The organism is Klebsiella sp. JN_Kp122 (assembly GCF_040062085.1).
GTDB classification, from domain to species: domain Bacteria; phylum Pseudomonadota; class Gammaproteobacteria; order Enterobacterales; family Enterobacteriaceae; genus Klebsiella; species Klebsiella aerogenes.
In genome coordinates this window covers 114526-229868 of record NZ_JBEAHW010000020.1, presented here as the reverse complement: position 1 = coordinate 229868, position 115343 = coordinate 114526, and the positions used below count along the sequence as shown (strand labels likewise).

Genomic DNA, 115343 nt, shown 5'->3' with positions numbered 1-115343 from the left:
TGACGAATTCGGCCTGCGTATTCACCAGACGCCAACCGGCAACGACATTCGTTCACTGTCGGGCGCGCTGTCGTCCTGATTCCCGGCTGGCGCGCATTGCGCGCCAGCGTACTCTCACTCCACTATCATTTCTCAGGGCTAGCCGTCGACACAGTTTAAGCAGATGATCTTTTCACCAACATGGATTATCGCCAAAGGACGCTCTGCATAATGAAATTAACCACAACGTTTGTCGCGCTTGGCTGCGCTTTAGCACTCCTTTCCGGTTGCACCTCATCGAAGACCTCGCCAGAACGCCATGCTTATAGCTTCGTGTCTCACCGTTCAGATTTCGTCGGCGGTAATTTCACCGTTAACCGTCAGCAAAATTATCAGATGAACCTGCCTAACTTCCGCGATATCTATGCCCGCGGGCAAGAAGATCGGAAAAAAGGGGTGAGTGAAAGCGATGCGCAGCGGGTTGCCGACGCCATTAAGCAACAGGCGCTGGAAGGGGTGAAGTCACAACACTCCTTCAACGGTAATGCGAGCGATCGGTGGAGCGAAACGATGGAAGCGAAGGATGCTCGTCTGTTTGGTAATGAGCTGGCTGGCGCCTATCTGGACGGCTTCCACGGGATAAAATAAGCTGTGTCGCCCCGCCATTCCGCGGGGCGATAAGCCTTACGCCGGGCGGCGCAGCAGTTTGAAAGCGGCAAACAGGAAGATAATCCACACCGGCAGCAGTATCGCCGATAGACGCATCCCGTCAATGGTGCACATCAGCACCAGAATCAAACCGAGAAAGGCGATACAGAAGTAGTTGCTGGCTGGCGCCAGTAACGCTTTGAACTTCGATTCGCGGCCTTTACGACGCTGCGCGGCGCGAAACTTCAGGTGCGCCATACAGATCATGATCCAGTTCAGCAGCAGCGTCGCCACCACCAGCGCCATCAGCAGCCCCAGCGCTTCATGCGGCAGCAGATAGTTGAGCACCACCACCAGCGAGGTAATGACGCCTGACAGCAGCAACGAATTCACCGGCACGCCGCGTTTGCTGACGCGGGCGAGAAACTTCGGCGCATTGCCCTGTACCGACAGGCCGAACAGCATCCGGCTGTTGGAATAGACGCCGCTGTTATAGACCGACAGCGATGCCACCAGAATGACGAAGTTCAGCGCGGAGGCCACCACGTTGCTGTCAAGATTATGGAAAATCATCACAAACGGGCTGCTGTCGGATTTAATCTCCACCCACGGGTAGAGCGCCAGCAGCACCACCAGCGAACCGATATAAAACAGCAGGATACGGTAAACCACCTGGTTAACCGCTTTCGGAATGCTCTTTTCCGGATTTTGCGCTTCCGCAGCGGTGATGCCGATAAGCTCCAGCCCGCCGAAAGAAAACATAATCACCGCAAGCGACAGCACCAGGCCATGCCAGCCAGTGGCGAGGAAACCGCCATGCTTCCACAGGTTATCAAAACCGGCTTTGCTGCCGCCGTGGCCGCCAAACAGCATCCACAGGCCAAAGGCGATCATGCCGATAATCGCCAGCACTTTTATCAGCGCGAACCAGAACTCCGCCTCGCCGTACAGGCGTACGTTGACCAGGTTGACGGCGTTAATAATGATGAAGAAAGCCGCCGCCCAGACCCAGGTGGGAACATCGGGGAGCCAGTACTGCATATAAATCCCGGCGGCAGTCAGTTCCGCCATTCCTACCAGCACGAACATCACCCAGTAGTTCCAGCCGGACAGGAAACCGGCGAACGGGCCCCAGTATTTATAGGCAAAGTGGGCAAAAGAACCGGATACCGGCTCTTCCACCACCATCTCGCCAAGCTGGCGCATAATCAGAAAAGCGACAATACCGGCCACGGCGTAACCCAGCAACACCGCCGGGCCAGCCATTTGAATCGCGGGACCAATGCCAAGAAACAGGCCGGTCCCAATCGCGCCGCCAAGGGCGATAAGTTGAATATGTCGGTTCTGTAAACCGCGATGAAGCGTCGGGCCGCTCTCTTCTACGGCATCCGACGACGTTGACGCGTCTTTCACGTCGTTCCCCTGTGTGTTTTTGTGAAGGGGCACCTTTTATCACTTAGGGGGGATTGTCGCAAGTTGCGCGGGGCAAGCATCAGCCGCCCGCCCCGCTTTTTTAGCGTTAGAAGTCGTAGCTCATTGAGACGCGAACGGTACGCGGATCGCCTTCGAACAGATAGGTTCCGGTATCGTCAATGCCGGACCAGTACTTCTCGTTGGTCACGTTGGTCACCCCGATGCGCCAGGTCATTTCGTTCTGGTCGGCGTTCAGGCGCATACGATAGCGCAGGCCTAAATCCAGGGTGGTGTAGCTATCCAGCTTCTTGGTGTTGGCCGCATCGGCATACTGCGAGCCGCTATGATTGACACGCGCTGTCGCGGTCAGGCCTTCCACCGGCTTAATATCATACTCGGCGCCGAGCACCGCGTAGAAATTAGCCACCCCGATGGCATCTTTACCATCGGTTGCGCCTTTAGCGGTTTTAGTCTGTTTGGCATCCAGCCACACCGTACTGGCGTTAAGACGCAGCCCCAGCATCGGCTCGCCGAAGACGTTCATCTCTACGCCGCGGTTACGCTGCTCGCCGTCGAGGCCGTAATTGCCAGCGGTATCGGAAATGGCGTTCGGTTTTTTGATTTCAAACAGCGCCAGCGATCCGCCGATCGTTCCGTAGTCGATCTTGACGCCCACTTCGTCCTGCTTCGAGTGCGCGATCCCGGTACTCTGCCCGGCATTGGCCGCCGTAGTCGGCGCCACAGAGCCCGGCTGCAGCGCTTCGGTATGGTTAGCATACAGCGACAGCTGCTCCCACGGCTTGTACACCAGGCCAAACGTCGGCATCCAGCGGCTTTGGGTATAACGCGAAGAGGTATCTTCCAGTCCGGTGGCGTTGCTGTAGTTGCGCACGACCACTTTCTGATGACGAGCAGCCGCGGTAAACAGCACCTTATCGTTAAAGAAGCCGAGAGTGTCGCTCAGCAGCCAGCCCTGCGTACGGCTGCGCGAGGTGACCAGCGGATCGTGGTAGTTGCCGCCAAAATAGGCGTTATCCGGCATTGCCACATCGTGGTTGTCATAGATATTGGTGGTCGGATTCTTCGCCGACATCCGCCAGGCGGTCGCATCGGTATGCACCTGCGCCGCATAGCCGAGATTCACCTTATGCGAAATCGCGCCGGTATTGAAATCGCCGCGTACCCCGCCCATGCCGCTGATCGCGTCGATGATGCGGTTAGTATCAAGGCGGCCAACCGTTGCATCGCCGTTTTTATTGAGCAGCTTCGGCGCGCTGTAGGTGCCGATTTCATGCGAATGCTGACCGCCGAGGGCGCTGTATACCGTCCAGCTATCGCTCAGGTCATATTCCGCCTTCGCCATGCCGAACTCGCTTTCAATATCGCTATAGCCCCACTTCTGGCTGTAGTTTTTGCTGTTGTCCGGCAGCGCCGGGATGAAATCTACGCCGCTGATATTGACGCCCATCGTACCGCCGTGGAACGTTTTCTTCTGATAGCCGAAATCGAGCGAGGAGCGGAAACGATCGCCACGGTAATCAAGCCCCAGCGAAGCCAGCGTAGTACGGCGTTTATCGTTATCGATAGCGCCTTCGCCCTCGCGATGCACCAGGTTGACCCGGGCGCCGAACTGGTTGTTGTCGCCGAAACGGCGTCCCAGGTCGAGGGTGCCGCCCACCTGAGAATCAGAGGTATAGTCGACGCCAACACGTGCGGTCGGCAGATCTTCCGCCCGTTTCGGCTCGAGGTTAATCATCCCGCCGACGCCGCTGCTGGCCGCGCCGTTAAGCAGGCTGTTAGCCCCTTTGAAAATTTCAACGCGCTCCAGCATCTGAGTGTCCATCACCTGACGAGGCACCACGCCCGCCAGACCGCCCATGGTCATGTCATCGCCATCGAGCTTAAACCCGCGGATTCGATAGGACTCGGCGAAGTTGCCGTAGCCCTGTACGGCCTGCACGCCAGCGTCGTTACTGACGACATCGGCGATGGTTTTCGCCTGCTGATCCTGAATCAGCTTCGAGGTATAGCCGATGACGTTAAACGGGACGTCCATCGCCTTTTGTTCGCCAAGCATCCCCAGACGGCCGCCGTGGGCGATCTGCCCGTCGAGGAATGCCGGAACCACCAGGTCGCCGCCGGATTTAAAATCGCTGGTTTCGTTAGCCTCGACGATGAGGGTCTCTTCGCCAGGTTGCTTCGCGGCGGTAGCGTCCGCGGCCATCGCCGTTTGACTGGCGGCGCCGATGGCTAAGGCCAACAGCGTTTTACGCAGCGGGAAGGATGAATAGTGCGTGGTGTGCATAATTTGCCCCATGGATGAGGATAAATGGATCAAAGGGCCCGTCGCCGGGCCAGTTATTTTTATTGCTCGTTCAGGTCGATGCGTACGACGCTGTCCGGGCCTTTAGTGGAGTGGTCTTTATTGAAGGGCTGTTTGACGGTGACAAACAGCGTCTGACCATCGGCGGAAAGCAGCAGGCTGTTGGGATTGGCCGGCAGCGCCCAGCTTTTCTTCAGCGTATAGCGGCTGTCGTCAAGGCTGATAACCTTGCCGGATTCACGCTGTGAAATATAAATTTCGTGGCGTTTCCCATTGAACTGCACCGCCAGCGAATCGCCGACCTCGAGCTGTTTAAGCAGTTTGCCACTGTGGATATCCAGCACCAGGGTGGTTTTCGCTTTCGAGTTATCGGTCACGAACAGACGACCGGTGTCGCTATCTTCGGCCATATTAAGCAGCAGCGCCGGCTTGTCGCCCAGCGGCTTCCAGCGCTGTTCAATGCGTTGGTTACGCGGGTTGATCACCAGAATTTCACCGCTGCCGTTGGCGGCGTATACGCGCCCGGTTTGTGCAGAATAGTGCAGGCCGGTCATCCATTTACCGGTGTTTTTAATCCGCGTTTTCAGCTTCATGGTAGTGGCGTCAACCACCCAGATTTGCGCCGGGTCGGCGACCGCGCCAACGTAGAGGGTATTATTTAACAGCAGCAGCTGACGCGCCCCATAGGGGAGCCCTTTTTCATTGCGCTCGCTGAACAGCAGGCGGTTTTTTACCTTGCCGGTGGCGGTGTCGATAGCGCTGATGCCGCCGTCAAGCGAATTGCTGACGTATAGCGTTTTACCATCCGCAGAGAGCTGCAAAGCGAAGTTTTTCAGATCGGTATGCGTCAGGCCGATGGTATTAAGGGTTTGCGGATCCAGCTTGTAAACCGCCCCGCCCTGCACATCTTTAAAGCCTTCGGCGCTGGCGACGTACAGCGCATCACCCTGCGGGCTTAGCGCCATCTCGTACAACCCTTCCGCTAGCTGGCGCTGCAGCGGTTGCGCCACGTTAGCCGCAGGAGAGTTAACAACCGGTTGCGCAACGGCAGCGGAATGGTGAGTCGCGCAGCCGCCTAACGTCGCGCTGATGGCCAGCGCCAACGCCGGAAGAGTGTATTTCATTGGAACAACCCTATAAAAAATCAATGACCCGGTGGTCGCACAGTGGCCGATATTGTGTGTTTCCGGCCTGCTGTCTTTGCGTCACCCTACGCCTTTGCTGTTCCTTGTGAACGACTCACTGGCGCAGATCGATCCCTGCTTAGCCTGCGAACAAAAAAGAGAATGAGAACTATACGCATTATCAGGTATCAGGCAACCCCCGGCGGGCAAAAAAGATAATCTGCTGATTATTTAACGTGGAATAGCGGATTGATAGGGGAAGAAAGAAACTTCGGGATCGATACATACCCGGATAGCGGCGCACTACGCCTTATCCGGGCGACAGGAGGCTATGCCGCACGCTTCTTGCGAAGGGCGGCTTAGCGCGCTTAATGCAATTTCAGGCGCGGGCGAATAATCCGGTTAATCCCGCCGGACAGCATCATCAGGCCGGTTTTAAAATAACCGTGCAGCGTCACCTGGTGCATCCGATACAGCGAATCGTAAACCATCCGCGCAATACGGCCTTCGACCATCATCGGGCCGATCGGTAGATGCCCCATGATGCTGCCAAAGGTCGTGTAGCCGGAGAGCGAAACCAGCGAACCGCGATCGCGATAGGAGAACGATTTCAACTTATGCCCCTTCATCCGGGCGATAATGTTGTCGGCGGTGAAGAGCGCCATTTGGTGCGCCGCCTGGCCGCGCGGCGGGATAAATCCACCTTCCGGACGCGGGCACGCCGCGCAGTCGCCGAAAGCAAAAATATCAGCGTCACGCGTGGTTTGCAGCGTCGGGGTCACCACCAGTTGATTAATACGGTTGGTCTCCAGCCCGGCAATATCCTTCATGAAGTCCGGCGCTTTTATCCCCGCAGCCCAGACGATTAAACTCGCCTCGATAAACTGGCCATCTTTGGTATGCAGGCCGCCTTCTTCAACGCCGGTGATCATGGTATTGGTCATCACATTCACGCCAAGTTGGGTCAGCTTTTCGTGCACAGCGCTGGAAATCCGTTTTGGCAGCGCAGGTAAAATACCGTCGCCGGCTTCTATCAGGCTGACATTTAACGCTTCGTTGGTCAGATCTTTATAACCGTAGCTACGCAGTTCTTTCACCGCATTATGTAATTCGGCAGATAATTCAACCCCGGTAGCGCCCCCGCCAACAATGGCAATATTGACCTTACCTGACGTCTGAGGGTCGGCAGAATAGCGCAGAAATTGGTTCAGCATTTGCTGATGAAATACTTTTGCCTGCTCAGAACTGTCGAGAAAAATACAGTGCTCTTTAACACCCGGCGTATTGAAATCATTGGAAGTACTGCCCAGCGCCATTACCAGAGTGTCCCAACATAATTTACGCTCCGGCACCAACACCTCGCCTTGTTCATCCCGCAGCGCGGCGATAGTAATCGTTTTATTCTGCCGATCGATATCCATTACCGAACCGTGCTGGAAGGAAAAGTGGTGTTTGCTGGCATGGGCAAGAAAGCTTAACGCGTCCACGCCTTCATCCAGCGAACCAGTGGCGACTTCGTGCAGCAGCGGCTTCCACAGATGGCTCTGGCTGCGGTCTACGAGAGTGATATTCGCTTTCCCTCGGCGCCCTAATTTACGTCCCAGTTGGGTCGCTAGCTCCAGCCCACCGGCGCCGCCGCCGACAATAACGATCTCTTTTAATGGCGTAGTCAATGTGACCTCCAAAATAATTAATTAAATGTTAATTAAAAACACTCTAAATAATTTTTAGTTAACAATAATCCAAACAATAAAATGCCAGACATCCATTAGATGATGACGCGGTGCATATTGGTAATCGCAAATTTAATTGGCGGCAATTTTTAATCGGGATATTATTGTACAAGTTTCCGGGCAATTTCCTTGCACGTATATTCGAGGTAAACAAAAAGGCCACCAAATTATTATTTGGCGGCCTGGTGGTGGGTTAGATAATAATAACCAGCAAGTCTTATGTTTCACTAATTAATGGTGATTAGCGGCATCCCGGTATTCCTGTGGTTTAATAACGCATCATCACCGATTTAAGTTCAGTATAATCATCAATAAACGCGCTACCAAACTCACGGCCAATACCCGATCCTTTCATGCCGCCGAACGGCACCGCCGGGTCGAGGAAGGTATGCATATTGACCCAGACGATCCCGGCGTCAATGGCCTGCGAATAGCGCAGCGCCTGGCGGATATTATCCGACCAGACGCTGGCCGCCAGTCCATACGGCGAAGCATTAATTCGGGCCAGCGCCTCTTCTTCACTGCGATAGCCAATAAAGCTGCATACCGGGCCGAAGGTCTCCTCGCGCATCAGGGTGCTCTCTTCGCTGCGCACCTTAACCGCCGTCGGCTGCAGGAAATAGCCCTCGCCGGGCAGCGCTTCGCCGCCGCAGACGATGGTATCCCCCTCTTCGCGTGCGGTCTGAATGAGCCGCAAGACCTTGTCATACTGCTGGCGGTTGGCCAGCGGCCCCATCAGCGTTTGTTCATCCAGCGGCGACCCCGGCGCGAAAGCGCTGAGCCTGTCTTTCAGCAGCGCCAGCACCGCATCCAGTTTGCCCTGCGGCAGATAAAAGCGCTCAGCGGCGGCGCAAATCTGCCCCTGGTTGAGGTAACCGGCTTCGATAATGCCGTTCACCATGGCCTCCGGCGTCAGGTCATCGAGAAACAGCGCGGCGTTTTTACCGCCCAGCTCCAGCGTAACCCGTTTACCTGACGCACTGGCCGACTGCTGGACTTTTTCCCCGGTCGCCACCGAGCCGGTGAAGCTCACCTTGGCGCAGGCCGGATGCGTGATAAGGCGTTGGGCAATTTCGCCGCCGGCGCCGTTGACCACGTTAATGACGCCATCCGGGATACCTACCGCTTTCGCCAGTTCCGCCACCCGCAGCAGCGTCAGCGGCGTATACTCGCTCGGCTTGAGGACGATAGTGCAGCCGCAGACCAGCGCCGCCGCCATCTTCCAGATGGCAATCATAATCGAGAAGTTCCACGGTACGATGCCGACCACCACGCCCAACGGCTGGCGGCGGGTAAAGGCGGTATATTTCTCTCCGGCCATCGACGGCAGCGAGACATCCAGAGTTTCACCGGTGATTTTTCCCGCCCAGCCGGCGAAGTAGCGCAAAAACGCCACCGACTGCTCCAGCTCAAGCATCCGCGCTAGCATGATGGTTTTACCGGAGCAGAGACTTTCCAACTGCGCCAGCTCTTCGCGATGCTCTGCCAGCGTGTCCGCTAGCTTTAGCAGCAGCGCGCCGCGCGCCAGCGTCGGCATCTCGCGCCACTGATTAAACGCCTGGCGGGCGCTCTCCATGGCGCGGTCCGCCTGATCGACATCCGCCGCCGTAACCTCGGCGATTGACTCTCCGGTCGCCGGGTTTATCACCGCGAACGGCGCGCCGTGGCCCGCCTCCCGATGACCGGCAATAAACTGCCCGTGCGGCTGGCGTAAAAAGGCGGTCACTTCCGCCAGTAAGGTGATTTCGCTCATCGTCAGCACTCGTTTTTCAGCAAAGTTAGCCCATCACAGCACGGTTGTTCCGCGACGCCCATCGTTCTAAAGAACGTCATTCTTCCGGACGATATTCAACGCCCGCGCGGCGTGCTGTGATGAGGACATTGAGCCAGGCAAGACGACAGGGTAACGCGATGAATATTAAAATCGATGCGCTGAACTACTACGGCGCGACGAAGAAATACCAGCTCCATTTTCCGGCGCTGCGGGAAGATATCGAAGCCGATGTAGTGATTATCGGCGGCGGCTTCTCCGGCATTAACACCGCGCTGGAACTGGCGGAACAGGGGATCACCAACGTGGTGGTGCTGGAAGCGCGCCATCTTGGCTATGGCGGCACCGGGCGCAACGGCGGCCAGGTGATGGCTGGGATCGGCCATGATATCGAAGCGGTAAAAAAACACGTCGGCAAAGAGGGGCTGGAAACGCTGTTTAAAATCGCCAATCTCGGCGCGGGTATCATTCGCGAACGCATCCGCAAATACAACATCGACGCCGATTTCGTCCCCGGCTACGGCTACCTGGCCTATAACCAGCGGCAGCTTAAAACACTACGCCAGTGGGAGAAGGAGTTTAAAGCCGCCACCCCGGATGAAGAGATCGAACTGTATACCGGGAAAGAGGTACAGCAGGTGGTCGGCTCCGAGGTCTACTGCGGCGCGCTGAAACATATGGGCGGCGGGCAGATCCATTCACTCAATATGCTGCTTGGTTCGGCACAGGCCGCGCATTCTCTGGGGGTGAAAATTTTCGAATCCTCACCGGTGGTGGAGGTGAATTACGGCAAACAGGTGCAGGTGCGCACCGCGATGGGCAGCGTTAAAGCCGCCAAACTGCTGTGGGCCTGCGACAGCTTCCTCAACAATATGGAGCCGGAGATCTACAACAAAACGCTGGTCACCTACTCTTATCAGGTATCGACCGAGCCGCTCTCCGATGAACTGATCGAGCGCATCAGCCCGCTGCGCGGCGCCTTCAGCGATATTCGCCCGGTGATTAACTACTACCGCGTCACCCGCGAAAACCGCCTGCTGTTTGGTAGCGCCACCCGTTTCCTGGAGTATACGCCGAACGATTTCGCCGCCTGGAATCGTACGCTGCTGGCGGAGGTCTTCCCGTACCTTAAAGATGTGAAGATCGATTTCGCCTGGGGCGGGCCGATGGCCTGCAGCGCCAACCTGTTCCCGCAGATTGGCACCTTACGCGACCATAACAACGTCTTTTACGTCCAGGGGTACTCCGGCTTCGGCGTCACCCCCTCGCACATCGTGTGCAAAATCCTCGCCGAAGGGATCAATGGCGGTTCCGACCGCTATCGTCTGCTAAGCAGCATTCCCCACGCGACCATCCACGGCCGTGACAGCCTGCGCTTGCTATTAGTCACCGCCGGAAAACTGATGCATCAAACCGCCGGTTTCTGGAAAGGCCGGAGTTAATCAGGAGAACGCTATGCACGCTTTTAAACTCAAACACCCGGTACCTGAACTGCAGCCGATCGGCAGCGTCAGCCTGCTCGGCGCGACGCCGACCGTCGGCGACCCGCAGGTAGCGGTCGCGATGATCTACGGCGAGCCGCAGGATGCCTTTACCTGCGGACTGTTTTCGTCCACTGAGGGGAGCTTTACCATGACCTATCCGTTTACCGAACACGCCACCGTGCTGGAAGGCGAAGTGGAGCTGACCGTCGCCGGCGGCGAGCCGCAGCGCTTCGCGCCGGGGGACAGCTGGTTTGTCAAACAGGGTACCGAAGTGGAGTGGAAAATCCTCACCCCGCGTTTCGTCAAACACTACCTGGCGAACGTCGAGACGCGCTAACACGCTGATAATGCCCGGCGGCGCATTACGCCTTCTCCGGGCTACCAAATCGCACAGCGCTGTAGCCCCGGTAAGCGGCAGCGCCACCGGGGATTTTGAGGCCAAATTAAAGGCAGGCCGCACGGACCGTAGGCCGGGTAAGGCGCTAGCCGCCACCCGGCAGAAATACGCGCAACGTGGCAAGACAGATGACCCCGCTTTCCGGGGCTATTTTATTTATCAACCGCCACATTCATGGACTACGTCACAGATTCACCCGTTGCTCTCCACCTTCCGGACGATATTCGTTGAGCAGGATGCCCGCCTAAATTATGACTATCCGGGAGTGGCGCTGGCTATTCCCTGCTCTCCCCTACATTGTGCAGAGGTTGACTATGTTTAGTAACAGACTCGCCAGCCATCTTGAACGCGGCGTCGTCGGCTTTCCGACGACCCTCGCCAGCTCGGTTGGGCTGATTATGGCAAGCCCGGTGATCCTGACGGTCACCAGCGGATTCGGCATGGGCGGCGACACCTTCGCGCTGGCGGTACTGCTGGCTTTTATTATGATGCAGGCGCAGGTCACTACCTTCGCTGAAGCCGCGACGTTAATCCCCACCACCGGTTCGGTGTACGACTATATCTCCTGCGGTATGGGCCGCTTCTTCGCCATTACCGGCGCGCTGTGCGCCTATCTTATCGTCCATATCTTCGCCGGCACCGCGGAGACCATTCTCGCCGGCATTATGGCGCTGGTGAACTTCGAATCGGTCAACGCGCAGATGGCCGCCCATCAAAACACCTGGATGGTCGGCGTCGGTATGGTGGTCATTTTCGGCCTGCTGAACGCCATTGGCGTGGAAATTTTCGGCAAGGTCGAAGTGGTGCTCACCTTTGGCATGTGGACGACGCTGACCATTTTCGGCCTGTGCGGCATTTTTATGGCGCCGGTGACTCACCTTTCCGGCTGGTTCGGCACGCCGCTGAACGTTAGCGATATCTCCGGCCTGTTCGGCTATATCGGCATGGCGATGTTTATGTTCGTCGGCTGCGAACTGGTGACGCCGATGGCGCCGGAAATCAAAAAAGCCCACCGCACCATTCCGCGGGCGATGGCGCTGGGTTTACTGGGCGTCGCCAGCTGCATGTTTATCTACGGCGCGGCGATTAACCGCCAGGTGGAAAACGTGGTGGTCGATGCGGCGAATAACATCCATCTGCTGGACACGCCGATGGCGATCCCGGCCTTCGCCGAGCGGGTGATGGGCTACGCCGGCCAGTACTGGCTCGGGGTCGGCCTGCTGCTGGCGGGCTGCGCGACGATTAATACTTTGATGGCCGCGGTGCCGCGTATTATTTACGGTATGGCGCTGGACGGCGCGCTGCCGCGTTTTCTTACCTGGCTGCATCCGCGCTTCAAAACACCGGTGATCGCGATTGCCATCGGCGTGGCCATCCCCTGCCTGCACGCCTGGTACCTGAACGGCGATCTGGACCGCATCGTGCCGCTGATCCTCGCCGCGGTCTGCGCCTGGGGCGTAGCCTATCTGCTGGTCACCCTGTCGGTGGTGATGCTGCGCATTCGCCGCCCGGACCTGCCGCGCGCCTACCGCTCGCCGTGGTTCCCGCTACCGCAGATTATCTCCAGCGTCGGAATTATCATCGCGATCGTGAATATTACCCCACCGGGAATGGACAGCCGCGAGGTGCTGGTGCCGTTCGGGATTATGCTCGGCCTGACCGCTGCCTATGCCCTGTTCTGGACGCTGTGCGTACAGCGCGTTAATCCGTTCAAGCCGCTGGAGGTGGAAGAGGTGGTCGAGCGCGCTATCGGCAATTACGAGAAACAGACCCGCGGGGAGATGACGCCTGATGTCCTCCGTCCCCTGGTTTGAAACGCCATTAATGAACGCGGTGCAGCGCGACTTAGCGGGCTGGCCGAGCGAAAAACTGAGCGAAAGCAGCGCGATGTTGCGGCTAAACGACGTCACCGCCGTCACCTTCAGCGTGCGCCAGAAGCGGCTATTTATGGCCAGCATTCACAGCTGCGAGTTTGTCGTCGAGGGGCCGGTTACCCGGCCCGCTCGCGGCAAGATCCGCGCCCACCAATCCGGCTGGCTAAAACGCCTGCCAATCCGTTTTATCGGCAGTAAAGAGAGCGCGGAACTCGCCGGCTATCTCAATGGTTTTCCTAATCTCCAACAGACCTTAAGCGAGCTGGACTACCGCCGCTTTTCGTTGACCTTTGACGATAGCGGCTGGCGCTGCTGCATTGAACCCTGGGCCGCCAGCGAAGTGGCCTGTAAAATGCCGCCGCTGCGCCGTTATCTGAAACTCGAAGCGCAGCAGCGGATGCTGCTGCTCAGCGTACTGGCGATGATTAATCAGGCGGTAAGTCAGTGGATGCGCGGTCAAATCGCAGAAGAGAAAGCATTGACTTCCCCGCCATCACCGCGGGGAAGCTGAGGTGGTTTATAGCAGACCAAACTGCTGCGCCAGCCGATCGATGGCCTGGCGCTGGAACTGCGCAAATGCGGCGCGCGGCTGCTGCTGCTGAATAAATTCCAGCAGCGGATCCTGAACCTCGGTGCGCACGCCGCTCAGCGTTTCCATCACCGCCAGGCCGCAAAACGGCACGTAGGACTCGGCGTAGCCGCCTTCGTGCACCATCACCAGTTTCCCGCCGCACAGGCGATCCGCCGCCTGCTGGACCTGTTCGGTCATCGCGCGGAAGCTGTCGCTATGTAGCTGCATCCGCGCTAATGGATCCATCGCGTTGGCGTCATAGCCGCAGGCGACAATGATCAACTCCGGTTCAAAACGCGCCAGCGCGGGAATGACGATAGTTTCCAGCGCATAGCGCCAGCTGTCGTCGCCCGCCCCGGCCAGCAGCGGAATATTGATGTTGTAACCTTCGCCCGCGCCAACGCCGCGATCGTCCTCCCCGGAGTAGCCCGGCGGGAAGCAGCCATCCTGATGCAATGAGATAGTCAGCACATCATCGCGCTGCAGATAGATATGCTGTGTACCGTTACCGTGGTGAACGTCCCAGTCAATAATCGCTACCTTGCCGAGCCCCAGCAACGCTTTCGCCCGTTCAACGGCAATGGGAATATTGGCGAGGAAACAAAACCCCATCGACTGATCCGGCAGGCAGTGGTGTCCTGGCGGCCGCGACAGCGAATAGGCGTTATCCAGCTCCCCTTTCAACACTGCTTCCACGGCGGCACAGGCCAGTCCGGCGGAAAGGCAGGCGATTTCATAACTCCCCGGCCCCAGCGGCGCTTCTTTGCCGAGCATGCCGCCGCCGTTATCGCTGATTGCCTTAAAACGCTCAAGATAGCTATCGGGATGGATCCGCCGCAGGTCCTCAAGGCTCGCCGCCGCCGCGCTGCATAGTTCCAGCTGCGGCGTCAGCCCGGAGACGTCCATCAGGTTTTTCATCCGCCGTTTGGTCTCCGGCGACTCGGCATGGCCGCCGCCAGCCGGCGGCTGCACCCAACCACCGACCGGCAGCGTTACCGCGTGCAGGCCGGTACTGTGCCAGAAACAACGTTCATCAAAGAAGAAACCGGTTTTTCTTTTCACTCTATCCTCCCGTTGGCTAAACCTTTTCCGGCGGACGCCGCCGCCGCAATCAAAATCAGCGACAGCAGCGCGCAGGCGCCTGCCGCCGCCAGCAGCGGATTGGCGCTGGCGAAGTGTTGCAGTAAGGCCCCCGCGAGCGCCGGACCGGCGGCCATTCCGCCGCCGATCACCAGATTGATGCTGTTCATCAACCGGCCGTTATTATCGAGCGCGGCCACGCGAGCGAGGATAAAGGGCAGCACGAATGTCCAGGTGAACTTAAACAGCAGCGCCGCAATGGCGTAACGCACCAGCAGCGGATGGCCCGTCAGTAACAGCACGCTGGCGATCAGCAGCGCGTATCCCAGCCACACCGCCAGCCGGTCCGGGCGATGAGTACCGCGCAGCGCCGCGCCGCCTGCGCCGATAATGCCGAACACCGTCGCCGCCGCCAGCACCAGACCGACCTGTGTCGGACTCAACCCCGCCCCGCTGCCGATGGTGCCGATAAAGGTCCATACCGCGCTGAGGCTGATATAGAAGGTGAGAACTGCGAGCACCGCCAGCGCCTTTCGCCACGACGCCGCAGGCGGCTGGCGATGGGAAGCCGATCGCGCTTGAAAACACGACGGGAAGGCGGAAACCAGCGGCAAACAGCAGAGCATGATGGCGGCGAGAATCAGATAAACAACCTTCAGGCCAAAGGTCACGAACAGGCCGGGCAACACCAGCAGGCCAAGCATGCCTAACAGCAGCTGCCCCAGTACCCAGAAGGCGTACACCCGCGATGGATTCGGCGTTCCCGCCGCGCAGCTGATGCACAAAATCATTAGCGTGCCGCCCGCCAGGGAAGCAATAAAGCGTACCGCCAGCAGCGACGCATACTGAGTTACCACCGCCGAAGCAAGGTTAGCGAGCAGAAATACCGCGCAGGCGACGAGTGCCACCCGCCGCCAGTCGAGGCGGTTCATCCACCACCACGCCGGGAGCGTCGCCAGGCTCATCGCGCCGAGCTCCGCCGAAAATAGCCAGCCGATCTGTCCTGGTTTAAGGTGCCATTCGCTGGCCAGCTGCGCCGCCACCGCCGGCGCGGTCATTAAAATCCCCGGCGCAATGGCGGCGAAAATAACAATCGCCGCCAGCAAACGCAGCGACACCACCAGCCCGTCAGGCCGGGAAAGGGTATTTTCAGAAAGAGGTGTACTCGACATCGTAGGGCGTGCTCCAGTCAAAAAAGCCTCCCCCCGGACGGTTATCCAGGGAGTGATACCCACAGGCATCAGGAAAACGCCGTGCTGCCACGGCGCGCGCGGGATGCGATAGTCAGATTACAGATGCAGCGTACGCTGAGCGGCAGGCATCCAGGTTCGGGAAACGAGTTCAGTCCGGTTGACGACTTCGGTCTTGGCGAAAATATTGCGCAGGTGGGTTTTCACCGTCGAGAGCGAGATATCCAGCTGGCGGGCAATCAGCTTGTTGCTGGCGCCTTCACGCACCATGCCGACGATTTCGCGCTCTTTGGCCGTCAGGATGGCAGGGAGTTCATCCTCTTCCTGCAGGAAATCGCGAATAGCCAGTTCCACCAAAGGCAGTACCGCCTGGGCCCGCAGTCGTTCCTCGCTGGAAAAAGGCACGTCGCGCATCAGCGAGATACCGGCAACGATCCGCCGTTCGCGGCGAATAAAGATTTCGGTCATGTCGCGTACGTTATTCGGCAACATAAATTCATGATAGTAATGGCGGTTGCGGTCACAGAGTCGCGGCGTCATCGCTGCCATGGTCGTACTCTGGTGGCTAAAGTGCGCCGGCAGGTGTGGATCCAACGGCTGGAAGCTCTCCAGATATTGTTGGTGTGTATTATCCGAAATATTATGCAATATATAGTTTTCAGGTTTTAAACGATTATTTACTCGATAAAAAACCGCTGAAGACAGTGGAATTAACTGTGAAATAGTCTGTAAACAACGGGCTATTATCGCATCATTACGACTGGCTTTTAATAAAGCAGACATGATATTTCCCCCCGTCAAGGTGGTGGTGCGTAACACGCGGATTACCAGAGTAAGATGAAGCATACATTTCACATTTAAGTAACACAATCATTAACATGTTAACAATGTGATATCCATTACAAATTTTTCATCAATACATTGTTATTTAAAGCATTTAAAAATCCCCCTGCTATCTGTTAACGTAGCGGCGTTAAAACATAAACAAAAGTTATTAACATTACGCGTTATTTTCCGGCAAGGATTAAAAACCCTTATATTGGCAGGTCCGATCTCATCCTTAAGAACGATAGTTTTTTGCATTTTTTCATTTATACCCTAAAAAGGATGTCGATAATTTAACGCCGCGGCTTAATCAACGGATTACGCCTGACTTGCTATTGCCCAAATATGCCGCCCAGGCCAGCAATTAATAGAGGATAAGCCGATGCTGAATATCGCCGCCTTACGCCAGCAGCAAATTCCGCTGGCCGTTGAACCGCGCTCATCGCTGCCGTTTCATATTCTGATGAAACCGATTGGTCCCGCCTGCAACCTCGCCTGCCGCTACTGCTACTACCCGCAGGATGAAACGCCGGTCAGGAAGATGGACGAGGCGCGGCTGGAGCAGTTTATCCGCCGCTATATTGCCGCCCAGCCCGCCAGCGCGCGGGAAATCAACTTTGTCTGGCAGGGCGGCGAGCCGCTACTGGCCGGGTTAAGTTTTTATAAAAAAGCGCTCGCCCTGCAGCAGCGCTACGCCCCTGATGGCGTAACCATCAGCAATAGCCTGCAGACCAACGGGACGCTGATCAACGACGCCTGGTGCCGGCTGTTCCGCGAACATGGCTTTATTATCGGCGTCAGCCTCGAAGGTAGCGAAGCGCTGCAAAACCACCATCGTCCTGATAAACGCGGGCAGGCTTCCTGGCCGGCTGCGCTGCGCGGTATCGCCCTGCTCCACCAGCATCAGGTGGAGTTTAATCTGCTGGTAGTGGTGCATAACGAAATCGCCGCCCACGCGGCGGCGATTTATGACCGGGTGGTCACGCTTGGCGCGCGCTATCTGCAGTTCCAGCCGCTAATGAGCGAAGGCGCCGCGCTGCGTGAGGGTTATCAGCTCAGCGCCGATAACTGGGGGCGTTTTATGGTCGGTATCTGGCGACAGTGGCAAAAGCGCTGCGATATGGGGCGGGTATTCGTCATCAATATCGAACAGGCATGGGCGCAATACTTTACCCATACCAGCGGCAGCTGCGTGCATAGCGCCCGCTGCGGCAGCAATCTGGTGATGGAGTCGGATGGACAACTTTACGCCTGCGATCATCTGATCAATGCCGAACATCGGCTGGGTCGCCTTGACGAGCAGACGCTTGCCGCCGCAGTTGACGCTTCAGTTCAGCTCCCTTTCGGCCAGCAAAAAAGCCAGCGCCGCGAATGTCAGACTTGCTCCGTAAAAATGGTCTGCCAGGGCGGCTGCCCCACGCATCTCAACGCCGCTGGCAACAACCGCCTCTGCGGCGGTTATTACCGTTTCTTTAGCGAAATCCTCGCGCCAGTACGCCCCTTTTCCCGCGACCTTAACGGCCTGAAAGCCTGGCGGGCCGCGTTTGTTGGGGCCGCGCATCCCGCGTAGCCCTTTGCCCTGATGGTTGTCCCACTATGAACAGGAGAGTCAGTCGTGAACAAAAAAGCCATGGCCGCGGCGGTCAGCATGATCCTCGCCGGCGGCGCGCACGGCGCGCAGAATGAGCATCCAAACGTCATCGTGATTATCGCCGATGATATGGGTTATTCCGATATCAGCCCCTTCGGCGGTGAGATCCCCACCCCTAACCTGCAGGCCATGGCGGAGCAAAGTATCCGCATGAGCCAGTATTACACCTCGCCGATGTCGGCCCCGGCGCGTTCGATGCTGTTGACCGGCAACAGTAACCAGCAGGCCGGGATGGGCGGCATGTGGTGGTACGACAGCACCATTGGCAAGGAGGGTTACGAGCTGCGGCTGACCGACCGCGTCACCACCATGGCCGAGCGCTTTAAAGATGCCGGCTATAACACGCTGATGGCCGGCAAATGGCATCTCGGTTTTGTTCCCGGCGCCACGCCGAAAGATCGTGGCTTTAACCACTCCTTCGCCTTTATGGGCGGCGGCACCAGCCATTTTAACGATGCGATACCGCTCGGAACCGTCGAGGCGTTCCACACTTACTATACCCGCGATGGCGAGCGCGTCTCCCTGCCGGATGATTTTTACTCCAGCGAAGCTTACGCCCGCCAGATGAATAGCTGGATTAAAGCGACGCCGAAGGAGCAGCCGGTCTTCGCCTGGCTGGCTTTCACCGCCCCTCATGACCCCCTGCAGGCGCCGGACGAGTGGATTAAGCGCTTTAAAGGCCAGTATGAGCAGGGTTACGCCGAGGTCTATCGCCAGCGCATCGCCCGCCTGAAAGCGTTGGGAATTATTCATGACGATACCCCGCTGCCGCATCTGGAGCTGGATAAAGAGTGGGAAGCGCTAACGCCAGAGCAGCAGAAATACACGGCGAAAGTGATGCAGGTATATGCGGCGATGATCGCCAATATGGACGCGCAAATCGGCACGCTGATGGAGACGCTGAAACAAACCGGGCGCGATAAAAATACCCTGCTGGTGTTTTTAACCGATAACGGCGCCAACCCGGCACAGGGTTTTTATTACGAATCTACTCCCGAATTCTGGAAGCAGTTCGATAACAGCTATGACAACGTGGGCCGCAAAGGATCCTTTGTCTCCTACGGCCCCCACTGGGCCAACGTCAGCAACGCCCCTTACGCCAATTATCACAAAACCACCAGCGCCCAGGGCGGCATCAATACCGACTTTATGATCTCCGGCCCCGGCATTACCCGGCGCGGTAAAATCGACGCCTCAACGATGGCGGTGTACGACGTGGCGCCGACGCTATACGAATTCGCCGGCATCGATCCCAACAAATCGCTGGCTAAGAAACCCGTATTGCCGATGATTGGCGTCAGCTTTAAGCGCTATCTGACCGGCGAAGTCCAGCAGCCGCCGCGCGGCAACTACGGGGTCGAATTGCATAATCAGGCGGCCTGGGTCGATGGCGAATGGAAGCTGCGACGGCTGGTACCTCGTGGCCTCAGCGCCGGCGACGCGCCGTGGCAGCTGTTTAACCTGCATGACGATCCGCTGGAAACGCACGATATCGCGGCCCAACATGCCGACCGGGTCAAAGCCATGAGCGACGCCTACGAGGCATTTGCTAAGCGCACCATGGTTACCAAAGCGCAGGGCAAGATGATCGATTATGTCGGTATCGATAACAAAACCGGGCGTTATCTGGCGGTCGATCCGGCGACCATGAAGCCGGTGCCCGCGCCGCAAGCCATTCCTGTGAGCGAGGGCAAATAAACGAACCCGGTTATCGTTCTTCCGGGCGATAGCCGGAAGTAGACTCGCTTTCTAAGGTAATCCTGAACCCCATTACAGGAGAGAGCGGATGGCGAGAGTCGTGGTGATTACCGGAGGCGGAAGCGGGATCGGCGCCGCCTGCGCTCGGTTGATGAGCGCGGCGGGAGATCGGGTGTTTATTACCGGCAGACGTGAAGCGCCGCTACACAAGATCGCCGTTGAAACCGGTGCGACGGCGCTGGTGGGCGATGCCGCCGACGGCGACGTCTGGCGGGAACGGCTGCTACCGCCGATTCTCGACCAGACTCACGGTATTGATGTACTCATCTGCAGCGCCGGCGGCATGGGCAATAGCGCCGCCGCCGATACCAGCGATCGCCAATGGCGCGAGGCGCTGGACGCGAATTTAAACAGCGCTTTCGTCAGCGTGCGCGCCTGCCTGTCTTCACTGATTGCCTGCCGCGGCAATGTGCTGTTTGTCGCCTCCATCGCCTCGCTCGCTGCCGGGCCGCAGGCCTGTGGCTATGTCACCGCCAAACACGCGTTAATTGGCCTGATGCGCTCCATCGCCCGCGATTACGGCCCGCAGGGCGTCCGCGCCAATGCGATTTGTCCCGGCTGGGTCACCACTCCGATGGCGGATGAAGAGATGATCCCACTGATGCAGGAACACGGGCTGTCGCTTACCGAAGCCTATCAACGGGTGTGCCGCGACGTTCCGCTACGCCGCCCCGCCAGCCCCGAGGAGATAGCCCGGGCCTGTCAGTTTCTCTGCTCTCCGCAGGCCGCCATCATCAGCGGCGCGACGCTGGTCGCCGATGGCGGTTCCAGCATCGTCGATGTTCCAACGCTGGCGTTTACTTAACGCCCTACTCTACTCAGGAGCTCACATGACTTCAGAAGCCGTATTTATCCAGGTCGGCGCGCTGGCCGATGGTTTCGCCCCGCACGGTAACCTGCTGGCCACCGCCAGTCTGCCCGCAGGCGAACGCTTTACCTTTTATGCCGACGGGAGCGAGCCGCAGCAGTTGGTTATCGAAAATGACCAGACACTGCTTTGGAACGGCAAACGCGCGCCCTGGCGGGCAACCGCCCTGCGCCCCGATATTCTGTTTATCGATTTTCTTGACCCGGAGCGCGATAACGTCAGTATCAGCGCGGTATGCAACCTGACGCAGCGCAACGCCACGCTGGTATACGGCCAGCTACCGGACGAAGCCGCCGCGCGGCTGGACGCCTTCAGCCGGGTAGAGCAAGGGTTGCCGCTGACCGCCGTCGAGGCGCGATTTGTCTTCGCCCGCCTGGATACCCAGCCGGGACCGCTGCCGGACTTTACCACCGCGCTGGTCGGCATGCGCAATCAGTACACCTATAGCCCGACCGAGCGTTATGAACACATCTATCTCAACGATAATTTTTACGCCTGGCAGTGTCTGGATGGCGTGGAAAAGGGGCTGGCGGATGTCGATCGCTGCCATTACGTGCAGGTGGCTGAGGATCTCTATTTGTTCGTCTGGCGGGAGAAAATCATTCCCACGTTGGGGGCTATCTTGATCGATCTTCAGCAGATGCGTACCGATGGTAAGATCATGGGTTATCAGGGCAGTGATTTTGGCGCCTTGAGTAATTTCCCGGTCGGCGCGAGCGCGAAGATCCTCAACGTCACCCGCCATCAGGAATAATATTGCGTGGCCGGGAGACGCGCCCGTTCAACCGGAAGCGCCCCATCCGGTTGAACGGGCCCTGCGGGCGCGGGTGCTTCGGCATCAGGCACTGACGGAATTGCATGTTCAGGAGCAGAAACGGCGGGTGAGCCTGATGAGTAAAGGGGGTCATGTGTCGCTACGCCGGGCAACATCCGCGGATAAGGAGCAGCTTTGCGCCGGATGGCGGCTGCGCCTTATCCGGCCTACCGTTCGTGGGGCCCGCCGTTAATTTATTCACCATGGTGGCTGAAACTGCCGGTGTTGGTGGCCTCAAAATCGCTGAGACGTTCCCGGCAGGCCGGGGCAGCCCACATGGATGTGGGCTGAGGGCCGTGATTTGCAGGGACGCTGCCTCGGCCCGACCCGAAGCCTGCCGGGATAAGTCGAAGGCACCACGAAGTGGCGATTTTGGCGGCCAGAGCCCGGGAGTACAGAGGGCGGCGGCGACTGGCCGCCCTCTGTGCGCTCCCTGCGCCACAGAAAACATATTGCAGAAAAATTAACCGGGAGCGCAATATACTCCGAAGCGCCACGGGATAAACGCTTTTCTCAGGCTAAAAAAGTTGAAAAGTGGTAACAGTATCTACGGTCCGGGTGGCCTGCCATTAATTATTCACCACGCTGGCTGAAACTGTCGAGGTTGGGGGCCGCAAAATCCCCGGTGGCGCTACCGCTTACCGGGGCTACGGCACTGTGCGATTTAGTAGCCCGGACAAGGCGCAACGCGCCGCCTCCGGGGAGAGGGGCTGACTCAGGCGCTGGCGCTGTCGAGCCGCGCCAACTGCTCGCTGCTAAGGCTCAGCGCCGCCGCGCGGGCGAAGCTTTCCACCTGCACCAGGCTGGTGGCGCTGGCAATCGGCGCGGTAACGCCTTCCCGGCTCATCAGCCACGCTAACGCCACTTCTGCGGGCTTCGCCTGCTGTTCTTCCGCCACCGCGACCAGCGTGTCAATAATCCGCATTCCGCGTGGATTGAGATATTTAGCGATGCCGCTACCGCGCTGGCTTTGCGCTAAATCGGACGGCTGGCGATACTTACCGCTCAGGAAGCCGGAAGCCAGGCTGTAGTAGGTCACCACGCCTATATCGCGGCTGACGCAGAGATCGCGTAGCGCCCCTTCAAAAGCGGAGCGGTGATAGAGGTTATATTCCGGCTGCAGCACCTGCCAGGCAGGAAGGCCGCCTTTACGCGCCACTTCCAGCGCCGATGACAGCTGTCCGGCGTCGAGGTTTGAAGCGCCAATCGCCCGCACCTTGCCGGCCTGCTGCAGCGCCTGGAATGCTTCTAACGTTTCATCGATTGGCGTTTCAGAATCCGGCCAGTGGGCGAAATAGAGGTCGACGTAATCCGTATTCAGGCGGCGCAACGAGTCGTCAATCGCCTGCTGGATCCAGGCTTTTTTTAATCCTTTATGGCCGGGTAGCCCCATATCAGAGCCAACTTTAGTGAAGATTTTGACTTTATCGCGTATGCCAGGGCGCGCCTGCAACCAGCGGCCAATAATGGTTTCGGATTCACCGCCCTGATTGCCCTCCGCCCAGCGGGAATACACATCCGCCGTATCGATAGCATCAAAACCGTGGTCAACAAAAGCATCAAGAATGGCAAAACTGGTTTTCTCATCGATGGTCCAGCCAAAGACGTTGCCGCCAAATACTAATGGGGCGATGGAAAATCCGCTTTTGCCCAATGGACGTGTCATCATGCCGATTACTCCTTAGCTTATATTCTGTTTCCCTCAGATAACCGCAGGGGGTCTGAAGAGGATGTCGAGTGGATAATCAGAAAAGGAATCTTGCGGCGGGCAGTCCATGCCCGCAGGGTACACTCTGACATTATGTCCCGGAATAAACGTCAAAGCTAAAATATTTCCCGGCCAGTTTTTTGTAGGTGCCGTCGGCAAGCATTTTCGCAATCGCGCCATTTATCTCTTCGCGCAGCGCATCGTCGCCTTGACGCAGGCCAATCGCCGCCCCGGCGCCGAACAGTTTATTATCCTGCAGTTGTCCGCCAACAAAGGCGAAATCCTTGCCCTGCGGCTGCTGCAGGAAGCTGTAATCGGCCATCATGCCGGAGAGTACCGCGCCATCGAGACGACCTGATTCAAGGTCGCGAACGACGCTATCGGCGCCCTGATAGGCGACAATGTTAATCCCCTGCGGCCGCCAGTACTGGTTCACATAAGTTTCCTGTGCCGACCCCTGCTCGACGCCGATAGTTTTCCCCTTCAGTTGCTCTGGCGTATTGCCTTTGAGGGTATTTTTGCGCGCCACCAAAAACACCGGCCCGTTGTACAGCTTATCGCTAAAAGCAATCTGCTCTTTACGCTTCTCGGTCATATACATCCCTGAGAGGATCGCGTCGAATTTACGCGCCTTCAGCGCCGGAATGATGCCATCGAAGTTGCTTTCCACCCACACGCACTTCGCCTGCAGTTGCTGACATATCGCGTTGCCCAAATCGATATCAAATCCCGCCAGCTTGCCCTGCGGATCTTTCCATTCAAACGGCGCGAAGGTCGGGTCAACGCCAAAACGGATCTCTTTCGCCCCGGCGGCCAGCGCCGACGTCGACGCCATTAATGCCAAACACAACAACAGTGATTTTTTCATTCGAAGTCTTCTCCAGGGATTAACGGCAGTGCGCTTGCACTAAACGCGCGAACAGCGTCGCGCCAGTGCTGATAATGTCATCGTTAAAGTCATAACCGGGGTTATGCACCATGCAGCCGCCCTTCTCGCCTTTTTCACCGTTGCCGAGCAGGAAGTAACAGCCCGGACGCTCGCGCAGCATAAAAGCGAAATCTTCGCTGGCGTTCATTGGCGATACCGACTCCAGCACCCCTTCGCGGCCAAAGACTTCCAGCGCCAGCGCCTGGGCGAAATCGGTCTCTTCACTACTGTTGGTTAATACCGGGTAAGAGTCGTAAATCTCGACTTCGCTGCTGGCGCCATAGCTTTTGGCAGTATACTCGGTCAGCTCTTGAATACGCTTAATCAGCAGATCGCGAATTTCCGGTTTCATCGCCCGCACGCTGAGCTCCATCACCACGCTCTCAGGAATCACGTTCGAGGCGATGCCGGCCTGGAAAGTCCCCACGCTGACGACCGCCGTTTCACCCGGCGGCACGTTGCGCGCGACGATGCTCTGCAATGCCATCACCAGCGCCGCGCCGGCCACGATAGGGTCGACGGTGCGTTCCGGATGCGCGCCGTGGCCGCCGTAGCCGGTAATCGTGATTTTGACCGTGTCCGCCGAGGCCATAAAGTTGCCAGCATAGAAACCCAGCTTGCCAACCGGTAGCCCCGGCATATTGTGCAGGCCGAAGATGCGTTCGCAGGGGAACTGCTCAAACAGGCCATCTTTAATCATCAGATCCGCGCCGCCGATGGCTTCTTCCGCGGGCTGGAAAATCAGATGCACCGTGCCGTTGAACTGGCAGGCCGGCGAGGCGATATATTTCGCCGCCGCGAGCAAAATCGTGGTGTGGCCATCATGGCCGCAGGCGTGCATTTTTCCGGGTACGGTACTGGCCCAGGGTAAATCGGTGGTTTCATAAATCGGTAATGCGTCCATATCGGCGCGCAGGCCAATAGTGCGCGGCGAGTCGCCTTTGCTCAGGCTGCCGACGACGCCGGTTTTACCGAGGCCGCGGGTCACCTGATAGCCCCATTCTGTCAGCTTACCGGCAACCAGCTCGCTGGTATTAAACTCTTCCAGACTTAATTCCGGATTGGCATGTAAATAATGACGGATAGAAATCATTTCATCTTCCGTGGCTTTAATTTCTGGAATTACACAATCAGACATGCCGTTCTCCGGGAATAGATTAAGAACTTAACAAGTTATCCTGGCGCAAAGTTTATGCAAGTAGCATTTCTAATTGCTGGAACGCCATCCATCATATTTTTAATACAGACAAATCGCAGAACAATAGCCATTAAAATTGGCAAAATTTAAATATAAACGTTTATTTTATGGGTTACACACCAACACTTACTCTACTATCCCCGCTTTAATTCAGTTTTAAATAAAAATAAACAGCCATGAAATATCATTTACTTTTACTTGCCTGCGCGCTGACGCTAACAGGCTGCAGCGCTGAGGGCGACACCGCCAGCCAGCAACGCGCCAGCATCCAAAAGATGCGTACCAACACGCTCAGTAAACTCTATAGCCTGTACCCGGAAGCGCGTAGCGATATCCAGCATTCAAAGGGCTACGCGGTCTTCGCCAGTAACAGCAGCAAGATATTAGTCTTTGGATTCGGTAGCGGTTACGGCGTGGTGAAAAATAGCGCCACCGGCAAAGATACCTATATGAAAATGGCCCAGGGCGGCGCCGGTGTGGGTATGGGCGTGAAACAGTTGCGTACCGTACTGGTATTCCACGATAAAGACGCATTGAATACTTTCATTACTAAAGGCTATATGGTCGGCGCGGATGCCAACGCGGCAGCGAAATATGACGACAACGGCATCGCCCCGATAGGCGCGTCAGCCAACGGCGTGGCGAAAGATACCTCTTCGCTGCCGTCAAAAGTCAATGTTTATGAAATCACCGAGAAAGGTTTGGCGGCTCAGGCAATGGTCAACGGTTATAAATACTGGCCGGATGACGAGCTGAATAAAAGGTGATCCACTGCGGTCCGTACAAGTTAGCATCCATAAGCCGGGTCAGACGTTAGCCTGACCCGGCGCGAATGCCATGCCGCAAGTATCATTATTTAATGACCGAGGGCGCCGCTTACCAGTATTGAGGTAATGATTCCTGTCGCTGCGGCGATCAGCACGTAATTGCCATCGATATAAGACCAGTGATGACCCTCCGGGGGGCGCGGCAGGCCACGTTCGTTCCAGTTACTGACGCGATATTCATCACCGCGATAATGCTCCGGCGCCGGATGGCCTTTACGGAAATCGTTACCCCTCCAGGCGAAATGGTCCTGTTCATGGCGTTCCTGGTGACGATCGTCATGACCTCTTCGGTCCGGGCCGCGGCTATCATTGTTGCCCTGATGGTGATCGCCAGGACCGCCCGGCTGGTGGTGTCCATTCTGGTCACCCTGCTTCGGGCCATTCTGCCATACCTGCTGTTGCCCCGGACGATGACCGTCATTTGGGCCATCGGCAAAAGCCTGAGCGCTCAGCACACAGGATAAAATAACCGCCAGAGAAATCATCTTTTTCATAGTACACCTCCTGATATATCTCTTTTTTACCCTGCAAATGTGGAGAAATAGTGATTAGCAACCTATCCAGGACTATTCCTGGCTAATTCAGGAGGAAAGCAAACAATAATTTCAGCGAGCGCCAGACGTAAAAAAGGCCGCTAACGCGACCTTTTTTGTTCTCAGCGAGTCAGTATTACTCAGAGACTTTATTCTTTAACTCTTCAGCGCCTTGCTTGGTTTTATCCCAGCCTTTCTCGCTGACTTCTTTGGTTTTATCCCAACCTTTGCTGGCGCCTTCTTTAGTGGCGTTCCAGCCTTTCTCAGTGCCTTCTTTGGTCTTATCCCAGCCCTTCTCGGCGCCTTCTTTGGTTTTATTCCAGGTTTTCTGCGTGCCTTCGCTTATCTGGCTGCCGACGCTATCGCTTTTCCCTTCAGCAGCATGTTTGGACTTGAGCTTCATCTCTTCGCCCTGATTCTGCGCCTGGTGCAGTTTTTCTTTTGCCGTGTTGGCATTTTCGTGGGCTGCGGCCACGGTATCATCGGTTGCATGTGTAGTGGTTGCCGCGAATACCGGAGAAGCGACCAGAATAGCGGATAGTGCAATCATTGCTTTTTTCATATTTTTCCTCTCTTAACGCGTGCTTTATGTTACGAGTCACATTCAGCATGGCATAAGCTTCTGCGCTTGGCATTAGGAAAAGTTCTTAAAACTGCCTGACCGCTATTCCGTCGTTTTAGTGATCGAGATAGAGATAGCTTTCCCAGCTTTTCATACGGATGAGGATCTTTCTTATCAGCGACAGGTGCTCAAAATGTTCCGAATAGACGGCGGCTTCGACATCCGCGCCCTGCGGCAGCTGATAATTTGCCAGACGATCGTCGGTCACTTTTAATACCACCAGCGCTCGGCCGCGCGTCGCCAGATCGTTGGCCGTCAGCAACGTCCCCTGACCCTGAAACTGGCTTTCGCCAATCGCCGGCAGCACTTCCGCGACCTGCGCTTTAAATACGGTTCCCGGAATAGAGGGGAACAGTAATTCAGCCTGTTCACCTTTTTGCAAACGCTGCAGCGCGTTCTGACGGAATGCGGCGACGTATTCACGTGAATTCGCATTATCCGTTGGCACAAACGTCATTACCGGCTTCAGCCCCAACGCGGTGGACATGGTCCCAGGACGCAGGCCGACGGTACTGACATAGCCGTCAGACGGCGCGCGCACCACCGTGTTATCGAGCTTAAATTGCGCCTCGCGCAGTTGCGCCAGCAGCGAAGCGACTTTGGTGTTCTCGCCGTGCACCACCGAATTGAGATCGTTACGCGCCTGTGCGACCTTTGCCCGGGCGGCGTCCACCGCCGCCTGCGTCGCTTTCCAGTTCTGGCGACGGGTATCGACCATCTGATCGGAAAAGGCCCCTTTATCATGACCTGCCTGGAAGCGGGCGTATTCACGCTGGGCCCGGTCGCGCTCGGCGACCGCTTTGCTTAAATCGGCCTGCGCGCTGGTTAACCCCGCATCCAGCGACAACGCCTCCTGGCTGGCCGCTTTCACCTGTGCGGTCAGGTCGTCCACCTTCGCCTGGAACGGGGTTGGGTCGATGGTGAACAAGATGTCGCCTTCATGCAGCATCTGATTTGGTTTCACCGGCACGCTGGTGACTCGACCGCGGGTTTGCGAAACAATGGGCACCGTGCGATAAACCTGCTTCCCGACTTCGCTATAGGGGAAGTTATAATTCATACCGAGGATTAACATGCCAATCAGTATCACGCCACCTAATACCGCAGTGGGAACCGTCCATTTATTTAATGGAATACGGAATACTTTAAATATCACGATACACAAGGCGGCATAACACAGCAGTAATAACGTTTCCATTATTTACCCTCCTGATTGACGGCGCTATTTTTCAGACGGTTTAATTCCGCCTGCATCGCATCCAGACGCTGATGTAAATCGTGCTGGTCGGTCTTTAACTGCTGCATTCCCCAGCCGCGGTCTTCTCGCCACAGCGTGGCCCAGATCCACAGTAGCGGCCACAGCACGTGCAGGGTGAACAAGCTCACCCAGCCAGCGTAATGAATCGCATCCTGGTGCGGATGATTTCTTTTTTTGGCTATTTCATAAGGAATATCGTGGATCACGATAATTCCATAAAATAAAATCAGCGCCACCGCAATCAGGATGGCTAAAGCAATATAATCCAGGGTCATAAAATAACTCCAGAATGTGTGACGTATTTCACATTCACTTTATACAGGCGTCAGCAAGCCGGGCATAATCGCCCTGACAACTGACCATATTAATCAGAATTTATCCGGTATTTTTCGGTCGATAGAAATGAGTTGACCTTTTTTCACCGTGATATAACCGCCTTCTTTTAACGCCGCTAAAACCTGATAAACATAGCTGCGCGAAAGATTGGTCCGTTTAATAATAAAAGCGGACAGGCTTTCACGTTTTCCACAATCGATCTCGTTACGGTACAGATAACGCGATAGCATCGATTTTATGGTCTGAAAACCGGACAGGTTGCCGCGCTCGTTGTGCGCATCGAGAGCAAAAATGCCCATGTAGGCCAGAATAGTCGTCAGCTCTTTCATATACTCCGGCGAAGAGTAAAAGAAGATACGCTCGAAATCCTCCACGCTGATTCTGGCAAAACGGCAGCGATCGAGGCATTGATATAGTAGCTCTACCGCCGGGCAGTAGTGCTCAAGCAGGCCCAGCGGCATATGCTCGATCACAATCCCCAACAGGTTATCAGGGTCGTTGACTGCGAGGGTGATTTGCCCGGACAGCAGAAAGTAAATGAACCCATCCTGCGGATGAAAACGCTCGCCGGCGGCGCACTCGACGTTTTCGCTACAGGCGATGACGTGTGGGAGATGCGCATTTAACTGCAGCTTCTGGTAGCAGGCATGAATACGACCAAAACTGCTGTTCAACTTCCCCGTATCCATTGCCGTACTTTCCCGTATCACCGACGTCATCAAATATATATAAGGCAAAGCGTGGGGAAAAGTCCACAGCTGGAGTTTTGGCGTAAAGATATGTGTGGCAAGACTATTTCGCTTCTCCACGATGCAATAAATCAGCATATATCGCCGTTAAAATCCCGCCGGGGCGGAATTGCTTCTTAATCCACTGCGTCACCTGGCCGGTTGCCGCGTGCTGGGTGGCCAGCAACATGCCGGAATCCTGGCGCGGGTTGTGGATCTGTCGGATCACCAACAGATTCTCCGCAATGGCTTCATGAGCCATATAGTCGGGTAAGAAGCCGATCCCTTCGCCGAGGATCTGACACTGACATTTGGTATTGAAGTCGGGAACCAGGATCGCCTCCTGGCCATGCAGCAGCCAACCGACCTTTTTATTGATCGTACTGGCGGTGTCCTCAACCATGATATTGGGATAGAGGCGTAACTGGCTTTCTGCAATAGGTTCGGGCATAAACGCCAGCGGATGATCCGGGGCAATAGCAAACACCCAGCGGATCGCGCCGATCTCGGTATAATCGATTCCGCCGCCGTCAAGTAGCGTGTCCGGCGCGCCGATGGCAATATTCGCCTGGTTATTGATGATCGAATCCCAGACGCCGTTGTACACCTCGGTGGTGACGGTTATCTGACAGGTGGGAAACTGTTTTTTCAGCACCTGCAGCAGGCGGGCGGTATGGCGAGGCGTGTATAGCAGTTGATTGATGCAGATGCGCACCCGCGCTTCGATGCCTTGCGAGATAGTATCTATGCTGCGCTTTATCGCGTGGAAATCATTAAGCAGATCGGTAGCCTTGCGAAACAGATAGTAGCCGGATTCCGTCAGTTCAATGCTGCGGGTGTTGCGGGTAAACAGCACCACGTCCAGCCCGGCTTCCATCCGTTTGATGGTATAGCTGATGGCTGAGGTGGTTAACCCCAGCTCATCGGCCGCCTTGCTGAAGCTGCCAAAACGCGCCGCGGTGGTGAATGCCAGCAGATTTTCTTCAGTAAAAATCGAGTTCATGCGCCCTTCCCGCCTCCGCTAAACCATACCTGAGCTGAATGTATTGGTTACCGGGGCGTGGGGCAATCATTTTTGAACAATGCTTAATACCCGTCGCGACTTCAGGCTCGTTCCTTACTGGTCGCCTCGCTGAGTTTGCGCCCGCTATATTCTGAAATAAAGCCGACGCAGTTGCCCGCCAGAAGTCCCAGCAATGTCACCGTCCAGTTCAAACCGGTAGCGAAAAAAAGCGTCATGCCGAGGAAGCCGCCGGGAATAAACGAGGTTAGCGTAAAGCGCCCCTGCCAGACGATGACTGCCGAAAACGGCACCGTGGTAATGACGCTTGCCCAGAACCCCGACATACCGCTGGCTGAAGCGAGAGCGCCGGCGGCCAGCGCCGCCAGCCACGCCCACACTGCCCCGGAATAGTTAACGCACAGGCTTTTGACAAAGCCGGATTGGCCACCCCCTGCCGCATAGAAACTACAGAACGCGACGAAGCCGATGGTTCCCAATAATTCCCAACCGTGCTGCAGCCCGACGTGCGAGGAAATGAGCTGCCAAACGCCTGCGCAAATACCGACGGTGATCCCCGTAGCGGTGAGTCCGTTCATCTCTTTCCCCTCTGAAAAATAGATTGATGACGTTGCTTTCTGACGGCAACTATATCGAAAGAAAACCCGATTGCGTTAAGGGGTATAAGCGTAAAGAAGTAAACATTGCTCTGCCGCACAGTCTGCATCGATTGTTGAAAGTTATTCAATAATCTACCGGATTATGGCGAATAAAATTTAAGCGGGTTCTTTTATCTATTTCTGGTTGCTATGCTCAAGCCATCGAGAAAGTCTCAGCCGCAACAACAGGAGCAAGATGATGGCCACGGAAAATATTATTGCTGACTATCTTTTGGCTGCAGAGCAGGGAAATATTGCGAAATTAACAGCCTGCCTGGCAAGCGGCGTCGATATTAATGCCAGTAATCGCCAGGGGCGAACCGCCATTACCCTCGCCAGCCTGAATAAACATTATGCTTGTGTCTCGGTTCTTATTGCCGCTGGCGCGGATATTAATAAGCAGGACCAGACCTGTTTTAACCCGTTTTTAATTAGCTGCCTGAATAACGACGTCGAACTACTGCGCTTAATTTTGCCGGCAAATCCCGACCTCGAACGATTAACGCGTTTCGGTGGTGTAGGCCTGACCCCGGCCTGTGAAAAAGGCCATCTTGAGATCGTCAAAATATTGCTGACGGAAACCAATATTAACGTTAACCACACCAATTTCGTTGGCTGGACACCGCTACTGGAAGCGATTGTCTTAAACGACGGCGGTGCGACGCAGCAGGAGATCGTCAAACTGCTGCTGGACCACGGCGCCAACCCGCATATGACCGATAAGTACGGTAAATCGCCGCTGGAGCTGGCATGGGATAAGGGATTCAGTGAAATCGCCCACCTGCTGGTCGCCGCCGGAGCCTGAGGAAGGAGAATCGCCATTAACACCTCCTCCTGGCGGTGTGTGCAAGCGCTAACTGCGGATGAGAGCTTTCTCTCGCAGCGCGGCGGCGGACAGGTCGAGCAGATTTTCACTCATGCGGTGAACCTGCTCATCCCCGGCAAACCAGGGCTTCTGACGCTGTTGTGTGAAACCTCTGATAATGCGCCCAATAGCTGTAGGTTAGCACTCACCCACTTTGACAACCTGCTCCGGCCAGGGGAAAGCGTCCGGTTTACCGATTCAGGGATTTACATTGGCGATAATACATGGATAGACATCCACCGTTGTGAGCGCTGGCAAACGCCGCAGGCAGTATTAAACGCGGCAACATTTAGCCAGATAGCCTGGCGACGATGGCGCAACATTATCGTTACGCAGTTACATGAGGATGACACGTTATTTCTCTATCGCGGCGACAATCCCTTTTATCACGCGATGCGTCATGAACTCCAGCAGCGACGGGAAACCTTATTTAAAGCGCTTGGCGAAAATAAAAATATCAGCGCCGCCGTGGCGAACATGATCGGATTAGGCATTGGCCTGACGCCATCGGCGGATGATTATTTGCTAGGTCTAAGCGTTATTTTATTCATAAAGGGGCACCCGGCTAATCAATACCGGGAAGCATTTATAACCGCGCTGCAAAGCGCCCGACAAAATACTACGCCGCTCAGCGCGATAACGCTGGAGGCAGCGATAAACCAACGTTATCGCGAAAGTATCGCCGTGTTGATTAATCTGATGGTTAATCAATCGACAACCTTTTCTATTGAGGCTATTGCCGATATTAAAAATATTGGCTCAAGTTCCGGCAGCGACATGCTATTGGGCATGGCGGATGCCTGCGCGCTGAGCCAAACGTATGGAGGGAATAATGTCAGTTAAAATAGTGGTGAAGAAGAATACCTATTTTGATTCCGTCTCATTAATGTCGATTTCCACCCGCGCTAATAAGCTCGATGGCGTAGAGCAGGCATTTGTGGCGATGGCGACGGAAATGAATAAAGGGGTGCTGAATAACCTTGGGCTGCTGACGCCGGAGCTGGAAGCAGCGAAAAACGGCGACCTGATGATCGTCATCAAGGGCAAAGACGGCGCCGATTGCGAACAGATACTCAGTGAAATAGAAGCGCTGTTCAGCAAAAAGGCCGAAAGCGGCCAGCACGAAGCGCGCTACGCTACCCTCGCCAGCGCCAAAAAACATCTTCCGCAAAGTAACCTCGCGATTATTTCGGTCAACGGCCTGTTTGCCGCTCGCGAAGCGCGTCAGGCGCTGCAAAACGATCTTAACGTGATGTTGTTTTCCGATAACGTCTCTATTGACGACGAACTGGCGCTGAAACAGCTGGCCCACGAAAAGGGATTGTTGATGATGGGGCCAGACTGCGGCACCGCCATTATTAACGGCGCGGCACTGTGCTTCGGTAACGCGGTTCGCCGTGGCAACATCGGTATTATCGGCGCCTCCGGCACCGGTAGCCAGGAGCTGAGCGTCCGTATCCATGATTTCGGCGGCGGCATCTCGCAGCTGATTGGTACCGGAGGCCGCGATCTGAGTGAGAAAATCGGCGGCCTGATGATGCTCGACGCCATTCAGATGCTGGAAGCCGATCCGCAAACAGAAATTATCGTCCTTGTTTCTAAACCACCGGCTCCAGCGGTGGCGAAAAAAGTGCTCGAACGCGCTCGCGCCTGCCGTAAACCGGTGGTGGCGTGCTTCCTCGGCCGCGCCGAGCCTCCCGCCGATGAGTCAGGCCTGCAGTTCGCCCGCGGCACTAAAGACGCGGCGCTGAAGGCCGTCCTGCTGAGCGGTATTAAGCAGGAAAATCTCGATGTACATCCGCTGAACCAGGCGCTGATTGCTGACGTTCGCGCGCAGCTCACGCCACAGCAAAAGTACATTCGCGGTCTGTTCTGCGGCGGTACCCTGTGCGATGAAACCATGTTCGCGGTACTGGAAAAACACGCGGATGTTTATAGCAACATTCAGCCGGATCCGGCTTATCGCCTGAGCGATATCAATCGCAGCATCAAACACACCTTCCTCGATTTCGGCGATGACGACTTCACCAACGGTAAGCCGCACCCGATGATCGACCCAACCAACCGTATCAGTCGCCTGCTGCAAGAAGCGCGCGATCCCGAAGTGGCGGTCATCGTCATGGACTTCGTGCTGGGCTTCGGAGCGCATGAAGATCCGGTGGGTTCGACGATCGCGGCGATCAAAGAGGCCAAAGCCATTGCCGCCGCCGATGGCCGCCCATTAGCGATTCTCGCTTACGTGTTAGGCACCGACATCGATACGCCGTCGCTGGAGCAACAGCGCCAGATGCTGCTTGACGCTGGCGTCATTCTGGCCAGCAGCAGTACCAATACCGGTTTGCTGGCGCGTGAATTTATCTGCAAAGGGGAGCAAGCCTGATGAGCCAGTCGCTATTTAACCAGCCGTTGAACGTGATTAACGTCGGTATCGCCATGTTCAGCGACGATTTGAAAAAGCAGCACACCGCCGTCACCCAGCTCGACTGGACGCCGCCGGGCCAGGGCAATATGCAGGTGGTCGAGGCGCTGGATCGCATCGCCGACTCGCCGCTGGCGGATAAAATCGCCGCCGCCAACCAGCAGGCGCTGGAGCGCATTATTCAGTCGCACCCGGTACTCATCGGCTTTGATCAGGCCATTAACGTCGTGCCGGGCATGACGCCAAAAACCATTCTACATGCCGGCCCGCCGGTGGAATGGCAAAACATGTGCGGCGCCATGAAAGGCGCGGTCACCGGCGCGCTGGTCTTTGAAGGGCTGGCGAAAGATCTGGATGAAGCCGCCGAGCTTGCCGCCTCCGGTGAAATTACCTTCTCACCCTGTCACGAACACGACTGCGTGGGTTCGATGGCGGGCGTGACGTCGGCGTCGATGTTCATGCACATCGTCGAGAACAAAACCTACGGCAATATCGCTTATACCAACATGAGCGAGCAGATGGCGAAGATCCTGCGCATGGGAGCTAACGATAAGAGCGTGATCGATCGTCTGAACTGGATGCGCGACGTGCAGGGCCCCATGCTGCGCGACGCCATGAAGATCATCGGCGAAATCGATCTGCGCTTAATGCTGGCGCAGGCGCTACACATGGGCGATGAGTGCCATAACCGCAACAACGCCGGCACCACCCTGCTGATTCAGGCGCTCACGCCGGGGATTATTCAGGCCGGTTATCCGGTAGAGCAGCAGCGCGAAGTGTTCGAATTTGTCGCCAGCAGCGATTACTTCTCCGGGCCGACGTGGATGGCGATGTGCAAAGCGGCGATGGACGCGGCCCACGGTATTGAATACAGCACCGTGGTGACCACCATGGCGCGTAACGGCGTCGAGTTCGGACTGCGGGTCAGCGGCCTGCCGGGACAATGGTTTACCGGCCCGGCGCAGCAGGTGATAGGCCCGATGTTTGCCGGTTTTAAACCGGAGGACTCCGGCCTTGATATCGGCGACAGCGCGATTACCGAAACCTATGGCATCGGCGGTTTCGCCATGGCGACGGCGCCGGCTATCGTCGCGCTGGTCGGCGGAACGGTAGAAGAAGCGGTCGATTTCTCGCGCCAGATGCGTGAAATCACCCTTGGCGAAAACCCGAACGTCACCATTCCGCTGCTCGGCTTTATGGGGATCCCGACCGCGATCGACATCACCCGCGTCGGCAGCAGCGGTATTTTACCGGTGATCAACACCGCTATCGCCCACAAAGACGCCGGGATCGGCATGATCGGCGCCGGGATCGTTCATCCGCCGTTCGCCTGTTTCGAAAAAGCGATCCTCAGCTGGTGCGATCGTTACGACGTTTAGCGTTGTAGCCCGGGCGAGGCGTTTGCGCCGACCCCGGGAAATCCCCGGCAGCCCTATGCCTGGCCGGGCGACTACCACGACCACACAATAACAATAACTACATCACCTTCTGTAGCGGAAGTCAGATATGAAAGAACTCATCGTCGTTGCCATTGGCGGCAACAGCATTATCAAAGATAACGCCAGCCAGTCGATCGAGCATCAGGCCGAGGCGGTCAAAGCGGTGGCCAGCACGGTGCTGGAGATGTTGGCATCGGACTATAACGTGGTGCTAACCCACGGTAACGGCCCGCAGGTTGGGCTGGATTTACGCCGCTCGGAGATAGCCCACGAACGAGAAGGTCTGCCGCTGACGCCGCTGGCTAACTGCGTCGCCGATACCCAGGGCGGTATCGGCTACCTGATCCAGCAGGCGTTGAATAACCGCCTCGCCCAGCGCGGCGAGCAAAAGGCGGTTACCGTCGTCACCCAGGTTGAAGTGGATAAAAACGATCCCGGCTTTGCCTATCCGACCAAGCCTATCGGCGCGTTCTTTAGCGAAAGCCAGCGCGATGAACTACAACAGGCGCATCCTGAGTGGCGCTTTGTAGAAGATTCGGGCCGCGGCTATCGCCGGGTGGTCGCCTCGCCGGAGCCGAAACGCATTGTCGAAGCGGAAGCTATTAAAGCGCTGACCAGGCAAGGCTTTGTGGTGATCGGCGCCGGCGGCGGCGGGATCCCGGTGGTGCGTAGTCCACAGGGCGACTACCAGAGCGTGGATGCGGTGATCGACAAAGATCTCTCAACCGCCCTGCTGGCCCGCGAAATTGATGCTGATATTCTGGTGATCACCACCGGGGTGGAGAAAGTGTGCGTGAATTTCGGCAAGCCTAATCAGCAGGCATTGGGTCGCGTCGGTATCGACGAGATGAGCCGCTATATGCAGGAAGGGCATTTCCCGGCAGGCAGTATGCTGCCAAAAATCGTCGCCAGCCTCGCGTTCCTGCAACACGGCGGCAAACGGGTGATCATCACTACGCCGGAATGTCTGCCAGCCGCGCTACGTGGCGAAACGGGAACCCATATTGTGCATGACTGATACAAAAGGAAGAAAGAATGAATAAAGACAATAGCCGCCGTGAATTTCTTACCCAAAGCGGCAAGATGGTCACCGCCGCAGCCCTGCTGGCGGCAGGCGCGCCGGCGGCGTATGCCGCAAGCAACCCGCCATCCGCGGCCACCTGCAATAATAAAGGCGCGGTCAACGTCGCCGATAAACATTACTACCTTGATAACGTGCTGCTGGAAAGCGGCTTCGAATATGAAAACGGCGTGGTGGTTCACACCCGGACCGAGCGGCAAACGCTGGAAATAAAAGACGGCAAAATCGTCGCCCTGCGCAGCAATCTGAGCCACCCGGACGCCACGCTGCCGCGCTATGACGCGGGCGGTAAACTGATGCTGCCCGCCATGCGCGACATGCATATCCATCTGGACAAAACGTTTTACGGCGGCCCGTGGCGCTCGCTTAACCGCCCGGCGGGCACCACCATTCAGGATATGATCAAGCTTGAGCAGAAACTGCTGCCGGAACTCCAGCCTTATACGCAGGCGCACGCCGAGAAGCTTATCGACCTGATTCAATCCAAAGGCTCCACTATCGCCCGCAGCCACTGCAATATTGAGCCGGTGTCCGGGCTGAAGAACCTTGAGAATCTGCAGGAAGTTCTGGCGCGGCGTAAGCCAGGCTTTGACTGCGAAATCGTCGCTTTTCCGCAGCACGGGCTGCTGCTGTCGAAATCGGAATCACTGGTTCGCGAAGCGATGCAGGCCGGCGCCCATTATGTCGGCGGCCTCGACCCGACTAACGTCGATGGCGCGATGGAGAAATCGCTCGATACCATGTTCCAGATTGCGCTCGATTACGACAAAGGGGTGGATATTCACCTGCATGAAACCAGCCCGGCAGGCGTGGCGGCGGTGAACTATATGGTGGAAACCGTGGAGAAGACCCCGGCGCTGAAAGGCAAGCTGACCATCAGCCACGCTTTTGCGCTGGCGACGCTCAACGAGCAGCAGGTCGATGCCATCGCGACCCGCATGGCGGCGCAGCAGATCACCATCGCCTCCACCGTGCCGATCGGCACTCTGCACATGCCGCTCAAACAACTGCGCGAAAAAGGCGTCTTCGTGATGACCGGTACCGATAGCGTGATTGACCACTGGTCGCCATACGGACTGGGCGACATGCTGGAGAAAGCCAATCTCTACGCCCAGCTGTATATCCGCCCCAATGAGCAGACTCTGTCGCGCGCGCTGGCGATCGCCACCGGCGACGTGCTGCCGCTGAATGACAAGGGCGAGCGCGTATGGCCAAAAGCGCAGGACGACGCCAGCTTTGTGCTGGTCGATGCCTCCTGCTCCGCCGAAGCCGTGGCGCGAATTTCGCCGCGCACCGCCACCTTCCATAACGGTAAGATGGTCTGGGGCAGCGTCGGCGCCTGATGCTAGCGTCATGTAAAAAACCCCGGCAAGCCGGGGTTTTGTCATTTACCAGACGCAATTACTTCTGCGGACGCATGGCCGGGAACAGAATAACGTCGCGGATGGTGTGGCTGTTGGTGAACAGCATCACCATGCGGTCGATACCGATACCCAGACCGGCGGTCGGCGGCAGGCCGTACTCCAGCGCGGTGACGTAGTCTTCGTCATAGAACATCGCTTCGTCATCGCCCGCCGCTTTGGCGTTGACCTGATCCTGGAAACGCTGCGCCTGATCTTCCGCATCGTTCAGCTCGCTGAAACCGTTACCGATTTCGCGGCCGCCGATGAAGAACTCGAAGCGGTCGGTGATTTCCGGATTCACGTCGTTGCGGCGCGCCAGCGGGGAAACTTCCGCCGGGTATTCGGTGATGAAGGTCGGCTGGATCAGATGCGCTTCCGCCACTTCATCGAAGATCTCCGTGACGATACGTCCCAGACCCCAGCTTTTCTCTACCTGAATACCGATAGATTCCGCCAGCGCTTTCGCCGCGTCGAAGTTATCCAGATCCGCCATGTTGGTTTCCGGACGGTGTTTCTTGATAGCTTCGCGCATGGTCAGTTTTTCAAACGGCTTGCCGAAGTCAAACACCTGGTCGCCATACGGCACTTCGGTTTTGCCCAGCACCGTCTGCGCCAGAGTGCGGAACAGCGACTCGGTCAGTTCGATCAGATCTTTGTAATCCGCATACGCCATGTACAGTTCCATCATGGTGAACTCTGGGTTATGGCGTACGGAGATCCCTTCGTTACGGAAGTTACGGTTGATTTCGAAGACGCGTTCGAAGCCGCCAACCACCAGACGTTTCAGATACAGTTCCGGCGCGATACGCAGGTACATATCCAGATCCAGCGCGTTGTGATGGGTGATGAACGGACGGGCGGAAGCGCCGCCTGGGATCACCTGCATCATCGGGGTTTCGACTTCCATAAAGCCGCGAGCAACCATGAACTGACGCATGGTGGCGAGGATCTGCGAACGGATACGGAACGTATGACGCGACTCTTCGTTGGCGATCAGATCCAGATAACGCTGGCGATAGCGGACTTCCTGATCCTGCAGGCCGTGGAATTTATCCGGCAGCGGGCGCAGAGCTTTGGTCAGCAGACGCAGCTCGGTGCAGTGAATGGAGAGTTCGCCGGTTTGCGTTTTGAACAGCTTGCCGCGGGCGGCGATAATGTCGCCGAGATCCCATTTTTTAAACTGTTCGTTGTAGACGCCTTCCGGCAGGTCATCCCGCGCGACGTACAGCTGAATGCGGCCGCCGACGTCCTGAAGGGTGACGAAAGAGGCTTTACCCATGATGCGGCGGGTCATCATACGACCAGCAACAGAGACTTCAACGTTCAGGGAAGCGAGTTCATCGTTATCCTTCGCATCGAATTCAGCGTGCAATTGGTCAGAGGTATGATCGCGACGGAAATCGTTCGGAAAAGCGACGCCCTGCTCACGCAGCGCAGCCAATTTTTCGCGACGAGTTTTCAGTTCATTATTAAGGTCAATTGCCTCATCGGCACCTTGTGCTTGTTGTTCAGACATGTTGGTTCCTCATAACCCTGCTTTCAAACTAGCTTCGATAAATTGAACCAGGTCACCATTCAGCGCGGCCTGTCTCTGGTAACACACCAGAGAACAATCTTAACGACTCTGGATTCACTACAAGCTGATCTCACTCAGCTATGGCTTCACTAACGGTATTTTTTATCGTTGGCTTCCGCGCCTGCCAGAATATCCACCTCCTGATCACTTGGCTGTTGAGTTAATGTCCCCGGTCGCGCTGCGCTGGCCGGTGCTGCAAATCGCGGCAAAGGCGACAATGACAATCACCGCCACGCAGCCGATAGTCCACTCGCCCATCTGCGAGAAGAAATGCTGATAGGCGGCAATCGCCGTGTCGCTGATTTGCGATTCGGTGGTTTGCTGCGCCACCACCCCGGCCAGCCAGTTGGCGACCGCGCCGGTGGCCAACATATAAATGCCGGTTAATACGCCGGTGACGCCGGGCATGTTCAGACGGGTTATCTGCGCCATCGCCACCGGGTCAATAAACAGTTCGGCAAAGCCCATCATTGCCAGCCCGGCGACCATCATGCCCATCGAGGCCTGACCGTCAGCCGCGCCGTGGCGGGCATTCAGCGCCAGCAGCATAAATCCACCGCCCATCAGCAGCAGGCCGAAAGCAAATTTCAGCCATACTTTTAACACCGAGCGGGTACGCCCTTCCGGGCGGATCAGCCACGCCAGGATCACGCCAGCCGCCATCACCGCTACCGCGTTAACCGACTGGAACAGCGCGGTCGGTACTTCAATATTGAACAGCCGGCGATCAACAAAGTGGTCGATAAACAGACTAATCGAGCTGCCGCCTTGCTGCGCCAGTACCCAGAACAGCGTTCCGGTCAACATCAGCAGAACGATTTGCCACAGCGCGCGGCGATGCTGCGGCGATTTGATCATGATCCGCGCCACCATCTGCGCGGCGAACAGGCAGACAATCGCCAGCAGATAACCGGACCAGTTGTTTTCTAACAGCAAGGTGAAGAACACCGGCGCCAGGCACAGCATCACCACCAGCCAGCCCCAGGTCGGCAGCACGAATTTCACCGCGCGCAGCGCCTGTTTATCGACGCCGCGGGTGTCGCGGAAGTAGCGGCTGCCGCTTAAGAAAATCATCAGGCCGATGAACATGCCGATCCCCGCCAGCGCAAAGCCGATATGCCAGCCGTACCACTGCGCCGCCAGCCCGCAGGCAATGGGCGCGGCGATCGAACCGACGTTACCGGCGGCATACAGCAGCGAGAAACCGCCATCGCGACGATGGTCGTCAGCGGCGTACAGTTCGCCAAGCAGGCAGCTGATATTGGATTTGAACAGGCCATAGCCGCAGATAATGATCGCCAGCGCCAGATAGAGGCTCCAGGTGGAATCAGATTCGACGCCCAGCACCACGTGGCCGAGGGTCATCAACAACGCCCCGGCAATCACCGCCGTGCGGTTACCGAGCAGGCGGTCGGCAAGCCAGCCGCCGAGAATGGGGGTTACGTAAACTAAAGATGCGTAGGCGCTGAACAGACTGATGGCGTGGCTATCGTCAAAGCCAAGTTGGTGGGTGAGATAAAGGATGAGTAAGGCGCGCATGCCGTAAAAGCTGAAGTACTCCCAGATCTGGATCGCTACGATGTAGTAAATCGCGCGCGGCTGTGAGGGTGTTTTCATAGGTTCTCCTTGCAGCGTGAAAAAAGGGAAGTGGCAAGCCACTTCCCTTGTGTGCGTCTATTACTTGTTGTTTTCTTCTTTCAGCACTTTAACGGTGTAACGACCATCCGCCTGACGATATGCGCCGTGGATATCGGTTTCGAAGCCCGGGTAGTGAGCGCCGATTTCGCACAGCATCTGCAGGAACTCCAGCACCGGGCGGCTTTCTTCGGTGATCATCTCACCAGGCATGACCAGCGGTACTCCCGGAGGATACGGCAGGATCATGTTGGCGTTGACGCGGCCTACCATCTCTTCGAGGTACACTTCTTCAGTCTGACCGTGCAGCTCTTTCTGGAACGCGGCATACGGGGTCATCACCATGGATGGCAGCACTTCGAATGCGCGGAACATCAGGTCCGGCAGGTTGTGATGCTCAACCAGTTTATGGATGTTCTGCGCCAGGTCCTGAATACGCATGTTTTCATAGAATTCAGGATCTTCACGGTACAGAGACGGCAGCATGTTTTTCACCCGCAGGTTCAGGTCGAACGCGCGTTTGAAGTCGGTCAGCGCACGCAGCAGGCTCAGCGCTTTTGTCTTATCGATACCGATGCTGAACAGGAACAGCAGGTTGTACGGACCGGTTTTCTCAACCACGATGCCGTGTTCGTCGAGATATTTCGCCACGATGCTTGCCGGAATACCGAAATCATCCATGGTGCCGTCTTTCTTCATTCCCGGAGTCAGCAGCGTGACTTTGATCGGGTCGAGGTACATGTGCTCGTTATCGATGTTTTTGAAACCGTGCCATGCGCTATCGGAGCGCAGCGGCCAGCATTCAGCACCATCGATATGTTCCGGCTGCCATACATCGAAGAACCAGCCTTCAGACTCGCCTTTCAGACGTTTGATCTCTTTACGGAACTTGATAGAACGTTCGATAGAACCGTCGATCAGGCGTTTACCGGCGTTACCGCGCATCATCGCCGCCGCGGTTTCGGTGGAAGCCACGATACCGTAGTGCGGAGAAGTGGTGGTGTGCATCATGTAGGCTTCGTTGAAGGTTTCTTCGTTAACGTCGCCTTTCACGTGGATCATCGAAGCCTGAGAGAATGCCGCCAGCAGTTTATGCGTGGACTGGGTTTCGTAGATCACTTTCCCTTCAACGCGACCGCCGCTCATCCCGCATTTGCCTTCATAGATCGGCGAGAAGTTGGTGTAAGGAACCCATGCGGAGTCAAAGTGGATGGATTTCACATCCAGGGTTTTCTTGATGAAGTCGGTGTTATACAGCAGACCATCATAGGTTGAGTTGGTGATAACCGCGTGTACCGGCCAGGTCGCATTCGGCGTCTCTTTCACACGCTTGGCGATAGTCGCGTGCTGGAACTCGCTCTGCGGGATCCCGCCGAGGATACCGTAGGCGTTACGGGTCGGACGGAAGTAGATCGGCGTAATGTCGCTCATCATCATCAGGTGAGTCAGCGATTTGTGGCAGTTACGGTCAATCAGCACGGTGCTGCCGGCAGGCGCGGAGTACATACCGACGATTTTGTTAGCGGTAGATGTACCGTTGGTCACCATGTAGCTGCGTTCAGCGTTAAACACACGAGCGATATACTCTTCCGCTTCTTTGTGCGGGCCGCTGTGGTCGAGCAGTGAACCCAGTTCAGAAACCGAAATGGAGATATCGGATTTCATGGTGTTGGAACCAAAGAAATCATAGAAGATGCTGCCTACCGGGCTTTTCTGGAACGCGGTACCGCCCATGTGGCCTGGGGTACAGAAGGTATATTTGCCTTCACGTACATATTTGAACAGCGCTTTGGTCAGCGGCGGCAGAATGGTGTCGATGTATTCATCAGTGTTCTGTTTGATTTTGTTCGCGATATCTTCAGCGGCGCCCAGCGCATATTCGAAGAAGCGAACCTGCATGCGCAGATCGTTCAGGCTAACGTCCAGGGTGGAGTAGGTGTTAGCGAAAGCGTACAGCGGCATGTACTCGTTCATTTTGCTGATTTCTTCGCACAGTTCGAGATTGTATTTATCCCAGTCGAAGATCACGCCGCACAGACGAGAGTTGTTTTCGATAAGTTTTAATAAGTCGTCACGGTCGTTCGGGTAGACAATACGGAAGTCCAGGCGTTCGAGAGCACGATGCAGTTCACGGATGGGTTCTTCTTTGAAGTAAACACCCATGTGATTCATGATTGCAATAACGTTCATAGTCAAATCTCCAGATGTAGAAAGCCCCTCCCGTCTCGATGTGACAGGTGATGGAAGGAGCCTCAGGAAAAAGGGTTACTGATTAGTGCGCGTTAGCGGGGCTGTTGTTATCCGTTGCGTTGTTCTGCTGGCGCTGGTGCATTTTGCGACCGTAGAACATCAGGATAATCAGGCTAACGATGAAGGTGCCGGCCAGTTCGAAGGAGCTTGCGCCCATCAGCGCGATGAAGCAGAACACGCAACCCAGTACCGAACAAATCAGGCTAACGAAGTTACGAATGTTGATGCCTTCGAAACGAATCAGGTCAACACAGGAGTAGAAGTAAGGCAGCATGGTCAGCAGTACCGCGATACCGGTCAGTTCGCCGAACAGGTCAGAAGCTTTACCACCGGCGGAATTCATCAGGGTAATCAGCACCATCAGCGCGGTCATTTTCACCGCCGCCAGCAGCAGGCCTTTTTTCGGGATACCGTTGCTATCGACTTCGCCATACACTTTCGGGAAGTTACCGTCGTTGGCGGCACGTACGCCGGCCTGGCCAACCAGCATCATCCACGAGCCCAGAGAAGTCAGGCAAGCAAAGGCGGTGAAAGCGGAAACCATCGGAGCAGCCCAGCCGCCGAGAATGGTAGAAGCGCTAATCGCGAACGGCGCGCCGGATGCGGCCATCTGAGAAGCAGGATACATACCGGCGATAACCTGAGTCGCGGCGATATAGACGATACCAGCCATCGCAGTACCCAGCATGGTTGCCAGCGGTACGGTACGTTTCGGGTTTTTCACCATCCCGGTACTCACTGCGGCGGATTCTACGCCAACGAAGGCCCACAGGCAGAGCAGGATACTTTTAATGACCGCGTGGCTATCAGTGGTGCTGGAGGTGTTCCAGTTCGCTTGATAAGTTGCCGCGTCAAACCAATGCCAGCCGACGACCGCTGTCATCACCACCGGAATAAGCACCAGTACCAGACCAATAGTGGTCAGACGGCTTACCCAGGTCCCGCCGAGCATATTAACGAAAGTAAAGATCCACACGATGGCAATACAGGCAATACCTGCTGGCACCGGGTTATTTAAAATTGGGAAGAACGTAGAGAGATAAGAGACGGCGGTAATACCGATTGCCAGGTTACCAATCCAGTTTGCATGATAATAAAGGACGCCGGTCTGGAAACCGAAGGCCGGAGAAATTTCCCCTGCGTACGCAATTGGGCCACCCTGCTGCGGGTTCTTGGTCGCCAGTCGGGCATAAACATAAGCCAAAGACATCGCGCCAATAATAGAAATCACCCAACCCCAAATGGCAATACCACCGATGCTGGCGAGGTTCGCAGGTAATAGTGCAATACCGCTCCCCATCATATTACCGGCGACTACGCCGGTACAGGCAAATAGCCCGATCTTTTTGGCAGAACTCATGGTTGTTTTTCTCCTAAGTTTATTTGGGAGGTACAGATCATGATAGAGAACCATTTATTGACCCGACCAACTGCCAACAAGATTACTGATTCGTACGAGATAAATCCTAAAGATAAAGTGAAATAACTACAAACATCAGACAAATGATATTTTGACCTTTTTCGATTAACATATAAACATGACATGTTGATATCAAAAAAAGATAAACATCGCCTACTTACAAAGAGTTAGAGAGACATTCCGGTGTTGAAATTGTGTTACCATGCAGGAAAATAACGCTTATTTCAGGTAACAATCAGAGTGCTCATGAGATACATAAATTTAACCTCATCATACTCAAAACCATGAGCATGATGAGGGTTTACTTATTCTGAAGCGAGGAAATTGTCGAGATACGGTACTACGCGGGTGACGGAGGTCTGGAATACTCCGTTTTCAATCCAGTACAAGGTGTTTTCGCCAGGGCGTAAATTAAACGCCGTCAGGTAGGCATCGGCAGCTTCGCGGTTCTGTCCTTTCATCTCATAGACTTTTCCGAGTAGCACGTAATTCATCCACGACATTTCTAAATCAATGCCCGTGTTGATCGCGCTGTACGCTTCATCTATTTTCCCTTTGCCTAACATATCTACCGTTTTTATCTGGTAGAAAATCGCCATATCTTTAATGCCGGGCATTTCACCTACTTTTTCAACCTCGGCATACAGCGTCGCTAATTGTTTTTCATCCAACGGCTGCTGCGAATGACGTAATACATCCACCAGCGCTTTTTCGGCGTATGCATAAATAAAGTCCGGCGATTGTTTAATGACGTCATCAAGTATATCGCTGGCTTTACCTAATGAATCAACATCACCTTTCATTAACAGCTGATGGGCCTGATAAAGACGGGTTAATGAAGGGCTTTGCGCGGGTTGATACTGTTTCAGCATCGCTTTCATGCGATCCGGCCACGGCTGCATTAGCGCGGTTGACAGACTATCCAGCAGGTCATTCTGAATGGTGAGCTGGTTATCCATGGTAATAAAGTAGCGTTTATCGAGCATCGTCGAGCCGTCGGCGTTATCGACCAGTTGCACCGACATAAAGCACTGCTGGGCGCGATAGTGGCGCTGATTAACGAATTCGATGGTCAACGTTTTACCCGAACTGCTGGGCTCGTTGATGTTGTAGTTGGTTTTATCGTGGACCATAAAGGTCGAGAAAGTGTTGAGCGAGGTGGTTACCAGGCTGCCCAACCCTACCGCATAGGCATGCTGCGATGCCCAGTTGTTGCATGAACTGCCGTTTACCAGGTGTATGTCGATATCGCGCGGGTTGAGCAGCAGGCGAGTTTTGGTTTCCGGCGGCCGCGATTCTATCGACGACAAAGCGACTAACGCGACGCAACTGCCCAACGCCAGCAGGAATAGCGTCCATACCCAAAAGGTGGTGATCCGTTTACGTTTTTCCGGCACTGCCGCCGCCGCTGGCGCAGCAGATGAAGGAGAAATAGTCGGTGGCGACGTTTCAGGAACGGTGACAGGGGCCACTGGCGGGACAACCGGCGCCAACTCTTCGCCCTCTTCCGTACACCAAATTACCGGGACCGTCAGCTTGTAGCCGCGTTTGGGCACCGTCGCAATATATTCCATGCTGCCGTCATCGCCGTCTTTCAGTGACTTACGCAACTCGGAAATACTTTGGGTGACGACATGGCTGGTCACCACGTTGCGCGTCCAGACGTGATCGATAAGCTCGTCCCGGCTAAGTACCTCGCCAGGATGTTGAGCAAAGTAGACCAGAAGATCGATTAAACGCGGTTCGAGAGTAAGCTGACGTCCGTTCCGGCTAATTTGGTTTACAGAAGGAGTAACGAGCCATTCCCCAACGCGAACAACAGGTTGTTGCATAAAAAAACCCCAGGACGAAAAGGGAAAGGCGCGATAATACCACATTTCGCCTACCTAATTATGCGGGTGGTCAATACCCCACACGTTTGGCATAAGCTACTCCCTTTATATACAAATCAGTTAACAGTCTATGAACATCGTTGTCATTTAATCCAAAATAGCCAGGGTCTATGCTGCGTCCATCAAGTCGTTAAGGAGACGCATTATGTTATTCGACCACTATTCCTTGCAGGCCCTATCGTTAAACAACCGTATCGTGATGCCGCCGATGACGCGTTCCCGCGCCGGAGCCGGTGATGTCGCTACCGATCAGATGGCGGAGTATTACGCCCAACGCGCCAGCGCCGGTTTAATTATCAGCGAAGGCACGCAGATTAGCCAACAGGGACAGGGTTATGCCTGGACGCCGGGCATCTATAATGAAGCGCAGATCGCCGGCTGGAAAAAAGTCACCTCTGCGGTACACCAGGCGGGAGGCAAAATTTTTGCCCAGCTCTGGCACGTAGGGCGTGTCTCCCATACCGTACTGCAGCCGGGCAATGCCGCGCCGGTTTCCTCGTCTGCTATTCAGGCTGAAGGGGTGAAGGTCTTTGTCGATGTCGAAGGCCGCGGCCCGGAAAACGGCGTCGGTGAAATGGTGCAGCACTCGATGCCGCGCGCTCTGACTCGCGAAGAGATCCCGGCTATCATCGAACAATATGCGCAGGCCGCGCGTAACGCTATGGCCGCCGGTTTTGATGGCGTAGAACTACACGGTGCGAATGGCTATCTGATTAATCAGTTTATTGATTCACGAGAAAACCAGCGCACCGATGAGTACGGTGGTTCGTTAACCAATCGCCTGCGTTTCCTCAAAGAAGTCGCGCAGGCCGTTGCCGATGCGATTGGGAAAGAGAAACTGGGTATCCGCCTGGCGCCGCTGACCACCTTGATGGGGTCAAAAGACGATACGCCGGAAGCCACCTATCTGGCGGCGGCCAGCGTCCTCAATGATATCGGCATCGCCTATATCCATATCGCCGAAGCCGACTGGGACGACGCGCCGGTGATGCCCGCCGCCTTTAAAGAAGCGCTGCGCCAGGTGTTCCGCGGCACGATGATTTATTCAGGGAAATACACCGTAGAACGTGCCGAAGAGGCGCTGGCTAAGGGCTGGGCCGACCTGATTGGTTTTGGTCGCCCGTTTATCGCCAACCCGGATCTGCCCTATCGCCTGCAACACAACCTACCGCTGAACCAGCCAATCAGAGAGCAGTTTTTCGGCGGTGGTAAAGAGGGCTACCTCGACTACCCTACCGTCGATGGGAAGTAAACGGAGCAAATCGCTTCATAGTCCTTAAATAAAAAACCCGGCAGCGCTGTGGCATGCCGGGTTAAAAATAAGACTTTCGACGTTTATGTATAATTAATCAATGTGATTAATTATTTATACACTTCCGCCGTTGCTTCAAAGTTCGGCCCATGTTCACGCGCCGCGGTAATAATATAATATTTACCGCCCTTCTCATCTGCCAGCTTAGAAAGCTGGTCGTGCAGGTCAGAAGGTGAAGAGAATTGCCCGCCAGACGGCCCCACAGAAATACTGCCCACGTGAGTCAGTTTGAAATGCGAAGCTTCTTCTTTAGTAATTAATTGCGCTGCCGAGGCGCCAAAGGCAACAGCAGAAAGAGCTAAAGCGACTAATACCTTTTTCATCCTACATTCTCCTTGGATTAGAGCCTAATTGAGGCTCTTTCAGTATAGACACTAGATTAATAAGCGCGCTATTTATCGGATTATTTTTCACCGTTCACCGCGCTTAGTAGCGCGACGGTACCCCTTCCGGACGGGTCTTAAAACGACGATGCAGCCACATGTACTGTTCCGGCGCCATCAGGATACATTGCTCAATAATTTTGTTCATCCATCTGGCGGTGGTTTCCGGAGAATCCAGCGGCGGCGTCGCCTCAGGCTGCAGCGCAATCAGCTCATACCCGGCACCATTGGGCTTTCTTCGCGGAACAAAAGGAACGATGGTGGCTTTTGACATTCTCGCCAGCATCCAGGTACCGGTGGTGGTCGCAGCATTATCCACATTGAAAAAGGGAACAAATACGCTACTGGCGCGACCATAATCATGATCCGGAGCGTACCAGAGGATCTCGCCCTCTTTCAGCGACTTAACCATACCTTTCAAGTTTTTACGATCCAGCATCGTCTTGTTAGAACGCAGCCGTCCCCAGGTTTGCAGCCAGTCGATCAGCGGATTATCATTTGGCCGGTAAACGCCAATCCCCGGCGTGAACATGCCAAACATCCGCGCGCCGAGTTCCAGGGTCAGAAAGTGAATGCCAATTAGCAAAATACCCTGCTTCTGTTCCTGCAGTTCAACGACTTCATTGACGCCACTGGTCTCAGTCCAGCGCTCGACGCGATGGGTTGGCCAGAACCATGCCATGCCGGTTTCCATCAACCCCATGCCCAAAGATTCAAAATTCTTAACCAACATTTCATGACGCTGCGCCGGGCTGAGGTGAGGAAAGCAGAGCTCAAGATTGCGCTGCGCAATACGTACCCTTCCGCGCAAAAAATGCATAGATAAACGCCCCAGACCATGGCCCAGACGATAGATCAGCGGATAAGGAAGTTGTACCACCAGCCACAATAAGCCAATGCCCAGCCATGCCGGCCAGTAACGCGGGTGTAATAATGAAAGAGAGAATTTGGGTAAATGCGACATCTGACTATTGCTCTTCAGGATCCTTGATTTACATGCCAGTGGGAGGCCTCAGTCCGAATTTGCGGATAAGGTACCCGATCCACAACATTTAGTTTTTTCCTATTCGTGCGGTAATACGCATACAAGCGTAGAGTATAACCTCTACACTGCCCTGGTATTAAACGAACTGTGTAACAAATTTATTATTAATTTTTTCGTACAGTGGCACGCAAGCTAAAGTTTGCGTTATTCATCTTCAACAATAAATAAATAGCCTTCGAAGAAACCTCCCCGAAGGCTGAATATTGTTATGAACGAATGAAAGCCAGCAGATCGGCGTTAATCACATCCGCATGTGACGTGTGCATACCATGCGGTAAGCCCGGATAAATTTTCAGCTCGCTATTCGCTAAGAGTTTATCCTGCAAAATGGCGGCATTCTTATAAGGAACAACCTGGTCGTCGTCGCCCTGCATCACCAGCACCGGCACCGTAATCGCTTTTAGATCGTCGGTCTGATCGGTTTCAGAGAAGGCTTTAATCCCTTCATAATGGGCTTTCGCGCTACCGGTCATCCCCTGACGCCACCAGTTTTGAATGGTACCTTGCGAAACCTCTGCGCCATCTCGGTTAAAACCATAGAACGGGCCACTGGCAACATCGAGATAGAACTGTGAGCGATTAGCAGCAAGCGCCTTGCGGAAACCGTCAAACACTTCGATGGGCGTACCGCCGGGGTTATTGTCGGTTTTCACCATTAACGGCGGTACGGAACTAATTAATACTGCTTTGGCTACACGACCCTGCGGTTGACCATATTTAGCCACATAGCGCGCGACCTGGCCGCCGCCGGTTGAATGACCAACATGAACAGCGTTATGTAAATCCAGACTTTCCACTACCGCGGAAGCATCGGCCGCATAGTGGTCCATATCGTGACCTTCACTTACCTGATCGGAGCGCCCATGCCCGCGACGATCGATGGCGATGACGCGAAAACCCTGTGCGAGGAAAAACAGCATCTGGTTATCCCAGTCATCAGCGCTTAACGGCCAGCCATGGTGGAACACAATCGGCTGAGCCTCTTTCGGCCCCCAGTCTTTAAAATAAATATTAACGCCATCTTTAGTTGTTACGAATGCCATATCACGAACTCCTCCATTGAAAATATGACAACTTCTCATTAACATTCAATTGGTTACATTCAGCGCTGATATGATGTTTTCCCTTACTTGCGAAAAACCTCAATGGCAACGGCGCCACAAAGTGTAGAAGATGATGGCTCATTTAGCTCATCCCTCAGCAATTTAATATCATCGCAGAAACTAAAATACGCTTTGTACCGTTTAGCGTTAGTGCATATTACCTATTGATAAAATATGCCTTTCCGATATTTTTTATTTATAGATAAATATCAGTGCGTTATGTCAAAAAGGAATAATTAGAATATTTTCCTCTTATACTTACGTTTTACTGTAAATTTATCTCAAATAGATTTCTTCAGATTATTCCCCGAGAAAAAAGAATAAACCAAATTCCACCGCAGGTGCGTCTCACTGACCTTATCCACGCAGAATGTTTGCTGTTAATTGTGAGCCAGGCAACGTCCTGAGCGATGCCCTTCCTCAAATGCTGTACAAACCGCAGAAAACCGCCATACTCAGGCACAAAACCTGTGATTTTCAAGGGGTAAAATTTGCCTGTAGCAATCCCGGATAGCAAAACGAATAAGAAAGGAATGACTGCGATGCACTACAAATTGGTTAAGCAACTCAAAGATGATAATACATTAAGAAAAAGCTTTATTGATTTAGCCATCAAAACGTTCGATCTATCCTTTGACGCCTGGTATCAGCAAGGGTACTGGAGCGAATCCTATATCCCTTACGCTTTCGTTGATAAGAATAAAGTTATCGCCAACGCCTCCGCGAATATTATTGATCTGGTCTGGCAAGGCCAACCCCGACGCTATATTCAAATAGGTACGGTAATGACCAATATTGATTACCGTAATAAAGGGCTTGCCGGACAGTTGATACAACATATCCTTGATGACTGGCGTGACAAAGCGGATGCTTTTTTCCTGTTCGCCAACTCTACTACCGTCGACTTCTATCCCAAATTTGGCTTTACGCGGACCGACGAATATCAATATGTGGCACCCGTTTCGCCTACTCCCGGCGACTTCCGTAAACTGGATATGGATAGCGCACAGGATATTGCCCTGCTTAAGCACTACTACCAGAAGTCCAACCCCTTTTCACAGCTACGAGTGGAGAATAACTTCGGCCTGCTGATGTTTTACTGTTCGGCGTTTATGAAGCATTTTGTCTACTACTCGGAGAAAAACCAGGCCGTCGCCATTGCGATGCAAAGCGCCCATGAGCTTATCTGCTTTGATATTTTTTGCGATGCCGGACAATCCATGGCGACCATTATCAATGAACTCGCCCAGCCGCAATCGCAACAGGCAGTGCTAGGTTTTACGCCGAAGGAAGCGCGCCTGGGCGAGTACGAAAAAATAGACGGCGACGATATGTTGTTTATCTATTCGACTAAAGAGAACATCTTCCACGACAACAAATTGATGTTCCCGCTGCTGGCGCACGCCTGATGCCGGGCCGCAGGTCATCTATTTAACCTGCGGCTGGTCGGTGTTGTTTCTTCCTGGAAAACCAAATAAACAGTACAATTGATTGTTGTTTTTTTGTTAAATCCAGGAGAAGCGCCACTTGCCCCTTTTTGATCTGCAGGATCTCTACGCCTTTTTAGCCCTCAGCGAGCACGGCAGCTTTCGCTACGCCGCCGAGGCGATTTGCATTTCGCAATCGGCGTTAAGCAGGCGAATTGAGAAGCTGGAAACCGCTTTAGGGGTGAGATTGTTTGAAAGAACCACTCGCCGGGTGACCCTCACGCAAACCGGCAGAGCTTTCGCCCCAAAGGCGCAGCATCTGCTTTCCGAATTCGAAGATGCCCTGGACGGTATTAGCGACCGCGCCGCCTTCGGCAACGGGCTGGTGACGGTTGCCTGTGTCCCCTCAGCCGCTAACTATTTTATGCCGCAGGTTATCAGCCAATTCCGTCTGCGTTTTCCCAAAGCGCGGATCAAGGTCATTGATACCAGCGCCGGAAATGTTTATAGCGCCGTGCAGAATCACCAGGCGGATTTCGGCCTGAGTTTTCTCTCCGAAATCGCGTCCGAGGTGGTATTTACGCCGCTGGTCCATGAACGCTACCTGGCGGTTTGCCGACGAGACGATCCGCTGGCGCAGCGTAACAGCCTCAGCTGGCAAGAATTTTTTAACCACGATTACATCTGGCTTGATAAGATCTCCGGCAATCGCCACCTGCTGGACGGCGCCCTGAGCGACGTAGGGCCACGACGCACTGCAGTTTGTGAAACCCGCCACGTGACGACCATGCTGGGTATGGTTGATGCCGGCCTCGGTATTGCGGCCATCCCGGCGATGGCGCTGCCGGCCTATGCACACCACGCGTTAGCCAGTATTCCGCTAGTGGAACCAGAGGTGAAAAGGCAGGTGGGGCTGATAAAAAAAGCGGGCAGAGCATTACCTCCTCTGGCCGCCGAACTCGAAAAAGCCATTACCGATTTTTACCATCCCACCGCATAATTAGCCCTCTTCCGGTAATTCGCAGGCGTTGGCGGGTAAAGGATCCATGCCTGTGCGACGGATTTCCGCCTGCGCCGGGACTGAAGCCAGATAGCACAGCAACTGCTTCGCCTGCGACTGCGCGGATGAATCGGCAACTACGGCGCCCGCGAAGCGGGTAACGTATTGCACTTCATCCGGCAAACGGCCAACGAACGTCACGCCGCTGACCGGCAACAGTTCGCTAACCTGCTGAAACCCTATCGCGTAGTCCCCTTTTGCCACCAGCGAAGCAACGGGGATTTTTTCGATCATTTTTGCTTTGGGGCTCGCCTGCGCGGCAATATCCAGTTTGCTGAACAGCTCCTTTTCAACATAGCGCCCACTGGCGCTATCCGAATAGGCGATGGATTTCGCCTGCAGCAATGTTTGTTTCAACGCGGCGACGCTGCTGATATCCGGTACCGGGGCCCCTTTTGGCACGACGGCGCCAATACGTGAATCCGCCAGTTCAATACGCGACCCCGGCATCACTTTGCCCTGCTTTTGCAAATCATCCAGGGCGTATCCCACCATAATCACCACATCCGCCTTTTGCCCTGCCGCCAGGCGGTTCGGTATCGCCTCCGCGGATTTCCCCATCGAGGGACCATGAATGATATGTAAGGTATTGCCGCTTTTTTGCTGATAGTCGGGCGCCAGTTTATCCAACGCCGCGGAGAAGCCGCCGGAAATCATCACCGTGATCTCCTGCGCGACGGCAACATGCGCATAGCCGCAGGTGAATACCACTAACGAGAAAACCCATGATTTACGTTGCATATTCACCTCTTAACCTAAAGAATTTTGCGTTTTCAATGCCTGTCGGGAAACGCGTTGATAGAGATACAGCGTCGCCAGTAGCGCGCAGATTGCCGCAAAACTCATCCAGTAGCCGGGCGCCGCCTTATCCCCGGTGATTTTAATTAACGCAGTGGACATCGCCGGCGTAAAACCGCCAAACAGAGCGGTAGCCAGGCTGTAAGCCAGGGAAAAACCAGCGACCCTGACCGACCTGGGCATAATTTCCGTCAGCGCGGGGATCATCGCGCCGTTGTAGATGCCGTAAATAAAGGAGAGCCACAGCAGCACGGACAACATCATGGCGAAGTCCGGCATGCGGGCCAGCAGCGATAACGCAGGCCAACTGGTGAAAATAGCCAGCAGCGTCATGCTGACCAGCACGGGTTTACGACCAAACTTATCGGAAAGCATGCCGCCGATAGGCAGCCAGATGAAATTGGAGATAGCCACCAATAGCGTGACCAGCAGGCTATCCGAGGCGCTTAATAACAACACGTTTTTGCCAAAGGTTGGCGCGTAGACCGTGATCAAATAGAACGCGGTAGTGGTCATGGCCACCATTAACATCCCCGCAATCACCACCCGCCAGTTTGCCAGCAGAATAGTCAGCGATTGTCCTAAGGTCGGATGTTCCTTACGCTCCGTATACTCCGCGGTTTCATTCAGGTTGCGGCGTAAAAAGAAGATAAAAGGCACGATCAGGCAGCCAATCGCGAACGGGATTCGCCATCCCCACTGATGCAGACTCGACTCACTGAGCAGCATATTGAGCAGATAGCCCAATGAAGCGGCCACCATAATCGAGACCTGCTGACTGGCAGATTGCCAACTGGTATAGAACCCTTTACGTCCAGGTGTCGCCATTTCTGCGAGGTAAACCGAGACGCCGCCCAGTTCCGCACCAGCAGAAAAGCCCTGCAACAGTCGGCCGCACAGCACCAGCGCCGGCGCCCACAAACCGATAGTCTGATAACCTGGCACCAGCACGATCAGGATGGTTCCCATCGCCATAATCGACAACGTGCCGATTAAACCTTTACGTCTGCCGACCTTGTCAATCCAGGCGCCTAACACCACGGCGCCAACGGGCCGCATCAAGAACCCGGCGCCGAAAACGGCGAAGGTCATCATTAAGGAAGCGAATTCATTTTCGGAAGGAAAAAAAGTATGGGCAATATAGGTGGCGTAAAAACCAAATAAAAAGAAGTCAAACTGCTCAAGAAAATTCCCTGAGGTCACTTGCAGGATCACTTTGGCCCTGGCGCGAAACACTGAAGTAGCGGCAGTTGCGGACATCACACTCTCCCTGATTAACTGAATAGTTAACTCTCATTAACATTTAGGTAACCGTAAGAGTGCGGGAAGTTGTAGCCAGGAATAAGCGCATTTTGCGCATCTATTGATGCGTCTGACACATTAATAAAGCCTGCGAGTGAAGCGACGTCAACAATGACGGGGCGATGGGTTCCCCCTTCCGCCCCGCCTCTAAACACTGATAGTGTGAACTCCGCTGCATTTCCATCCCCGGCAATCCGGGCTTGAGCGGGCGTTTTAACGTATATCGCGCACGGCAACGTGATCCATGTCGTCAAAGACCTGGTTCTCGCCAACCATCCCCCAGATGAAGGTATAAGCGCGGGTACCCACCCCTGAGTGAATCGACCAGCTTGGTGAAATCACCGCCTGCTCGTTATGCATCACAATATGACGGGTCTCCTGCGGTTGTCCCATCATATGGAACACGCAGGCATCCTCATCCATGTTGAAATAGAAATAGACCTCCATCCGCCGCTCATGGGTATGGCAAGGCATGGTGTTCCACAGGTTACCCGGCGCCAGTTCGGTCAGGCCCATGCTGAGCTGACAGGTTTCCAGTACATCCGGCACGAAATATTTATTGATGGTGCGGCGGTTGCTGGTCAGGTTGTCACCCAGCGTCACCGGCGCTACATCGGCAGGAGTGACTTTCTTCGTTGGATAAGTGGTATGCGCCGGGGCGCAGTTGTAGTAAAACTTCGCCGGTTTTGCATGGTCGACGCTGGTAAACACCACCTCTTTCGCCCCCTTACCGACGTACAGCGCCTCACGGTGGCCGATTTCATAGCATTGGCCATCAACGGTAATACAACCCGGGCCGCCGATATTAATCACCCCTAACTCACGGCGTTCGAGGAAATAGCTTACCCCAAGCTGTTTACCGACTTCGCCACCCACCGACACCCCGCGCTGCACCGGCATAACGCCGCCAACAATAATGCGGTCAATATGGCTGTACACCATGGTGTATTCATCAGCCACAAACACTCGTTCAACTAAAAACTCATTACGCAGCCCCTGGGTATCCAGAGTTTTCGCATGCGCGCTGTGGATACTTTGTCTTACGTCCACGTTAGCCTCCAGGCAGATTCTTGAATGACAAAGCCCTCCTGCGGAGGGCAGAGATTAATGACAAACCTCATGCAAACATTGAGCTTGCAAATTGCACCAGACAAATAACAAGGAAAATCAATTTATTGATTTTCGGCTGATGACCACAAAGAAGGAAAAACCACGCTTTTTCCTTCTTTGTCAGCAGTCTGAGCCCTCCTGCGGAGGGCGAAAATAGATTAGTGATTTGCCGATGGCGCCACGCTGGCGCCAGGCGCTTTCACCACCTGCGCGTTGCCAAAGCGTTTGGCATACAAGGCGGTAATAATCGGTACTAAAATCGCGGTGACGATGACGCTTGCCGCGACCAGCGCCGTCGCCGAAGCGGCCACCGGTTCAAAGGCCGGATTAATCTGCGCGATGATCACCGGGTTCGCAACCGCCGCGCCCGCTGCGGAAGAAGCCGCGACGCCAGCTGTCCCGTTACCGCCGCCGATAACCCGGTCAGCAATAATCAACGGAATGCCGGTAATGATGATGACCGCCACGCCAAGCACAATCCCCAGCAGTCCGGTATCCAGAATCACGCTCAGATTGATGGTGTTGCCCAGCGCAAAGCCAAAGAACGGAATCAGCACCGGGGTGGCTTTGCTAAAGAAAGCGCGGAAGTCGTGGTCGAGGTTACCTAAGGCAAAGCCCACCAGGAATGGCAGCACCGCGCCGATAAAATGGTGAGGCTCGAAGGAAGCCAGACCGGCGGAGCCAAGGATAACCATCGTCATCAGCGGCCCGGACTCCAGCGACATCAATACAAACGCGCCGGACTCTTCTTTACTGCCGTACTGATTCATCAGGCTGGCGTACAGGCCACCGTTGGTCATATCCATTGCCGAGACAATTGCCAACACCGACAGTCCGGCAAAGAAACCGGTCTGGACGCCGTTTTCCGGAATGACCATCGCGGCGATAAAAGCGACGATCCAGGCGACGGCAATTTTGGTGATCACTAACGTGCCGGATTTACGTAATACGGTACCGGTGGCGCGCAAATCGATCGATGCGCCGATACAGAAAAACCACACCGCCAGGATCGGTACCGTGCCGCCAATCATGCCTTTGGTGAATGAACCAAAGTAATTACCGGTATCCGGCGCCAGGGTATTAAGCACCGCGCCAAGCAGCAATGGAACCAGCATCATGCCGCCAGGGATACGTTCAATGGTTGCTTTGATCTTCATTTTTTATCCTCATCTCCACCCCACCTGAACGGCAAGGATGTGACTTATTCTTTCAATATCGTTTGAAAAAATTCTTACTGTTCATTGCATTACGAACAGATGAGAAAAGTCAGGAGTCTCAGGGTTGTGCGCACCACACTGATACCATGCCGTTATCATTGATCATGTGAAATAATGATTCAATGAAAACAAAACAGCGTTTTAGTTACCGTCATCACATATCAAAAAGAAATCGAACGATGGGTATTTATTGAAACGTTAGCGGAGGAGTAGATGCGATGTTGCGGCGATCGGAAGCAGGATGAAAGCGGATGAACAACCACGCCAGCTCGAGTAACGGAACCAGCACGGCAAATTGACTCGATTTTCGAGGAATGTCCCAAATATGACCCACAAAGAAAAATCAGCGATTGGGAGGGAATTGATAAGTGGTTGATTTTAAATGGCACGCCCTACAGGATTCGAACCTGTGACCTACGGCTTAGAAGGCCGTTGCTCTATCCAGCTGAGCTAAGGGCGCACTGAGAAGCAGGAGCTTCGGGAGGTGCAATCGCGTGAAATTATACGGTCAACCTCCGGTGAGTCAATGCATTTTGCCCGGAAAAGACAGCAGCATAGCGAGCTTGTCGATTATTAACGCGATGTCTGGTTAAGGATTGTTCGCCCTTTCCGTTCGCGACTGGCCCTCTACGCCGCCACGGCGCAGATAAATAGCCTGTTTCGCCCTTCTCGCGGCGGAAAACCGATAAAAACGCAAACGATAACTGACAGCGAGGCTGGCTTCTGACAAAATATCCACATCCCCCTTTCGTAAAGTGACAGATGGAATCCTCTCTCTGATGGCAGCAAAAATTATTGACGGTAAAACGATTGCGCAGCAGGTGCGCTCTGAGGTCGCGGAAAAAGTGAAGGCGCGCGTAGCGGCCGGAAAACGCGCCCCCGGGCTCGCCGTTGTGCTGGTCGGCAGCAACCCTGCGTCGCAGATTTATGTCGGCAGCAAACGCAAGGCATGTGAAGAGGTGGGTTTCGTCTCCCGCTCTTACGATCTCCCGGAAACCACCAGCGAAGCCGAGCTGCTGGAACTTATCGACACGCTGAATGCCGATAATACTATCGACGGCATCCTGGTACAGCTGCCGCTGCCTGCCGGTATCGACAACGTTAAAGTCCTCGAGCGCATTGCGCCGGACAAAGACGTCGACGGCTTCCATCCGTATAACGTTGGTCGGCTGTGTCAACGCGCGCCGCGTCTGCGTCCATGTACGCCGCGCGGTATCGTTACCCTGCTTGAGCGCTACAATATCGATACCTATGGCCTCAACGCGGTGGTGATTGGCGCTTCTAACATCGTCGGTCGTCCGATGAGCATGGAGCTGCTGCTGGCGGGCTGTACCACCACCGTCACCCACCGTTTCACCAAAAACCTGCGCCACCACGTTGAAAATGCCGATCTGCTGATTGTCGCGGTCGGTAAACCGGGCTTTATCCCGGGCGAGTGGATTAAAGAAGGCGCCATCGTGGTGGACGTCGGCATTAACCGTCTGGAAAGCGGCAAAGTGGTCGGCGACGTGGTGTTTGAAGACGCGGCGGAACGCGCGTCCTACATTACGCCAGTGCCTGGCGGCGTCGGCCCGATGACCGTAGCGACCCTCATTCAGAATACGCTGCAGGCGTGCGAAGAGTATCACGACATTCAGGAGGCCTAAGATGGCGAATTTTTCTCTGGGCAAACACCCGCATGTTGAACTGTGTGACCTGCTGAAGCTGGAAGGCTGGAGCGAAAGCGGCGCGCAGGCCAAAATCTTTATCGCCGAAGGGCTGGTGAAAGTCGACGGCGCGGTGGAAACCCGCAAACGCTGTAAAATCGTCGCCGGGCAAACGGTGACCTTTGACGGTCAAAGCATTACTGTGATCGCATGAACAAAAACGCCCGGCTAACCGGGCGTTTTTTATGGTTTACTTACGGCGCCAGGTGGTACCCTGCGGGCCGTCTTCTAACACAATCCCCATCTCGTTAAGACGATCGCGCGCCGCATCCGCCGCCGCCCAGTCCTTCGCTTTACGCGCATCCAGACGCTGTTGAATAAGCCTTTCGATTTCCGCCACTTCGCCATCATCGGCCTGCGCGCCGCTCTGCAGGAAAGCGTCCGGCTCCTGCTCAAGCAGCCCCAGCACCGAAGAGAGCTTACGCATATGGGCCGCCAGCGCGTTCGCGGCCGCCGCGTCTTCCGTTTTCAGGCGGTTCACTTCACGCGCCATATCGAACAGCACCGAGTAGGCTTCCGGGGTATTGAAGTCGTCATCCATCGCTTCAATAAAGCGCGCTTCGAAGGCTTCGCCGCCGGCAGGCTGCGCGGATTTGTCGGTCCCGCGCAGCGCGGTGTACAGACGCTCCAGCGCCGAACGCGCCTGCTTGAGGTTCTCTTCGCTGTAGTTCAGCTGGCTGCGATAGTGGCCGGACATCAGGAAGTAGCGGATGGTTTCGGCATCGTAGTACTTCAGCACGTCGCGGACGGTAAAGAAGTTACCCAGCGATTTCGACATTTTCTCGCGATCGACCATCACCATTCCGGAGTGCATCCAGTAGTTGACGTATTCGCCGTCGTGGGCGCAGGTCGATTGCGCGATTTCGTTTTCGTGATGCGGGAACATCAGATCCGAACCGCCGCCGTGAATATCAAAGTGATTACCCAGCTGTTTGCAGTTCATCGCCGAGCATTCAATGTGCCAGCCTGGACGCCCTTCACCCCACGGTGACGGCCAGCTCGGCTCGCCCTCTTTTGACATCTTCCACAGGACGAAGTCCATTGGGTTACGCTTGACGTCAACCACGTCGACACGAGCGCCCGCCTGCAGCTGGTCGAGATCCTGGCGCGACAGCAAACCGTAGTTAGGGTCGGTCGGCACGTCGAACATCACGTCGCCGTTATCCGCCACATAAGCGTGACCGCGGGCGATCAGCTGCTCGGTGATTTCGATAATTTCAGCGATATGGTGGGTGGCGCGCGGCTCGTTGTCCGGGCGCAGAATGTTCAGAGCGTCAAAATCTTTATGCATTTCGGCGATCATGCGATCGACCAGCGCGACAAAGCTTTCGCCATTTTCATTAGCGCGCTTAATGATTTTATCGTCTATATCGGTAATGTTGCGCACGTACTTCAGCTTGTAACCAAGGAAGCGCAGATAGCGAGCGACAACGTCGAAGGAGACGAAGGTGCGGCCATGGCCGATATGACAGAGATCGTAAACGGTAATTCCACACACGTACATGCCAACTTCCCCGGCATGAATAGGTTTAAATTCTTCTTTTTGGCGCGTCAGTGTATTAAAAATTTTTAACATCGAAGATTCCGTGTAGACGTGTGTGGATATAAGTCGCTTATTCTAACCCTAATTCAAACCGGAAGCAGCACACATTGCAAGGTGCATCGACCCCCGCGGTTATGCTATAACAGCCACCTATGTCATACCCAACCTTGGGTTCAGCACTACAATCATCGGAACAGGATGCAAAAATGGTTACTTTCCACACCAATCATGGCGATATCGTAATCAAAACGTTTGACGACAAAGCGCCGGAAACAGTTAAAAACTTCCTGGACTACTGCCGCGAAGGTTTCTACGACAACACCATTTTCCACCGTGTTATCAACGGCTTCATGATTCAGGGCGGCGGCTTTGAGCCGGGCATGAATCAGAAAGCGACCAAATCTCCGATTCAGAACGAAGCTAACAACGGTCTGAAAAATACCCGTGGTACGCTGGCGATGGCCCGCACTCAGGCCCCGCACTCCGCCACCGCGCAGTTCTTCATCAACGTAGTAGACAACGACTTCCTGAACTTCTCTGGCGAAAGCCTGCAGGGTTGGGGCTACTGCGTCTTTGCCGAAGTGGTTGAAGGCATGGACGTGGTCGACAAAATCAAAGCGGTTGCCACCGGCCGCAGCGGCATGCACCAGGATGTGCCGAAAGAGGATGTTGTCATCAAAAGCGTCACCGTCAGCGAATAATTCGTGGCGACACTTTTTATTGCAGACCTGCATCTGCAAACAGAAGAACCGGCGATCACCGCCGGTTTTCTGCGTTTTTTACAGGGGGAAGCCCGTCAGGCTGACGCCCTGTATATCCTTGGCGATCTGTTCGAGGCGTGGATCGGTGATGACGATCCGAACCCGCTGCATCAGCAAATCGCTTCGGCCATCAAAGCCGTCGTCGACGCCGGCGTACCCTGCTACTTCATCCACGGCAACCGCGATTTTCTCGTCGGCCAGCGCTTCGCCCGCCAGAGCGGCATGATCCTGCTCACTGAAGAAGAGCGGCTGGATCTCTATGGCCGTGAAGTGTTGATTATGCATGGCGACACTTTATGTACCGACGACCCCGGTTACCTGGCGTTTCGCGCTAAAGTCCATACCCCGTGGATCCAACGTCTGTTTCTCGCCCTGCCGCTGTTTATCCGCCGCCGCATCGCCGCTAAAATGCGCGCCGATAGCAAAGCCGCCAACAGCAGCAAATCGATGGAAATTATGGATGTGAATCCGCAGGCGGTCGTTGACGCGATGGAGCGGCATCAGGTGCAGTGGCTGATTCACGGACATACCCATCGCCCGGCCGTCCATGAACTGCTGGCCAACGGTCAGCCCGCATGGCGCGTGGTCCTCGGCGCGTGGCACAGCGAAGGGTCAATGGTGAAAGTCAGCGCCGACGGCGTCGAACTCATCTATTTCCCGTTTTAATTTCGCCAACGATTTCCCTGTATTTCCGCCGACGCAACCGTTTTCCTTGCCGGGATATCGTGCTATTCTCTGTGGCCTCTAAAGCAGTGTGAAGCACACCCACAGGAGTTTTCAGACGCATGTCTTCCCGCAATAATCCGGCGCGTATCGCCATCGTGATGGGGTCCAAAAGCGACTGGGCTACCATGCAGTTCGCCGCAGAAATCCTTGATACCCTGAACGTTCCGCACCATGTTGAAGTGGTTTCCGCCCACCGTACGCCCGATAAATTGTTTAGCTTCGCCGAAAGCGCCGAAAGCAACGGTTATCAGGTGATCATCGCCGGTGCGGGTGGCGCGGCGCATTTGCCGGGCATGATTGCAGCGAAAACTCTGGTGCCGGTGCTTGGCGTGCCGGTTCAGAGCGCGGCATTAAGCGGCGTTGACAGCCTCTACTCTATCGTTCAAATGCCCCGCGGCATCCCGGTCGGCACGCTGGCCATCGGCAAAGCCGGCGCCGCTAACGCCGCCCTGCTCGCCGCGCAAATTCTCGCCCAGCATGATGCCGAACTGCACCAGCGTCTGAGCGCCTGGCGTCAGGCGCAAACCGATGAGGTGCTGGATAACCCGGACCCGCGAGGTGCGGCATGAAACAGGTTTGCGTCCTCGGTAACGGACAGTTAGGCCGCATGCTGCGTCAGGCCGGTGAACCGCTGGGCATCGCCGTCTGGCCGGTTGGCCTGGAAGCCGACCCGGAAGCGGTGCCATTCCAGCAAAGCGTCATCACCGCTGAAATCGAACGCTGGCCGGAAACAGCCCTGACCCGCGAACTGGCGCGCCATCCGGCTTTCGTCAACCGCGACGTTTTTCCGATCATCGCCGACCGCCTGACCCAGAAACAGTTGTTCGACAAACTTGGCCTCGCCACCGCGCCGTGGCAACTACTGGCGGATAAAAGCGAGTGGCCCGCCGTGTTTGCCCGTCTGGGCGAACTGGCTATCGTCAAGCGCCGCGTCGGCGGCTACGATGGCCGCGGCCAGTGGCGTCTACGCGAGAACGAAACCGCACAACTGCCGGATGATAATTACGGCGAGTGTATCGTCGAGCAGGGAATTAACTTCTCCGGCGAAGTGTCGCTGGTTGGTGCCCGCGGCCGCGACGGCAGCACGGTGTTTTATCCGCTGACCCGCAACCTGCACCAGGACGGCATTCTGCGCGCCAGCGTCGCCTTCCCGCAGGCCAATGCGCGCCAGCAGGCGCAGGCCGAAAGCATGCTGACGGCGATCATGAACGAGCTCGACTACGTGGGCGTGATGGCCATGGAGTGCTTCGTCACCGCCGAGGGACTGCTGATCAACGAACTGGCGCCGCGCGTGCACAACAGCGGCCACTGGACACAGAACGGGGCTTCCATTAGCCAGTTTGAACTGCACCTGCGCGCCATTACCGATTTGCCGCTGCCGCCGCCGGTGGTCAACAGCCCATCGGTGATGATCAACCTGATCGGCAGCGATCTGAACTACGACTGGCTGAAACTGCCGCTGGTACATCTGCACTGGTACGACAAAGAAGTTCGTCCGGGGCGTAAAGTCGGGCACCTGAATCTGACCGACAGCGATACCGATCGCCTGAGCGCCACGCTGGAAGCGCTGAAACCGCTCCTGCCAGCCGAATACGCCAGCGGCGTTTTCTGGGCGCAGTCGCAGCTTAATTAAGCCATTCGTGCCGGGGATTTGATCTATCCCCTTCCCCGGCATGCCCTTCGGCGCGTAGAATCCCCACCTCGCAGTAAGCACATCCCGGTTTTAACTCAAAAGGACGACCCATGGAAAATGGGACACACTATCGCGCCATCCTCAGCGCGGATACGCCGCTTATCGACGTCCGCGCGCCGGTGGAATTTCAGCAAAGCGCGATGCCCGCGGCGATTAACCTGCCGCTGATGAACGACGAAGAACGCGCCGCCGTCGGCACCTGTTACAAGCGCCAGGGGCCGGAAGCGGCATTAACCCTCGGACATAAACTGGTCGATGGCGACCTGCGCGCCAGCCGCCTCAAGGCGTGGCTGTCGGCCTGCGCCCGCTATCCACAGGGCTATCTGTGCTGCGCCCGCGGCGGCCAGCGCTCGCATATCGTGCAGCAGTGGCTGCGTGAAGCAGGCGTCGATTATCCGCTGATTGTCGGCGGCTACAAAGCGCTACGCCAGGCGGCAATACAGGCTACCGAGGAGCTGGTACAGCGCCCTATCGTGCTGATTGGCGGCTGCACCGGCAATGGCAAAACCCAGTTGGTTTGCTCGCGCCCGGACGGTATCGATCTTGAAGGTCACGCCCACCACCGCGGTTCGTCATTTGGCCGTACGTTGCAGCAGCAACACCCGCAGGCGACGTTCGAAAACCATCTGGCGGTCTCCCTGCTTAAAAAGGCTGAACAACAAACACGTTGGGTGCTGGAAGATGAAGGCCATATGATTGGCGCGAACCACCTGCCGGAGTGCCTGCGAATCCGCATGGCGCAATCGCCGCTGGCGGTGGTGGAAGATCCATTTGACGTTCGTCTGGAGCGACTGCGCGAAGAGTACTTCGATCGTATGCAGCGCGACTTTATTGCCGCCTATGGCGAAGAGAAAGGCTGGCAGGAATATAGCGAGTATCTGCATCACGGGCTGTTTGCCATCCGGCGTCGGCTGGGGCTACAGCGCTTTGCTCAGTTAACCGAACTACTCGACGCGGCATTGTTGCAGCAACAGCGTACCGCCAGTACCGAAGCTCACTTCGCCTGGCTGGTCCCGCTGTTAAATGAATACTACGACCCAATGTATCGCTATCAGTTGGGGAAAAAAGCCGGGAAAATTATTTTTCGCGGCAACTGGCAGGAGGTCGCCGCCTGGCTGGCGAAGTAGCTCTCCCAACCAGACGGTTTCCCGGGTAGCGGCTGGCGCCTTACCCGGGCTACCCATGGCACTGGGCCACCCATTGCACTGGATCTGTAGGCCCGCGCAAGCGCAGCGCCGCCGGGCAATATCCGCGGATAAGGAGCCGCTTTTGCGCCGGATGGCGGCTGCGCCTTATCCGGCCTACGGTCCGTGCGGCCTGCCTTTAATTTATTCACCATGCTGACTGAAACTGCCGGTGTTGGTGGCCTCAAAATCGCTGAGACGTTACCGGAAGGCCGGGGCAGCCCGCATGGATGCGGGCTGAGGGCCGTGATTTGCAAGGACGCTGCCTCGGCCCGACCCGAAGCCTGCCGGGATAAGTCGAGGGAACCGCGTAGCGGCGATTTTGGCGGCCAGAGCCCGGGAGTACAGAGGGCGGCGGCGACTGGCCGCCCTTTGTGCGCTCCCTGCGCCACGGAAAACATATTGCAGAAAAATTAACCGGGAGCGCAAGATACTCTGGAGCGAAACGAGATAAACGCTTTTCTCAAGCTAAAAGGTTGCAAACCGTTAACAGTATCTACTCCCGCTTAGCGCAGCGCAAGCCGGGGAAATTCCCGGCTTGCGGCGGCTCATCGTCAGAAGTCGTAGCGCAGACGCACCAGGTTCATATCGCCCAGATCATCGGTGCTGGAGGTAAACACGTGCTCGTAATCAACACGGAAACCGTAATCCAGCTGGAAGCTAACACCCAAACCGTTATCAATACGCTGGTAGTTGCGGCCATTCACGTACTCCAGACGGTCGCCCATAAAGTACGGCTGAATAGATTTAACAGCGTATTGATTGATCGGGAATTTATAGCCGGCAAAGTATTCAATACCCCAGGCATCGCCGGCGAAGTAATCATGCACATTGGTTTTCTTGGTAGTCAGGAAGTTCTGATACCAGCCGCCGCCGAAGGAGAAGGTCCAGTTATCCGGAGTCCAGCTCAGCGCGGTACCGACAATATTCTGGTCGTAGGTTTTGCTATCGGAGCTTGACGGGTCGCGCATTTCGGCGCGGGTGTAGTTCCACGCGGTACCCCAGGTCAGGTCCTTCATGATGTGGTAATCCACGCCGATAGACCCGCCGCCTTTACGTTTGTAGCGCAGACCATCGCCCGGCAGATACTCGCTATCTTCAAACAGATAGGATCCGTACAGATCGACATCACCGACGGTTTTCTTATATTTCAACATATTGCGTGAACGATAAGAACCATCGTAGTCGCCGTTAATACCGTTACCCGGAGCCTGACCGATCATATCGTAGTCCCAGATATCGGTTTTCACGCCGACGACATCATAGTAAATACTGTTCTGCTGACCGTAGGTTAATGTCCCCCAGGTATCGCTCTTCAGACCGGTATAAAGCATACGACGAGTGGTATTGTTCGCCCCTTCCGCGTAGTGATTGTCCCAATCGAACAGCGCCGGAATATTCACGCCCAATTCGTAGTAGCTGATCCAGCTAATATCATCAAACAGATAGTAATCAGCGGCGAAGCGGAAACGGGTGCCGCCGTCGAAACCGTTACGCTTGTAGGAACCTTTATCGCCATCGCCGGTCATCATGTTGAACTGCGGACGAATACTGCCGCCGACGGTAAAGTTAAGGCGGCTTAACGGATCGCCCGCCTGCGGATCTTGTTTCAGCAGCGTAATCTCAGCCTGGGATGCAAAAGAAGTTAACGCTAATGCTGCGCCGATCGAGATCGCCAGCGCTTTTATTTTATGTGCCATGCTTTTTCCTTGAGTAATAAGCAACCTTATATTTGCCAGTTGAATATTAACTGCGAATTAGCACGACGTGTTGTTGGTTTTTTAATGTTTTGTGCGCTTAAAAATCAAGGAATTATCATTTTGTGCCGTTAAAATAAAAGCGCCGCGAAATTGCGCGGCGCTTCATAAAAATGAAATCTATTTACTGGTTAAATTGTCGGAATAACGCTTTTCCTTTTAATAAGCGTAATCCCAACCATCCGCCGCACAACGATAATAATATAGCGCCGGATAATGGCAGCATAACCCACAGCCGCCAGTCCGGCGCCCATGGGAAATCAAACACCTTGGTTTGCAGCATCGCCAGCGCCACCTCGGCGCCAATGGCCGCCACCAGCCCCGACACCACGCCAAGCAGGGCGAACTCCGCCCACAGCGTGGTACGTAGCAAGGTTTTACCGGCCCCCAGCGTCCGCCAGACGACCAGCTCCTGATGCCGCTGACGCATCCCGACCTGTACCTGAGCCAGCAGCAATAGCACGCCGCAGGCGGTGACCAGCACCACCATGACCTCCAGCGCGCGACTTACCTGCGTCAACACCTGGCCTACCTGGCGCAGGATGGCGCCGATATCCAGCAGGCTAACGGTGGGGAACTCGCGATTAAGCTGGGTCAGCATCGCGTTGCCATTATCCCAGCGGAAGCTGGTGAGCCAGCTTTGCGGCTGCCCATCCAGCGCCCCTGGCGGGAAAATAAAGAAGAAGTTTGGCCGCAAGCTCTCCCAGTCAACTTTGCGCACGCTGGTCACCTTAGCGTTAAATTGCTGAGTGTCGCCGGTAAAGGTGACGCTATCACCGATCCTGACGCCCAACCGCTGCGCCAGCCCCTCTTCAATCGACACCTCGCCCGCCTTCGGCGGCCAACTGCCGGCCACCAGCGGATTATGATCCGGGCGCTGCTCGCTCCAGGTGAGATTAAGCTCGCGGTTTAGCGCTTCGTCTTTATTGCCCTCGGTGGTTTGACCGTTAATCTGCGTCAGCCGCGCGCGCACGATGGGGTAAAACTCCGCCGCCCGGGTCTGGTGTTCGGCAAGGAATGTCTTCACCGGCACCACCTGTTCGGGAGCGATATTAATCAGGAAGTAGTTCGGGCTTTCCGGGGGGAGTTGCTGTTGCCAACGCTCGAGCAGATCGCCGCGCAGCACCAACAGCAGAGCCAGCAGCATAAACGACAGCGAAAACGCCGCCAGTTGGCTCAGCGTAGACCACGGTTGACGCAACAGGCGATTCACCGCCAGGCGCAACGGTAACGCTTTCAGCGTTAAGCGCTTGAGCAACCACAGCAAGGCCCAGCCTACCAGCCCGCACAACAGCGCCAGTACCAGCGCCCCGACCAACACCGACCACAGCAGCGGGCTACCGCCCATCAGCCATGCCAGTCCGCCGACAACCACCGCGCAAACCACCGGAATATAGTGTTTTAGCGGCCAGACGTTAGCCACCACATCTTGCCGCAATACCCGCAGCGGCAGAGTCGCCAGCAGCAGCCGGTACGGCCGCCAGCCGACCAGCAGCGAAATCACCACCATCGCGCCGATAGCCCACAACCACGGCCAGCCGCTGGCGGGCGGCAGCGCGGCGGGCAGCACCGGTTTAAGCATCAGCAGCAGGGCTTTTTCCAGCAGCAGCCCCATCGCGCCCCCCGCCACCACGGCCAGCACCAGCAACATTAGCCACTGACCGACGATAAGTTTACGCAGCTGCGCCCGCCCGGCGCCCAGCGTCTTAAGGATGGCGACCAGATCGTAGCGGCTGCGGCAGTAATGGCCCATCGCTACCGCTACCGCGGCGACCGCCAGCAGCAACGTTAGTAACGCGGACAGCAGTAAAAATTGCTGCGAGCGCTCCAGCGATTTACCCAACGCGCTATCATCCTGCTCCAGGCCAATCCAGCGATGTTCCGCGCCAAGCTTCGGCAGCAGCCACCGCTCGTAAGCCGCCAGCTGCTGTGCGCTACCGGCGAATTTATAGCGCCAGGAGACGCGGCTGCCGGGCTGTACCGCGCCGGTTTTCGCCACGTCGGCGATATTCATCATTAGCCGCGGCGCCATCTGGAAGGGGTTGAATCCGGCGTCCGGCTCTTGAATGACCTCGCCAGCGATGCGCAAGGTGGCGTCGCCAACGTCAATGTTATCGCCGGTTTTCAGGTTCAGTAATGCCATCAGCCTTGGCGCCAGCAGGACGCTGCCGCGCTGCGGTTTTAATCCCGCCGGCGCGGTCTCCAGCGTGCCGTACAGCGGATAAGTATCATCAACCGCCTTCACGTCCGCCAACTGCGGGGTATCGCCAGCGAAAGTCATGGTGGCGAAGTTCAGCTGTTCGCCGACGGTTAACCCTAGCGTACGCGCCTGGGCGAGCCACTCGGCAGGCACTTCGCGTGAACTGCGCAGGGTGCGATCCCCGGCCATGAATTCGCGGCTTTGCTGGCTCAACCCTTTTTCCATACGGTCGCTGATTGAGCCCAGCGCCAGCACGCAGGCCACCGCCATGCTTAATGCCAGCCAGACGATGAGCAGCGAAGGCGAGCGCCATTCGCGCCAGAACCAGCGGGCTATCATGCTTCCTCCTGCAACTTGCCATCTACCAGGCGTAAGCGACGATCGCAGCGCGCCGCCAGTAGCGGATCGTGGGTCACCAGAATCAGCGTGGTGCCGTGTTCGCGGTTGAGCGAGAACAGCAGATCGGCGATTTTATCGCCGGTGTGACGGTCGAGATTGCCGGTCGGCTCATCGGCAAACAGCAGCGCCGGACGGCCGTTAAAGGCGCGAGCCAGCGCCACTCGCTGCTGCTCGCCGCCGGAAAGCTGCGCCGGCAAATGGTGCAGCCGTTTGCCAAGCCCCAGCTGTTCAAGCAGCGCGCGCGCATCGCCACGGCTCTGGCTATCGCTGGCGCCGCGCAGCAATGCCGGCAGCTCGACGTTCTCAAGGGCGTTTAGCGTCGGAATCAACATAAACGATTGAAAGACAAAGCCTACGTGCTTTGCGCGTAGCCTCGCGCGCGCCTCTTCATCCATTTGATGCAGCGGCTGCCCCAGAAGAGACACTTCGCCGCTGCTGCCATCGTCGAGCCCGGCGAGAATCGCCAGCAGCGTGGATTTCCCGGAACCGGACTCGCCAATCAGGGCGATGGTTTGCGCCGGTTTGACAACCAGCTCAACTCCGGTAAGGATGGACAGCTGATGCTCTCCCTGACCGACGGATTTCTTAAGATGATGAACTTCAAGTATGTTTTCCGCTGGCATTTGCCTTTCCTGTTTATGGTTCTGTTTACCTGCCGCGCGATGGCGGCGGATACGCTGTTAGTGCTTGGCGATAGCCTGAGCGCCGGCTATCGGATGGCGGCGAATACTGCCTGGCCTGCTCTGCTCAATGATAAGTGGCAGGCCAAAACGACGGTGGTCAATGCCAGTATCAGCGGCGATACATCGCAGCAGGGCCTGGCGCGCCTGCCGGCGCTACTGAAGCAGCACCAACCGCGCTGGGTGCTGGTGGAACTGGGCGGCAACGACGGGCTGCGCGGTTTCCCGCCGCAACAAACGGAGCAGACGCTACGCACCGTTATTCAGGATATCAAAGCGGCGAAGGCCCAACCGCTGCTGATGCAAATACGCCTGCCTGCCAACTATGGGCGCCGTTATAATGAAGCCTTTAGCGCGATTTATCCGCAGTTGGCCAAAGAGTTCAATATTCCTCTGCTGCCCTTTTTTATGGAGGAGGTTTATCTCAAGCCACAATGGATGCAGGACGACGGCATTCATCCTAATCGCGATGCGCAACCGTTTATTGCCGACTGGATGGCAACCCGGTTGGCTCCCTTAGTTAATCATGACTCCTGAACGCCGGGAGTCATTCACAGGTAAAGTTATGCAAAAATCGGTTTTAGTTACAGGATGTTCCAGCGGAATTGGCCTCGAAAGCGCGCTCGATTTAAAGCGTCAGGGCTTCCGGGTACTGGCAGCCTGCCGTAAGGGGGATGATGTCGCTCGTATGCAGGAGCTGGGTCTGACCGGTATTTTGCTGGATCTCGATGATCCGCAAAGCGTCGAAAATGCCGCCGCCGAGGTCATCGCGCTGACCGAGAACCGCCTGTATGGCCTGTTCAATAATGCTGGCTACGGCGTCTACGGCCCGCTCACCACCATCAGCCGTCAGCAAATGGAACAGCAGTTTTCCGCCAACTTTTTCGGCGCCCACCAGCTCACCATGCTGCTACTGCCCGCTATGCAGCCGCACGGCGAGGGCCGCATCGTGATGACCTCTTCGGTGATGGGGCTGATTTCCAGCCCCGGCCGCGGCGCCTATGCCGCCAGTAAATACGCGCTGGAGGCGTGGTCCGATGCGCTGCGCATGGAACTCCGCCACAGTGGCATAAAAGTCAGCCTGATTGAGCCTGGACCAATCCGCACCCGCTTTACCAACAATGTTAACCAAACCGGCGACAAGACGGTAGAAAACCCCGGTATTGCCGCGCGCTTTACGCTCGGCCCGGAGGCAGTGGTGGAAAAAGTGCGTCACGCCTTCGTCAGCGATAAGCCGAAACTGCGCTATCCGGTGACGCTGGTCACCCACGCGGTAGGCTGGTTAAAACGCCTGCTACCGGCCCGTGCGATGGACAAAATTATCCAGGGCTGAGTTGAAGCGCTGAATGTCGCCCCCATCTAAAACAGAAATCGACCAACGAGATACGCTCATGTCCGAACAGAATATTGTCAATATTACCGAAGCTAATCTGCAGCAGACGCTGCAGCAATCCATGAACGCGCCGGTGCTGTTTTATTTCTGGTCCGCCCGCAGCCAGCACTGCGAACAACTGACGCCGGTGCTTGAGCGCCTGGCCGCCCAATACCACGGTCAGTTTACGCTGGCGAAAGTAGATTGCGACGCGGAGCAAATGCTGGCCTCGCAGTTTGGTCTGCGCGCGATCCCAACGGTGTATCTGTTCCAGAACGGCCAGCCGGTAGATGGTTTTGAAGGCCCGCAGCCGGAAGAGGCCATCCGCGCCCTGCTGGATAAAGTGCTGCCGCGCGAAGAAGAATTGAAAGCGCAGGAAGCGCTGGCGCTGATGCAGGAAGAAAAATACGCCGACGCGCTGCCGCTGCTGAAAGACGCCTGGCAGTTGTCTAACCAGGATAGCCAGATTGGCCTGCTGCTGGCGGAAACGCTAATTGCCCTGCAGCGTTCCGATGAAGCTGAAAGCGTGCTGAAAACTGTGCCGCTGCAGGATCAGGACACCCGTTATCAGGGGCTGGTGGCGCAGATTGAACTGCTTAAACAAGCGGCTGATACCCCTGAAATCCAGCAACTGCAGCAGCAGGTCGAGCAGAACCCGGACGACGCGGCGCTGGCGTCTCAGCTGGCGTTGCAGCTGCACCAGGTCGGGCGCAACGAAGAAGCGCTGGCGCTGCTGTTCACGCATCTGCAAAAAGATTTAGGCGCCGGCGATGGCCAGGTGCGCAAAATGCTGCAGGAGATCCTCGCGGCGCTCGGCACCGGCGACGCCCTGGCGGCGAAATACCGCCGCCAGCTGTATTCATTGCTGTATTAATCAGAGGCGCTGACCCGGATAGCGCTACGCTTATCCGGGCTACAGATTACGCCGTGGTAGCCCGGAGAAGGCGCAACGCGCCGCCTCCGGGAATACTTACGGGCCCTTTTTCAACTGCGTCACAACCAATTGATGGCGGGCATTGAAGAACTTCCGGTAGGTCAGATAACCGGCGATAATCGTCGACAGACTGGCGGTCGATAGCAACATAAACGTGACCATAATCTGATACTTAATCGCCTTCACCGGATCTATCCCGGCGAAAATCAACCCCGACATCATGCCCGGTAAACTCACCAGCCCGACCGTTTTCGCCGAATCTACCGTGGGAATCAACGATGCGCGTATGCTATCGCGGATCAGCCGCGCGGAGGCCATCTTCGGCGTCGCGCCAAGACTTAGCTTCTCCTGAATCTGCTGCTGCTCGCTGTTAAAACGCTGGCCCATATTGTTGTAGCACAGCCCTACCGCCACCATGGCGTTACCGGCCACCATGCCGGCAATCGGAATAACCTGCATCGGCACAAAGGCGATCGACCCCGAGAAGACCAGCACCGCCAGGGTTAGTCCGGCGCCGGTGGTAATAGCGATAAACGATGAAACAAAAGCTTTATCGATATATTTACTGCGCTTCTTCGCATTCCACGCCGCGTTAAAGCAGATAAACAGCACCATCAATAGCGTCAACACCGCATGATTGACGTTAAAAATATATTTCAGCACGTAGCCGACGATAATCAATTGCACTATCGCCCGGCAAATACTCCAGATGATATCTTTTTCCAGCGCCAATTTTTCCCGATAGCTGACGACGATTGCCACCAGCACCAGCACCATCGAGAGCGCCAGCGACTCGTTAGTAATATTATGCCCGTTCATTTTTTACCTCCTGCATTTTCCCGCCGGCAGGCTGTAGCGTGATCACTTCATCAGTGTGGGCAATTTCGTTCTGATCGTGAGTGACCCACAGAATGGCCACCCCTTTTTCCGTCGCGTAGCGATGAATAATCTCGTTAACGTTGCGCTTATTACTTTCATCCAGCGCGCTGGTAATTTCATCAAGCAGCAGAACCTGCGGTAGAAACTGCAAATTACGAATGAGCGAGACCCGCTGTTTTTCACCGCCGGAAAGCTCATTAATGGATTTCTCCAGCGTATTATCCGCCAGCCCGAAGCGTTCGAGATCGACAACCAGCGCTTTAGGATCCGGCTGTTTGTTGCGGATCTGCCATGGGAAGACCAGGTTGTCATAGACCGAATCGCCAAATAGCGCCGGGGTTTGCGCGCAATAACAAACCTGCTGGCGATAGTTTTCCGGCGACAGCGTGGCGATATCTTTATCGTTGAAAAAAATCTCTCCGCTGGTCGGGCTCAGCAGCGAGGCGATAATTTTCAGCAGCGTACTTTTGCCGCATCCGGATGGCCCGGTAATCAACTTAAATTCCCCGGCAGCAATCCGGAGATCGATATTATTCAGGATGACCGCGTCGTCGGTTTTAAAACCGACGCCCTCGAGGCGCAAAATCGCGTTATTTTCCTTCATTATATGTCCAGTTTATTTCCTAAAACCCAAACAGTTTACTCCAGTTTTCTTTCACCGGAACAAGGAGAAAGTTATACTCTGTTTAAACATGCGCCATTTCGCTGCGGCGCCCATCAGGCAACAAGACAGGAGGTTTTTGATGCTGATTTTTATCCCCGTTCTTATTTTTGTCGCACTGGTCATTGTGGGGGCGGCAGTAAAAATCGTGCCGCAGGGATATCAATGGACCGTCGAACGCTTTGGCCGCTACACGCAGACGCTGCAGCCGGGTTTAAGTTTAGTGGTGCCGTTTATGGACCGCATCGGCCGTAAAGTGAACATGATGGAGCAGGTGCTGGATATCCCTTCGCAGGAAGTCATCTCTCGCGATAACGCCAACGTCACTATTGACGCCGTCTGCTTCATTCAGGTGATCGATGCGCCAAAAGCCGCCTATGAAGTCAGCAATCTTGAGCTGGCGATCGTCAATCTGACGATGACCAATATTCGTACCGTACTCGGCTCGATGGAGCTGGATGAAATGCTCTCCCAGCGCGATAGCATTAACACCCGCCTGCTGCATATCGTCGACGACGCCACCAATCCGTGGGGGGTGAAAATCACCCGCGTCGAAATCCGCGACGTTCGCCCGCCAGCGGAGCTTATCTCCTCAATGAACGCCCAGATGAAAGCCGAGCGAACCAAACGCGCCTATATCCTTGAGGCTGAAGGGGTGCGCCAGGCGGAAATTCTCAAAGCCGAAGGCGAAAAGCAGTCGCAGATCCTCAAAGCCGAAGGCGAACGTCAGTCTGCCTTCCTGCAGGCGGAAGCCCGCGAACGTTCCGCCGAAGCGGAAGCCCGCGCCACCCAGATGGTCTCATCGGCAATCGCTTCAGGCGATATTCAGGCGATTAACTACTTCGTGGCGCAGAAATATACCGACGCGCTGCAGCAGATTGGCGCCGCCAACAACAGCAAAGTGGTGTTGATGCCGCTGGATGCCAGCAGCCTGATGGGCTCGATAGCCGGGATCGGCGAACTGCTGAAAGAGAGTAGCGCCGAGCGGAAAAAATCATGATCGCCCTGATCCTCGCCCATCCGCATATTTTCTGGCTGACTCTCGGCGGGCTGTTGCTGGCGGCGGAGATGCTCGGCAGCAACGGCTACCTGCTGTGGAGCGGCGTAGCTGGCGTCGTCACCGGCCTGCTGACCTGGGCTATTCCACTCAGTTGGGAATGGCAAGGGACGCTGTTTGCCGTCCTTACCCTGCTGGCGGCGTGGCTGTGGTCAAAATGGCTGCGTAAACGCATGAGGCAGCAGCGCCCCGCCGACGCACAGCTTAACCAGCGCGGCCAGCAGCTGGTTGGTCGCCGTTTTACTCTCGACAGCGCGCTGGAAAACGGCCGCGGCCACGTCCGCGTCGGCGATAGCTCCTGGCCGGTGCTTGCCGATGAAGACCTCGCGGCGGGCAGCAAGGTGGAGGTGGTCGCCGTAGAAGGGATTACCTTGCGGGTAAGAGCCGCCGTCCGCTAAGCCTGCGCTTTGCGGTGACAACAGCCGGAAAGATTATCAATAATCGGGCAATCCGCGCTCTCATCGCCGGGGCAGGCGTCCGCCAGCGCCAGCAGATGCGCACGCATGTTTTGCAACTCGCGGATATGGTTCTCAATATCCGCGACTTTCTCCAGCGTTCGTTTTTTCACATCGGCGCTGTGCCGCGACGGATCGTTGAATAACGTCACCAGCTCGCGGCACTCTTCCAGGTTAAATCCCACCTGCCGCGCCTGACGCAGCAGCGTCAGTTCATCAAGGTGCTTCTGAGTGTAGGTACGGTAGCCGTTATCGCTGCGCAGCGGCGCCGTCACCAGCCCTTTCTCTTCGTAAAAACGAATCGCTTTGCTGGTTAAACCGGTTTTTTTCGCCACATCGCTAATATTCATTTTTCCCCCTTGACCTTCCCCTTGCTGGAAGGTTTAACCTTCTTAATACTCGATGAAAGAGTGTGTTCGGTCAATCATTAACCGGAAATTATTCAGGAGTTTTTTATGTCTAACACTATCGACCTGACGCTTGACGGCCTCTCCTGCGGCCACTGCGTTAAACGCGTGAAAGAGAGCCTCGAACAACGTCCCGACGTTGAACAGGCTGATGTAACCGTTACCGAAGCCCACGTCACGGGTAGCGCCAGCGCTGAAGCCCTGATTGAGACCATAAAACAAGCCGGATACGGCGCGGAGCTCAGCCACCCAAAGGCTAAACCGCTGGCAGAATCATCAATCCCGTCGGAAGCACTGACAGCGGCCACTCCTGAGCTTCCGGCAGCCCATGACGAGGATGACAGTCAACAGCTGCTGATCAACGGCATGAGCTGCGCCAGCTGCGTTTCCCGGGTACAAAACGCGCTTGCCGCGGTGCCGGGAGTCTCACAGGCGCGGGTAAACCTGGCGGAACGCACGGCGCTGGTGATGGGCAGTGCGTCCGCCGCAGAATTAGTGCAGGCGGTGGAAAAAGCCGGCTACGGCGCGGAGGCGATCGAAGACGATCTGGAACGCCGCGAACGGCAGCAGGAAACCGCCATCGCCACCATGAAACGTTTTCGCTGGCAGGCGATTGTCGCCCTGCTGGTCGGCGTACCGGTTATGGTCTGGGGCATGATCGGCGATAACATGATGGTCAGCGACGACAATCGATCGCTGTGGCTGGTCATCGGCCTTGTCACCCTCGCGGTGATGGTCTTCGCCGGCGGTCACTTCTACCGCAGCGCCTGGAAAAGCCTGAAAAACGGTACCGCCACCATGGATACGCTGGTCGCCCTGGGAACGGGCGTCGCCTGGCTATATTCAATGAGCGTCAACCTGTGGCCGCAGTGGTTTCCGATGGAAGCGCGCCACCTGTATTACGAAGCCAGCGCGATGATTATCGGTCTGATTAACCTCGGCCATATGCTGGAGGCCCGCGCGCGCCAGCGTTCCTCGAAAGCGCTGGAAAAACTGCTCGACCTGACGCCGCCTTCGGCACGCGTTGTGACGCCTGAAGGGGAAGAAGATCTGCCGCTCGCCGAAGTCCAGGCCGGCATGACCCTGCGCCTGACCACTGGCGATCGCGTTCCGGTTGACGGCGTGATAAGCCAGGGCGAAGCCTGGTTTGATGAAGCGATGCTCACCGGCGAACCGGTACCGCAGCAAAAAGGCGATGGCGACGCCATTCATGCCGGTACCGTGGTGCAGGACGGCAGCGTGCTGTTTACCGCCAGCGCCGTCGGCAGCCAGACCACGCTGGCGCGGATTATTCGCATGGTGCGCCAGGCGCAAAGTAGCAAACCGGAAATTGGCCAACTGGCAGATAAAATCTCGGCGGTATTTGTTCCGGCAGTGGTAGCCATTGCGCTGATTAGCGCCGCTATCTGGTACTTCTTCGGCCCGGCGCCGCAAATCGTCTATACCCTGGTCATTGCCACCACGGTACTGATTATCGCCTGTCCATGCGCATTGGGCCTGGCGACGCCGATGTCGATTATTTCCGGCGTCGGCCGGGCGGCAGAATACGGCGTGCTGGTGCGTGACGCCGATGCTCTGCAGCGCGCCAGCGAGCTCGATACCCTGGTGTTTGATAAAACCGGTACCCTGACCGAAGGCAAGCCGCAGGTGGTGGCCGTGAAAACCTTCGCCAGCTTTGATGAATCCACTGTCGTGCGGCTTGCCGCCGCGCTCGAGCAGGGTTCAAGCCATCCGCTGGCGCGGGCGATCCTCGATAAAGCCGCTGACAGCACTTTACCGGAGGTAAGCGGCTTCCGTACCCTGCGCGGGCTCGGCGTCAGCGGTGAAGCGGAAGGCCATCAACTGCTGCTCGGCAACCAGGCGCTGCTTAACGAGCAGCATATCACTACCGCTGAACTGGAAAGCGAGATGACGGCACAGGCCTCGCGCGGCGCCACGCCGGTGCTGCTGGCGATCGATGGTCAGGCCGCTGCGCTGTTCGCCATCCGCGACCCGTTACGGGAAGATAGCATCGACGCGCTGGCGCGCCTGCATCGTCAGGGCTACCGGCTGGTGATGCTGACCGGGGATAACCCTACTACCGCCAATGCCATCGCCAAAGAAGCGGGCATTGATGAAGTGATCGCCGGCGTGCTGCCGGACGGCAAAGCCGATGCCATTAAACGTCTGCAGAGCCAGGGGCACAAAGTGGCGATGGTCGGCGACGGTATTAACGACGCCCCGGCGCTGGCGCAGGCGGATGTCGGTATCGCCATGGGCGGTGGCAGTGATGTCGCTATTGAAACTGCGGCGATCACCCTGATGCGCCATAGCCTTAACGGCGTGGCCGATGCTTTAGCGATTTCGAAAGCGACGTTACGCAACATGAAACAGAACCTGCTGGGCGCGTTTGTTTATAACTCGCTGGGTATCCCGATTGCCGCCGGGATCCTCTGGCCGCTGACCGGTACCCTGCTGAACCCGGTGGTCGCCGGCGCGGCAATGGCGCTGTCGTCAATCACCGTGGTGAGTAACGCTAACCGCCTGCTGCGCTTTAAACCGAAAGATTAGCGTAATCACAGGAAAACGGGCGCTGAGGTTACTCAGCGCCCGTTTTCCTGGCGACAATAAAAACCCGCGGGAAAGATGACGGCCACCACCAGATGCGCTAGCATGAATGCCTCACACTTCGGAGCGCGTATGGGCCTGTTAAACCGAATAAAAATGCTGTGGCGAGCCGCCGTCGGCTCGTCTTATTCCTGGCCTGCAATGGATATCGTCCTGCCCGGCGAACGTTATTTACACCTCGTCGGCAGCATCCATATGGGCACCCGCGACATGGCGCCGCCGCCGGCTAAGCTACTGAAAAAAATACGTCAGGCAGACGCCTTAATCGTCGAAGCGGACATCACCGGTAATGAAACGCCTTTCAGTAATCTCCCCTCTTATCCCCCGCTGGCTGAACGTCTGAGCGAAACGCAATTAGCAGAATTACGCTCACGCGCCGGCGAGCTGGGTTTGTCGGTCGATCTTTTCGATAGCCAGCCGCTGTGGCAGGTGGCGATGGTGCTACAAGCCACTCAGGCGCAAAAACTGGGATTACGGCCCGATTACGGCATTGATTATCAGTTGCTGATGGCTGCCCGCGAGAGCAACATAAGGGTGATGGAGCTGGAAGGCGCCGATAGCCAAATCGCGCTCCTGCGCAATCTACCAGACGCTGGTAAGGCTCTGCTGGAAGATACGTTGACCCACTGGCGCACCAACGCCCGTTTACTGCAGGTGATGATCGGCTGGTGGCTGGAGCAACCGCCGTCGCGCGGCGCGGAAACACTGCCGACGACCTTCAGCCAGTCTTTATATGATGTACTGATGCATCAGCGCAACATAGCCTGGCGCGACACGCTGCTTGCTCTGCCGCCGGGGCGCTATGTGGTCGCCGTCGGCGCGCTGCATCTGTATGGCGAAGGGAACCTGCCGGATATGTTGACGTAAAAAAATGGCCAATATTGCTATTGGCCCGTCAAAGAGGAATTTCATCATTATTATTATCCCGGGATATACATCCCGGATCGTCTGATTGTCGCTCAAAGTGACCATCACTGCCAATACTATTGCGCAAGATGGTACTATTTTTTATACAACCCTCACGCGTATGCTGGTCATACGTTAGGTCGGTTGGTAAGAAGGATTACTATGACTCCCGCCGTTAAATTACTCGAAAAAAACAAAATTACCTTTCAGATCCACAGCTACGAACACGATCCTCAAGAGACCAATTTTGGCGATGAAGTGGTTCGCAAGCTGGGGCTCAATGCGGATCAGGTTTACAAGACGCTATTAGTGGCCGTTAACGGCGATATGAAACATCTGGCGGTCGCCGTCACCCCGGTTGCCGGACAGTTGGATTTGAAGAAAGTGGCCAAAGCGCTGGGCGCCAAGAAGGTAGATATGGCCGACCCAATGGTCGCACAGCGGATCACCGGATACCTGGTCGGCGGCATCAGCCCGCTGGGGCAGAAAAAGCGCCTGCCGACGGTGATTGATGCTCCGGCGCAGGAGTTTGCCACCATCTATATTTCCGGCGGCAAACGCGGGCTCGACATCGAACTGGCGGCAAGCGATCTGGCGAAGCTTCTGGACGCGAAGTTCGCCGATATCGCCCGCCGCGATTGAGAGACCGGATCCCGGATAGCGGCACACGCGCCTTATCCGGGAGCCGTTAAGCGATAGCTTACTGCCAGCTGACTTCGCCCTTCGGCTCGTAAGCCGCCGCATCCAGCGGCGAGTTCTTCTCGATGTACTCTTTCAGCACCTCGGCATCGATAAAGCCGGTATTGACGTATCCCGGTTTATTATCGATGTGCGGGTAGCCGTCACCGCCGGTGGCGTTAAAGCTCAGCGTCGCCATACGGTAAGTTTTCGCCGGATCCACCGGTTCGCCTTTGATTTTCAGATCGTTAAGCTTGCCATCTTTGGCAACGAAACTGACGTTGGCGAACTGCGGATAAGCGCCGGAATCCGGCTTCATCTGCGCGACGGCGGTCAGGTACTCAGTCACCTCTTTACCGCTCATATCGACGTAAGTCAGCACGTTGCCGAACGGCTGCACTTTCATCACGTCTTTATAGGTAATATCACCCGCTTCGATAGAGTCGCGAATACCGCCGCCGCTCATCACCGCGAAATCAGCATTGCTGCGCGCCATCTGCGCCGCCAGCAGCAGACGCCCCATATTGGTTTGTACGAAGCGAACTTTGCTGCGATCGCCTTCAAGATGGCCGTTGACGCTGCCTATTTTCACCTGTAACTGCGCCTTGCCTTTATTCTGGAACGGCGTTAACAGCGAGAGCATCTGCGGGTTTTCAGCAATTTGCGGCGTATACAATACGCGCTCGCTCTGACCGTTATCCCAGGTGACTTTCTTCTTCAGGTTGACCGGGATCAGCTGATAGTGCACCAGCTTCATCTCCCCGTTGCGGAATTCAAAATCGGCGCGTCCGACATATTTACCCCACTCGTGAGCCTGCACGATCCAGATGCCATTCTGGCGATCCGGCGCGCACGGGGTGCCGGGGATATAATCGACCTGCTTTTTATTTTCCGAGGCCATGCAGACCGGATCCTGCGAATGGCCGCCGACGATCATCGCCAGCGATCCCGCAGGTAAACTCCGCGCCATTTCAACGTCGCCAGGCGCGTTAGAGCCGTGATTACCGTTGTCATAGTGGCCCATATGGGTGGTCGCCAGAATCACGTCCGGCTTTTCATTTTGCTGCAGTTCCTGAATCACCAGCTTGGCTTCTGCCGCCGGATTACGGAATTCGATATCGGTGAAATATTCCGGGTTGCCGATTTTCGCCGTATCGTCGGTCGTTAAGCCAATCACCGCAATTTTAAGCCCGCCGCGCTTAAACAGCGCCCAGGGTTTAAACAGGCGTTCGCCGGTGCTTTTCTGATAGATATTGGCCGACAGGAAAGGGAACTTCGACCACTTCTCCTGCTGGCGCAGCACGCTGAGCGGGTTATCAAACTCATGGTTGCCAACCGCCATGGCATCGTAGCCAATCAGGTTCATGCCGCGAAAATCAGGTTCTGCATCCTGTAAATCAGATTCCGGCACCCCGGTATTGATATCGCCGCCGGACAGCAGCAGGACGCTACCGCCTTCGGCCGCCACCTCTTTGCGGATACCGTCCACCAGCGTCTTCTGTGCCGCAAGGCCATATTCGCCATAGTCGTTGCGCCAGAAATGACCGTGGTGGTCGTTAGTGTGCAGGATGGTGATTTTATAGGTTTTGTCCTGCTCATAGGCCTGCGCTGACAGGCTGCCCAGCGATAAGGCGGCGAATAACGCCAGCGCTACGCCGCGTTTTAAATAATGCATGTTTCACTCCCTGACTTAATAACAAGTGCCGAAAGTATAGCGAGTCAGCCGCTTTGACAAATATGTTTTCAGAATTGCGACTTCCTTCAAACCTTAGGGACAGGTATGTTAGTCGGATAATAATTCAACCTGCATTCTCTACAACAAATAGAACTCGCTGAAGTGAACCTATGACAACCAACCAATCCGCTCAGTCCTTACCCGGTACCGGCGCGCCGCCGCAAAAAGCGCGCACCTCATTTGGCATCCTGGGGGCAATCAGCCTCTCCCATCTGCTAAACGATATGATCCAGTCGCTCATCCTGGCGATTTATCCGCTGCTGCAGGCGGAATTCTCGTTAACTTTCGTGCAGATCGGCATGATCACCCTCACCTTCCAGCTGACGTCATCGCTATTCCAGCCGGTGATTGGTTACATCACCGATAAACGCTCGATGCCGTGGTCATTACCGGTGGGGATGTGTTTCACCCTCTGCGGCTTAATTCTGTTAGCGCTGGCCGGCAGCTTCGGCATGGTGCTGCTGGCCGCTGCGCTTGTCGGTACCGGCTCTTCGGTCTTCCATCCGGAGTCCTCACGCGTGGCGCGGATGGCTTCCGGCGGCCGTCACGGCCTGGCGCAATCGCTGTTCCAGGTTGGCGGCAACTTCGGCAGCTCGCTGGGGCCGCTACTGGCGGCGGTAATCATCGCCCCCTACGGCAAAGGCAACGTCGCCTGGTTCGTGCTGGCCGCGCTGCTGGCGATCGTCGTGCTGTCGCAAATCAGCCGCTGGTATGCCGCGCAACACAGAATGAATAAAGGCAAACCGAAGCCGGTTATCGTTAATCCGCTGCCGCGTAACAAGGTCATCCTGGCTGTCAGCATTCTGTTAATGCTGATTTTCTCCAAATACTTCTACATGGCGAGCATTAGCAGCTATTACACCTTTTATCTGATACACAAATTCGGATTATCGGTGCAAAACGCCCAACTTCACTTGTTCGCCTTCCTGTTTGCAGTGGCTGCAGGAACGGTGATTGGCGGGCCTGTTGGCGATAAGATAGGTCGTAAATATGTAATTTGGGGCTCTATCCTCGGCGTGGCGCCATTTACCCTTATTTTACCGTACGCATCGCTGGAATGGACCGGGATCCTGACGGTGATAATTGGTTTTATCCTCGCATCAGCCTTTTCCGCTATCCTGGTCTATGCCCAGGAGCTGTTGCCGGGGAGAATCGGTATGGTTTCCGGCCTGTTCTTCGGCTTCGCGTTTGGCATGGGCGGCCTTGGCGCCGCGGTGTTGGGGTTGTTAGCCGACCATACCAGCATCGATCTGGTTTATAAAATCTGTGCTTTCCTGCCGCTTCTCGGCATTCTGACGATATTCCTGCCTAATAACCATCAAAAAGCCTGAGTATCTGGCGGCCAAAGTGAAAGTTTGGCCGCCACAACCCCTTATCCCATCAGCATTACGCCGCCATGACCTGTCGCCATTTTCCTGTCTGTGCTTTTTGCTGCCGTAATTCCAATTTTTCGCAAATTTCAATAATTATTCATAAACAAAACGAGCAAAAGTGTCATAAACTATTAATCGGTTTTTTGCTTTAAGTAGCGAAAATGGATCGGCTCACCACACGCAAGGAGACGGAATGCATCACGCAACACCGCTAATCACCACCATTGTCGGCGGCCTTGTGCTCGCCTTTATCCTCGGCATGATTGCCAATAAGCTACGTATTTCACCACTGGTAGGATATTTATTAGCGGGCGTGCTGGCCGGTCCATTTACTCCTGGTTTTGTTGCGGATACCAAGCTTGCGCCTGAACTGGCCGAACTTGGCGTCATCTTGCTGATGTTTGGCGTCGGGCTGCACTTTTCGCTGAAAGATCTCATGGCGGTAAAGTCGATAGCCATTCCCGGAGCCATCGCCCAGATAGCCGTGGCGACGCTGCTCGGGATGGCGCTCTCTTCCCTGCTCGGCTGGTCGCTGATGACCGGCATCGTTTTTGGCCTGTGTCTTTCCACCGCCAGTACCGTGGTGCTGCTGCGCGCGCTGGAGGAACGGCAGCTTATTGATAGCCAGCGTGGGCAAATCGCCATCGGCTGGCTGATCGTTGAAGATTTAGTGATGGTACTAACGCTGGTGCTGCTGCCCGCTATCGCCGGAATGGTCGAAAAAGGCGATGTTGGGCTGGCGTCGCTGGCGCTCGACATGGGCATTACCATCGGTAAAGTCGTCGCCTTTATCGCCATTATGATGCTGGTGGGCCGCCGTCTGGTGCCGTGGATCATGTCGCGCAGCGCGGCAACCGGCTCACGCGAACTATTTACCCTGTCGGTACTGGCGCTGGCGCTCGGCATCGCCTTCGGCGCCGTTGAGCTGTTCGACGTCTCCTTCGCCCTCGGCGCATTCTTCGCCGGGATGGTGCTTAACGAATCCGAACTCAGCCACCGCGCCGCTCACGATACGCTGCCGCTGCGCGACGCCTTCGCGGTGCTGTTCTTTGTCTCCGTCGGGATGCTATTTGACCCGATGATCCTGGTCGAACAGCCGCTGGCGGTGCTGGCGACGCTGGCGATTATCATCTTTGGTAAATCCGCCGCCGCTTTCTTCCTGGTACGTATGTTCGGTCACTCGCCGCGTACCGCCCTGACCATCGCCGCCAGCCTGGCGCAAATCGGGGAATTCGCTTTTATTCTTGCCGGTCTCGGCATGGCGCTGGATCTGCTGCCGCAGGCCGGGCAGAACCTGGTGCTGGCTGGGGCGATAATTTCGATTATGCTTAACCCGGTGCTGTTTACCCTGCTGGAAAAATATCTCGATAAAACCGAAACCCTTGACGAGCAGACGCTGGAAGAGGTGCTGGAAGACGAAAAACAGGTGCCGGTGGATATCTGCAACCATGCGCTGCTGGTCGGCTTTGGCCGCGTCGGCAGCCTGCTTGGCGAGAAACTGATGGCCCAGGGGATCCCGCTGGTGGTGATTGAAACCTCCCGCACCCGCGTGGATGAGCTGCGTGAGCGCGGCATCAGCGCCGTGTTGGGCAATGCCGCCAACGAAGAGATCATGAATCTGGCGCATCTCGACTGCGCCCGCTGGCTGCTGCTGACCATCCCTAACGGCTATGAAGCCGGTGAAATTGTCGCCTCAGCGCGGGAAAAATGCCCGAACATTGAGATTATCGCCCGCGCCCATTACGACGATGAGGTCGATTATATTACCGAACGCGGAGCCAATCAGGTGGTGATGGGGGAACGCGAAATCGCGCGGGCGATGTTACGTCTGCTGGAAACGCCGCCGGCTGGCGAGATTGTTACCGGTTGATCCGACGCCCCGCTCGCGGGGCGTACTCTTATCCACGGGATTAACGGTCCCAGTAGGCCTCTTCCAGACTATCTTCCCGCTCCGGCAGGCCGCGGGTTAAACGCGGCGAATGCTGATTCAGCACCTGATAGCTGACGCGGTTGGCGTATTTGCACACCTGCGCCAGCGATGAGTAGGTCAGCCATTTGCATTTATGTTTGCTGGAATTCGGCACGTTATTACGATGGTAGTTATTGGCGGTGATATCATGCAACAACGCCGCCAGCGCGCCGTCGCCTGCGCCATTGGTGTTCATGATCTTCTCCGGGCCGCCCATATAAGGCGCGATGTGCGAATAGATACGCAGCGGATTAACGCAATCCTGATGGCGCATCGCGCGGCTGAATTCATACTGGTTGAACTCGGCAATCGCCCCCGGCAGGAGCGGATGTTGCGTTTTACGCTTCGCTTCCTCTTCGGTGAAGCTCGCCATATAGAGACCCGCCGGTCCTGCGGTGCACAGCACCAGGTCGACCCAGTCCAGCGCTTTATCCGCCGCGGTGAGCGGATCGGCGATACCGGTCAGCGCTTCCGCTTCTTCTTCATTCATCGCCAAAATCGAAACGTGTTCCTTGAGGAACTGCTGCCACCATTGCGGGTTGTCAGCAATCACGTATTTCGTTCCCAGCGTCAGCACCACCGGCACATCATGCTTTTTGGCATACTCAATGGCTTTCATCGTCGCGTCCGGCATCGGCTCGCCCGGCTTACAGCGCACGAGGTAGGAGGTCAGCACCAGCGCGGAAGCGCCGGCAATCACCTCTTCCGGAATGCTTTCCGGACGCAGCTTGTTCATGTGGCCAGGACTGATGGCAAAGGTACGTTCGCCGCTATCGCTAATCAGCGTAAAACAGCGGCCAATGGCGCCATCAACGCCCTGCAGGTAGTTCAGATCAGTACGGCTGGAGGTATTGCACAAGTAGCGATAAGCGTAGCCGCCGATCTCGATGTTGCTGCACATCACGCCGAGCAGCACCGAGCGGTCGTCCGCCAGCACCGAATAATTGTGCATGGTATTGCCAATGGTGCCGCCGGCAAATTGATGGGTGATCAGGCCGTCGCGTACCAGTTCCTGATACAGCGCTTCGGCGACATCATCTTCAATTACCAGCGAATGACCGGCGCTCAGGCCGTAGCGTACGATAAACGCCTCATCCACTTTCGCTTCGATATCCACCAGCGTCTGGTCGATGCCAACCACCCAGGAGACGTTGGACTCATTTTCTGGCTGAATTTGTTGCAGCAGCGGATCGCGAGCGCTAACGGGGAAATAGTGTTTAGATTTGCGTTTACCGGGAAATTTCATAGTGGCGATTAAATGACAGGGAACAAGCGGGGAATAGTAGCATATTCCCCGCTACGCGTGCGATTAGCGATACGACGCGGTCAGGTTCACCATCATCTCAATATGTGCAGGATCGGCATTAAGCGCCGGAATATACTCATATTGCTTACCGCCAGCCTCAAGGAAAATTTCCCGGTTCTGCACCGCGATTTCTTCCAGCGTTTCCAGACAGTCGGCGGAGAAGCCCGGACAGATAACCTGTACGTGCTGTGTGCCCTTCTCGCCAAGCATTTTTAGCGTTTCGTCGGTATATGGCGTCAACCAGGGTTCGCGGCCAAAGCGCGACTGGAAGGTCATCATCACCCGCTCCGGCGGCAGCCCGAGCACTGAAACCAGCTCGCGAGTCGTTACCCGGCAGCGCTGCGGGTAATCATCGCCCTCATGGGCGTAGCGTTGCGGAATACCGTGATAGGAGAGCAGCAGCACATCCGGTTCGCCGTGAACGGCGAACGAAGCGCGTACGCTGGCCGCCAGCGCGTGGATATAGTCAGCGTCGTCGGCATAGTCGCGGATAAACGAAACGCCCGGAATGGCGCGCTTTTTCGCGAGGATCCGCGCCAGTTCATCCCATACCGCCGCCACGGTAGAACACGAATATTGCGGATACAGCGGCAATACCACGATATGGTCAACGTCCTGGGCCAATAGCTCATCGACCGCGCTTGCCAGCGACGGCGAGCCATAGCTCATCCCCAGCGCTACTGGAACATCGGGTAGCCTGGCTGCCAGCGCCTGTTGCTGTTGCCGGCTATACACCATCAACGGCGAGCCTTCCGCCATCCACACAGACTGATAGAGCTTCGCCACGCGGGGAGCGCGAATCGGCAGTATGATGCCGCGCAGTAGCGGCCACCACAGCAGACGAGGCGTATCCACTACCCGTTTGTCGCTAAGAAATTGTCGCAGATAGCGCTTTACCGCATCGGGCGTGGGCGCATCGGGAGTGCCTAAATTGGCTAGCAAAATACCTGTTTTCGTCTGATGCATTACCGCCTCTTAACCATTTGAATCGCTGACAATTGTAGCGTAAATGGCGTTAAACGGAACCAATCATAGCAAAAGGTAGAAATGAGAGGTGTTCTCATCCTGCCGCAGCAGGATGAGAAAGGGCTTAATTAGCCGAGGATTTTTTCCAGATCGGCGCGCACGTCAGCCACCGCTTTGGTGCCGTCGACTTTCGCGTATTGGGTGTTACCCGCCTGCGCTTCTTTCTGATAGTAGCCGATCAGCGGCGCAGTCATCTGATGGTATTCCACCAGGCGCTTACGCACGGTTTCTTCCTGATCGTCTTTACGGGTGGTCAGCTCTTCGCCGGTCACGTCGTCTTTACCTTCAACCTTAGGCGGGTTGAATTTGATGTGATAGACGCGGCCGGAAGCGGCGTGTACGCGGCGGCCCACGATACGATCGACGATCAGCTCGTCCGGTACCGCGAACTCCAGAACGTAGTCAACGGCGATGCCGGCTTCTTTCATGGCGTCAGCCTGCGGGATAGTGCGCGGGAAGCCGTCCAGCAGGAAACCGTTACGGCAATCTTCCTGGGCGATACGCTCTTTCACCAGCGCGATGACCAGCTCATCGGTCACCAGTTTGCCGGCGTCCATAATGTCTTTCGCTTGTTTACCGAGCTCGGAGCCGGATTTTACCGCGGCGCGCAGCATATCGCCGGTGGAGATTTGCGGAATACCGTATTTCTCCATGATGAACTGAGCCTGAGTTCCTTTACCCGCGCCCGGAGCGCCAAGCAGAATAATACGCATTACGAAAATCCCCTCAAATGTCGTTTCAATTTTTCAAAAAACGCTAAACCATACCACCAGAACGGCCATGGCTCAAGGAAGGCGGTGCGGCTGAAACGGTTAATGGTCAGATATTTTATGCAATCTAATGTGAAATGCCCCGTATGAGCAAATCACTCAGACGGGGCATTTATTCCGTTCCCGGCATCGCGTCGCTCGGCCGGGCTACTCATTCAGGTTCGCGTCAGGATGCCAGCAGCTGATTCATACGGCGGATGAACTGGTTAGGATCCTCCAGCGTACCGCGTTCCGCCAGCAGCGCCTGATCCAGCAGCAGTTCGACCCACTCGCCAAACTGCGCGTCGTCCTGGGTATCGGCAGCGCGTTTCACCAACGGATGCGCCGGGTTCAGCTCGAAGATGTATTTCACTTCCGGCGCCGCCTGACCGGCAGCGGCGAACAGCTTCGCCATCTGGGTGCTCATTTCGTCGGCATCAGTGGTGACAATCGCCGGAGTGTCGGTCAGACGATGCGTCAGACGCACCTCTTTCACGCGCTCACCCAGCAGGCCTTTCACACGCTCAACGAACGGCTCCAGCGCTTTTTCGGCTTCTTTGGTGGATTCGTCAACTTCGTCCGCCAGCTTCTCCAGCGACTCGTCGGCTTTGGCAACCGACTGGAACGCCTTGCCGTCGAACTCGGTCAGGTAGCTCATCATCCACTCGTCAATGCGATCGGACAGCAGCAGAACTTCGATACCTTTTTTACGCAGCAGCTCGAGGTGCGGGCTGCTCTTCGCCGCCGCATAGCTGTCGGCGGTGATGTAATAAATCTTCTCCTGCCCTTCTTTCATGCGCGAAACGTACTCTTCCAGCGACACGGTCTGCGCGGAAGAATCGGTATGAGTAGTGGCGAAGCGCAGCAGTTTAGCAATCGCTTGCTGGTTGGAGGCATCTTCCGCCGGGCCTTCTTTCAGCACCAGGCCAAACTGTTTCCAGAAGGTCTGATATTTTTCGGCGTCGTCTTTCGCCAGCTTTTCCAGCATCTGCAGCACGCGTTTGGTCAGCGCGGTGCGCAGATTACGGGTGACGTTGCTATCCTGCAGGATTTCACGCGACACGTTCAGCGGCAGATCGTTGGAATCTATCAGGCCGCGCACGAAACGCAGGTAGTTCGGCATAAACTGCTCGGCGTCATCCATGATGAAGACGCGCTGCACATACAGCTTCAGGCCGTGTTTATGATCGCGGTTCCACATATCCCACGGCGCCTGCGACGGAATATACAGCAGGCTGGTGTACTCCTGCTTACCTTCGACGCGGTTGTGGCTCCAGGTCAGCGGATCGCTGAAATCATGGGCAATATGCTTATAGAACTCTTTGTATTCGTCGTCGCTGACTTCAGATTTGCTGCGGGTCCACAGCGCCTGCGCCTTGTTGATTTTTTCCCACGAAATAACGGTTTCGCCGTCCACTTCTTCGCGTTTTTCAATCTCAACCGGCAGCGCGATATGGTCAGAATATTTACTGATGATCGAACGCACGCGCCAGTCGTTGAGGAAGTCGTCTTCGCCTTCACGCAGATGCAACGTGATTTCGGTTCCGCGATCGGCCTTAGTGATATCGGCAACAGTATATTCGCCTTCGCCAGCGGACTCCCAAAACACGCCGTTTTCCGGCTTGTCGCCCGCGGCGCGGGTGCGCACGGTGACTTTGTCGGCAACGATAAAGGCTGAATAGAAGCCGACGCCGAACTGGCCGATCAGCTGGCTATCTTTCGCCTGATCGGAACCCATAGATTCGAGGAACGCTTTGGTGCCGGATTTGGCGATGGTGCCGAGATGGTCAATGACCTCGTCGCGGTTCATCCCGATGCCGTTATCAGCGATGGTCAGCGTGCGGTTGTCTTTATCAAACGATACGCGTACGCGCAGCTCGCCGTCGCCTTCATACAGATCCGGCTGGGACAGCGCGCGGAAACGCAGCTTATCCGCCGCATCCGAGGCGTTGGAGATGAGCTCGCGCAGGAAGATTTCTTTGTTGGAATAAAGAGAATGGATCATCAGGTGCAGAAGCTGTTTCACTTCTGACTGGAAACCACGGGTTTCTTGTCCTTTCATGTAAGTCGACCTCAACAATGCCATTTATTATTAATGGAAATAACGTGTTGGGGAGGAGATGGGGATAGATGCGGGAAATTTCAAGCGGAGGCAGCGAACGCCGCCTCCATTTGTTCAGAAAATAATCTTGTGGCGCCCGGCCAGTGAGTGCGACAGCGTGGTGCCGTCGACCATTTCCAGCTCGCCGCCAACCGGTACGCCGTGGGCGATGCGGCTGGCGTCAACGCCATACTGCGCGCAGAGCTCAGCGATGTAGTTGGCCGTCGCCTCGCCTTCAACCGTTGGGTTGGTTGCGAGGATCAACTCGCTGATTGACTCGGCTTCGAGGCGCTGCTCGAGGCGGTCAAGCCCGATGTCATCCGGCCCGATACCGTCAAGCGGCGACAGGTGGCCCATCAGCACGAAGTAGCGGCCGGAATACTGCCCGGTCTGCTCAATGGCGTAGATGTCCGCTGGACTCTCCACCACGCAGATCTGACCGTTTTCCTGGCGACGCGGGTTGCTGCAAATATTGCACACCTCCTGCTCGGTGAAGGTGCGGCAATCGGCGCAGTGGCCGATTTCCGACATCGCGCGCGTTAGCGCCTGCGCCAGACGCATACCGCCGCTGCGATCGCGCTGCAGCAGCGTAAACGCCATGCGCTGCGCCGACTTCGGGCCAACGCCCGGCAGACAGCGCAGCGCTTCCATAAGCTGAGTTAACAGCGGGCTGGTTTGCATCAGAACGGCATCTTGAAGCCTGGCGGCAGCTGCATGCCGGCAGAAACGGAGGCCATTTTCTCTTTCTGGGTCTCTTCAATACGGCGCGCTGCGTCATTGAATGCGGCAGCCACCAGATCTTCCAGCATCTCTTTGTCGTCTTCCAGCAGGCTTGGGTCGATTTCCACGCGGCGGCAGTTATGCGCGCCGTTGATGGTTACTTTTACCAGACCCGCGCCGGACTCACCGGTCACTTCCAGCTGCGCGATCTCTTCCTGCATTTTCTGCATTTTGTCTTGCATCTGCTGGGCCTGTTTCATCAGGTTACCCAGGCCGCCTTTTCCACCAAACATAGGCTTCTCTCTCAGTAAGTCATCGTTAAGGTACTGAACGCCAGTCAGACTGGCGTTCAAATGGGGCGGATACTCTCTTCATCCAGATCGGCGTCGAAGAATCGTCGCAGGGTCTGGATGTTGTTATCCGCAATAATCGCGTCGCGCGCCTGCGCGAGCTTCTCTTCATAAATTGCCTGTCGCCACTCCAGCGGCGTGCGCATCGCCGAATTATCATCTTCAACGATGGTCAATTCAACCGGCGCACCGTACAACACGCCCAGCGCTTCAGCAAGTTTCTGCTGCGCGCCGGCGGAGTTGAGATGCCGCTGACTCGGGCGTAAATGCAGACATATGCGATTGCCGTCCTGCTCTTTCCACGCGTTCAGCGCCACCTGTTCAACCAGTTTCGGTACCGCCAACTGGCTCACTTCCGCCGCCCAGCTATCGCGCTCAACCGCTTCCACGGCTAGTTTCGCCGCCAGCTCCGGCGTTTTTTCATGCTCCAGCGCTTTTTTCAGCGCTTTCGGCGTGGCGACCTCGACCTGGGTCTCTTCAATCGGGGCCGTCGATTTCCAGCGATAGGCTTCTTTCTTCGCCGGGGCCTGCTCAAGCGCGGCCGCAGCCGGACGAGCCTGTACGCGCTCGGTAATCGAACTCAGTCGTTCCAGCGCAGCGTTATTCACCGGCCGCGCGCGGGATGCGGCTGCCGGTTCACTCTTTTTTGGGGTGGTTGCTCCCGGGGTTCGCTGCAGCCGACTGCGCGCCGCCAGCACCTGGCTGGTGCTTTGCGGCAGATTCTGCGGCGGCGCTGATGGCGACGATACGGGCGGTGCCGCTTGTTGTACCGGCGCAGAGGTTGGAACCTGAACGGGCTTAACTTCCGGCTCCGGCAGCGGCTGACGCGGATGGAAAGCCAGCGCGCGCAGCAGCGTCATTTCAACCCCCATACGCCGGTCTGGCGCATAAGGCAGCTCTTTGCGGCCAATCAGCAGCGTCTGATAGTAAAGCTGCACATCGGCCGGCGGCACGGTACGCGCCAGCTCGCGCATTCGTAGCTCGACGGCAGCCATATCCGCCCCCAGCGCCGATGGCGAGAGCTGAACCATCGCGATACGGTGCAGCAGACTTTGCATTTCCACCAGCAGCGCTTCCCACTCAACGCCGCGCGAGGCGGCGTCGCTGACGCCCGCCATCACGCGCTCGCCGTCGGCGGCCACCAGCGCTTCTATCAAGGATAGCGCTTGATCGTCGTCGAGGGTGCCGAGCATTTCGCTGACGGACTGCGCGGTTAAGCGGCCATCACCGCTGGCGATCGCCTGATCGGTCAGGCTTAACGCATCGCGCAGGCTGCCATCCGCGGCGCGCGACAGCAGCTGCAGCGCACGCGGCTCAAACGCGATCTGCTCTTCGCCAAGGATGTGTTCAAGCTGATGGCGGATCTGTTCGACATCCAGCGCCTTGAGGTGGAACTGCAGGCAGCGGGACAAAATCGTCACCGGCAGCTTTTGCGGATCGGTGGTCGCCAGCAGGAATTTGACGTGCGCGGGCGGCTCCTCCAGCGTTTTCAATAACGCGTTGAAGCTGTGACGCGACAGCATATGCACTTCATCGATCAGGTAGACCTTGAAGCGGCCGCGGGCCGGCGCGTACTGGACGTTGTCCAGCAGATCGCGGGTATCTTCCACTTTGGTGCGCGAGGCGGCATCGATCTCAATCAGATCGACAAAGCGGCCTTGTTCTATTTCGCGACAGTTATCGCAGACGCCGCACGGCGTCGCAGTAATACCGCTTTCGCAGTTTAACCCCTTCGCCAACAGACGGGCGATGGAGGTTTTCCCTACTCCGCGGGTGCCGGAAAAGAGATATGCGTGATGGATGCGCCCTAACGATAAGCCGTTCGCCAGTGCGGTCAGCACATGTTCCTGGCCGACGACGTCAGCAAAGGTTTGTGGGCGCCATTTACGGGCTAAGACCTGATAACTCATGGGCTGGCTCTGAAACGCTGGAAGGTGAATTCACGAGGGGGTAATGCTATCACAGCCCCGCCGGATCGGCGAGGCTATGTGTCGGGATTTGCTTAGTGGCCCGGGAAAGGCACCAGGCTAAAGCAATTGATGCCCAGTTTTTCCAGGCGCTGTTCACCGCCCAGATCGAACAGATTGATAATAAAAGCGGCATCGTGAACTTCGCCGCCAAGGCGACGAATCAGCTTCACGGTGGCGTCAATGGTGCCGCCGGTCGCCAGCAGGTCATCAACAACCAGCACCTTATCGCCTTCTTTAATGGCATCAACGTGGATTTCCAGCTGATCGGTGCCATATTCAAGCTCATAGCTTTCGGCGATGGTTTCGCGCGGCAACTTGCGCGGCTTACGAACCGGAACAAAGCCAACGCCCAGCGCCAACGCAACCGGGGCGCCGAACAGAAAACCACGCGCTTCGGTCCCCACCACTTTGGTGATGCCGGCGTCTTTATAACGCTCGGTCAGCAGTTCAATGCTAAGCGCATAGGCTTTAGGGTCTTCCAGCAAGCTGGTGACATCGCGGAAAAGGATGCCCGGTTTCGGATAATCCTGGACGCTTTGGATGCTGTTCTTCAGATATTCAAGCTGCTGTGCAGTTGCGGTCATAAGTTTATGCCTGATTGAAACGGTGTTACCCACGGGCGTGCAAAATGGGCCAAAAAAACATTTGTTTAACCTTTGACCAGGCTTACCCGCGCTCGAAAACGCCAGAATTTACTGGCTGTCGCCAACAATTGCAACAGGCATTATTGCGCATCAGTGCTTTTGTTGCTTTGCGTCAACCACCGGAATGCGCCACATAAATATCAACAGGCAGACGAGGATCGCCAGCAGCAGGATGCGCACCCACATAAGCTTAACCAGCCACAGAGAAATGGCAAAGGTCAGTAAAATCATGATAATGGCTCGCGGCTTGGCCCCCGGCGGCATCGCCCGGTACTGCTGCCAGTGGCGAAGATAGCCGCCAAACCACGAGCGATACAGCAGCCAGTGGTGAAAGCGCGGCGACGAGCGGGCAAAACACCATGCGGCGAGCAGAATAAATGGCGTTGTCGGTAACAGCGGTAAGAATACGCCCAGCGTCCCCAGCACTACCGCCAGCCAGCCAATGATGATTAAAATAATACGTGGCATAATGCGAATCGTTATCAAGCAGATGTCGCTACTGTAGCACAGTTGCTGAGTAGGGAATGGAGGAGTTATTTGAAAACAACCCGGCTTTTACAAACGCTGAAAAATCAGCTGGCTGAACTGGCGCTTCAGGTGGCGCCGCTGTCCAGCCACGCTACGTTGAGCCCGCGTTTCGACCGCCAGCTGTTCCGTACCCGCGACACCCAGATGCAGGCGTATCTCGACGAAGCACAGCATAATCTCGCCGAGCTCCAGCATGCCGTTGAGCATCAGCATCTGCCCCAGGTCGCCTGGCTCGCCGAGCGGCTGGTGGCGCAGATTGCCGCCATTAGTCGTGAGACGGCGACCTGGTCGTTACGCCAATGGGACAGCGCCTCGCCGACGCTAAACCGCTGGCAACGCCGCCGCCTGCAGCACCAGGAGTATGAGCGCCGCCTGCTGGCAATGCGCAACGATCGCCAACGTCAGCTGGCGTCGGCAACTACCCTTGCCGAACAGCAACGGCTAACGAAAGAGGTCGAGGCCTATGCCGGGCGCCTGGCCCGCTGTCGCGATGCGCTGGATAATATTGAAAACGTACTGGCGCGTTTAACGCGCTAACAGGAGAGGACTATGTCGCTGGAAAATGCACCGGACGAGGTCAAACTGGCCGTCGATTTAATCATGTTGCTGGAGGAAAACCGGGTCAGCGCAAAAACGGTGCTGGGAGCGTTGGATATTATTAAGCGTGACTATGAAAACAAACTGAAAAACGCCCAACCTGACGCGCCCCTGTCAGAAGAATAAAACGATTCGGGGCGGCATATGCCGCCCCGATTAGCGATTATGCGACGCCTGGCGCCGTATCATCCCCTTTATTATCGCGCTTCACTTCCGTCACTTCATCTCCCTTCTCGTTACGCAGATGAACTTCCAGCTGGTTGAAGGCAATATCGATATTGTTTTCACGGCACAGGCGATCGATAGAACGGTTAAGCTCATCCACCGCGTAGCTGCGATCGCGCAGTTCACGTACGTAGAGGCGCAGTTCATGATCCAGCGTGCTGGCGCCGAAGGTGGTAAAGAAGACCGACGGCGCTGGTTCCTGCATCACTTTCGGATGTTCATGCGCCGCCTGCAGCAGCACCTCTTTCACTTTATCGAGATCGGATCCGTAGGCTACGCCCAGGCGGATCACCACGCGGGTGATGGTATCGGAGAGCGACCAGTTGATCAGCCGTTCAGTCACGAAGGCCTTGTTTGGAATAATCACCTCTTTGCGATCGAAATCGGTAATGGTCGTCGCGCGGATACGGATCTTACTGACGGTGCCTGAGAAGGTACCGATAGTGACCGTATCGCCGATACGCACCGGGCGTTCGAAGAGAATGATCAGGCCGGAGACGAAGTTACCGAAAATCTCCTGTAAGCCGAAACCTAAACCAACCGACAGCGCCGCGGCCAGCCACTGCAGTTTATCCCACGACACGCCTAAGGAGCCGAAGACCGTCATCGCGCCGATGGCGATAATCGCGTAGTTGAGGATTGTCGTGATGGCATAGGAAGCGCCCTGGCGCATATTAAGACGCGACAGCACCAGCACTTCCAGCAGGCCCGGCAAGTTGCGGATCAGCGCCCAGGCGACCATCGAGGCGACAATCGCAAACAGCAGGCTACCCATCGTCACGCTTTTCACCACGCTGGCGCCGGCTTCGGTGCCGTTGTAGTGCCAGAGCGTAATGCTGTCGAGATAGGCGAACACGGTTATCAGATCGGACCAAATCGCCCAGAACAGCACCGCGAACAACGCCACCATCACCAGCATGGTGATGCGCAGCGTTTGTTGGTTAACCTGTTCGAGCGCGATCGTCGGCTCTTCCTGCGGTTCGGCGCCTTCCGCCCCTTCTTTCACCAGATGCTGGCGACGCGCCAGCGCCCGGCGCCAGGCAATACGTCGCGCAGCCACACTCAGGCCGCGGAGAACGGTCTGGTATAGCAGGTTCCACATCATCACCAGATAGACGGTCTCAATCCAGCGGCCAGCCAGACGCAGCGTGGTATAGAAGTAACCGGTCGCCGTGAGGACCATCAGCGCGACGGGCACAATCGACAGCACGGTCACCGTCAGCAGGCGCAGGCTGTGCGACTCTTTGTCACGCCAGCTTTCGCGGCACATCGGCCACACCAGCACCGCAATGAGCAGCAGGTTGACGAAGATAACAAACTGCCCCAGCACGTCGTCCATCAAATTAAGCGGAGAGAGCTCAGAAACAACCGACCAGAAATTCAGCGGCAGCAACGCCAGGCTGACGCGGACGATCTGCCGCCGCCAGTGGCTGGTGAGCTGCGCGGGCATATTGAAATGCTTCACCGCCACGCCGTCTTTTTCCAGCACCTTCCAGCACAGGCCGAACACCAGCCAGAACATCGCTAGTTTTTTACTGTAGGCCCATAGCAAGTTGCTGACATTCAGCTGCATCGTCAGCAGGATAAGCCCGGCGGCGAGGATGAGCAGCACCACCGGCAGCGCTCTGATTAAATCTATCAGGATCGCTTTTGGTGTGTTTAGCTGAGTATCATTGCGTAACTGGCCTACCTGGGAGGCCAGCTTAGCCTGGTAATCACGCAGCCACTGCAAGCGCCAGCGGATCAGCCCGGCAATCAATAGCAGCGGCAGCCCGGCGAGGAACGCGATAAATACCGCCGGCCAGGCTTTCTCCCAGTTGACGGTGATTTTCATCGATTTGAACTGGGCTTTCAGCGCTTCCGGGAAGGATTTGATCCACTCCCAATCCATCGGCTTATTGCTGTTCACCCAGAAAATCTGCTGGGTCAGGATCGATTTCAGATTGCTGGAGACGCTCATCAACTGCTGCTGGTTAATCTGCAGGTTGATGGCCATCATCAGCTGGTTCCCCAGCTGTTTGTTAAACTGGTCGAGCAATTCTCGGCGCATGTCCACGACTTCCAACAGGGCGTCGTGTACTTCCGGCGTGACTTCGCTGCTATGGCCCTCTTCCAGCTTTGCCACAAAGGCATCGCTCTGGAATAACGCATCGCGCTGCTGGTTAACTTCAAACTGCTCCAGGCGCAGATCGGCAATGCGGTTGGTCATATCCTGCAGCTCATCCGCTGATGGCAATGTTTGCTGCTGCTGATAGAGGATACGCGACAGCAGCAGGCTGCCTTTCAATACCGAAATCTGCTCTTTGATATCGCGTTCGGATTGCAGCGCGCGGTCGAGCCAGTTTTTCACTCTGATATTGCGCTGCACCAGTTGGTTGCCGTTTTCCGTCGCCTGAATCAGCTTTTCGCTAAGCTGATGGTTAACTTCAAGCTCCTGCTTGACCAACGGGTTATTTTGGATCCGCGAGGTCTCCTCCGGCGAGACCGCTTCCTGAGCGGTTTTCTCGGTGAGGGTCAGCCGCTTGCTGTTCACCGCTTCCTGCAACAGTTGCAGCTGATGTTCCAGCCGGTTGCTGTGGGCGGTCACGTAATCGCGCTGTTTCTGCAGCGTATCCTGCAGCACAGTATTGCCTTCCAGGCTCTTACGCTGCTGTTCGATCTCCGCATTCAGCAAGGCCTGCTGCGCCAGCAGCAACCCCTGCTGCGTCGGGCGCAGCGTCTCTTCGCCCGGCGCGGTGCCGTTGAGACGGTTACGAATTTGCTGTAGCTGCTGGGAGGCGGAGTACATCGCGTTCTGCACGCGCTCCGGCTGCGTCTGCAGCGAGACCAATTGGCTGTTGTAGGCCGCCAGATCGTTCTGCGCGCTTTGCAGATCGTCGAGCGCCTGAGACACCCTGGATTCAAGCTGTCGCAACGATAACGTGCTCAGGGTTTTACGGGTGACCTCATCATCAGGAACATCGCTCAGCGCATTCAGGCTGTCTACCGCCTGACGCATTTTCGCCGGCGCCTGTTCAACCTGCTGACGCAGTTGCACAGTTTCAGACTTTATACGCTCAATCTTATCGAGCGTTTCTAAAGTCTGCGTCAGGTCCTGCTGAACTAATTTTTCCTGCGGCGTGAGTTCTTTTTGCTTATTTAGCGTAGTGAGCTGGCTTTGAATGTCAGAACGGTCAGGTAAATCTGCAGCCTGAACCTGGCTGAAGCTCAGAGTGCCAACTATAAGGACCAGTGCAAAGACAATGGTGGAAATAGCATGAGGCCAACGATTTGTATGCTGCATAGTATTAACATGAATGGTTGCAAATGCCGGAGAATACCGGGGGTCGTCGCAGCGCGCAGAATAGCACTTCTCCCTGCGCGCGAATAGCGGCAGAGATAAGTAAAATTTACCTTTATTTACGCCTGCGGATTCAGGCCATGACCTCAGACGAACTTCGTAGCGACGGGCAGGTCTGATACATCTCAATCAGCGCATCGACATAAGCACGGGCTTCCGCATGAAGGTTAAAACTCTCTGGTGCAAAGAGCCAGTTTTCCATTAATCCGGAAAGATAACTGCGCATCAGAATTGCCGCACGGCGAGTGAGTAAATTCGCAGGTAATTGTTGAGCAGTGATACAATCTTTTAATGTTTGCTCAATACGATCGTAGCTTTCAAGCCATAAACTGCGCTGCGCTTGTTGGACAACGGCCATTTCTCCGACAAATTCGCATTTATGGAAGATGATTTCCATCATCAGGCGCCTACGCTCCTCTACTACCGTCGCTTCGAGGATATAAACCAGTATTTCGCGAACAACTGACAGTGGATCGTTAGGGAATTTTGCCCGATACTCAACTTCGAGATCGCTAATGCTGGCGTCAGAGAGACTCCATATTTCATTAAACAGATCGGATTTGTTTTTGAAATGCCAGTATATAGCGCCCCTGGTCACTCCAGCAGCTTTTGCAATCGCGGCCAACGAGGTAGATGATACCCCTTGCTGCGAAAACAATCGCAGGGCGACGTCAAGAATCAGTTGCCGGGTTTCAAGTGCCTGTTGTTTGGTTTTTCGTGCCATAGGTTGATGACTTTACAGAGGTTGCGTTTACATACATTTGTGAATGTATGTACCATAGCATGACCATAATAGAAAGACTGTAGTGGGTTTGTGGACGTTTGAGCCACTAAAAAATTTGAAATTGGACACTCGAGGTTTACATATGAACAAAAACAGAGGGTTAACGCCTCTGGCGGTCGTTCTGATGCTCTCAGGCAGCTTAGCGCTAACAGGATGTGACGATAAACCGGCTCAACAAGGAGCCCAGCAAATGCCGGAAGTCGGTATTGTCACGCTCAAATCCGCACCTCTACAAATCACCACTGAACTTCCTGGTCGTACCAATGCTTATCGTGTCGCAGAAGTCCGTCCTCAGGTAAGTGGCATTATTCTGAAACGTAACTTCACTGAAGGCAGCGATATTCAGGCGGGGGTGTCTCTTTATCAGATCGATCCGGCAACCTATCAGGCAAGCTATGAAAGCGCTAAAGGCGACTTAGCGAAAGCCCAGGCCGCCGCAAACATCGCTCAGTTGACGGTCAAACGTTATCAGAAACTGGTTGGCACCAAATACATCAGCCAACAAGAATATGACTCAGCCGTTGCCGACGCTCAGCAAAGCAACGCCGCCGTCGTCGCGGCGAAAGCCGCAGTTGAAACCGCGCGTATCAACCTGGCTTATACCAAAGTGACGTCGCCAATCAGTGGACGCATCGGTAAATCCGCGGTCACCGAAGGCGCGCTGGTGCAAAACGGGCAATCTACCGCGCTGGCTACCGTTCAGCAGCTAGACCCTATCTATGTTGACGTTACCCAATCGAGCAACGATTTCCTGCGTCTGAAACAGGAACTGGCGAACGGTAAACTGAAGCAAGAAAACGGTAAGGCGAAGGTCGAACTGGTCACCAATGACGGTCTGAAATATCCGCAAGAGGGTACGCTGGAATTCTCCGACGTCACCGTTGACCAGACCACCGGTTCTATCACGCTGCGCGCTATCTTCCCGAACCCGGACCACACTCTGCTGCCAGGGATGTTTGTTCGCGCACGTCTGGAAGAAGGTATTAACCCGGATGCGCTGCTGGTTCCGCAACAGGGCGTTACCCGTACCCCGCGCGGCGATGCCAGCGTGATGGTGGTCGGCGAAGGCGACAAAGTTGAAGTGCGCCAGGTCACCGCGACTCAGGCTATCGGCGACAAGTGGTTAGTGACCGAAGGTCTGAAATCAGGCGATCGCGTGATCGTCGCTGGCCTGCAAAAAGTCAAACCAGGCGTACAGGTAAAAGCGCAGGAAGTAGCTTCAGACAACCAACAGCAAACCGCCGGCAACGCGAACGCTCAGTCTGAACAAACCAAGTCTTAACTTAAACAGGAGCCGTTAAGACATGCCTAATTTCTTTATCGATCGCCCCATATTTGCATGGGTGATCGCCATAATCATCATGTTGGCAGGGGGGCTTTCGATTATGAAACTCCCCGTGGCGCAATATCCAACGATTGCGCCGCCAGCAGTGACGATCTCGGCCACCTATCCGGGGGCTGATGCGAAAACGGTGCAGGACACCGTGACACAGGTTATCGAACAGAACATGAACGGTATCGATAACCTGATGTACATGTCCTCGAACAGTGACTCCACCGGTACGGTGCAGATCACCCTGACCTTCCAGTCCGGTACCGACGCAGATATCGCCCAGGTACAGGTGCAGAATAAGCTGCAGCTGGCGATGCCGCTGCTGCCGCAGGAAGTACAACAACAGGGCGTGAGCGTGGAGAAATCCTCCAGTAGCTTCCTGATGGTTGTCGGGGTTATCAACACTAACGGCACCATGACGCAGGAGGATATTTCCGACTACGTGGGCGCCAATATGAAGGATGCCATCAGCCGTACTTCCGGCGTCGGCGACGTTCAGCTGTTCGGTTCCCAGTACGCAATGCGTATCTGGATGGACCCGACGAAGCTAAACAACTTCCAGTTAACTCCGGTAGATGTCATCAACGCCATTAAAGCGCAGAACGCCCAGGTCGCGGCAGGTCAGTTAGGCGGTACGCCGCCGGTGAAAGGCCAGCAGTTGAACGCCTCGATCATCGCCCAAACGCGTCTGACTTCCGCTGATGAATTCAGCAAGATTCTGCTGAAAGTCAATCAGGATGGTTCACAGGTTCGTCTGCGCGACGTGGCGAAAGTTGAACTCGGCGGCGAAAACTACGACATCATCGCGAAGTTCAACGGCCAACCGGCTTCTGGTCTGGGGATTAAACTGGCCACCGGCGCTAACGCCCTGGATACCGCCAACGCCATCCGCGCAGAGCTGGCGAAGATGGAACCGTACTTCCCGTCAGGCCTGAAAATCGTCTACCCGTACGATACTACCCCGTTCGTGAAAATCTCTATTCATGAAGTGGTAAAAACGCTGGTGGAAGCGATCATCCTGGTGTTCCTGGTCATGTATCTGTTCCTGCAGAACTTCCGCGCCACGCTGATCCCGACCATTGCAGTACCGGTGGTATTGCTTGGGACATTCGCCATCCTGGCGGTGTTTGGCTTCTCGATAAACACCCTGACGATGTTCGGGATGGTGCTGGCCATCGGCTTGCTGGTGGATGACGCCATCGTGGTAGTAGAAAACGTCGAGCGCGTAATGGCGGAGGAAGGATTGCCGCCGAAAGAAGCGACCCGTAAGTCGATGGGTCAGATTCAGGGCGCGTTGGTCGGTATTGCGATGGTACTGTCGGCGGTATTTATCCCGATGGCCTTCTTCGGCGGTTCAACCGGCGCGATTTATCGCCAGTTCTCGATCACAATCGTTTCCGCGATGGCGCTATCGGTACTGGTAGCGCTGATTCTGACGCCAGCGCTGTGCGCCACCATGCTGAAGCCGATTCAGAAAGGCGGCCATGGCGAGCACAAAGGCTTCTTTGGCTGGTTTAACCGCATGTTCGATAAGAGCACGCACCACTACACCGACAGCGTAGGCAACATTCTGCGTAGTACCGGTCGTTACCTGGTGCTGTATCTGATTATCGTCGTCGGTATGGCTTACCTGTTCGTTCGTCTGCCAAGCTCCTTCCTGCCGGACGAAGACCAGGGCGTGTTCCTGAGTATGGCGCAGCTTCCGGCGGGCGCGAGTCAGGAACGTACGCAGAAAGTCCTCGACGAGATGACTGACTACTACCTGACCAAAGAGAAGAACAACGTTGAATCGGTGTTCGCGGTTAACGGTTTTGGTTTTGCAGGCCGCGGTCAGAACACCGGTATCGCCTTCGTGTCGTTAAAAGACTGGAGCGAACGCCCAGGTTCAGAAAACAAAGTTGAAGCGATTACCGGCCGCGCGATGGCCCGTTTCTCGCAGATTAAAGATGCGATGGTCTTCGCGTTTAACCTGCCGGCGATCGTCGAACTGGGTACCGCTACCGGCTTTGACTTCCAGCTCATCGATCAGGGTGGTTTAGGGCATGAGAAATTAACTCAGGCGCGTAACCAGCTGTTTGGTATGGTTGCTCAGCATCCCGATCTGCTGGTTGGCGTGCGTCCTAACGGCCTGGAAGATACGCCGCAGTTCAAGATCGATATCGATCAGGAAAAAGCGCAGGCGCTGGGCGTTTCAATTAGCGACATCAACACCACCCTCGGCGCAGCGTGGGGCGGCAGCTACGTCAACGACTTCATCGACCGCGGTCGCGTGAAGAAAGTGTACGTCATGTCTGAAGCGAAATACCGTATGCTGCCAGAGGATATCGGCAACTGGTATGTACGCGGCAGCGATGGCCAAATGGTGCCGTTCTCCGCCTTCTCCACTTCCCATTGGGAATATGGTTCACCGCGTCTGGAACGTTACAACGGTCTGCCGTCGATGGAAATCCTCGGTCAGGCAGCGCCGGGCCGCAGTACGGGTGAAGCGATGGCGATGATGGAACAGCTGGCAAGCAAACTGCCTTCAGGCGTCGGTTACGACTGGACCGGTATGTCCTATCAGGAACGCCTGTCAGGCAACCAGGCCCCGGCGCTGTATGCTATCTCGCTTATCGTCGTCTTCCTGTGTCTGGCAGCATTGTACGAGAGCTGGTCGATTCCGTTCTCCGTCATGCTGGTGGTACCGTTGGGTGTTGTTGGCGCGCTGTTAGCGGCAACCTTCCGCGGGCTGACTAACGACGTTTACTTCCAGGTCGGCCTGCTGACGACCATCGGCCTGTCGGCGAAGAACGCGATACTTATCGTTGAATTCGCCAAAGACCTGATGGAAAAAGAAGGCAAAGGCCTGATTGAAGCGACGCTGGAAGCGGTACGTATGCGTCTGCGTCCAATCCTGATGACCTCTCTGGCGTTTATCCTCGGGGTCATGCCGCTGGTTATCAGCTCTGGCGCAGGTTCCGGCGCACAGAACGCCGTCGGTACCGGCGTAATGGGCGGGATGGTGACCGCGACGGTTCTGGCTATCTTCTTCGTGCCGGTGTTCTTCGTGGTGGTTCGTCGCCGCTTCAGTAAGAAAACTGAAGATATTGAGCATAACCATCCGGTTGAGCATCATTAATCTTGCTTAAGCTAAGGGCCGCATTTGCGGCCCTTTTTCTTTAGGGGTATTTAAACGCACACATTGTTATTGTTTATTTTACGTTCTGACATATAATATACATTGATGAACGTTGTTCTATTTTTATTAAGATTTCGGTTACCGGTTTTGCCATCAGGTCTCATTCAGAATATTCTTAATTACCAACAATCTCCCGACAACCTTCTCGCTGCAGGCAGGCGTCAATCAGATAAACTTATGATATATAAGGCTGACCTTCCAGTTTCGCCAAACATAAAAGGAATCAGTATAATAGGTCCTGTTTTTTTAAGATAAATTAACCGTATTTATTGTAATTTTTCGTAATAGCACGGTGAAATGTTTTTGAGACTGGATTATAGTTAAATCACAGGATTACAATGTTTGAGCCTGGTCTTCATCCCACAACGGTGTTTGTTAGTCGTCGTTTAAACCACTTACAAGGGGATGTGTTATGGACGAGTACTCGCCAAAAAGACATGATATCGCGCAGCTAAGATTTCTCTGCGAAACGTTGTATCATGACTGCCTTGCAAACCTGGAAGAAAGCAACCGCGGCTGGGTTAACGATCCCACCTCGGCGGTGAATCTTCAATTAAATGAATTGATCGAGCACATAGCAACTTACGCGCTTAATTATAAAATTAAGTACGCTGAGGATAATAAGCTGATTTCTCAGCTTGACGAATACCTGGATGACACTTTTATGCTGTTCAGTAGCTATGGCATAAACACAAGCGATCTCCAAAAATGGCGCAAATCCGGCAATCGGTTATTCCGATGCTTTGTGAACGCCAGCCGGGAGAACCCGGCAAGTCTTTCTTGTTAGAATTATTACATTCAAAAGGTGAAATGATGTCTGGTAAACCATTAACTAAAACAGACTATTTGATGCGTTTACGCCGCTGTCAGACAATTGATACGCTGGAGCGCGTAATTGAAAAGAATAAATATGAACTTTCCGACAATGAATTGGCGGTATTTTACTCAGCAGCCGACCATCGTCTTGCTGAATTGACCATGAATAAGCTATACGACAAAATCCCAACTTCAGTATGGAAATTTATCCGCTAGTTCATTTTCTGTCATTAATACAACAGCACCTCAACAGGGATTACTCGGGATATTAAACGCCTGAGTCCCGTATTGCTGCATATGAAATCGGTTTCGCTTTATACTGTTTTTTCTTTAAACAGGAGAAGACCATGAGCGAAGAAAAAAGGAAAATGATCGCCGGCGAACCTTACCTTGCTGGAGACGCCACGCTAAAAGCAGACCGCCTGCATGCCCGGCAGGTGCTGCACCGCTACAACCACTCAGCACCGGATGAGCGCGAATCGCGCGCCGCTCTGCTGGCTGAACTAATTGGTAAGCCCACTGACGCGTATATCGAACCCACTTTCCGCTGCGATTACGGCTATAACATCAGCCTCGGCGCCAATTTTTACGCGAACTTTGACTGCGTGATGCTCGATGTTTGCCCGATCCGAATTGGCGATAACTGTATGCTGGCGCCGGGCGTTCATATCTATACCGCGACCCATCCGCTGGACCCAACGGAACGCAACAGCGGTATCGAGTATGGTAAACCGGTAACGATCGGCCACAACGTATGGATTGGCGGCCGGGCGGTCATCAACCCTGGAGTGACCATTGGCGACAATGCGGTTATTGCCTCCGGCGCAGTGGTGGTGAAAGACGTGCCGGCCAATGCGGTAGTTGGCGGTAATCCTGCCCAAATCATCAAGCTGCTATTAACCGAAAAATAGTAACTGTTATGCTTTTCTGTAACTGATCTGTTACTTTAACGCCGGTCTTCAGCAACATAAAATAGCCCTCAGACTGAGCCGTAGAGCCTGAAAAACCGGGCTCTACGAAGAATTCGGGGACTAAAATGACAGAAATACAGCGCCTGCTAACCAATACCATCGAGGAACTGAACGAAAAAGAAAAGCGCGATAATCGCCCGCGTTTTAGTATCAGTTTTATTCGCAACCATCCATGGCTATTTGTCGCTATGTACGCCGCCTTTTTGGCCACTCTCATCGTCATGCTGCGCTCTGAGACGTTGGTGGATTCCGTGTGGCTGCTGATCGTTCTGTTTGTTCTGCTGAACGGCTTTTTCTTCTTTGACGTCTACCCGCGCTACCGTTATGAAGATATCGATGTGCTCGATTTTCGCGTCTGTTATAACGGTGAATGGTATAACACCCGTTTCGTCCCTGAACAGCTGATTGACGGCATTCTGCAATCGCCACAGGTCGCCCATGAGCAGAAAGCTCAACTGCAGAAAATGATCGCGACCAAAGGTGAACTCTCCTTCTACGATGTTTTCACCCTGACCCGCGTTGCTGCCTGATTAGCCTGTTCAACGTCCGCAGCGCCGGTACGAAATGCGCCGCGGACGTATTGCCATACCCCAGAACCAAACCGCTACGCGCCTTATGCGGGTTAAGATAAAAGCGGCTAAGCGCCGCTGGCGCCATTTGATACTGACGCGCCTGCTCGACAATTTGCACATCGTCAATGTCATCGACGGCAACCGTTAAATGCAGCCCGCCCTCTCCCCCCCAAATCTCATTCGCTAGCGTGAATTCGCTTGCCACAGCCTCGCGTAACTGCTGCTGACGCCGACGATATAATCGGCGCATTGAAGCCAGATGGCGCGCATAATGGCCCTCTTCGATGAACAGCGCCAGCGCACGCTGTTCCAGACGATGGCCGCCGCGCAGCAGCGCGCCGATCGCTCCCTGAGCCGCCTCGGCCAGCGCCGACGGCATCACCGCGAAGCCTATTCTTAATGAAGGAAATAGCGTTTTGCTGAAGGTACCAAGGTAAACCACCGGCGCCTGCGCCACCATGCCGAGCATCGCCTGAATCGGCTCGCCGCTGTAGCGAAACTCGCTATCATAGTCATCTTCCACAATCCACGCGTCATGCTGGCGGGCATATTCCAGCAATGCCAGACGACGTCCGGCGCTCATCACCGCCCCGCTCGGATATTGGTGCGAAGGCGAGGTAAAGATAAGCCGCGGCGCTACCTCGTTAACGCTATCAGGACACATGCCATCACCGTCAACAGGTATCCCCTTCAGCTGTAGCCCGGCTTTAATAAACACGCTTTTCGCGCCGAAATAACCGGGCTCTTCAACCCAGGCAGTATCCCCCGCGACGCTCAGCAGATGCGTGCAAAGGTTAACGCCCTCCAGCGCGCCTTCAGTGATCACAATTTGCCGCGCCGTGCAGCGTATACCCCGGGATAAAGTCAGATGACGGGCTATCGCCTCGCGCAGCGCCGGTTCACCGGCCGCCTCCCCGTATCCCAGGATCGTGCTGCCATCCTCGCGCAGTACCCGATCGAGCAAACGACGCCAGATAACCAGCGGGAAGTAGTTCACCGCGGGCATTCCGGTAGTCAACAACAGTGCCGGGGAGTCCCGTCGACCCGGCAGCGGTAGCGTGCGCAAGCGCTCAGGCAAAACAAACGTTGGTGGCGCCGGCTCGCTTTCCGCCAGCGTATTGAGCGCTGCCACATACGTCCCCTGACGACTGCGGATCAGATATCCCTCTATCGCCAGCTGTTCCAGCGCGCTGTTTACGGTATTGCGCGATACGCCAGCACGCTGCGCAATAACGCGCGCGCCCGGCAACCGGCTATGACTGAGTAACTCGCCTTGTAAAATAGCCTCGCGCAGCGCCTGATAGAGCGCGCGCTGTAGCGTCGCGTCTCCCCGTTGCTGTATCCCGCGCGTCAGCAGGGCAAAAAAAGCATCGTCCGGAATATTCATCATGGCTCCTCGTGGCACCCTAAAAAGATACCGCTATGGCCCTTTTTATGGAACCAGCAGACGTTTAATCTCAGGACTCTTCCCGCAAACAGGACTTGACCGATGACGCAATACAACCAATTCAACCAACTCGTTGGCGACGCTTTACCTGACTGGCAGCCACGCCCCTGGCCGCAGCGCCAGACCTTGCAAGGACAGTTATGCCGCCTGGAACCGCTTGACGTCAAACACGCGCAAGCGCTGTTCAACGCCTATCGACAGGCGCCTGATACCCGCGCCTGGACGTGGCTTTTGCGTGAACCGGAAAACAGCGTTACCGAGTTCAGCGCCTGGATTGCCAGCATCAGCGAGCTAAACGATCCGCTTCACTTCGCGGTAATTGATGAACGCAGTGGGCAGCCGGTCGGATCGTTAGCGCTGATGCGTATTGACGGCAAAAACGGCGTCGTTGAAGTCGGCCATGTTCACTTTTCGCCGCTACTAAGCCGCAAAGCAATGGCCACCGAGGCACAGTGGCTGCTGATGCGTTATGTCTTTGAGTCGCTCGGCTACCGCCGCTATGAGTGGAAATGCAATAGCTTGAATGAACCGTCGCGGCGCGCGGCGCTGCGCTTAGGTTTCCAGTTCGAGGGGCGCTTTCGACAAGCGCTGGTGATAAAAGGCCACAATCGCGATACCGACTGGTTTTCCATTATCGATAGCGAGTGGCCACAGATAGATAGCGCAATGCGCCAGTGGCTGGCCGCCGGTAATTTTGATGCCAACGGCCAGCAATACCGCACGCTGGAAAGCTTTCGCAAACCAACGAATTAACGCCGTTTTTTACGTCCCTGCACCGCCTTAAAGCGCGGGTTACTTTTGCAGATAACATACAGCCGCCCTTTGCGTTTCACTATCTGGCAATCCGGGTGGCGCTGTTTAGCGCTACGCAATGAGTTCAGTACCTGCATGTTTAGCTCCTTTTCGCATCAATAAAACCACCGAAGCGCTGGCGGAAACGAGCGGCGCTGCCTTCGGTAGCATGTGTTTTCTGCTTACCGGTGTAATACGGATGGGATTTAGACGAAACATCTAAGGTGACATACGGATAGGTTACGCCATCCAGTTCAATCTCACGCTCGGTTTTAATAGTGGATCCCACTTTGAAGTACTCGTTTACGCTCGTATCGTGAAAAACGACGGTACGGTAGTGCGGATGAATATTAGCTTTCATGGTAGACCTCAATTTTTATGTTATAACATAACAATAAAAGTACACCGTTGACCGCCAAAGATCAACCACAGGAAATTTACGGTTTCAGCGGGAACCACGCGGTGGCTCAGAGGGCGATCATTTGCCCCCTTCTCCCGAATCACAATATTCGCGACCCGGGTCTTTTCGTCGCTTTCGCGTATACTCAGAGCAATTCCCCGTAAAATAAGGACATACCCATGACGACTCGCCATTTAATGAGTCTGGTTACAGGGGTGCTTATTCTCGCCATCGTGCTACCCATCGCCTTAAGTATCTGGCTGGCAATGCGCCAGGCGCAGGCGCAGTTTTATAGCGAGCTCGACCACTACTCAAAACGCATTGTCATGCGCGTAGAACAAGTCGCCGCTCAGGCCAAAGAAGCATTACAAGAAGCCGATGCGCACAGCGCCAGTGCCTGTTCACCAGAACATTTGCTGAATATGCGCCGTATTGCCTACACCCATCGCTATGTGCAGGAAGTACTCTGGTTGCGTAATTCGGTGCCGATGTGCTCATCGCTTGAGGATCACCAGGTCTCGGTGACGTTTCCGCAGCCCGACCACGTCACCGCCGACGGTTACAGCACCTGGCTTACCTCAATCAACGACCTCGGCCTGCAACATCGCATGACCGCCTTTGGCAACAAAAATCATATTGTGATGATCGACCCGGTGTCGTTTATTGATGTCATCGCCACCGGTCAGGAAAAGATCCATACGATATTATTCGGCACCGAGCACGATCAGGTGGTGATCAGCAGCCAGCCGCTCGATCCCGCGGTTTGGACGCGAATTAAAAACCTCCATAGCGAGACGCTAACGCTGAATGACACCGTCTATCGCGTGCATATCATCCCTGAACTGGGTCTTGGCGTCGCCAGTTGGTCGTCCACGCAGCCACTGGATGCGCGCCTTCGCCAGCAATTGCTGCTATGGCTGCCGATAGGGCTCTTTACCAGCCTGTTGACCTCTTTTTTACTTCTACGCCTGCTGCGCAGACTACGCTCGCCGCGTTATGGCATGCTGGATGCGCTGCAATCCGATGCCATCCAGGTTTACTATCAGCCGATCGTCTCGCTGGAGGATGGCAAAATCGCCGGCGCCGAAGCGCTGGCCCGCTGGCAGCAGCCGGATGGCACTTTTTTATCGCCGGATATTTTTATCCCGCTGGCCGAGCAAACCGGGCTGATCACCCGGTTGACCGAGGATATCGTGCGTAAAATCTTTGCCGACCTCGGCCCCTGGCTGCGCCATCATCCGCAGATGCACATCTCTATTAATCTGTCGGTGGATGACCTGCGCTCGCCTACGTTGCCAACACTACTCAAGGAACAACTGGCGCGCTGGGGAATCAATGCGGAACAGCTCTCCCTTGAGCTTACCGAACGCGGCTTTGTCGATCCGCAAACCACTCTGCCGGTGATTATTGGCTATCGCCAGGCGGGACACCGGATCTCGATCGATGATTTCGGCACCGGCTATTCCAGCCTCAGCTACCTGCAAACGCTGGATGTCGATACGCTGAAGATCGACAAGTCATTTGTCGATACCCTGGAATATAAGCCGCTGACGCCGCATATCATTGAGATGGCGAAGGCGCTGAATCTGGCGATTGTCGCCGAAGGGGTGGAAACGCCCGCTCAGCGCGACTGGCTGCGCGCGCATGGCGTCAATTACGCGCAAGGCTGGCTGTACTGTAAGGCGCTACCGAAAGAGGAATTTATTCAGTGGGCGGAATATAATATTAAAACGCATTAATACCATGTGCGGCGCGCTGGCAACCAGTCGCGCCGCCGGATTTACTCGTCAAGAATCGGCGCAAACCCGCCGAAGATCATGCGCTTGCCATCAAAGGGTAAGCTATCGCTAAGCGCTTTGATCCGCGGGTCGCTCATCATTTTCGCATTGGCCGCATCCCTGATCTCCTTAGACGGGTACTCGATCCAACTGAAAACCACTTCCTCATCCGCCTGCGCTTTAACCGACATGCGGAAATCCGTCAGCTTTCCTTCCGGGACATCATCCGACCAACACTCCACGACGCGCGTGGCGCCAAACTCTTTAAACAGCGGCGCCGATTTTGCTGCCAGTTCGCGGTATGCCTCCTTATTTTCCGCAGGGACGGCAACGACAAAACCATCAACATACTTCATGAGTGAGTCTCCGAAGTGAACAGCGCCGGCGGCATATCCGTCGGCGTCTGAGTGATAAGTTTAGTCGCTGCTATCGCGAACGGCGATTTCAGGACGCCAGCCCCCGGCTTTTCGCCGCCGTACTGACTGCTCGCGGTTGACGGAACCAGGGTAAAAATAACTGGATCAGCGGGCCAATAGCAAAGGCGTAAACCACGGTGCCAACCCCGACTTTGCCGCCCAGCAGCCAGCCAATCAGCAGTACCGAGACTTCGATAGCGGTACGGATACCACGCAAAGACCAGCCGGTTCGCGCATGCAATCCGGTCATCAAGCCATCACGCGGCCCGGGACCAAAACCGGCGCCGATATACATCCCGGTTGCTATCGCATTCATCACCACCGCGCCGGCGAGTAGCAGACTACGCGCGGGCAGCGATTCCAGCGGCGGAAGTACCGCGAGTGTGGCATCGGCCGCAAGGCCAAGCACGATGACATTGCTAATGGTGCCGAGACCCGGCATCTGACGCAGCGGGATCCACAGCAGCAGCACCGCGGCGCCGGTCGCAATAATCACCGTACCGAAACTGATATTAAGTTGTTTCGCCACCCCCAGATGAAACACATCCCACGGATCGGCCCCGAGGTTGGCATGGACGAATAACGCCGTCGACACGCCATAGAGAACCAGACCAATATAAAGTTGTAGCAAACGACGGACCATAAACACCTCAGTATGTATTGCGAATACCCCCATCATCAGCAAAAATGGATTGGTAATTAATGGCCAGTTTTTTAAAAGTGGATCGCTATGTCAGTACGTCGTTTTGGAACACAATCGCTGGTACGCCTGCTCGGCAACTGGCAATCCCCTTCCTCGCGCGCGCCGCTGTGGCGGCAGCTGGCGGAAGCGCTGCGTCTGTTGATCCTCGATGGACGGCTGGCGCTGGAGACCCGTCTGCCCGGCGAGCGAGAACTGGCGACGGCGCTAAATGTTAGCCGCACCACTATCGCCAGCGCGCTGGGGTTATTGCGAGAAGAAGGCTATCTGCAAAGTCGCCAGGGAAGTGGTTCACGCATTGCGCTACCTGCCGGCCCTCTGCTCCCCGGAGAGCAGACGCTTTCAGCGCCATCGGTCAATCTCGCCACCGCCGCCCTCAGCGCCGGACCGGAGATTCATCAAGCCTACAGCCACGCGCTGACGCTGATGCCGCAGTATTTGTCCTATACCGGCTACGATCAGCAGGGGTTAGTCGATTTGCGCGCAATCATTGCCCGCCGCTATAGCGAACGCGGCCTGCCGACACAGGCGGATGAAGTGATGATTGTGAATGGCGCGCTGAGCGGATTTGCCCTGGTACTGCGTCTGTTAACCGGGCCAGGCGATCGGGTGGTAGTTGACGCGCCCTCTTACCCGATGGCGATTAACGCTATTCGCGGCGCCTCCTGCCGACCGATAGGCGTCTCTTTACCGGAAAAGGGCTGGGACTGCGACGGCCTGGCGGCGACCATTGCCCAAACTTCGCCGCGGCTGGCCTTTATGATGCCGGATTTTCATAATCCCACCGGTCGCTGCATGGATAGCGAGACCCGGCAGCGCGTCGCCGATCTGGCCGCCAGCACGCGAACGACGCTGGTCGCCGACGAAACGATGGTCGATTTATGGTACAACGCCCCACCGCCTCCGCCGCTGGCGGCTTTCAACCCTGAAGCACCGATAATCACTATTGGTTCAGCGGGTAAAACGTTCTGGGGAGGACTGCGAATTGGCTGGATCCGCGCCCCGGCGCGGACGATTGCCTCGCTCATCCAGGCGCGGGATACACTCGATCTCGGTTCGCCGCTGCTGGAACAGCTGGCTTGTTGTTGGCTACTGGAGAACGAACAAACACTGTTGCCGCCGCGGCGGGCAATGCTGGCCGCGCGTCGTGATATGTGCGCTGCGTTGATGGCGGAATATTTTCCCCGCTGGCGCTTTTGCGTCCCCGAGGGCGGGCTATCGTTTTGGGTGGAGCTGCCGAAGATGTTGGCAACGCAGTTTTCGGTGCGCGCTGAGAACGCCGGCATTCATATCGGTACCGGTACACGATTCGGTCTGGAAGGTGCCTTCGACCGTTATTTACGTTTGCCTTTCACCCTGCCGGATACGGAATTGCGCAACGCCTTCAGCATTTTACAACCGCTGTGGCAGACCCTTACGCAACAGAAAGAAATGGCGAGAACACGTAAAATAATATAATAAAATATCGACGGGCTGGGATCAGCCCGTCAAAAACCACCATCCATGATGAATATGAGATGTTTTATAAAATTGCAGTACCATCTTGCCCACGTCGCATGTCATTACGATGACAACCGCGTAGTCATTTCATTAATGCTGGCGCGGAATAGGAAAACCTTTTAGCGAAATAATAAAGCCATCGTCATCTTTTTTAATTTTTGCGCCGGTTTCACACCAGTCGGAAGCAATGCGAAAAAACTCATCACTACCGATATTCCAGTTCAGGCGCACGTGCTTAACGTACCCGGAACGAAGCAGATCACAGGCTTCACTGTAACTGCTGGCTGTAGAGAATTGTTGTTTCATCTTTTCTTCTTCAGAAGTTTACGTAATGCTTTGATTTCTTTAGGGGTTAACGGCGACGCTTCCTCTTCGGTATGCTGGTTATCAATATCCTCATGCAAAACCCCCGCCTCGTCTGCTGAATCAATGGCCGCCAGCGCCAATTGCAGCAGCTTTTCCGTTGCCGTGCCTAAATTCTCGTTATTCACTTCCGCATAATGACGCAGTTTATCTTTTAACTCTGCGTCAATTTTCACATTCAGAACTACTGTGGTCATGATCACGCTTCCCGTGCAATAAAATCATCATAATTAATACACGAAGTTAACATCTTGATCCAGAGATATTATTTATCCTTAATAATATCTGGTAATTCCAGGGAATAATTTGCCCATTATATATGACATGAAAATGACATTAGTATGTCATTATTATTTCATATTTATGACAATACAAAATTAAGGTATAAAAAAGAGTCGTTTTAGTAACGTAAAACAATAAATAAAGTGAAGCTGCCTATAATAGTAGCAGAGAATAAAAGCACAACAAATGAAGGGATTTTAAATCAGGACCGCCAGAAATGGGTGGGGGCCCTGCCAGCTACATCCCGGCACACACGTCGTCTGCTCTGGCTGCTTCCTTCCGGACCTGACCTGGTAAACAGAGTAGCGTTGCGGGAGAACCAACAGAGCCCCCATTGAGAGCGTTGATAACCAACGCGCTGGCGCATTATCCCTATAGCACTCCTGAATTGCAAGCCACTCGCGTCCAGCTGCTGGTTTATTATGCAAAACGTAGGTTTTCCCGGCAAATAGTGCCTTTGTCCGGCCGAACGTCCCAGCAATGAGAGAGATTGCGAGCCCCATCGCGGCACAGTTTACCGCAACCCGCCATACTTATTCGTCCTGTGTCTTTTCAACGTGTTGTCGCTACGGTAATCGCATGACTCAATCACCACGCTCCACCACTACCTTGCCCATGCCCGCCATTGATGGCGTAACCGTACCCTTTCACGGCATGAATTTTCTACGCCCCGAGCTGCTGCTGGATTTCGTCAGCGTCAGTCCCGCGCCGTTGTTATCGGTGACCCCCGTTGCCC

105 protein-coding genes, 1 tRNA gene, 1 other RNA gene, 1 pseudogene and 1 other annotated feature (2 of these 109 only partly in view) are annotated in these 115343 nt (G+C 55.6%); of the genes and pseudogenes, 49 read left to right on the top strand and 59 right to left on the bottom strand.

What is annotated here, in order from left to right; genetic code table 11:
• Together ABLU78_RS09725 and ABLU78_RS09720 are read left to right on the top strand one after the other, a co-directional pair.
• On the top strand, window positions 1-79 hold the end of the coding sequence (locus ABLU78_RS09725; RefSeq protein WP_015367814.1) for a mechanosensitive ion channel family protein. The gene continues 1166 nt to the left of window position 1, outside the view; 79 of the gene's 1245 nt are visible here — the last part of the coding sequence; its start codon lies off the left edge, out of view; the stop codon is at window positions 77-79.
• A gap of 131 nt (window positions 80-210) precedes the next feature.
• On the top strand, window positions 211-627 hold the full coding sequence (locus ABLU78_RS09720; RefSeq protein WP_045381305.1) for an Exc2 family lipoprotein: 417 nt from the start codon (window positions 211-213) through the stop codon (window positions 625-627).
• A gap of 36 nt (window positions 628-663) precedes the next feature.
• On the opposite strand, the gene pheP is transcribed toward ABLU78_RS09720, so the two are convergent.
• The 5 genes from pheP to ABLU78_RS09695 all read right to left on the bottom strand — a co-directional run bounded on the left by pheP (window position 664) and on the right by ABLU78_RS09695 (window position 8973).
• Complete coding sequence (pheP, locus tag ABLU78_RS09715; RefSeq protein WP_015367815.1) at window positions 664-2040, bottom strand: phenylalanine transporter; 1377 nt, start codon at window positions 2038-2040, stop codon at window positions 664-666.
• Between the two features lie 106 nt (window positions 2041-2146).
• Window positions 2147-4345, bottom strand: a complete 2199-nt coding sequence (locus tag ABLU78_RS09710; RefSeq protein WP_348820472.1) for a TonB-dependent siderophore receptor — start codon at window positions 4343-4345, stop codon at window positions 2147-2149.
• A gap of 59 nt (window positions 4346-4404) precedes the next feature.
• Window positions 4405-5487 carry an SMP-30/gluconolactonase/LRE family protein gene (locus ABLU78_RS09705; RefSeq protein WP_032712803.1) on the bottom strand — a complete coding sequence of 361 codons (1083 nt, stop codon included), beginning with the start codon at window positions 5485-5487 and terminating at the stop codon, window positions 4405-4407.
• Between the two features lie 368 nt (window positions 5488-5855).
• The gene (locus ABLU78_RS09700; protein WP_047042330.1) at window positions 5856-7160 is read right to left on the bottom strand and encodes an NAD(P)/FAD-dependent oxidoreductase; all 1305 of its coding nucleotides are present in this window, start codon (window positions 7158-7160) and stop codon (window positions 5856-5858) included.
• A gap of 328 nt (window positions 7161-7488) precedes the next feature.
• Complete coding sequence (locus tag ABLU78_RS09695; protein WP_048228499.1) at window positions 7489-8973, bottom strand: aldehyde dehydrogenase family protein; 1485 nt, start codon at window positions 8971-8973, stop codon at window positions 7489-7491.
• 158 nt (window positions 8974-9131) lie between these two features.
• Between ABLU78_RS09695 and ABLU78_RS09690 the strand changes: the two genes are divergently transcribed.
• The 4 genes from ABLU78_RS09690 (at window position 9132) to ABLU78_RS09675 (ending at window position 13257) form a co-directional block, all read left to right on the top strand.
• Window positions 9132-10433, top strand: a complete 1302-nt coding sequence (locus tag ABLU78_RS09690) for an FAD-binding oxidoreductase (RefSeq protein ID WP_020079404.1) — start codon at window positions 9132-9134, stop codon at window positions 10431-10433.
• A gap of 13 nt (window positions 10434-10446) precedes the next feature.
• Complete coding sequence (locus ABLU78_RS09685; RefSeq protein WP_047464956.1) at window positions 10447-10812, top strand: cupin domain-containing protein; 366 nt, start codon at window positions 10447-10449, stop codon at window positions 10810-10812.
• Between the two features lie 374 nt (window positions 10813-11186).
• A complete protein-coding gene (locus tag ABLU78_RS09680; RefSeq protein ID WP_348820468.1) occupies window positions 11187-12686 on the top strand; it encodes an APC family permease in 1500 nt (499 codons plus the stop codon).
• On the top strand, window positions 12664-13257 hold the full coding sequence (locus ABLU78_RS09675) for a DUF3156 family protein (protein ID WP_047038943.1): 594 nt from the start codon (window positions 12664-12666) through the stop codon (window positions 13255-13257). The genes ABLU78_RS09680 and ABLU78_RS09675 overlap by 23 nt, the downstream gene beginning before the upstream one ends.
• 6 nt (window positions 13258-13263) lie before the next feature.
• On the opposite strand, the gene ABLU78_RS09670 is transcribed toward ABLU78_RS09675, so the two are convergent.
• The 3 genes from ABLU78_RS09670 to ABLU78_RS09660 form a co-directional block, all read right to left on the bottom strand.
• Complete coding sequence (locus tag ABLU78_RS09670) at window positions 13264-14379, bottom strand: class II histone deacetylase (protein ID WP_015367827.1); 1116 nt, start codon at window positions 14377-14379, stop codon at window positions 13264-13266.
• Complete coding sequence (locus ABLU78_RS09665; protein ID WP_048228497.1) at window positions 14376-15569, bottom strand: MFS transporter; 1194 nt, start codon at window positions 15567-15569, stop codon at window positions 14376-14378. The genes ABLU78_RS09670 and ABLU78_RS09665 overlap by 4 nt, the downstream gene beginning before the upstream one ends.
• A 117-nt stretch (window positions 15570-15686) precedes the next feature.
• A complete protein-coding gene (locus ABLU78_RS09660) occupies window positions 15687-16370 on the bottom strand; it encodes a LuxR family transcriptional regulator (protein WP_015367829.1) in 684 nt (227 codons plus the stop codon).
• Between the two features lie 424 nt (window positions 16371-16794).
• Between ABLU78_RS09660 and ABLU78_RS09655 the strand changes: the two genes are divergently transcribed.
• The 4 genes from ABLU78_RS09655 to ABLU78_RS09640 all read left to right on the top strand — a co-directional run bounded on the left by ABLU78_RS09655 (window position 16795) and on the right by ABLU78_RS09640 (window position 21443).
• Window positions 16795-17982, top strand: a complete 1188-nt coding sequence (locus tag ABLU78_RS09655; protein WP_048228496.1) for an anaerobic sulfatase maturase — start codon at window positions 16795-16797, stop codon at window positions 17980-17982.
• A gap of 45 nt (window positions 17983-18027) precedes the next feature.
• The gene (locus tag ABLU78_RS09650; protein WP_048228495.1) at window positions 18028-19761 is read left to right on the top strand and encodes an arylsulfatase; all 1734 of its coding nucleotides are present in this window, start codon (window positions 18028-18030) and stop codon (window positions 19759-19761) included.
• A gap of 88 nt (window positions 19762-19849) precedes the next feature.
• Entirely contained in the window at window positions 19850-20626 is a 777-nt protein-coding gene (locus ABLU78_RS09645; protein ID WP_048228489.1) for an SDR family oxidoreductase, read from the top strand.
• 25 nt (window positions 20627-20651) lie between these two features.
• A complete protein-coding gene (locus ABLU78_RS09640) occupies window positions 20652-21443 on the top strand; it encodes a MoaF C-terminal domain-containing protein (protein ID WP_048228486.1) in 792 nt (263 codons plus the stop codon).
• 775 nt (window positions 21444-22218) lie between these two features.
• On the opposite strand, the gene ABLU78_RS09635 is transcribed toward ABLU78_RS09640, so the two are convergent.
• From ABLU78_RS09635 to ABLU78_RS09625, 3 genes are all read right to left on the bottom strand, one after another.
• Window positions 22219-23172: an aldo/keto reductase gene (locus ABLU78_RS09635; protein WP_048228482.1), complete on the bottom strand. Its 954-nt coding sequence runs from the start codon at window positions 23170-23172 to the stop codon at window positions 22219-22221.
• A gap of 130 nt (window positions 23173-23302) precedes the next feature.
• On the bottom strand, window positions 23303-24079 hold the full coding sequence (locus ABLU78_RS09630; protein WP_015367838.1) for an ABC transporter substrate-binding protein: 777 nt from the start codon (window positions 24077-24079) through the stop codon (window positions 23303-23305).
• Between the two features lie 19 nt (window positions 24080-24098).
• The gene (locus ABLU78_RS09625; protein ID WP_048228480.1) at window positions 24099-25277 is read right to left on the bottom strand and encodes a M20 aminoacylase family protein; all 1179 of its coding nucleotides are present in this window, start codon (window positions 25275-25277) and stop codon (window positions 24099-24101) included.
• 236 nt (window positions 25278-25513) lie between these two features.
• On the opposite strand from ABLU78_RS09625, the gene ABLU78_RS09620 reads away from it, so the two are divergent.
• On the top strand, window positions 25514-26104 hold the full coding sequence (locus tag ABLU78_RS09620; RefSeq protein WP_015704661.1) for a YSC84-related protein: 591 nt from the start codon (window positions 25514-25516) through the stop codon (window positions 26102-26104).
• 89 nt (window positions 26105-26193) lie between these two features.
• On the opposite strand, the gene ABLU78_RS09615 is transcribed toward ABLU78_RS09620, so the two are convergent.
• The 7 genes from ABLU78_RS09615 to ABLU78_RS09585 all read right to left on the bottom strand — a co-directional run bounded on the left by ABLU78_RS09615 (window position 26194) and on the right by ABLU78_RS09585 (window position 31240).
• Window positions 26194-26658 (bottom strand): RcnB family protein, encoded by a 465-nt coding sequence (locus ABLU78_RS09615; protein ID WP_032712794.1) that lies wholly within the window; start codon window positions 26656-26658, stop codon window positions 26194-26196.
• A gap of 175 nt (window positions 26659-26833) precedes the next feature.
• Window positions 26834-27259 (bottom strand): hypothetical protein, encoded by a 426-nt coding sequence (locus ABLU78_RS09610; protein ID WP_015367842.1) that lies wholly within the window; start codon window positions 27257-27259, stop codon window positions 26834-26836.
• A 115-nt stretch (window positions 27260-27374) separates the two neighbouring features.
• Window positions 27375-28517 carry an HlyD family secretion protein gene (locus ABLU78_RS09605; protein WP_048228479.1) on the bottom strand — a complete coding sequence of 381 codons (1143 nt, stop codon included), beginning with the start codon at window positions 28515-28517 and terminating at the stop codon, window positions 27375-27377.
• Entirely contained in the window at window positions 28517-28852 is a 336-nt protein-coding gene (locus tag ABLU78_RS09600; protein WP_032712792.1) for a DUF3302 domain-containing protein, read from the bottom strand. Before ABLU78_RS09600 ends, ABLU78_RS09605 begins: the two co-directional genes overlap by 1 nt.
• A 93-nt stretch (window positions 28853-28945) precedes the next feature.
• The gene (locus ABLU78_RS09595; RefSeq protein WP_072207406.1) at window positions 28946-29602 is read right to left on the bottom strand and encodes a helix-turn-helix domain-containing protein; all 657 of its coding nucleotides are present in this window, start codon (window positions 29600-29602) and stop codon (window positions 28946-28948) included.
• A 103-nt stretch (window positions 29603-29705) separates the two neighbouring features.
• The gene (locus ABLU78_RS09590) at window positions 29706-30644 is read right to left on the bottom strand and encodes a LysR substrate-binding domain-containing protein (protein ID WP_032712791.1); all 939 of its coding nucleotides are present in this window, start codon (window positions 30642-30644) and stop codon (window positions 29706-29708) included.
• Between the two features lie 101 nt (window positions 30645-30745).
• Window positions 30746-31240 carry a DUF1097 domain-containing protein gene (locus ABLU78_RS09585; RefSeq protein WP_032714016.1) on the bottom strand — a complete coding sequence of 165 codons (495 nt, stop codon included), beginning with the start codon at window positions 31238-31240 and terminating at the stop codon, window positions 30746-30748.
• A 259-nt stretch (window positions 31241-31499) separates the two neighbouring features.
• Here ABLU78_RS09585 and ABLU78_RS09580 point away from each other — a divergent pair, with 259 nt between their 5' ends.
• From ABLU78_RS09580 to ABLU78_RS09555, 6 genes are all read left to right on the top strand, one after another.
• Window positions 31500-32105 carry an ankyrin repeat domain-containing protein gene (locus tag ABLU78_RS09580; protein ID WP_020079417.1) on the top strand — a complete coding sequence of 202 codons (606 nt, stop codon included), beginning with the start codon at window positions 31500-31502 and terminating at the stop codon, window positions 32103-32105.
• A gap of 39 nt (window positions 32106-32144) precedes the next feature.
• Entirely contained in the window at window positions 32145-33008 is an 864-nt protein-coding gene (locus ABLU78_RS09575) for a DUF2877 domain-containing protein (protein ID WP_048228477.1), read from the top strand.
• Window positions 32998-34545, top strand: a complete 1548-nt coding sequence (fdrA, locus tag ABLU78_RS09570; protein WP_048228475.1) for an acyl-CoA synthetase FdrA — start codon at window positions 32998-33000, stop codon at window positions 34543-34545. The genes ABLU78_RS09575 and fdrA overlap by 11 nt, the downstream gene beginning before the upstream one ends.
• Complete coding sequence (locus ABLU78_RS09565) at window positions 34545-35963, top strand: DUF1116 domain-containing protein (protein ID WP_015367853.1); 1419 nt, start codon at window positions 34545-34547, stop codon at window positions 35961-35963. Before fdrA ends, ABLU78_RS09565 begins: the two co-directional genes overlap by 1 nt.
• 127 nt (window positions 35964-36090) lie before the next feature.
• Entirely contained in the window at window positions 36091-37041 is a 951-nt protein-coding gene (locus ABLU78_RS09560) for a carbamate kinase family protein (protein ID WP_020079420.1), read from the top strand.
• A 17-nt stretch (window positions 37042-37058) separates the two neighbouring features.
• Window positions 37059-38447, top strand: a complete 1389-nt coding sequence (locus ABLU78_RS09555) for an amidohydrolase family protein (RefSeq protein ID WP_048228472.1) — start codon at window positions 37059-37061, stop codon at window positions 38445-38447.
• Between the two features lie 58 nt (window positions 38448-38505).
• Here ABLU78_RS09555 and lysS read toward each other — a convergent pair whose 3' ends face one another.
• From lysS to cadC, 5 genes are all read right to left on the bottom strand, one after another.
• Window positions 38506-40023 carry a lysine--tRNA ligase gene (gene lysS, locus ABLU78_RS09550; RefSeq protein ID WP_015704650.1) on the bottom strand — a complete coding sequence of 506 codons (1518 nt, stop codon included), beginning with the start codon at window positions 40021-40023 and terminating at the stop codon, window positions 38506-38508.
• Window positions 40024-40227: 204 nt separating this feature from the next.
• Complete coding sequence (dtpD, locus tag ABLU78_RS09545) at window positions 40228-41700, bottom strand: dipeptide permease DtpD (protein ID WP_015704649.1); 1473 nt, start codon at window positions 41698-41700, stop codon at window positions 40228-40230.
• A gap of 60 nt (window positions 41701-41760) precedes the next feature.
• Window positions 41761-43908 (bottom strand): lysine decarboxylase CadA, encoded by a 2148-nt coding sequence (cadA, locus tag ABLU78_RS09540; protein ID WP_015367858.1) that lies wholly within the window; start codon window positions 43906-43908, stop codon window positions 41761-41763.
• A gap of 82 nt (window positions 43909-43990) precedes the next feature.
• Window positions 43991-45328: a cadaverine/lysine antiporter gene (gene cadB / locus ABLU78_RS09535; protein WP_015367859.1), complete on the bottom strand. Its 1338-nt coding sequence runs from the start codon at window positions 45326-45328 to the stop codon at window positions 43991-43993.
• Between the two features lie 365 nt (window positions 45329-45693).
• Complete coding sequence (gene cadC, locus ABLU78_RS09530) at window positions 45694-47220, bottom strand: lysine decarboxylation/transport transcriptional activator CadC (protein ID WP_015704648.1); 1527 nt, start codon at window positions 47218-47220, stop codon at window positions 45694-45696.
• 205 nt (window positions 47221-47425) lie between these two features.
• Here cadC and ABLU78_RS09525 point away from each other — a divergent pair, with 205 nt between their 5' ends.
• Entirely contained in the window at window positions 47426-48532 is a 1107-nt protein-coding gene (locus ABLU78_RS09525) for an alkene reductase (RefSeq protein WP_032712784.1), read from the top strand.
• Window positions 48533-48642: 110 nt separating this feature from the next.
• Here the strand turns inward: ABLU78_RS09525 and ABLU78_RS09520 are convergent, their stop codons facing one another.
• From ABLU78_RS09520 to ABLU78_RS09510, 3 genes are all read right to left on the bottom strand, one after another.
• Window positions 48643-48915 (bottom strand): DUF1471 domain-containing protein, encoded by a 273-nt coding sequence (locus ABLU78_RS09520; RefSeq protein ID WP_015367862.1) that lies wholly within the window; start codon window positions 48913-48915, stop codon window positions 48643-48645.
• Between the two features lie 103 nt (window positions 48916-49018).
• Window positions 49019-49939 carry a Kdo(2)-lipid IV(A) acyltransferase gene (locus tag ABLU78_RS09515; RefSeq protein WP_032712783.1) on the bottom strand — a complete coding sequence of 307 codons (921 nt, stop codon included), beginning with the start codon at window positions 49937-49939 and terminating at the stop codon, window positions 49019-49021.
• Between the two features lie 287 nt (window positions 49940-50226).
• Window positions 50227-51063 carry an alpha/beta hydrolase gene (locus tag ABLU78_RS09510; RefSeq protein WP_015367864.1) on the bottom strand — a complete coding sequence of 279 codons (837 nt, stop codon included), beginning with the start codon at window positions 51061-51063 and terminating at the stop codon, window positions 50227-50229.
• Between the two features lie 602 nt (window positions 51064-51665).
• Here ABLU78_RS09510 and ABLU78_RS09505 point away from each other — a divergent pair.
• Window positions 51666-52532 (top strand): GNAT family N-acetyltransferase, encoded by an 867-nt coding sequence (locus ABLU78_RS09505; protein ID WP_020079430.1) that lies wholly within the window; start codon window positions 51666-51668, stop codon window positions 52530-52532.
• A gap of 118 nt (window positions 52533-52650) precedes the next feature.
• On the top strand, window positions 52651-53550 hold the full coding sequence (locus ABLU78_RS09500) for a LysR family transcriptional regulator (RefSeq protein WP_015704636.1): 900 nt from the start codon (window positions 52651-52653) through the stop codon (window positions 53548-53550).
• Here the strand turns inward: ABLU78_RS09500 and ABLU78_RS09495 are convergent, their stop codons facing one another.
• The 5 genes from ABLU78_RS09495 to ABLU78_RS09475 form a co-directional block, all read right to left on the bottom strand.
• Entirely contained in the window at window positions 53551-54351 is an 801-nt protein-coding gene (locus tag ABLU78_RS09495) for a substrate-binding domain-containing protein (protein ID WP_047053335.1), read from the bottom strand.
• A gap of 9 nt (window positions 54352-54360) precedes the next feature.
• A complete protein-coding gene (locus tag ABLU78_RS09490; protein WP_015367869.1) occupies window positions 54361-55668 on the bottom strand; it encodes an MFS transporter in 1308 nt (435 codons plus the stop codon).
• A 255-nt stretch (window positions 55669-55923) separates the two neighbouring features.
• Complete coding sequence (gene kduI / locus ABLU78_RS09485) at window positions 55924-56760, bottom strand: 5-dehydro-4-deoxy-D-glucuronate isomerase (protein WP_015367870.1); 837 nt, start codon at window positions 56758-56760, stop codon at window positions 55924-55926.
• Window positions 56761-56978: 218 nt separating this feature from the next.
• Complete coding sequence (kdgT, locus tag ABLU78_RS09480) at window positions 56979-57977, bottom strand: 2-keto-3-deoxygluconate transporter (protein WP_015704632.1); 999 nt, start codon at window positions 57975-57977, stop codon at window positions 56979-56981.
• A 443-nt stretch (window positions 57978-58420) separates the two neighbouring features.
• Window positions 58421-58497: transfer RNA gene (locus ABLU78_RS09475), tRNA-Arg, on the bottom strand.
• Window positions 58498-58816: 319 nt separating this feature from the next.
• Between ABLU78_RS09475 and folD the strand changes: the two genes are divergently transcribed.
• Together folD and ybcJ are read left to right on the top strand one after the other, a co-directional pair.
• The gene (gene folD / locus ABLU78_RS09470; RefSeq protein ID WP_015367875.1) at window positions 58817-59683 is read left to right on the top strand and encodes a bifunctional methylenetetrahydrofolate dehydrogenase/methenyltetrahydrofolate cyclohydrolase FolD; all 867 of its coding nucleotides are present in this window, start codon (window positions 58817-58819) and stop codon (window positions 59681-59683) included.
• Between the two features lies 1 nt (window position 59684).
• Window positions 59685-59897, top strand: coding sequence for a ribosome-associated protein YbcJ (ybcJ, locus tag ABLU78_RS09465; RefSeq protein WP_015367876.1), 213 nt, complete (start codon window positions 59685-59687; stop codon window positions 59895-59897).
• 36 nt (window positions 59898-59933) lie between these two features.
• On the opposite strand, the gene cysS is transcribed toward ybcJ, so the two are convergent.
• Window positions 59934-61319: a cysteine--tRNA ligase gene (cysS, locus tag ABLU78_RS09460; RefSeq protein WP_032707566.1), complete on the bottom strand. Its 1386-nt coding sequence runs from the start codon at window positions 61317-61319 to the stop codon at window positions 59934-59936.
• A gap of 173 nt (window positions 61320-61492) precedes the next feature.
• On the opposite strand from cysS, the gene ppiB reads away from it, so the two are divergent.
• The 5 genes from ppiB (at window position 61493) to mnmH (ending at window position 65593) form a co-directional block, all read left to right on the top strand.
• The gene (gene ppiB, locus ABLU78_RS09455; RefSeq protein WP_015367878.1) at window positions 61493-61987 is read left to right on the top strand and encodes a peptidylprolyl isomerase B; all 495 of its coding nucleotides are present in this window, start codon (window positions 61493-61495) and stop codon (window positions 61985-61987) included.
• 3 nt (window positions 61988-61990) lie between these two features.
• Window positions 61991-62713 (top strand): UDP-2,3-diacylglucosamine diphosphatase, encoded by a 723-nt coding sequence (gene lpxH, locus ABLU78_RS09450; RefSeq protein WP_015367879.1) that lies wholly within the window; start codon window positions 61991-61993, stop codon window positions 62711-62713.
• A gap of 119 nt (window positions 62714-62832) precedes the next feature.
• The gene (gene purE, locus ABLU78_RS09445; RefSeq protein WP_015367880.1) at window positions 62833-63342 is read left to right on the top strand and encodes a 5-(carboxyamino)imidazole ribonucleotide mutase; all 510 of its coding nucleotides are present in this window, start codon (window positions 62833-62835) and stop codon (window positions 63340-63342) included.
• Entirely contained in the window at window positions 63339-64406 is a 1068-nt protein-coding gene (purK, locus tag ABLU78_RS09440; protein ID WP_015704628.1) for a 5-(carboxyamino)imidazole ribonucleotide synthase, read from the top strand. The genes purE and purK overlap by 4 nt, the downstream gene beginning before the upstream one ends.
• Window positions 64407-64516: 110 nt before the next feature.
• A complete protein-coding gene (gene mnmH, locus ABLU78_RS09435) occupies window positions 64517-65593 on the top strand; it encodes a tRNA 2-selenouridine(34) synthase MnmH (protein ID WP_047063642.1) in 1077 nt (358 codons plus the stop codon).
• A 611-nt stretch (window positions 65594-66204) separates the two neighbouring features.
• On the opposite strand, the gene ABLU78_RS09430 is transcribed toward mnmH, so the two are convergent.
• From ABLU78_RS09430 to ybbA, 3 genes are all read right to left on the bottom strand, one after another.
• Window positions 66205-67350, bottom strand: a complete 1146-nt coding sequence (locus ABLU78_RS09430; protein ID WP_015367884.1) for a porin — start codon at window positions 67348-67350, stop codon at window positions 66205-66207.
• 181 nt (window positions 67351-67531) lie between these two features.
• Window positions 67532-69946 carry a putative ABC transporter permease subunit YbbP gene (ybbP, locus tag ABLU78_RS09425; protein WP_048228466.1) on the bottom strand — a complete coding sequence of 805 codons (2415 nt, stop codon included), beginning with the start codon at window positions 69944-69946 and terminating at the stop codon, window positions 67532-67534.
• Entirely contained in the window at window positions 69943-70629 is a 687-nt protein-coding gene (gene ybbA / locus ABLU78_RS09420) for a putative ABC transporter ATP-binding protein YbbA (protein ID WP_015367886.1), read from the bottom strand. Before ybbA ends, ybbP begins: the two co-directional genes overlap by 4 nt.
• Between ybbA and tesA the strand changes: the two genes are divergently transcribed.
• Genes tesA through ABLU78_RS09405 form a run of 3 tightly spaced genes read left to right on the top strand, consistent with a single transcriptional unit; the run spans window position 70600 to window position 72932 of the window.
• Complete coding sequence (tesA, locus tag ABLU78_RS09415; RefSeq protein ID WP_048228463.1) at window positions 70600-71223, top strand: multifunctional acyl-CoA thioesterase I/protease I/lysophospholipase L1; 624 nt, start codon at window positions 70600-70602, stop codon at window positions 71221-71223. The genes ybbA and tesA overlap by 30 nt on opposite strands.
• A complete protein-coding gene (locus ABLU78_RS09410) occupies window positions 71213-72019 on the top strand; it encodes an SDR family oxidoreductase (RefSeq protein WP_162182302.1) in 807 nt (268 codons plus the stop codon). The genes tesA and ABLU78_RS09410 overlap by 11 nt, the downstream gene beginning before the upstream one ends.
• Before the next feature lie 58 nt (window positions 72020-72077).
• Window positions 72078-72932 carry a co-chaperone YbbN gene (locus ABLU78_RS09405; protein WP_015367889.1) on the top strand — a complete coding sequence of 285 codons (855 nt, stop codon included), beginning with the start codon at window positions 72078-72080 and terminating at the stop codon, window positions 72930-72932.
• 96 nt (window positions 72933-73028) lie between these two features.
• Here ABLU78_RS09405 and fetB read toward each other — a convergent pair whose 3' ends face one another.
• Together fetB and fetA are read right to left on the bottom strand one after the other, a co-directional pair.
• The gene (gene fetB / locus ABLU78_RS09400; protein WP_020079442.1) at window positions 73029-73811 is read right to left on the bottom strand and encodes an iron export ABC transporter permease subunit FetB; all 783 of its coding nucleotides are present in this window, start codon (window positions 73809-73811) and stop codon (window positions 73029-73031) included.
• Window positions 73798-74475 (bottom strand): iron ABC transporter ATP-binding protein FetA, encoded by a 678-nt coding sequence (gene fetA, locus ABLU78_RS09395; protein ID WP_048228461.1) that lies wholly within the window; start codon window positions 74473-74475, stop codon window positions 73798-73800. The genes fetB and fetA overlap by 14 nt, the downstream gene beginning before the upstream one ends.
• A gap of 139 nt (window positions 74476-74614) precedes the next feature.
• Between fetA and ABLU78_RS09390 the strand changes: the two genes are divergently transcribed.
• Together ABLU78_RS09390 and ABLU78_RS09385 are read left to right on the top strand one after the other, a co-directional pair.
• On the top strand, window positions 74615-75532 hold the full coding sequence (locus ABLU78_RS09390) for an SPFH domain-containing protein (RefSeq protein ID WP_020079443.1): 918 nt from the start codon (window positions 74615-74617) through the stop codon (window positions 75530-75532).
• Window positions 75529-75987, top strand: coding sequence for an NfeD family protein (locus ABLU78_RS09385; protein ID WP_015367893.1), 459 nt, complete (start codon window positions 75529-75531; stop codon window positions 75985-75987). The genes ABLU78_RS09390 and ABLU78_RS09385 overlap by 4 nt, the downstream gene beginning before the upstream one ends.
• Here ABLU78_RS09385 and cueR read toward each other — a convergent pair.
• Window positions 75984-76394: a Cu(I)-responsive transcriptional regulator gene (gene cueR / locus ABLU78_RS09380; RefSeq protein WP_015367894.1), complete on the bottom strand. Its 411-nt coding sequence runs from the start codon at window positions 76392-76394 to the stop codon at window positions 75984-75986. The genes ABLU78_RS09385 and cueR overlap by 4 nt on opposite strands.
• A gap of 105 nt (window positions 76395-76499) precedes the next feature.
• Here cueR and copA point away from each other — a divergent pair, with 105 nt between their 5' ends.
• The 3 genes from copA to ybaK all read left to right on the top strand — a co-directional run bounded on the left by copA (window position 76500) and on the right by ybaK (window position 80606).
• Entirely contained in the window at window positions 76500-79001 is a 2502-nt protein-coding gene (gene copA, locus ABLU78_RS09375; protein WP_048228458.1) for a copper-exporting P-type ATPase CopA, read from the top strand.
• 129 nt (window positions 79002-79130) lie between these two features.
• Window positions 79131-79925 carry a TraB/GumN family protein gene (locus ABLU78_RS09370; RefSeq protein ID WP_015367896.1) on the top strand — a complete coding sequence of 265 codons (795 nt, stop codon included), beginning with the start codon at window positions 79131-79133 and terminating at the stop codon, window positions 79923-79925.
• Window positions 79926-80126: 201 nt separating this feature from the next.
• Window positions 80127-80606 (top strand): Cys-tRNA(Pro)/Cys-tRNA(Cys) deacylase YbaK, encoded by a 480-nt coding sequence (ybaK, locus tag ABLU78_RS09365; protein WP_015367897.1) that lies wholly within the window; start codon window positions 80127-80129, stop codon window positions 80604-80606.
• Between the two features lie 58 nt (window positions 80607-80664).
• Here ybaK and ushA read toward each other — a convergent pair whose 3' ends face one another.
• Window positions 80665-82317, bottom strand: coding sequence for a bifunctional UDP-sugar hydrolase/5'-nucleotidase UshA (gene ushA / locus ABLU78_RS09360; protein WP_020079445.1), 1653 nt, complete (start codon window positions 82315-82317; stop codon window positions 80665-80667).
• A 170-nt stretch (window positions 82318-82487) separates the two neighbouring features.
• On the opposite strand from ushA, the gene ABLU78_RS09355 reads away from it, so the two are divergent.
• On the top strand, window positions 82488-83708 hold the full coding sequence (locus tag ABLU78_RS09355; RefSeq protein ID WP_015367899.1) for an MFS transporter: 1221 nt from the start codon (window positions 82488-82490) through the stop codon (window positions 83706-83708).
• A gap of 235 nt (window positions 83709-83943) precedes the next feature.
• Window positions 83944-85620, top strand: coding sequence for a YbaL family putative K(+) efflux transporter (gene ybaL, locus ABLU78_RS09350; RefSeq protein WP_015367901.1), 1677 nt, complete (start codon window positions 83944-83946; stop codon window positions 85618-85620).
• Window positions 85621-85660: 40 nt separating this feature from the next.
• On the opposite strand, the gene ABLU78_RS09345 is transcribed toward ybaL, so the two are convergent.
• The 9 genes from ABLU78_RS09345 to ABLU78_RS09305 form a co-directional block, all read right to left on the bottom strand.
• A complete protein-coding gene (locus tag ABLU78_RS09345; RefSeq protein WP_015367902.1) occupies window positions 85661-86965 on the bottom strand; it encodes an inosine/guanosine kinase in 1305 nt (434 codons plus the stop codon).
• 63 nt (window positions 86966-87028) lie between these two features.
• Window positions 87029-87991 carry a ferrochelatase gene (hemH, locus tag ABLU78_RS09340; RefSeq protein ID WP_015367903.1) on the bottom strand — a complete coding sequence of 321 codons (963 nt, stop codon included), beginning with the start codon at window positions 87989-87991 and terminating at the stop codon, window positions 87029-87031.
• A gap of 128 nt (window positions 87992-88119) precedes the next feature.
• Window positions 88120-88764 (bottom strand): adenylate kinase, encoded by a 645-nt coding sequence (adk, locus tag ABLU78_RS09335; protein ID WP_015367904.1) that lies wholly within the window; start codon window positions 88762-88764, stop codon window positions 88120-88122.
• Between the two features lie 223 nt (window positions 88765-88987).
• Entirely contained in the window at window positions 88988-90862 is a 1875-nt protein-coding gene (gene htpG, locus ABLU78_RS09330; RefSeq protein WP_015367905.1) for a molecular chaperone HtpG, read from the bottom strand.
• Window positions 90863-90976: 114 nt separating this feature from the next.
• On the bottom strand, window positions 90977-91582 hold the full coding sequence (recR, locus tag ABLU78_RS09325) for a recombination mediator RecR (protein WP_015367906.1): 606 nt from the start codon (window positions 91580-91582) through the stop codon (window positions 90977-90979).
• Window positions 91582-91914 (bottom strand): YbaB/EbfC family nucleoid-associated protein, encoded by a 333-nt coding sequence (locus ABLU78_RS09320; RefSeq protein ID WP_008805448.1) that lies wholly within the window; start codon window positions 91912-91914, stop codon window positions 91582-91584. Before ABLU78_RS09320 ends, recR begins: the two co-directional genes overlap by 1 nt.
• Window positions 91915-91970: 56 nt before the next feature.
• On the bottom strand, window positions 91971-93881 hold the full coding sequence (dnaX, locus tag ABLU78_RS09315; RefSeq protein ID WP_048228453.1) for a DNA polymerase III subunit gamma/tau: 1911 nt from the start codon (window positions 93879-93881) through the stop codon (window positions 91971-91973).
• Window positions 92574-92638, bottom strand: a sequence feature (DnaX frameshifting element). It overlaps the preceding gene by 65 nt.
• Window positions 93882-93973: 92 nt before the next feature.
• Entirely contained in the window at window positions 93974-94525 is a 552-nt protein-coding gene (gene apt, locus ABLU78_RS09310; RefSeq protein ID WP_015367908.1) for an adenine phosphoribosyltransferase, read from the bottom strand.
• Between the two features lie 150 nt (window positions 94526-94675).
• Window positions 94676-95053: a DUF454 family protein gene (locus tag ABLU78_RS09305; RefSeq protein ID WP_047053324.1), complete on the bottom strand. Its 378-nt coding sequence runs from the start codon at window positions 95051-95053 to the stop codon at window positions 94676-94678.
• Window positions 95054-95122: 69 nt separating this feature from the next.
• Here ABLU78_RS09305 and priC point away from each other — a divergent pair, with 69 nt between their 5' ends.
• Window positions 95123-95650 (top strand): primosomal replication protein N'', encoded by a 528-nt coding sequence (gene priC / locus ABLU78_RS09300; protein ID WP_047739991.1) that lies wholly within the window; start codon window positions 95123-95125, stop codon window positions 95648-95650.
• A gap of 12 nt (window positions 95651-95662) precedes the next feature.
• Window positions 95663-95836, top strand: coding sequence for a pleiotropic regulatory protein RsmS (gene rsmS / locus ABLU78_RS09295; protein WP_015704613.1), 174 nt, complete (start codon window positions 95663-95665; stop codon window positions 95834-95836).
• Window positions 95837-95873: 37 nt separating this feature from the next.
• On the opposite strand, the gene mscK is transcribed toward rsmS, so the two are convergent.
• Together mscK and acrR are read right to left on the bottom strand one after the other, a co-directional pair.
• Complete coding sequence (mscK, locus tag ABLU78_RS09290; RefSeq protein WP_032714000.1) at window positions 95874-99218, bottom strand: mechanosensitive channel MscK; 3345 nt, start codon at window positions 99216-99218, stop codon at window positions 95874-95876.
• A 130-nt stretch (window positions 99219-99348) separates the two neighbouring features.
• Entirely contained in the window at window positions 99349-99999 is a 651-nt protein-coding gene (gene acrR / locus ABLU78_RS09285) for a multidrug efflux transporter transcriptional repressor AcrR (RefSeq protein ID WP_015704611.1), read from the bottom strand.
• Window positions 100000-100141: 142 nt separating this feature from the next.
• Between acrR and acrA the strand changes: the two genes are divergently transcribed.
• The 5 genes from acrA (at window position 100142) to maa (ending at window position 106297) form a co-directional block, all read left to right on the top strand.
• Complete coding sequence (gene acrA, locus ABLU78_RS09280; RefSeq protein ID WP_020079451.1) at window positions 100142-101341, top strand: multidrug efflux RND transporter periplasmic adaptor subunit AcrA; 1200 nt, start codon at window positions 100142-100144, stop codon at window positions 101339-101341.
• A 22-nt stretch (window positions 101342-101363) separates the two neighbouring features.
• Window positions 101364-104510, top strand: a complete 3147-nt coding sequence (acrB, locus tag ABLU78_RS09275) for a multidrug efflux RND transporter permease subunit AcrB (protein ID WP_015704610.1) — start codon at window positions 101364-101366, stop codon at window positions 104508-104510.
• A gap of 472 nt (window positions 104511-104982) precedes the next feature.
• Window positions 104983-105357, top strand: coding sequence for an Hha toxicity modulator TomB (tomB, locus tag ABLU78_RS09270; protein ID WP_015367917.1), 375 nt, complete (start codon window positions 104983-104985; stop codon window positions 105355-105357).
• Window positions 105358-105383: 26 nt separating this feature from the next.
• Entirely contained in the window at window positions 105384-105602 is a 219-nt protein-coding gene (locus ABLU78_RS09265; RefSeq protein ID WP_015367918.1) for an HHA domain-containing protein, read from the top strand.
• 131 nt (window positions 105603-105733) lie between these two features.
• On the top strand, window positions 105734-106297 hold the full coding sequence (gene maa, locus ABLU78_RS09260) for a maltose O-acetyltransferase (RefSeq protein ID WP_045361854.1): 564 nt from the start codon (window positions 105734-105736) through the stop codon (window positions 106295-106297).
• On the opposite strand, the pseudogene ABLU78_RS09255 reads toward maa, so the two are convergent.
• Window positions 106272-106376, bottom strand: a pseudogene (locus tag ABLU78_RS09255) (hypothetical protein); the annotation flags it as partial. The gene maa and the pseudogene ABLU78_RS09255 sit on opposite strands and share 26 nt — an antisense overlap.
• A 46-nt stretch (window positions 106377-106422) precedes the next feature.
• Between ABLU78_RS09255 and ABLU78_RS09250 the strand changes: the two are divergent.
• Window positions 106423-106887: a YlaC family protein gene (locus ABLU78_RS09250; protein WP_015367920.1), complete on the top strand. Its 465-nt coding sequence runs from the start codon at window positions 106423-106425 to the stop codon at window positions 106885-106887.
• On the opposite strand, the gene ABLU78_RS09245 is transcribed toward ABLU78_RS09250, so the two are convergent.
• Window positions 106862-108316 (bottom strand): PLP-dependent aminotransferase family protein, encoded by a 1455-nt coding sequence (locus ABLU78_RS09245; protein ID WP_020079453.1) that lies wholly within the window; start codon window positions 108314-108316, stop codon window positions 106862-106864. The two genes, ABLU78_RS09250 and ABLU78_RS09245, sit on opposite strands and share 26 nt — an antisense overlap.
• 102 nt (window positions 108317-108418) lie before the next feature.
• Here ABLU78_RS09245 and ABLU78_RS09240 point away from each other — a divergent pair, with 102 nt between their 5' ends.
• Window positions 108419-109129 carry a GNAT family protein gene (locus tag ABLU78_RS09240; protein ID WP_015704607.1) on the top strand — a complete coding sequence of 237 codons (711 nt, stop codon included), beginning with the start codon at window positions 108419-108421 and terminating at the stop codon, window positions 109127-109129.
• On the opposite strand, the gene ykgO is transcribed toward ABLU78_RS09240, so the two are convergent.
• On the bottom strand, window positions 109126-109266 hold the full coding sequence (gene ykgO / locus ABLU78_RS09235; protein ID WP_003859006.1) for a type B 50S ribosomal protein L36: 141 nt from the start codon (window positions 109264-109266) through the stop codon (window positions 109126-109128). The two genes, ABLU78_RS09240 and ykgO, sit on opposite strands and share 4 nt — an antisense overlap.
• Before the next feature lie 2 nt (window positions 109267-109268).
• Window positions 109269-109529, bottom strand: a complete 261-nt coding sequence (locus ABLU78_RS09230) for a type B 50S ribosomal protein L31 (protein WP_015367923.1) — start codon at window positions 109527-109529, stop codon at window positions 109269-109271.
• Between the two features lie 218 nt (window positions 109530-109747).
• Here ABLU78_RS09230 and ABLU78_RS09225 point away from each other — a divergent pair, with 218 nt between their 5' ends.
• Window positions 109748-111307: an EAL domain-containing protein gene (locus ABLU78_RS09225; protein WP_048228449.1), complete on the top strand. Its 1560-nt coding sequence runs from the start codon at window positions 109748-109750 to the stop codon at window positions 111305-111307.
• 41 nt (window positions 111308-111348) lie between these two features.
• Here ABLU78_RS09225 and ABLU78_RS09220 read toward each other — a convergent pair whose 3' ends face one another.
• Together ABLU78_RS09220 and ABLU78_RS09215 are read right to left on the bottom strand one after the other, a co-directional pair.
• Window positions 111349-111702: a DUF1428 family protein gene (locus ABLU78_RS09220; protein ID WP_015367925.1), complete on the bottom strand. Its 354-nt coding sequence runs from the start codon at window positions 111700-111702 to the stop codon at window positions 111349-111351.
• An 88-nt stretch (window positions 111703-111790) separates the two neighbouring features.
• Entirely contained in the window at window positions 111791-112405 is a 615-nt protein-coding gene (locus tag ABLU78_RS09215) for a membrane protein (protein WP_015367926.1), read from the bottom strand.
• Window positions 112406-112492: 87 nt separating this feature from the next.
• On the opposite strand from ABLU78_RS09215, the gene ABLU78_RS09210 reads away from it, so the two are divergent.
• A complete protein-coding gene (locus ABLU78_RS09210; RefSeq protein ID WP_048228448.1) occupies window positions 112493-113920 on the top strand; it encodes a PLP-dependent aminotransferase family protein in 1428 nt (475 codons plus the stop codon).
• Between the two features lie 132 nt (window positions 113921-114052).
• Here ABLU78_RS09210 and ABLU78_RS09205 read toward each other — a convergent pair whose 3' ends face one another.
• From ABLU78_RS09205 to ffs, 3 genes are all read right to left on the bottom strand, one after another.
• A complete protein-coding gene (locus ABLU78_RS09205; RefSeq protein ID WP_015367928.1) occupies window positions 114053-114268 on the bottom strand; it encodes a hypothetical protein in 216 nt (71 codons plus the stop codon).
• Window positions 114265-114522: a hypothetical protein gene (locus tag ABLU78_RS09200; protein WP_047056060.1), complete on the bottom strand. Its 258-nt coding sequence runs from the start codon at window positions 114520-114522 to the stop codon at window positions 114265-114267. The genes ABLU78_RS09205 and ABLU78_RS09200 overlap by 4 nt, the downstream gene beginning before the upstream one ends.
• A gap of 313 nt (window positions 114523-114835) precedes the next feature.
• Window positions 114836-114932: signal recognition particle sRNA small type (ffs, locus tag ABLU78_RS09195), an RNA gene on the bottom strand.
• 254 nt (window positions 114933-115186) lie between these two features.
• Here ffs and ABLU78_RS09190 point away from each other — a divergent pair.
• Window positions 115187-115343 carry the beginning of a hypothetical protein gene (locus ABLU78_RS09190; RefSeq protein WP_032707556.1) on the top strand. Its footprint extends 242 nt past the window's final position, so 157 of the gene's 399 nt are visible here — the first part of the coding sequence; the start codon lies at window positions 115187-115189; its stop codon lies beyond the right edge, outside the window.

Bases quoted from the DNA above. Each gene is read 5' to 3' on its own strand.
- mscK (WP_032714000.1), bottom strand. From the start codon at position 99,218: ATGCAGCATACAAATCGTTGGCCTCATGCTATTTCCACCATTGTCTTT.
- ABLU78_RS09595 (WP_072207406.1), bottom strand. From the start codon at position 29,602: ATGGATACGGGGAAGTTGAACAGCAGTTTTGGTCGTATTCATGCCTGC.
- ABLU78_RS09560 (WP_020079420.1), top strand. From the start codon at position 36,091: ATGAAAGAACTCATCGTCGTTGCCATTGGCGGCAACAGCATTATCAAA.
- ybaL (WP_015367901.1), top strand. From the start codon at position 83,944: ATGCATCACGCAACACCGCTAATCACCACCATTGTCGGCGGCCTTGTG.
- ABLU78_RS09620 (WP_015704661.1), top strand. From the start codon at position 25,514: ATGAAATATCATTTACTTTTACTTGCCTGCGCGCTGACGCTAACAGGC.
- fdrA (WP_048228475.1), top strand. From the start codon at position 32,998: ATGTCAGTTAAAATAGTGGTGAAGAAGAATACCTATTTTGATTCCGTC.
- ABLU78_RS09555 (WP_048228472.1), top strand. From the start codon at position 37,059: ATGAATAAAGACAATAGCCGCCGTGAATTTCTTACCCAAAGCGGCAAG.
- ABLU78_RS09675 (WP_047038943.1), top strand. From the start codon at position 12,664: ATGTCCTCCGTCCCCTGGTTTGAAACGCCATTAATGAACGCGGTGCAG.
- ABLU78_RS09215 (WP_015367926.1), bottom strand. From the start codon at position 112,405: ATGGTCCGTCGTTTGCTACAACTTTATATTGGTCTGGTTCTCTATGGC.
- ABLU78_RS09200 (WP_047056060.1), bottom strand. From the start codon at position 114,522: ATGACCACAGTAGTTCTGAATGTGAAAATTGACGCAGAGTTAAAAGAT.
- ABLU78_RS09630 (WP_015367838.1), bottom strand. From the start codon at position 24,079: ATGAAAAAATCACTGTTGTTGTGTTTGGCATTAATGGCGTCGACGTCG.
- ybbP (WP_048228466.1), bottom strand. From the start codon at position 69,946: ATGATAGCCCGCTGGTTCTGGCGCGAATGGCGCTCGCCTTCGCTGCTC.
- ABLU78_RS09345 (WP_015367902.1), bottom strand. From the start codon at position 86,965: ATGAAATTTCCCGGTAAACGCAAATCTAAACACTATTTCCCCGTTAGC.
- ABLU78_RS09665 (WP_048228497.1), bottom strand. From the start codon at position 15,569: ATGTCGAGTACACCTCTTTCTGAAAATACCCTTTCCCGGCCTGACGGG.
- dtpD (WP_015704649.1), bottom strand. From the start codon at position 41,700: ATGAAAACACCCTCACAGCCGCGCGCGATTTACTACATCGTAGCGATC.
- ABLU78_RS09615 (WP_032712794.1), bottom strand. From the start codon at position 26,658: ATGAAAAAGATGATTTCTCTGGCGGTTATTTTATCCTGTGTGCTGAGC.
- hemH (WP_015367903.1), bottom strand. From the start codon at position 87,991: ATGCATCAGACGAAAACAGGTATTTTGCTAGCCAATTTAGGCACTCCC.
- ABLU78_RS09265 (WP_015367918.1), top strand. From the start codon at position 105,384: ATGTCTGGTAAACCATTAACTAAAACAGACTATTTGATGCGTTTACGC.
- ABLU78_RS09710 (WP_348820472.1), bottom strand. From the start codon at position 4,345: ATGCACACCACGCACTATTCATCCTTCCCGCTGCGTAAAACGCTGTTG.
- ABLU78_RS09220 (WP_015367925.1), bottom strand. From the start codon at position 111,702: ATGAAGTATGTTGATGGTTTTGTCGTTGCCGTCCCTGCGGAAAATAAG.
- ABLU78_RS09410 (WP_162182302.1), top strand. From the start codon at position 71,213: ATGACTCCTGAACGCCGGGAGTCATTCACAGGTAAAGTTATGCAAAAA.
- rsmS (WP_015704613.1), top strand. From the start codon at position 95,663: ATGTCGCTGGAAAATGCACCGGACGAGGTCAAACTGGCCGTCGATTTA.
- ybbA (WP_015367886.1), bottom strand. From the start codon at position 70,629: ATGCCAGCGGAAAACATACTTGAAGTTCATCATCTTAAGAAATCCGTC.
- acrR (WP_015704611.1), bottom strand. From the start codon at position 99,999: ATGGCACGAAAAACCAAACAACAGGCACTTGAAACCCGGCAACTGATT.
- ABLU78_RS09640 (WP_048228486.1), top strand. From the start codon at position 20,652: ATGACTTCAGAAGCCGTATTTATCCAGGTCGGCGCGCTGGCCGATGGT.
- recR (WP_015367906.1), bottom strand. From the start codon at position 91,582: ATGCAAACCAGCCCGCTGTTAACTCAGCTTATGGAAGCGCTGCGCTGT.
- ABLU78_RS09580 (WP_020079417.1), top strand. From the start codon at position 31,500: ATGGCCACGGAAAATATTATTGCTGACTATCTTTTGGCTGCAGAGCAG.
- acrB (WP_015704610.1), top strand. From the start codon at position 101,364: ATGCCTAATTTCTTTATCGATCGCCCCATATTTGCATGGGTGATCGCC.
- ABLU78_RS09600 (WP_032712792.1), bottom strand. From the start codon at position 28,852: ATGACCCTGGATTATATTGCTTTAGCCATCCTGATTGCGGTGGCGCTG.
- ABLU78_RS09655 (WP_048228496.1), top strand. From the start codon at position 16,795: ATGCTGAATATCGCCGCCTTACGCCAGCAGCAAATTCCGCTGGCCGTT.
- folD (WP_015367875.1), top strand. From the start codon at position 58,817: ATGGCAGCAAAAATTATTGACGGTAAAACGATTGCGCAGCAGGTGCGC.
- ykgO (WP_003859006.1), bottom strand. From the start codon at position 109,266: ATGCAGGTACTGAACTCATTGCGTAGCGCTAAACAGCGCCACCCGGAT.
- cadA (WP_015367858.1), bottom strand. From the start codon at position 43,908: ATGAACGTTATTGCAATCATGAATCACATGGGTGTTTACTTCAAAGAA.
- adk (WP_015367904.1), bottom strand. From the start codon at position 88,764: ATGCGTATTATTCTGCTTGGCGCTCCGGGCGCGGGTAAAGGAACTCAG.
- acrA (WP_020079451.1), top strand. From the start codon at position 100,142: ATGAACAAAAACAGAGGGTTAACGCCTCTGGCGGTCGTTCTGATGCTC.
- ABLU78_RS09405 (WP_015367889.1), top strand. From the start codon at position 72,078: ATGTCCGAACAGAATATTGTCAATATTACCGAAGCTAATCTGCAGCAG.
- ABLU78_RS09430 (WP_015367884.1), bottom strand. From the start codon at position 67,350: ATGGCACATAAAATAAAAGCGCTGGCGATCTCGATCGGCGCAGCATTA.
- cadB (WP_015367859.1), bottom strand. From the start codon at position 45,328: ATGAGTTCTGCCAAAAAGATCGGGCTATTTGCCTGTACCGGCGTAGTC.
- fetB (WP_020079442.1), bottom strand. From the start codon at position 73,811: ATGAACGGGCATAATATTACTAACGAGTCGCTGGCGCTCTCGATGGTG.
- maa (WP_045361854.1), top strand. From the start codon at position 105,734: ATGAGCGAAGAAAAAAGGAAAATGATCGCCGGCGAACCTTACCTTGCT.
- ybaK (WP_015367897.1), top strand. From the start codon at position 80,127: ATGACTCCCGCCGTTAAATTACTCGAAAAAAACAAAATTACCTTTCAG.
- ABLU78_RS09490 (WP_015367869.1), bottom strand. From the start codon at position 55,668: ATGTCCGCAACTGCCGCTACTTCAGTGTTTCGCGCCAGGGCCAAAGTG.
- ABLU78_RS09355 (WP_015367899.1), top strand. From the start codon at position 82,488: ATGACAACCAACCAATCCGCTCAGTCCTTACCCGGTACCGGCGCGCCG.
- fetA (WP_048228461.1), bottom strand. From the start codon at position 74,475: ATGAAGGAAAATAACGCGATTTTGCGCCTCGAGGGCGTCGGTTTTAAA.
- copA (WP_048228458.1), top strand. From the start codon at position 76,500: ATGTCTAACACTATCGACCTGACGCTTGACGGCCTCTCCTGCGGCCAC.
- kdgT (WP_015704632.1), bottom strand. From the start codon at position 57,977: ATGAAGATCAAAGCAACCATTGAACGTATCCCTGGCGGCATGATGCTG.
- ABLU78_RS09720 (WP_045381305.1), top strand. From the start codon at position 211: ATGAAATTAACCACAACGTTTGTCGCGCTTGGCTGCGCTTTAGCACTC.
- ABLU78_RS09625 (WP_048228480.1), bottom strand. From the start codon at position 25,277: ATGTCTGATTGTGTAATTCCAGAAATTAAAGCCACGGAAGATGAAATG.
- cueR (WP_015367894.1), bottom strand. From the start codon at position 76,394: ATGAATATTAGCGATGTGGCGAAAAAAACCGGTTTAACCAGCAAAGCG.
- mnmH (WP_047063642.1), top strand. From the start codon at position 64,517: ATGGAAAATGGGACACACTATCGCGCCATCCTCAGCGCGGATACGCCG.
- ABLU78_RS09210 (WP_048228448.1), top strand. From the start codon at position 112,493: ATGTCAGTACGTCGTTTTGGAACACAATCGCTGGTACGCCTGCTCGGC.
- apt (WP_015367908.1), bottom strand. From the start codon at position 94,525: ATGACCGCAACTGCACAGCAGCTTGAATATCTGAAGAACAGCATCCAA.
- ABLU78_RS09205 (WP_015367928.1), bottom strand. From the start codon at position 114,268: ATGAAACAACAATTCTCTACAGCCAGCAGTTACAGTGAAGCCTGTGAT.
- cadC (WP_015704648.1), bottom strand. From the start codon at position 47,220: ATGCAACAACCTGTTGTTCGCGTTGGGGAATGGCTCGTTACTCCTTCT.
- htpG (WP_015367905.1), bottom strand. From the start codon at position 90,862: ATGAAAGGACAAGAAACCCGTGGTTTCCAGTCAGAAGTGAAACAGCTT.
- tomB (WP_015367917.1), top strand. From the start codon at position 104,983: ATGGACGAGTACTCGCCAAAAAGACATGATATCGCGCAGCTAAGATTT.
- ABLU78_RS09385 (WP_015367893.1), top strand. From the start codon at position 75,529: ATGATCGCCCTGATCCTCGCCCATCCGCATATTTTCTGGCTGACTCTC.
- ABLU78_RS09520 (WP_015367862.1), bottom strand. From the start codon at position 48,915: ATGAAAAAGGTATTAGTCGCTTTAGCTCTTTCTGCTGTTGCCTTTGGC.
- ABLU78_RS09370 (WP_015367896.1), top strand. From the start codon at position 79,131: ATGGGCCTGTTAAACCGAATAAAAATGCTGTGGCGAGCCGCCGTCGGC.
- ABLU78_RS09320 (WP_008805448.1), bottom strand. From the start codon at position 91,914: ATGTTTGGTGGAAAAGGCGGCCTGGGTAACCTGATGAAACAGGCCCAG.
- ABLU78_RS09685 (WP_047464956.1), top strand. From the start codon at position 10,447: ATGCACGCTTTTAAACTCAAACACCCGGTACCTGAACTGCAGCCGATC.
- ABLU78_RS09660 (WP_015367829.1), bottom strand. From the start codon at position 16,370: ATGTCTGCTTTATTAAAAGCCAGTCGTAATGATGCGATAATAGCCCGT.
- ABLU78_RS09690 (WP_020079404.1), top strand. From the start codon at position 9,132: ATGAATATTAAAATCGATGCGCTGAACTACTACGGCGCGACGAAGAAA.
- ABLU78_RS09390 (WP_020079443.1), top strand. From the start codon at position 74,615: ATGCTGATTTTTATCCCCGTTCTTATTTTTGTCGCACTGGTCATTGTG.
- ABLU78_RS09245 (WP_020079453.1), bottom strand. From the start codon at position 108,316: ATGAATATTCCGGACGATGCTTTTTTTGCCCTGCTGACGCGCGGGATA.
- ABLU78_RS09240 (WP_015704607.1), top strand. From the start codon at position 108,419: ATGACGCAATACAACCAATTCAACCAACTCGTTGGCGACGCTTTACCT.
- ABLU78_RS09635 (WP_048228482.1), bottom strand. From the start codon at position 23,172: ATGATGACACGTCCATTGGGCAAAAGCGGATTTTCCATCGCCCCATTA.
- ABLU78_RS09505 (WP_020079430.1), top strand. From the start codon at position 51,666: ATGCACTACAAATTGGTTAAGCAACTCAAAGATGATAATACATTAAGA.
- dnaX (WP_048228453.1), bottom strand. From the start codon at position 93,881: ATGAGTTATCAGGTCTTAGCCCGTAAATGGCGCCCACAAACCTTTGCT.
- ABLU78_RS09230 (WP_015367923.1), bottom strand. From the start codon at position 109,529: ATGAAAGCTAATATTCATCCGCACTACCGTACCGTCGTTTTTCACGAT.
- ABLU78_RS09680 (WP_348820468.1), top strand. From the start codon at position 11,187: ATGTTTAGTAACAGACTCGCCAGCCATCTTGAACGCGGCGTCGTCGGC.
- lysS (WP_015704650.1), bottom strand. From the start codon at position 40,023: ATGTCTGAACAACAAGCACAAGGTGCCGATGAGGCAATTGACCTTAAT.
- ABLU78_RS09605 (WP_048228479.1), bottom strand. From the start codon at position 28,517: ATGGAAACGTTATTACTGCTGTGTTATGCCGCCTTGTGTATCGTGATA.
- ABLU78_RS09645 (WP_048228489.1), top strand. From the start codon at position 19,850: ATGGCGAGAGTCGTGGTGATTACCGGAGGCGGAAGCGGGATCGGCGCC.
- ABLU78_RS09585 (WP_032714016.1), bottom strand. From the start codon at position 31,240: ATGAACGGACTCACCGCTACGGGGATCACCGTCGGTATTTGCGCAGGC.
- ABLU78_RS09695 (WP_048228499.1), bottom strand. From the start codon at position 8,973: ATGAGCGAAATCACCTTACTGGCGGAAGTGACCGCCTTTTTACGCCAG.
- purK (WP_015704628.1), top strand. From the start codon at position 63,339: ATGAAACAGGTTTGCGTCCTCGGTAACGGACAGTTAGGCCGCATGCTG.
- ABLU78_RS09525 (WP_032712784.1), top strand. From the start codon at position 47,426: ATGTTATTCGACCACTATTCCTTGCAGGCCCTATCGTTAAACAACCGT.
- ppiB (WP_015367878.1), top strand. From the start codon at position 61,493: ATGGTTACTTTCCACACCAATCATGGCGATATCGTAATCAAAACGTTT.
- ABLU78_RS09590 (WP_032712791.1), bottom strand. From the start codon at position 30,644: ATGAACTCGATTTTTACTGAAGAAAATCTGCTGGCATTCACCACCGCG.
- ABLU78_RS09510 (WP_015367864.1), bottom strand. From the start codon at position 51,063: ATGGCATTCGTAACAACTAAAGATGGCGTTAATATTTATTTTAAAGAC.
- cysS (WP_032707566.1), bottom strand. From the start codon at position 61,319: ATGTTAAAAATTTTTAATACACTGACGCGCCAAAAAGAAGAATTTAAA.
- ABLU78_RS09495 (WP_047053335.1), bottom strand. From the start codon at position 54,351: ATGCAACGTAAATCATGGGTTTTCTCGTTAGTGGTATTCACCTGCGGC.
- ABLU78_RS09705 (WP_032712803.1), bottom strand. From the start codon at position 5,487: ATGAAATACACTCTTCCGGCGTTGGCGCTGGCCATCAGCGCGACGTTA.
- ybcJ (WP_015367876.1), top strand. From the start codon at position 59,685: ATGGCGAATTTTTCTCTGGGCAAACACCCGCATGTTGAACTGTGTGAC.
- tesA (WP_048228463.1), top strand. From the start codon at position 70,600: ATGAACTTCAAGTATGTTTTCCGCTGGCATTTGCCTTTCCTGTTTATG.
- ABLU78_RS09610 (WP_015367842.1), bottom strand. From the start codon at position 27,259: ATGAAAAAAGCAATGATTGCACTATCCGCTATTCTGGTCGCTTCTCCG.
- purE (WP_015367880.1), top strand. From the start codon at position 62,833: ATGTCTTCCCGCAATAATCCGGCGCGTATCGCCATCGTGATGGGGTCC.
- ABLU78_RS09565 (WP_015367853.1), top strand. From the start codon at position 34,545: ATGAGCCAGTCGCTATTTAACCAGCCGTTGAACGTGATTAACGTCGGT.
- ABLU78_RS09250 (WP_015367920.1), top strand. From the start codon at position 106,423: ATGACAGAAATACAGCGCCTGCTAACCAATACCATCGAGGAACTGAAC.
- ABLU78_RS09305 (WP_047053324.1), bottom strand. From the start codon at position 95,053: ATGCCACGTATTATTTTAATCATCATTGGCTGGCTGGCGGTAGTGCTG.
- ABLU78_RS09515 (WP_032712783.1), bottom strand. From the start codon at position 49,939: ATGTCGCATTTACCCAAATTCTCTCTTTCATTATTACACCCGCGTTAC.
- ushA (WP_020079445.1), bottom strand. From the start codon at position 82,317: ATGCATTATTTAAAACGCGGCGTAGCGCTGGCGTTATTCGCCGCCTTA.
- ABLU78_RS09225 (WP_048228449.1), top strand. From the start codon at position 109,748: ATGACGACTCGCCATTTAATGAGTCTGGTTACAGGGGTGCTTATTCTC.